This is a genomic window from Nocardia violaceofusca NBRC 14427 (genome assembly GCF_963869435.1).
GTDB lineage: Bacteria > Actinomycetota > Actinomycetes > Mycobacteriales > Mycobacteriaceae > Nocardia > Nocardia aobensis.
Genome location: NZ_CAWMPM010000005.1, coordinates 1 through 115,343 on the forward strand (window position 1 = coordinate 1; position 115,343 = coordinate 115,343).

At 67.8% G+C, this 115,343-nt stretch carries 103 protein-coding genes, 5 tRNA genes and 1 other RNA gene (1 of these 109 running past the window's edge); 52 read left to right on the forward strand and 57 right to left on the reverse strand.

Features of this window, described 5'->3' with window-relative positions; translation table 11 throughout:
- On the reverse strand, positions 1–1,194 hold a 1,194-nt coding region (locus tag AC5592_RS04695; protein ID WP_157121586.1), incomplete at its 3' end, for a DNA polymerase III subunit gamma and tau.
- Between the two features lie 426 nt (positions 1,195–1,620).
- Between AC5592_RS04695 and AC5592_RS04700 the strand changes: the two genes are divergently transcribed.
- From AC5592_RS04700 to AC5592_RS04715, 4 genes are all read left to right on the forward strand, one after another.
- Positions 1,621–2,463, forward strand: coding sequence for a hypothetical protein (locus AC5592_RS04700; protein WP_232329196.1), 843 nt, complete (start codon positions 1,621–1,623; stop codon positions 2,461–2,463).
- A gap of 93 nt (positions 2,464–2,556) precedes the next feature.
- Complete coding sequence (locus AC5592_RS04705) at positions 2,557–3,867, forward strand: ammonium transporter (protein ID WP_063063674.1); 1,311 nt, start codon at positions 2,557–2,559, stop codon at positions 3,865–3,867.
- 87 nt (positions 3,868–3,954) lie between these two features.
- Positions 3,955–6,213, forward strand: a complete 2,259-nt coding sequence (locus tag AC5592_RS04710) for an MMPL family transporter (RefSeq protein ID WP_063063552.1) — start codon at positions 3,955–3,957, stop codon at positions 6,211–6,213.
- A complete protein-coding gene (locus tag AC5592_RS04715; RefSeq protein ID WP_063063553.1) occupies positions 6,210–6,896 on the forward strand; it encodes a TetR/AcrR family transcriptional regulator in 687 nt (228 codons plus the stop codon). The genes AC5592_RS04710 and AC5592_RS04715 overlap by 4 nt, the downstream gene beginning before the upstream one ends.
- Positions 6,897–6,923: 27 nt before the next feature.
- Here the strand turns inward: AC5592_RS04715 and AC5592_RS04720 are convergent, their stop codons facing one another.
- Together AC5592_RS04720 and AC5592_RS04725 are read right to left on the reverse strand one after the other, a co-directional pair.
- The gene (locus AC5592_RS04720; protein WP_232329197.1) at positions 6,924–8,165 is read right to left on the reverse strand and encodes a neutral zinc metallopeptidase; all 1,242 of its coding nucleotides are present in this window, start codon (positions 8,163–8,165) and stop codon (positions 6,924–6,926) included.
- A gap of 6 nt (positions 8,166–8,171) precedes the next feature.
- Positions 8,172–9,014, reverse strand: coding sequence for a neutral zinc metallopeptidase (locus AC5592_RS04725; protein ID WP_232329225.1), 843 nt, complete (start codon positions 9,012–9,014; stop codon positions 8,172–8,174).
- Positions 9,015–9,549: 535 nt separating this feature from the next.
- Between AC5592_RS04725 and AC5592_RS04730 the strand changes: the two genes are divergently transcribed.
- On the forward strand, positions 9,550–11,169 hold the full coding sequence (locus AC5592_RS04730; protein WP_063063554.1) for a DUF2207 family protein: 1,620 nt from the start codon (positions 9,550–9,552) through the stop codon (positions 11,167–11,169).
- On the opposite strand, the gene AC5592_RS04735 is transcribed toward AC5592_RS04730, so the two are convergent.
- Positions 11,150–11,638 (reverse strand): TetR/AcrR family transcriptional regulator, encoded by a 489-nt coding sequence (locus tag AC5592_RS04735; protein WP_232329198.1) that lies wholly within the window; start codon positions 11,636–11,638, stop codon positions 11,150–11,152. The genes AC5592_RS04730 and AC5592_RS04735 overlap by 20 nt on opposite strands.
- Before the next feature lie 82 nt (positions 11,639–11,720).
- On the opposite strand from AC5592_RS04735, the gene AC5592_RS04740 reads away from it, so the two are divergent.
- Positions 11,721–12,353 (forward strand): class I SAM-dependent methyltransferase, encoded by a 633-nt coding sequence (locus AC5592_RS04740; protein WP_063920253.1) that lies wholly within the window; start codon positions 11,721–11,723, stop codon positions 12,351–12,353.
- A 47-nt stretch (positions 12,354–12,400) separates the two neighbouring features.
- Here AC5592_RS04740 and AC5592_RS04745 read toward each other — a convergent pair whose 3' ends face one another.
- Entirely contained in the window at positions 12,401–13,681 is a 1,281-nt protein-coding gene (locus tag AC5592_RS04745; protein ID WP_063063556.1) for an ROK family protein, read from the reverse strand.
- Between the two features lie 474 nt (positions 13,682–14,155).
- On the opposite strand from AC5592_RS04745, the gene AC5592_RS04750 reads away from it, so the two are divergent.
- The 7 genes from AC5592_RS04750 to AC5592_RS04780 all read left to right on the forward strand — a co-directional run bounded on the left by AC5592_RS04750 (position 14,156) and on the right by AC5592_RS04780 (position 22,458).
- Positions 14,156–15,019, forward strand: a complete 864-nt coding sequence (locus tag AC5592_RS04750; protein WP_084506392.1) for a GntR family transcriptional regulator — start codon at positions 14,156–14,158, stop codon at positions 15,017–15,019.
- Positions 14,994–15,221 carry a 4Fe-4S dicluster domain-containing protein gene (locus AC5592_RS04755; RefSeq protein ID WP_030516520.1) on the forward strand — a complete coding sequence of 76 codons (228 nt, stop codon included), beginning with the start codon at positions 14,994–14,996 and terminating at the stop codon, positions 15,219–15,221. Before AC5592_RS04750 ends, AC5592_RS04755 begins: the two co-directional genes overlap by 26 nt.
- Positions 15,222–15,276: 55 nt before the next feature.
- The gene (locus tag AC5592_RS04760) at positions 15,277–16,704 is read left to right on the forward strand and encodes an ABC transporter substrate-binding protein (RefSeq protein ID WP_063063557.1); all 1,428 of its coding nucleotides are present in this window, start codon (positions 15,277–15,279) and stop codon (positions 16,702–16,704) included.
- Complete coding sequence (locus tag AC5592_RS04765; RefSeq protein WP_063063558.1) at positions 16,701–17,579, forward strand: ABC transporter permease; 879 nt, start codon at positions 16,701–16,703, stop codon at positions 17,577–17,579. Before AC5592_RS04760 ends, AC5592_RS04765 begins: the two co-directional genes overlap by 4 nt.
- A complete protein-coding gene (locus tag AC5592_RS04770; RefSeq protein WP_063063559.1) occupies positions 17,576–18,331 on the forward strand; it encodes an ABC transporter ATP-binding protein in 756 nt (251 codons plus the stop codon). Before AC5592_RS04765 ends, AC5592_RS04770 begins: the two co-directional genes overlap by 4 nt.
- 114 nt (positions 18,332–18,445) lie before the next feature.
- Positions 18,446–21,148 carry a fumarate reductase/succinate dehydrogenase flavoprotein subunit gene (locus tag AC5592_RS04775; protein ID WP_063063678.1) on the forward strand — a complete coding sequence of 901 codons (2,703 nt, stop codon included), beginning with the start codon at positions 18,446–18,448 and terminating at the stop codon, positions 21,146–21,148.
- Positions 21,149–21,234: 86 nt separating this feature from the next.
- A complete protein-coding gene (locus AC5592_RS04780; protein WP_063063560.1) occupies positions 21,235–22,458 on the forward strand; it encodes an arylsulfotransferase family protein in 1,224 nt (407 codons plus the stop codon).
- Positions 22,459–22,497: 39 nt separating this feature from the next.
- Here the strand turns inward: AC5592_RS04780 and AC5592_RS04785 are convergent, their stop codons facing one another.
- The 3 genes from AC5592_RS04785 to AC5592_RS04795 all read right to left on the reverse strand — a co-directional run bounded on the left by AC5592_RS04785 (position 22,498) and on the right by AC5592_RS04795 (position 23,436).
- Positions 22,498–22,818 carry a type II toxin-antitoxin system HicB family antitoxin gene (locus tag AC5592_RS04785; protein WP_223273316.1) on the reverse strand — a complete coding sequence of 107 codons (321 nt, stop codon included), beginning with the start codon at positions 22,816–22,818 and terminating at the stop codon, positions 22,498–22,500.
- On the reverse strand, positions 22,815–23,066 hold the full coding sequence (locus AC5592_RS04790; RefSeq protein ID WP_036497214.1) for a toxin HicA: 252 nt from the start codon (positions 23,064–23,066) through the stop codon (positions 22,815–22,817). The genes AC5592_RS04785 and AC5592_RS04790 overlap by 4 nt, the downstream gene beginning before the upstream one ends.
- 160 nt (positions 23,067–23,226) lie before the next feature.
- Positions 23,227–23,436 carry a hypothetical protein gene (locus AC5592_RS04795; RefSeq protein ID WP_063063561.1) on the reverse strand — a complete coding sequence of 70 codons (210 nt, stop codon included), beginning with the start codon at positions 23,434–23,436 and terminating at the stop codon, positions 23,227–23,229.
- Between the two features lie 298 nt (positions 23,437–23,734).
- Between AC5592_RS04795 and AC5592_RS04800 the strand changes: the two genes are divergently transcribed.
- Entirely contained in the window at positions 23,735–24,592 is an 858-nt protein-coding gene (locus tag AC5592_RS04800; RefSeq protein ID WP_084506394.1) for an SDR family oxidoreductase, read from the forward strand.
- On the opposite strand, the gene AC5592_RS04805 is transcribed toward AC5592_RS04800, so the two are convergent.
- Entirely contained in the window at positions 24,586–25,299 is a 714-nt protein-coding gene (locus tag AC5592_RS04805; RefSeq protein ID WP_157121590.1) for a hypothetical protein, read from the reverse strand. The two genes, AC5592_RS04800 and AC5592_RS04805, sit on opposite strands and share 7 nt — an antisense overlap.
- Positions 25,300–25,565: 266 nt before the next feature.
- Between AC5592_RS04805 and AC5592_RS04810 the strand changes: the two genes are divergently transcribed.
- A complete protein-coding gene (locus tag AC5592_RS04810; RefSeq protein ID WP_063063563.1) occupies positions 25,566–26,186 on the forward strand; it encodes a DUF8020 domain-containing protein in 621 nt (206 codons plus the stop codon).
- Between the two features lie 154 nt (positions 26,187–26,340).
- Entirely contained in the window at positions 26,341–26,967 is a 627-nt protein-coding gene (locus AC5592_RS04815; protein WP_063063564.1) for a hypothetical protein, read from the forward strand.
- On the opposite strand, the gene AC5592_RS04820 is transcribed toward AC5592_RS04815, so the two are convergent.
- The 8 genes from AC5592_RS04820 to AC5592_RS04855 all read right to left on the reverse strand — a co-directional run bounded on the left by AC5592_RS04820 (position 26,950) and on the right by AC5592_RS04855 (position 36,067).
- Positions 26,950–27,474, reverse strand: coding sequence for a flavin reductase family protein (locus AC5592_RS04820; RefSeq protein WP_036497209.1), 525 nt, complete (start codon positions 27,472–27,474; stop codon positions 26,950–26,952). The two genes, AC5592_RS04815 and AC5592_RS04820, sit on opposite strands and share 18 nt — an antisense overlap.
- A gap of 36 nt (positions 27,475–27,510) precedes the next feature.
- Complete coding sequence (locus AC5592_RS04825) at positions 27,511–28,752, reverse strand: SfnB family sulfur acquisition oxidoreductase (RefSeq protein WP_063063565.1); 1,242 nt, start codon at positions 28,750–28,752, stop codon at positions 27,511–27,513.
- Positions 28,749–29,867 (reverse strand): dimethylsulfone monooxygenase SfnG, encoded by a 1,119-nt coding sequence (sfnG, locus tag AC5592_RS04830; protein WP_036497235.1) that lies wholly within the window; start codon positions 29,865–29,867, stop codon positions 28,749–28,751. The genes AC5592_RS04825 and sfnG overlap by 4 nt, the downstream gene beginning before the upstream one ends.
- Before the next feature lie 203 nt (positions 29,868–30,070).
- Positions 30,071–31,450, reverse strand: coding sequence for a styrene monooxygenase/indole monooxygenase family protein (locus tag AC5592_RS04835; protein ID WP_036497205.1), 1,380 nt, complete (start codon positions 31,448–31,450; stop codon positions 30,071–30,073).
- Between the two features lie 78 nt (positions 31,451–31,528).
- The gene (locus AC5592_RS04840) at positions 31,529–32,959 is read right to left on the reverse strand and encodes an LLM class flavin-dependent oxidoreductase (RefSeq protein ID WP_063063679.1); all 1,431 of its coding nucleotides are present in this window, start codon (positions 32,957–32,959) and stop codon (positions 31,529–31,531) included.
- Complete coding sequence (locus AC5592_RS04845; RefSeq protein WP_063063566.1) at positions 32,956–34,176, reverse strand: acyl-CoA dehydrogenase family protein; 1,221 nt, start codon at positions 34,174–34,176, stop codon at positions 32,956–32,958. Before AC5592_RS04845 ends, AC5592_RS04840 begins: the two co-directional genes overlap by 4 nt.
- 84 nt (positions 34,177–34,260) lie before the next feature.
- Positions 34,261–35,181, reverse strand: coding sequence for a serine hydrolase (locus tag AC5592_RS04850; RefSeq protein WP_232329199.1), 921 nt, complete (start codon positions 35,179–35,181; stop codon positions 34,261–34,263).
- Entirely contained in the window at positions 35,171–36,067 is an 897-nt protein-coding gene (locus tag AC5592_RS04855; RefSeq protein ID WP_232329226.1) for a LysR family transcriptional regulator, read from the reverse strand. The genes AC5592_RS04850 and AC5592_RS04855 overlap by 11 nt, the downstream gene beginning before the upstream one ends.
- A 141-nt stretch (positions 36,068–36,208) precedes the next feature.
- Here AC5592_RS04855 and bla point away from each other — a divergent pair, with 141 nt between their 5' ends.
- Entirely contained in the window at positions 36,209–37,159 is a 951-nt protein-coding gene (gene bla / locus AC5592_RS04860; protein ID WP_063063567.1) for a class A beta-lactamase, read from the forward strand.
- A gap of 98 nt (positions 37,160–37,257) precedes the next feature.
- Here the strand turns inward: bla and AC5592_RS04865 are convergent, their stop codons facing one another.
- Both AC5592_RS04865 and AC5592_RS04870 read right to left on the reverse strand, forming a co-directional pair.
- Positions 37,258–37,974, reverse strand: coding sequence for a DUF8020 domain-containing protein (locus AC5592_RS04865; RefSeq protein WP_036497197.1), 717 nt, complete (start codon positions 37,972–37,974; stop codon positions 37,258–37,260).
- 228 nt (positions 37,975–38,202) lie between these two features.
- Positions 38,203–38,898, reverse strand: coding sequence for a DUF8020 domain-containing protein (locus tag AC5592_RS04870; RefSeq protein ID WP_036497195.1), 696 nt, complete (start codon positions 38,896–38,898; stop codon positions 38,203–38,205).
- Positions 38,899–39,072: 174 nt separating this feature from the next.
- Between AC5592_RS04870 and AC5592_RS04875 the strand changes: the two genes are divergently transcribed.
- Positions 39,073–40,224, forward strand: coding sequence for an LLM class flavin-dependent oxidoreductase (locus AC5592_RS04875; protein WP_063063568.1), 1,152 nt, complete (start codon positions 39,073–39,075; stop codon positions 40,222–40,224).
- Between the two features lie 210 nt (positions 40,225–40,434).
- Positions 40,435–41,190, forward strand: coding sequence for an SDR family NAD(P)-dependent oxidoreductase (locus AC5592_RS04880; RefSeq protein WP_063063680.1), 756 nt, complete (start codon positions 40,435–40,437; stop codon positions 41,188–41,190).
- Positions 41,191–41,205: 15 nt separating this feature from the next.
- Here the strand turns inward: AC5592_RS04880 and AC5592_RS04885 are convergent, their stop codons facing one another.
- Positions 41,206–41,793, reverse strand: coding sequence for an HhH-GPD-type base excision DNA repair protein (locus AC5592_RS04885; RefSeq protein ID WP_063063569.1), 588 nt, complete (start codon positions 41,791–41,793; stop codon positions 41,206–41,208).
- 140 nt (positions 41,794–41,933) lie between these two features.
- On the opposite strand from AC5592_RS04885, the gene AC5592_RS04890 reads away from it, so the two are divergent.
- On the forward strand, positions 41,934–42,773 hold the full coding sequence (locus tag AC5592_RS04890) for a methyltransferase domain-containing protein (protein ID WP_036497176.1): 840 nt from the start codon (positions 41,934–41,936) through the stop codon (positions 42,771–42,773).
- Between the two features lie 51 nt (positions 42,774–42,824).
- Here AC5592_RS04890 and AC5592_RS04895 read toward each other — a convergent pair whose 3' ends face one another.
- A complete protein-coding gene (locus AC5592_RS04895) occupies positions 42,825–44,111 on the reverse strand; it encodes an aspartate aminotransferase type Ic (protein WP_036497175.1) in 1,287 nt (428 codons plus the stop codon).
- A 125-nt stretch (positions 44,112–44,236) separates the two neighbouring features.
- Positions 44,237–44,331: signal recognition particle sRNA small type (gene ffs, locus AC5592_RS04900), an RNA gene on the reverse strand.
- Positions 44,332–44,438: 107 nt separating this feature from the next.
- On the opposite strand from ffs, the gene AC5592_RS04905 reads away from it, so the two are divergent.
- Both AC5592_RS04905 and AC5592_RS04910 read left to right on the forward strand, forming a co-directional pair.
- Positions 44,439–45,407 carry a hypothetical protein gene (locus tag AC5592_RS04905; RefSeq protein WP_157121592.1) on the forward strand — a complete coding sequence of 323 codons (969 nt, stop codon included), beginning with the start codon at positions 44,439–44,441 and terminating at the stop codon, positions 45,405–45,407.
- 44 nt (positions 45,408–45,451) lie between these two features.
- Positions 45,452–45,536: transfer RNA gene (locus AC5592_RS04910), tRNA-Ser, on the forward strand.
- Positions 45,537–45,596: 60 nt separating this feature from the next.
- On the opposite strand, the gene AC5592_RS04915 is transcribed toward AC5592_RS04910, so the two are convergent.
- A complete protein-coding gene (locus AC5592_RS04915; protein WP_036497172.1) occupies positions 45,597–46,094 on the reverse strand; it encodes a nitroreductase family deazaflavin-dependent oxidoreductase in 498 nt (165 codons plus the stop codon).
- 131 nt (positions 46,095–46,225) lie between these two features.
- Between AC5592_RS04915 and AC5592_RS04920 the strand changes: the two genes are divergently transcribed.
- From AC5592_RS04920 to AC5592_RS04935, 4 genes are all read left to right on the forward strand, one after another.
- Entirely contained in the window at positions 46,226–46,837 is a 612-nt protein-coding gene (locus AC5592_RS04920; RefSeq protein ID WP_063063571.1) for a TetR/AcrR family transcriptional regulator, read from the forward strand.
- Between the two features lie 77 nt (positions 46,838–46,914).
- The gene (locus AC5592_RS04925; protein WP_036497170.1) at positions 46,915–47,805 is read left to right on the forward strand and encodes an RNA polymerase sigma-70 factor; all 891 of its coding nucleotides are present in this window, start codon (positions 46,915–46,917) and stop codon (positions 47,803–47,805) included.
- Complete coding sequence (locus AC5592_RS04930) at positions 47,802–48,806, forward strand: methyltransferase (RefSeq protein WP_198163769.1); 1,005 nt, start codon at positions 47,802–47,804, stop codon at positions 48,804–48,806. Before AC5592_RS04925 ends, AC5592_RS04930 begins: the two co-directional genes overlap by 4 nt.
- Positions 48,807–48,869: 63 nt before the next feature.
- Complete coding sequence (locus AC5592_RS04935) at positions 48,870–49,205, forward strand: hypothetical protein (RefSeq protein WP_157121594.1); 336 nt, start codon at positions 48,870–48,872, stop codon at positions 49,203–49,205.
- Between the two features lie 16 nt (positions 49,206–49,221).
- Here AC5592_RS04935 and helR read toward each other — a convergent pair whose 3' ends face one another.
- The 3 genes from helR to AC5592_RS04950 form a co-directional block, all read right to left on the reverse strand.
- A complete protein-coding gene (gene helR, locus AC5592_RS04940; protein ID WP_063063572.1) occupies positions 49,222–51,423 on the reverse strand; it encodes an RNA polymerase recycling motor ATPase HelR in 2,202 nt (733 codons plus the stop codon).
- Positions 51,424–51,635: 212 nt separating this feature from the next.
- Positions 51,636–53,081: a WS/DGAT/MGAT family O-acyltransferase gene (locus AC5592_RS04945; RefSeq protein WP_063063573.1), complete on the reverse strand. Its 1,446-nt coding sequence runs from the start codon at positions 53,079–53,081 to the stop codon at positions 51,636–51,638.
- 251 nt (positions 53,082–53,332) lie between these two features.
- A complete protein-coding gene (locus AC5592_RS04950; protein ID WP_036497168.1) occupies positions 53,333–53,542 on the reverse strand; it encodes a DUF397 domain-containing protein in 210 nt (69 codons plus the stop codon).
- 398 nt (positions 53,543–53,940) lie between these two features.
- Here AC5592_RS04950 and AC5592_RS04955 point away from each other — a divergent pair, with 398 nt between their 5' ends.
- Together AC5592_RS04955 and gluQRS are read left to right on the forward strand one after the other, a co-directional pair.
- Entirely contained in the window at positions 53,941–54,411 is a 471-nt protein-coding gene (locus AC5592_RS04955) for a DUF309 domain-containing protein (RefSeq protein WP_086007172.1), read from the forward strand.
- Positions 54,408–55,328 (forward strand): tRNA glutamyl-Q(34) synthetase GluQRS, encoded by a 921-nt coding sequence (gene gluQRS / locus AC5592_RS04960; protein WP_063063574.1) that lies wholly within the window; start codon positions 54,408–54,410, stop codon positions 55,326–55,328. Before AC5592_RS04955 ends, gluQRS begins: the two co-directional genes overlap by 4 nt.
- Positions 55,329–55,370: 42 nt before the next feature.
- Here the strand turns inward: gluQRS and AC5592_RS04965 are convergent, their stop codons facing one another.
- A complete protein-coding gene (locus AC5592_RS04965) occupies positions 55,371–55,907 on the reverse strand; it encodes a DUF4190 domain-containing protein (protein WP_036497165.1) in 537 nt (178 codons plus the stop codon).
- A 49-nt stretch (positions 55,908–55,956) separates the two neighbouring features.
- Between AC5592_RS04965 and AC5592_RS04970 the strand changes: the two genes are divergently transcribed.
- Complete coding sequence (locus AC5592_RS04970) at positions 55,957–56,730, forward strand: queuosine precursor transporter (RefSeq protein ID WP_063063575.1); 774 nt, start codon at positions 55,957–55,959, stop codon at positions 56,728–56,730.
- A 28-nt stretch (positions 56,731–56,758) separates the two neighbouring features.
- Here AC5592_RS04970 and tgt read toward each other — a convergent pair whose 3' ends face one another.
- The 5 genes from tgt to AC5592_RS04995 form a co-directional block, all read right to left on the reverse strand.
- A complete protein-coding gene (gene tgt / locus AC5592_RS04975; protein WP_063063576.1) occupies positions 56,759–58,003 on the reverse strand; it encodes a tRNA guanosine(34) transglycosylase Tgt in 1,245 nt (414 codons plus the stop codon).
- Between the two features lie 25 nt (positions 58,004–58,028).
- Entirely contained in the window at positions 58,029–59,975 is a 1,947-nt protein-coding gene (locus tag AC5592_RS04980) for an ABC transporter ATP-binding protein (protein ID WP_063063577.1), read from the reverse strand.
- Positions 59,976–60,000: 25 nt separating this feature from the next.
- Positions 60,001–61,737, reverse strand: coding sequence for an ABC transporter ATP-binding protein (locus tag AC5592_RS04985; RefSeq protein ID WP_063063578.1), 1,737 nt, complete (start codon positions 61,735–61,737; stop codon positions 60,001–60,003).
- 115 nt (positions 61,738–61,852) lie between these two features.
- The gene (locus tag AC5592_RS04990; RefSeq protein WP_036497160.1) at positions 61,853–62,338 is read right to left on the reverse strand and encodes an RrF2 family transcriptional regulator; all 486 of its coding nucleotides are present in this window, start codon (positions 62,336–62,338) and stop codon (positions 61,853–61,855) included.
- Entirely contained in the window at positions 62,338–62,934 is a 597-nt protein-coding gene (locus AC5592_RS04995; RefSeq protein ID WP_036497159.1) for a TetR/AcrR family transcriptional regulator, read from the reverse strand. The genes AC5592_RS04990 and AC5592_RS04995 overlap by 1 nt, the downstream gene beginning before the upstream one ends.
- Before the next feature lie 206 nt (positions 62,935–63,140).
- Here AC5592_RS04995 and AC5592_RS05000 point away from each other — a divergent pair, with 206 nt between their 5' ends.
- A complete protein-coding gene (locus AC5592_RS05000) occupies positions 63,141–65,513 on the forward strand; it encodes an MMPL family transporter (RefSeq protein WP_063063579.1) in 2,373 nt (790 codons plus the stop codon).
- 230 nt (positions 65,514–65,743) lie between these two features.
- On the forward strand, positions 65,744–68,053 hold the full coding sequence (locus AC5592_RS05005; protein ID WP_063063580.1) for an MMPL family transporter: 2,310 nt from the start codon (positions 65,744–65,746) through the stop codon (positions 68,051–68,053).
- Positions 68,054–68,082: 29 nt separating this feature from the next.
- Here AC5592_RS05005 and AC5592_RS05010 read toward each other — a convergent pair whose 3' ends face one another.
- From AC5592_RS05010 to AC5592_RS05025, 4 genes are read right to left on the reverse strand one after another with little or no spacing between them, the layout of a single operon-like run.
- Entirely contained in the window at positions 68,083–69,018 is a 936-nt protein-coding gene (locus AC5592_RS05010; protein ID WP_036497156.1) for an LLM class F420-dependent oxidoreductase, read from the reverse strand.
- 48 nt (positions 69,019–69,066) lie between these two features.
- On the reverse strand, positions 69,067–70,464 hold the full coding sequence (locus tag AC5592_RS05015) for an aminotransferase class I/II-fold pyridoxal phosphate-dependent enzyme (protein WP_036497146.1): 1,398 nt from the start codon (positions 70,462–70,464) through the stop codon (positions 69,067–69,069).
- A 39-nt stretch (positions 70,465–70,503) separates the two neighbouring features.
- On the reverse strand, positions 70,504–76,830 hold the full coding sequence (locus tag AC5592_RS05020) for a type I polyketide synthase (RefSeq protein ID WP_063063581.1): 6,327 nt from the start codon (positions 76,828–76,830) through the stop codon (positions 70,504–70,506).
- A 34-nt stretch (positions 76,831–76,864) separates the two neighbouring features.
- Entirely contained in the window at positions 76,865–77,461 is a 597-nt protein-coding gene (locus AC5592_RS05025; protein WP_232329200.1) for a GNAT family N-acetyltransferase, read from the reverse strand.
- Positions 77,462–77,958: 497 nt separating this feature from the next.
- Here AC5592_RS05025 and AC5592_RS05030 point away from each other — a divergent pair, with 497 nt between their 5' ends.
- On the forward strand, positions 77,959–78,366 hold the full coding sequence (locus AC5592_RS05030) for a hypothetical protein (protein ID WP_063063582.1): 408 nt from the start codon (positions 77,959–77,961) through the stop codon (positions 78,364–78,366).
- Between the two features lie 53 nt (positions 78,367–78,419).
- Here the strand turns inward: AC5592_RS05030 and AC5592_RS05035 are convergent.
- The 3 genes from AC5592_RS05035 to AC5592_RS05045 all read right to left on the reverse strand — a co-directional run bounded on the left by AC5592_RS05035 (position 78,420) and on the right by AC5592_RS05045 (position 79,578).
- A tRNA-Ser gene (locus AC5592_RS05035) sits at positions 78,420–78,510 on the reverse strand.
- Between the two features lie 46 nt (positions 78,511–78,556).
- On the reverse strand, positions 78,557–79,045 hold the full coding sequence (locus AC5592_RS05040) for a nucleoside deaminase (protein WP_063006988.1): 489 nt from the start codon (positions 79,043–79,045) through the stop codon (positions 78,557–78,559).
- Positions 79,042–79,578 carry a tRNA adenosine deaminase-associated protein gene (locus AC5592_RS05045; protein WP_036497141.1) on the reverse strand — a complete coding sequence of 179 codons (537 nt, stop codon included), beginning with the start codon at positions 79,576–79,578 and terminating at the stop codon, positions 79,042–79,044. The genes AC5592_RS05040 and AC5592_RS05045 overlap by 4 nt, the downstream gene beginning before the upstream one ends.
- Positions 79,579–79,636: 58 nt before the next feature.
- Here AC5592_RS05045 and AC5592_RS05050 point away from each other — a divergent pair, with 58 nt between their 5' ends.
- On the forward strand, positions 79,637–80,587 hold the full coding sequence (locus tag AC5592_RS05050; protein ID WP_063063583.1) for a prephenate dehydrogenase: 951 nt from the start codon (positions 79,637–79,639) through the stop codon (positions 80,585–80,587).
- 12 nt (positions 80,588–80,599) lie between these two features.
- Here AC5592_RS05050 and AC5592_RS05055 read toward each other — a convergent pair whose 3' ends face one another.
- From AC5592_RS05055 to AC5592_RS05065, 3 genes are all read right to left on the reverse strand, one after another.
- Positions 80,600–81,220 carry a putative glycolipid-binding domain-containing protein gene (locus AC5592_RS05055; protein ID WP_083870521.1) on the reverse strand — a complete coding sequence of 207 codons (621 nt, stop codon included), beginning with the start codon at positions 81,218–81,220 and terminating at the stop codon, positions 80,600–80,602.
- Between the two features lie 64 nt (positions 81,221–81,284).
- Positions 81,285–83,147, reverse strand: coding sequence for an ABC transporter ATP-binding protein (locus tag AC5592_RS05060; RefSeq protein WP_063063683.1), 1,863 nt, complete (start codon positions 83,145–83,147; stop codon positions 81,285–81,287).
- Between the two features lie 58 nt (positions 83,148–83,205).
- Positions 83,206–85,077, reverse strand: a complete 1,872-nt coding sequence (locus AC5592_RS05065) for an ABC transporter ATP-binding protein (RefSeq protein ID WP_084506341.1) — start codon at positions 85,075–85,077, stop codon at positions 83,206–83,208.
- A 529-nt stretch (positions 85,078–85,606) separates the two neighbouring features.
- Between AC5592_RS05065 and AC5592_RS05070 the strand changes: the two genes are divergently transcribed.
- From AC5592_RS05070 to AC5592_RS05080, 3 genes are all read left to right on the forward strand, one after another.
- Positions 85,607–86,776: a DNA cytosine methyltransferase gene (locus AC5592_RS05070; protein ID WP_063063685.1), complete on the forward strand. Its 1,170-nt coding sequence runs from the start codon at positions 85,607–85,609 to the stop codon at positions 86,774–86,776.
- Between the two features lie 70 nt (positions 86,777–86,846).
- A complete protein-coding gene (locus AC5592_RS05075; protein ID WP_036497139.1) occupies positions 86,847–87,263 on the forward strand; it encodes a very short patch repair endonuclease in 417 nt (138 codons plus the stop codon).
- 187 nt (positions 87,264–87,450) lie between these two features.
- Positions 87,451–88,131 (forward strand): DUF998 domain-containing protein, encoded by a 681-nt coding sequence (locus AC5592_RS05080; RefSeq protein ID WP_063920256.1) that lies wholly within the window; start codon positions 87,451–87,453, stop codon positions 88,129–88,131.
- Here AC5592_RS05080 and AC5592_RS05085 read toward each other — a convergent pair.
- Both AC5592_RS05085 and AC5592_RS05090 read right to left on the reverse strand, forming a co-directional pair.
- The gene (locus AC5592_RS05085) at positions 88,076–88,234 is read right to left on the reverse strand and encodes a hypothetical protein (RefSeq protein ID WP_157121598.1); all 159 of its coding nucleotides are present in this window, start codon (positions 88,232–88,234) and stop codon (positions 88,076–88,078) included. The two genes, AC5592_RS05080 and AC5592_RS05085, sit on opposite strands and share 56 nt — an antisense overlap.
- Positions 88,235–88,302: 68 nt before the next feature.
- A complete protein-coding gene (locus tag AC5592_RS05090) occupies positions 88,303–89,862 on the reverse strand; it encodes an esterase-like activity of phytase family protein (protein WP_063063584.1) in 1,560 nt (519 codons plus the stop codon).
- A 113-nt stretch (positions 89,863–89,975) separates the two neighbouring features.
- On the opposite strand from AC5592_RS05090, the gene AC5592_RS05095 reads away from it, so the two are divergent.
- Complete coding sequence (locus AC5592_RS05095) at positions 89,976–90,752, forward strand: maleylpyruvate isomerase family mycothiol-dependent enzyme (RefSeq protein ID WP_063063585.1); 777 nt, start codon at positions 89,976–89,978, stop codon at positions 90,750–90,752.
- Between the two features lie 10 nt (positions 90,753–90,762).
- On the opposite strand, the gene AC5592_RS05100 is transcribed toward AC5592_RS05095, so the two are convergent.
- The 5 genes from AC5592_RS05100 to AC5592_RS05120 all read right to left on the reverse strand — a co-directional run bounded on the left by AC5592_RS05100 (position 90,763) and on the right by AC5592_RS05120 (position 93,691).
- Positions 90,763–91,596, reverse strand: a complete 834-nt coding sequence (locus tag AC5592_RS05100; protein ID WP_036497136.1) for a dienelactone hydrolase family protein — start codon at positions 91,594–91,596, stop codon at positions 90,763–90,765.
- Positions 91,597–91,621: 25 nt separating this feature from the next.
- Positions 91,622–92,473 carry a helix-turn-helix domain-containing protein gene (locus tag AC5592_RS05105; RefSeq protein ID WP_232329201.1) on the reverse strand — a complete coding sequence of 284 codons (852 nt, stop codon included), beginning with the start codon at positions 92,471–92,473 and terminating at the stop codon, positions 91,622–91,624.
- Positions 92,474–92,548: 75 nt separating this feature from the next.
- Positions 92,549–92,621 (reverse strand) — tRNA-Arg (locus AC5592_RS05110).
- 36 nt (positions 92,622–92,657) lie between these two features.
- Positions 92,658–92,747 (reverse strand) — tRNA-Ser (locus tag AC5592_RS05115).
- An 86-nt stretch (positions 92,748–92,833) separates the two neighbouring features.
- Entirely contained in the window at positions 92,834–93,691 is an 858-nt protein-coding gene (locus AC5592_RS05120; RefSeq protein WP_063063586.1) for a dienelactone hydrolase family protein, read from the reverse strand.
- Positions 93,692–93,865: 174 nt separating this feature from the next.
- Here AC5592_RS05120 and hisC point away from each other — a divergent pair, with 174 nt between their 5' ends.
- Positions 93,866–94,945, forward strand: coding sequence for a histidinol-phosphate transaminase (gene hisC / locus AC5592_RS05125; protein WP_063063587.1), 1,080 nt, complete (start codon positions 93,866–93,868; stop codon positions 94,943–94,945).
- A gap of 13 nt (positions 94,946–94,958) precedes the next feature.
- Here hisC and AC5592_RS05130 read toward each other — a convergent pair whose 3' ends face one another.
- Positions 94,959–95,954, reverse strand: a complete 996-nt coding sequence (locus AC5592_RS05130) for an alpha/beta hydrolase (protein WP_371507098.1) — start codon at positions 95,952–95,954, stop codon at positions 94,959–94,961.
- Between the two features lie 204 nt (positions 95,955–96,158).
- On the opposite strand from AC5592_RS05130, the gene AC5592_RS05135 reads away from it, so the two are divergent.
- Positions 96,159–96,243 (forward strand) — tRNA-Ser (locus AC5592_RS05135).
- A 14-nt stretch (positions 96,244–96,257) separates the two neighbouring features.
- Here the strand turns inward: AC5592_RS05135 and AC5592_RS05140 are convergent.
- A complete protein-coding gene (locus AC5592_RS05140; protein ID WP_063063589.1) occupies positions 96,258–96,983 on the reverse strand; it encodes an SDR family NAD(P)-dependent oxidoreductase in 726 nt (241 codons plus the stop codon).
- 95 nt (positions 96,984–97,078) lie between these two features.
- On the opposite strand from AC5592_RS05140, the gene AC5592_RS05145 reads away from it, so the two are divergent.
- The gene (locus AC5592_RS05145; RefSeq protein WP_063063590.1) at positions 97,079–97,918 is read left to right on the forward strand and encodes a LysR family transcriptional regulator; all 840 of its coding nucleotides are present in this window, start codon (positions 97,079–97,081) and stop codon (positions 97,916–97,918) included.
- 104 nt (positions 97,919–98,022) lie between these two features.
- On the opposite strand, the gene AC5592_RS05150 is transcribed toward AC5592_RS05145, so the two are convergent.
- Together AC5592_RS05150 and AC5592_RS05155 are read right to left on the reverse strand one after the other, a co-directional pair.
- Positions 98,023–98,196 carry a hypothetical protein gene (locus AC5592_RS05150; protein WP_198163770.1) on the reverse strand — a complete coding sequence of 58 codons (174 nt, stop codon included), beginning with the start codon at positions 98,194–98,196 and terminating at the stop codon, positions 98,023–98,025.
- A 140-nt stretch (positions 98,197–98,336) separates the two neighbouring features.
- Complete coding sequence (locus AC5592_RS05155; RefSeq protein ID WP_036497059.1) at positions 98,337–98,825, reverse strand: MarR family winged helix-turn-helix transcriptional regulator; 489 nt, start codon at positions 98,823–98,825, stop codon at positions 98,337–98,339.
- Between the two features lie 123 nt (positions 98,826–98,948).
- On the opposite strand from AC5592_RS05155, the gene AC5592_RS05160 reads away from it, so the two are divergent.
- On the forward strand, positions 98,949–99,938 hold the full coding sequence (locus tag AC5592_RS05160) for an NAD(P)H-quinone oxidoreductase (protein ID WP_063063591.1): 990 nt from the start codon (positions 98,949–98,951) through the stop codon (positions 99,936–99,938).
- Positions 99,939–99,960: 22 nt separating this feature from the next.
- Here AC5592_RS05160 and AC5592_RS05165 read toward each other — a convergent pair whose 3' ends face one another.
- The gene (locus tag AC5592_RS05165; RefSeq protein WP_036497057.1) at positions 99,961–101,166 is read right to left on the reverse strand and encodes a cysteine desulfurase-like protein; all 1,206 of its coding nucleotides are present in this window, start codon (positions 101,164–101,166) and stop codon (positions 99,961–99,963) included.
- 235 nt (positions 101,167–101,401) lie between these two features.
- Here AC5592_RS05165 and AC5592_RS05170 point away from each other — a divergent pair, with 235 nt between their 5' ends.
- The 8 genes from AC5592_RS05170 to AC5592_RS05205 all read left to right on the forward strand — a co-directional run bounded on the left by AC5592_RS05170 (position 101,402) and on the right by AC5592_RS05205 (position 108,621).
- On the forward strand, positions 101,402–101,998 hold the full coding sequence (locus AC5592_RS05170; RefSeq protein WP_086007166.1) for a bacterial proteasome activator family protein: 597 nt from the start codon (positions 101,402–101,404) through the stop codon (positions 101,996–101,998).
- A 136-nt stretch (positions 101,999–102,134) separates the two neighbouring features.
- Entirely contained in the window at positions 102,135–102,959 is an 825-nt protein-coding gene (gene wzm, locus AC5592_RS05175) for a galactan export ABC transporter permease subunit Wzm/RfbD (protein ID WP_051024100.1), read from the forward strand.
- A gap of 8 nt (positions 102,960–102,967) precedes the next feature.
- Entirely contained in the window at positions 102,968–103,774 is an 807-nt protein-coding gene (gene wzt / locus AC5592_RS05180) for a galactan export ABC transporter ATP-binding subunit Wzt/RfbE (RefSeq protein WP_036497055.1), read from the forward strand.
- Between the two features lie 104 nt (positions 103,775–103,878).
- Positions 103,879–104,802: a galactofuranosyltransferase GlfT1 gene (gene glfT1 / locus AC5592_RS05185; protein WP_051024093.1), complete on the forward strand. Its 924-nt coding sequence runs from the start codon at positions 103,879–103,881 to the stop codon at positions 104,800–104,802.
- A 31-nt stretch (positions 104,803–104,833) separates the two neighbouring features.
- The gene (locus tag AC5592_RS05190; RefSeq protein ID WP_232329203.1) at positions 104,834–105,643 is read left to right on the forward strand and encodes a hypothetical protein; all 810 of its coding nucleotides are present in this window, start codon (positions 104,834–104,836) and stop codon (positions 105,641–105,643) included.
- A 275-nt stretch (positions 105,644–105,918) separates the two neighbouring features.
- Positions 105,919–106,995: a ribosome small subunit-dependent GTPase A gene (gene rsgA, locus AC5592_RS05195; RefSeq protein ID WP_063063592.1), complete on the forward strand. Its 1,077-nt coding sequence runs from the start codon at positions 105,919–105,921 to the stop codon at positions 106,993–106,995.
- Positions 106,996–107,122: 127 nt separating this feature from the next.
- Entirely contained in the window at positions 107,123–107,971 is an 849-nt protein-coding gene (locus AC5592_RS05200) for an SDR family oxidoreductase (RefSeq protein WP_036497052.1), read from the forward strand.
- Positions 107,972–108,201: 230 nt separating this feature from the next.
- Complete coding sequence (locus AC5592_RS05205) at positions 108,202–108,621, forward strand: hypothetical protein (RefSeq protein ID WP_198163771.1); 420 nt, start codon at positions 108,202–108,204, stop codon at positions 108,619–108,621.
- A 43-nt stretch (positions 108,622–108,664) separates the two neighbouring features.
- Here AC5592_RS05205 and AC5592_RS05210 read toward each other — a convergent pair whose 3' ends face one another.
- Together AC5592_RS05210 and AC5592_RS05215 are read right to left on the reverse strand one after the other, a co-directional pair.
- Positions 108,665–110,560: a glycosyltransferase gene (locus AC5592_RS05210; RefSeq protein ID WP_084506348.1), complete on the reverse strand. Its 1,896-nt coding sequence runs from the start codon at positions 110,558–110,560 to the stop codon at positions 108,665–108,667.
- Between the two features lie 96 nt (positions 110,561–110,656).
- Positions 110,657–111,166 (reverse strand): GtrA family protein, encoded by a 510-nt coding sequence (locus tag AC5592_RS05215; RefSeq protein WP_051024098.1) that lies wholly within the window; start codon positions 111,164–111,166, stop codon positions 110,657–110,659.
- Positions 111,167–111,394: 228 nt separating this feature from the next.
- Between AC5592_RS05215 and AC5592_RS05220 the strand changes: the two genes are divergently transcribed.
- Positions 111,395–112,360, forward strand: coding sequence for a glycosyltransferase (locus tag AC5592_RS05220; protein ID WP_036497048.1), 966 nt, complete (start codon positions 111,395–111,397; stop codon positions 112,358–112,360).
- Positions 112,360–113,970, forward strand: a complete 1,611-nt coding sequence (locus AC5592_RS05225) for a DUF2142 domain-containing protein (RefSeq protein ID WP_084506350.1) — start codon at positions 112,360–112,362, stop codon at positions 113,968–113,970. Before AC5592_RS05220 ends, AC5592_RS05225 begins: the two co-directional genes overlap by 1 nt.
- On the opposite strand, the gene rfbB is transcribed toward AC5592_RS05225, so the two are convergent.
- Complete coding sequence (gene rfbB / locus AC5592_RS05230; protein ID WP_036497047.1) at positions 113,967–114,968, reverse strand: dTDP-glucose 4,6-dehydratase; 1,002 nt, start codon at positions 114,966–114,968, stop codon at positions 113,967–113,969. The two genes, AC5592_RS05225 and rfbB, sit on opposite strands and share 4 nt — an antisense overlap.
- A 296-nt stretch (positions 114,969–115,264) precedes the next feature.
- On the opposite strand from rfbB, the gene AC5592_RS05235 reads away from it, so the two are divergent.
- On the forward strand, positions 115,265–115,343 hold the start of the coding sequence (locus AC5592_RS05235; RefSeq protein ID WP_036497045.1) for a DUF8020 domain-containing protein. It continues 632 nt past the right edge of the window; only the first 79 of its 711 coding nucleotides appear in the window; the start codon lies at positions 115,265–115,267; its stop codon lies beyond the right edge, outside the window.

The following is a 115,343-nucleotide window of genomic DNA, read 5'->3' on the forward strand; positions in this document are numbered from 1 at the left end:
CTGCGGCGCGGCGGCGGGTGCGGCCGCCGGGACTCCACCCGACTCCATCCGCCGCTCCAGGCGTTCCAGCCGCTGCAACGCCGCCGATTCGGCCGCCGAGACCGAGGGCAGCAGCATGCGGGCACACACCACCTCGAGCAGGAGGCGGGGTGCGGTCGCGCCACGCATCTCGCCGAGGCCCTCGTGCAGCAGCTCCGCGTAGCGGGCCAGGGTGGCCGGGCCGATGCGGTCGGCCTGGGCCGACATCCGGTCGATGACATCGCCGGGGCCGGTGACCAGGTTGCGCTCGGCGGCATCGGGAACCGCACGCAGCAGGATCAGATCGCGGATGCGTTCGAGCAGGTCGGTGGCGAAGCGGCGGGGATCGTGACCGGCCTCCACCACCCGATCGACGGTGGCGAACAGGGCGGCGCCGTCGTCGGCGGCCAGCGCGTCGACGGCCTCGTCGATCAGCGCGATATCGGTGACGCCGAGCAGAGCCAGCGCCCGGGGATAGGTGACACCTTCGGCGCCGGCGCCGGCCAGCAGCTGATCGAGCACGCTGAGGCTGTCGCGCGGCGAACCACCGCCGGCCCGGATCACCAGCGGATAGACCGATTCCTCGACCTGCACCTGCTCCTGCTCGCAGATCTTGCCGAGCAGCCCGCGCATGGTGGCCGGTGGCAGCAGCCGGAACGGATAGTGATGGGTGCGCGAGCGAATGGTCGGCAGCACCTTGTCCGGCTCGGTGGTGGCGAAGATGAAGATCAGATGAGCCGGCGGCTCCTCGACGATCTTCAGCAGCGCGTTGAATCCGGCCGTGGTGACCATATGCGCCTCGTCCACGATGAAGACGCGGTACCGCGATTCGGCGGGTGCGTAGAACGCACGATCGCGCAGCTCACGGGTATCGTCCACACCGCCGTGGCTGGCGGCGTCGAGTTCGATGACGTCGAGATTGCCGGGCCCGCCCGGGGCCAGCGCGACGCACGACGGGCACACTCCGCACGGTCGCGAGGTCGGGCCCTCGGCGCAGTTGAGCGAGCGCGCCAAGATGCGCGCCGAGGAGGTCTTGCCACAACCTCGCGGGCCGGAGAACAGGTAGGCATGACTGATCCGCCCGGTGTCGAGCGCGGTACTCAGCGGATCGGTGACGTGCTCCTGCCCCACTACCTCGGCGAAGGTTGCCGGTCGATACTTCCGGTACAGAGCCACGGCCCGAGGGTACCGGCGAACACCGACAGGAAACCATTCGCGCACCGGGTATCCACCCCACCCGCTGAATCAATCGCGGCCATATATAAACTATGATATAGATCACAAGCATTCTTTTCGTCCGATCTCGGCGCGGACAACCGACCTGGTCGACAATCGGTTCCCGCCCGACAATCGGAAACAATGTGAAAATATCTCCGATTTCGTCTGCCAGCCGCCGAGTGACGAAAACTTTCGGACGCGCTCCCCGTTTGCGGCCGGAATTATGGACGTAACGATTCCGTCACCCGATTAGCGCCGGGTCCGCTCCGCTGACTAACGTTGATTTCGGCAACTTCGGTAGCCAAACCTTCATCAGGTTGGTGTCCCCGGTCGGTCCCTCATCCCGACCGGGGCACAACAATGTTTCGGAGGTAATGACGGGTTATGACGACCGTGCCGTCGTGTGACGACATCGCCGCCGCCTGGCTCTCACACACCGATTTCGCCGGCGATCGGGCGGCCACCGATCTGCTCCGCCGCGCCATCAGCCCCCGGGATTTCTCGCGCAACCGCGATTCGCTGCCGGTATCGGCCGCGGCCGATCCGGCCACCGCGGGCGCCATTCTCGAATTGCTGGACCGCGGCCAGGTTCCGACCCTGCCGGCCATCGACACCCTGATCGCGCAGAATCGGATACGCGCCGAGGCCGCACGCATCGAACGGCTGGGCCGACGCGCGCAGCGCAGTATCGACGAATTCGGCCGCACCATCGCCGAGCTGACCGAGGACTATCGAAACACCCACGCGGTGGGACCCACCCGCCGCGATATTCTCACCGCCGAACCGATGGTGACGCTGATCCGCGAACGCGTCGGCGATATCGCCCCGAACGCGGTCAAACATCTGTGGCTCGTCGAACGGGCACAGCGCGCGGGATGGATAGCCTTCGATGCCACGCCGCGATCGCTGTGCGCGGCCCGGCGTTTCCACTCCGCGAAGTACGGCAACCGCGTGTCGCTGCGCCCGGTCAACACCATCGGCACCCTCGTGGCCGAGTTCCTGGACACCTACCGCACCACGCACGGCCGCCCGCCGCGCTGGTCGATCCTCGCGCACGAGCTTCGCGACGACCGCGGCCGCCGCGTCTTCAACGACACCGCCGACGCGCGCGCCCAGCAGCAGTGGCTCGTCACCGCGCAATGGCTCGCGCTCGAGGACGATCTGCCGGTCCCCGGGGCCCGCGGCCGGCGCGCGCTGACCCGGCAGGCCCGCAAGCGCGGGAATTGAATCCGAACGGAAGTACCAGACTCGCTCATCAGCGCAACACCGGGGGTTCGGTAGTTTCTTGCCACGCGAACGCGTGTGGAAAAGGAGTTGTCCGTGCCCCCGACCATCGACCCCGCCGCCACGGCGTGGCTGTTGACCAGCACCGCGCTGGTCCTGCTCATGACCCCCGGCCTGGCGATCTTCTACGGCGGCATGGTGCGCACGACCGGCGTGCTGAACATGCTGATGATGAGCTTCATCTCCATCCCGCTGGTGACCGTGGTGTGGCTGCTGTTCGGCTACACCCTGGCCTTCGGTGACGACGCCGGCGGCGGGTTGATCGGCGGGCTGGAACATTTCGCGATGACCGGCATCACCCCGGGCACCGTGCGCAGCGGCGTTCCGGAACTGCTGTACGCGACCTTCGAGCTGACTTTCGCGATCCTCACCGTCGCACTCGTCAGCGGCGCCATCGCCGATCGCGCCAAGTTCTCCGCGTGGATGGTGTTCGTCCCGGTGTGGGCACTGGTGGTGTTCGCGCCGATCGCACACTGGGTCTGGGGTCCGAACGGCTGGCTGGCCTCCTTCGGCGTACTCGATTTCGCCGGCGGCCTGGTGGTCGAAATCGCTTCCGGCGCTTCGGCTCTCGCATTGGCCCTGGTCCTGGGACCGCGGATCGGGTTCAAGGTGGACGCGATGCGCCCGCACAATCTGCCGTTCGTGCTGCTGGGCGCCGGACTGCTGTGGTTCGGCTGGTTCGGCTTCAACGCCGGATCCGCGTTCAAGGCCGACGGACTTGCCGCCGCGGTGTTCCTGAACACCTTGGTCGCGGGCTGTCTGGGCATGCTCGGCTGGTTGATCGTCGAGCAGATCCGTGACGGGCGCCCGACCACCTTCGGCGCGGCCTCCGGCGCGGTCGCCGGATTGGTCGCGATCACGCCCTCGTGCGGTTCGGTCAACGCGCTCGGCGCGGTGATCGTGGGCCTGGCGGCGGGTGTGGTCTGTTCGTTCGCCGTCGGCTGGAAATTCAAGGCGGGCTACGACGATTCGCTCGATGTGGTCGGCGTGCACTTCACCGGCGGCGTGGTCGGCACCCTGCTGATCGGACTGCTCGCGAACCGGGTGATGACCGGCGGAGCGCGCGGATTGTTCTACGGCGGCGGACTCGCGCAGCTCGGCAAGCAGGCGGTCGGCGTCGTGGTGGTCGCGGCGTGGGCGTTCGGCGTCTCCTATCTGATCGGCAAGGTGATCGATCGGGTGATGGGCTTCCGGGTCAGCAAGGAGGACGAGGTCGGCGGTATCGACTTCGCGCTGCACGCCGAGACCGCCTATGTCGAGGGCGTGCACGGCCACGCGCCGCGGGGCCTGTTCGGCCATCATCCGCACGGCGGCGGGGAGCGTCCCGCCGGTGACGGGGATCGCTGACGCCGATCGGCCCCTCCTCTTGCGCCACTCCAGGGTAACGGCGTTACGCTAACACCGTTACCCATACCGGTCGCCCGAGGAGCACTCATGCTGACCCGAATCGCACGGCTCGCCACGCGGTATCCGAAACGGGTGCTTCTCGCCGCCCTCGCCCTGGCACTGATCTGCGGCGGATTCGGCGCGACCGTCACGGCCCATCTGCAAGCCGGCGGATTCACCTCGGACAACGCCGAATCCACCCGCGCGGCACAGCTGGTGGCCGATCAGTTCAACGGCGCCCAGCCCAATCTGGTGCTGCTCGTGCACGCCGACGAGGGCGTGGAGTCGGCCGCGGCCCGTGCGGTCGGCGCCGACATCGCCGCCCGGCTCGGCAGTCGCTCCGATACCGTCGGCGTCCGCTCGTATTGGACCAGTCCACCGCAACTGGCCGCCGCCCTGCGCAGTACCGACGGCAAGAGCGCATTGGTCATGGCCTACCTGACGGGCGGCGACGACAAGGCGCAGCGCACCGCCGGTGAGATCGCGAGCACCCTGCCCGTCTCCACACCCGGGGTGACCGTGCAGGCGGGCGGAATCGCCGCCGTCTACCACGATGTCAACAACCAGGTCACCAAGGATCTGGCGATGGCCGAGGGCATCGCGGTCCCGCTGACGGCGATCGTGCTGATCCTGGTGTTCGGCAGCGTCATCGCGGCCTCGCTGCCGCTCGCGGTCGGAATCTTCGCGATTCTCTGCACGCTCGCGATTCTGCGCAGTTTCACCCTCTTCACCGATGTGTCGATCTACGCGCTGAATATGACCACCGCGCTGGGACTCGCCCTGGCGATCGACTACAGCCTGTTCATCGTCAGCCGATACCGCGAGGAATTGTCCGCCGGCGCCGGCCACGAGGCGGCGGCGGTGCGGGCGGTGCAGACCGCGGGGCGAACGGTGCTGTTCTCGGCGCTGACGGTCGCGCTCGCGCTGGCGGTGCTCAGCGTCTTCGACATGTACTTCCTGAAGTCGTTCGCCTATGCCGGGGTCGCCGTGGTGGCGGCCGCGGCGATCGCCTCGATCGTGATCCTGCCCGCGGTGCTGGTGCTGCTCGGCGATCGGATCAATTCCTGGAATCTGCGGGTGGCGATCCGGAAACTGTCCGGGCGGCCCGAGCCCACCTCGCGACCGGAGCGGGAATCCGGCTGGTATCGCACGGTCACATGGGTGATGCGGCGGGCGTTGCCGGTCTCCGTCGCGATCATCGCGGTGCTGCTCGCGGTCGGCGCGCCGTTCCTCGGAGTGAAGTTCGGCTATCCCGACGACCGGGTGCTGCCCACCGGTTCGACCAGCCGCGCGGTCGGCGACGAACTGCGAGCGGAGTTCCCCGCCGCGAATTCCGGAACGGGAACGACGATCGTGCTGCCGGGCGCACCGAGCGAACCCCAGGCGATCAGCGGCTATGCCACGGCACTGTCGAAGGTCGAGGGCGTGAACGCGGTGCTGTCCAGCAGCGGTGTCTACGTGTCCGGCGCGCGGATGGGCGGCGCCGTGCCGGGCATGGCCAACGACTCGGGTCAATATCTCACCGTCACATCGGCATTCGATCCCTACTCGCCACAGGCCAAGGATCAGTTGCAGGCCCTGCGCGATGTGCCCGCGCCCTCACCCGCGCTGTTCGGCGGTGCGGCGGCGATGAACGTGGACTCGCTGAATGCACTGGGACAACGGTTGCCGCCGGCGATCGCGCTGATCGCACTCGCCACCTTCGTGGTCCTGTTCCTGTTCACCGGCAGCGTGGTGCTCCCGTTGAAGGCCGTGGTGATCAACTCGCTGTCGCTCACCGCGATGTTCGGGATGATGGTGTGGATCTTCCAGGAGGGACATTTCTCGGGACTACTCGGCTTCACGCCCACCGGGTTCCTGGTGCCGACCATGCCGATTCTGATGTTCTGCCTGGCCTTCGGCATGTCGATGGACTACGAGGTGTTCCTGCTCTCCCGCATCCGCGAGGCCTGGCTGGCCTCCGACCGCACCGCCGCGGACAACGACCGTTCGGTGGCCATCGGCGTCGCCCGGACCGGGCGCATCGTCACCGCGGCCGCGCTGTTGATGGCGATCGTGCTGGGCGCCATGATCACCGCGAAGGTGTCGTTCATGCAGATGTTCGGACTCGGCCTCACGATCACCGTGCTCGCCGACGCCACCATTATCCGAATGCTGCTGGTTCCGGCCGTCATGCGCCTGATGGGCCGCGGAAACTGGTGGGCCCCGAGGCCGTTGGCGCGCTGGCACGAACGGTTCGGCCTCACCGAACATCCCACGCCCGCGGCGCAACCGACCGCGGAACCGGCCCCGGCGGGGCGGCCGTGACGCGTTCCAGCCGTCCCCGTTCGGCCCGCGGCTCCGGCACCGAGCTGCGGGCCGAGATCCTGGCCGCGACACGAGAGTTGCTGGCGCGCACCGGTAACGCCGAGTCGGTGTCGATTCGCGAGGTCGGCGGGCTGGTCGGTGTCACCGCACCGTCGATCTACCGCCACTTCGCGGACAAGGACGACCTCATCGATGCCGCGGTGGCGGAGGTGTTCGAAGATCTCGACGCCGCCATCGGCGCCGCGAGCGACCCCACCGTCTCGCCCATGTCCCGGTTGCGTCAGCAGGGCCTGGCCTACGTGCGCTTCGCCCTGCAGCACCCCGGTCAATACCGCGTCGCCACCGCCGCCGCACCCGGAGAAGGCCCCTCGGCGGTGGATGTGGTGCTGGGTAGTGGTGCGTTTCAACGGTTTTCGCACACCGTGCGGGAGGCGATGGACGCCGGTGTGATCGCAGCCGGTGACCCGATGCCGCTGGTGCTCGAACTCTGGGCCGCCGCGCACGGTATCGCGTCACTGCTCATCGCCAAACCCCATCTGCCGTGGGGCGATGCCGAGGCCGTCGCCGACCGGGTCATGGCGGCGGCCTGCCTCGGGCATGCGGTACTGGAGGTCATCGGCGGGGAGACACCGGACCCCGACGAGGGTGCACGCTGGTTGGCGCGGTTGCGCGAGGAGCGGTAACTCAGGCCTGGGAGGCCCCGGCCCCGATCACGACACCGAATCCGACGGGGAGTTCCAGGTGTTGCACATCCAGGTCCGGTTGTTGTCCTCACCCTGCGCGTACCACGCCCCGTAGTGCTGGTTGGCCCCGTGGTCGCGCACGTCGGAATGATCGTCCCCGCGTTGATAGTTGTCCTGTTTCACGTAGTAGGCCTGATCGTTGGAGACCGTGCCCGCCACCTCGGAGGAGCTGATGAACATGCCGCCGAAGCACTGCGCCTCCAGCTCCAGACGACGCGAAAGCTCCAATCCCGCAGCGGAATTGGCACCCGAGTTGTAGCGATCTCGGCTCATCTTGGACATGATGCCGGAGATGGCCTGCACATGGTGACCGTATTCGTGCGCGAAGACCCCGAGATAGACGTACCAGCGGTCGCCGTACACCTCGGTCTGAATGTGATCCAGCGGCATGTAGATCGTATTGTTCGCCGAGCAGTAGAACGCGGCGTAACTCCCGGAACTGCCACACGGTGACGCCGCGTTCGCGCCGCTCGCCGGAACACTCACGGTGGGACTGGAGAACGGGAGGTTCTGCGCCGCGAGTACCGGCTGCCACATCCGGTCCAGACACGATTTCGCCGCCTGGAAGAAGGCTGTCGCCGACGCGACATCGGCACCCCATCGGGGGTAGCCGCAGGAGATGTTGATCAGCCCGGAGTTGTGATCGTCGAAGATCGGATTGGCCGCCGTGGCCGCAACCGGCTGGGGGCCGGCCGGTTTCGTCGTCGGCACGACAGTCGTCGTGCGGTAGTAGGGCTTCGTCGTGGACGGATACGGCGTCGTCGTGGACAGCGCGGTCGTGGCGGTTTCGCTGGTGCTCGTGGCCCAGGTGGGCGGCGTATACGTGAAGCTCGGCGTCGATGTCGAATAGGACGCCGACGAGTTGTCACGACCTCCCATGGTCGCGAACGCGACCAGCCCGCCGACCACCACGAAGACGAACAGCACGGCGAGGACCGCCCCGACCGCGCCGCCACCGGACCGCGGCGGCGGATACGGACGGCCGTAATAGCCGGGCGGCGGCAACGGCGGTCCGCCGTACGGCCCGACCGGATACGCACCCGGCGGCGGTAGCGGCGCCCCGTACGGTGGGCGCGGACCGGGTGGTGGCGGATACCCCGGGGGCGGGCCGTATCCGGGTGGTGGCCCGTACCCGGGCGGCGGGCCGTAGGGCGGGCGACCGTGCGGCGGAACTCCGTGCGGCGGTGGATATCTCGGCGGTTGCGGCATGGCGGTTCAGCTCACCTGTCCGGACGGCGCGATGAAGGTGTTGCAGGGCGCGGTCGCGTTCTTGTCGAATCCGGTACTCCACCAGTCGCCGGCGTGTTCGGCGGTGCCGTGGCTGCGCATGTCGCCGGCGCTGTCACCTCGGCCGTAGGCGTCCTTGCGCGCCGACTGCGCCTGCACCGGCGTCAGCGATTTCCCTCCGGCCGAGGACGCGAAGTACATGCCGTCGAAACAGTTGGCCTGCAATTCGATTCGCCGCGAGAGGTCGAGCCCCTCGTCGCTGTAGAGGCCGGTCTGGCGGCGTTGTTTGTTCGCGGCGCCGAGGATTCCGGACAGCGCCTGAATGTGGTGGCCGTATTCATGCGCGAAGACCGAGAGGTAGATCTCCCAGTGATCGTGGAACATATCGGTCTGCAACTGACTGATCGGCATGTAGATGGTCTGGTCCGCACCGCAGTAGAAGGCCGCGAAATTGCTGCTGGACCCACTGCACGGCGTGGTGATGCCCGTCGTGGTGGCGGTGACGACGAGTTTCGGTGGCGTGAAACTCAATTTCGCGTTCTCCAGCACCGGTTTCCAGGCGTCGGCCAGACAGGCCGCGGCACTGTCGAAGAATGCGCGCGCGGCGTCGACCTGCGTGCTCCACGGGGTATACGGGCAGCGCGCCGGACTCAGCGGCGAACCCGGGTCGGCCAGTAGGGGATTGGCGCCGGTTTCGGCGACGCCCGCGGAATCCTTTCCGGGCGGTGGGTTGTAGCTGTAGTTGCCGTGTTCCCCCGTATGGGAGGCGGCGTCGAATCCGGTCCGTACGGCGAAGCGGATGAGGCCCGAGGTGACGATCAGCAAGATCACGACGACGACCGCGCCGAAGCCCCCGCCTCGCTTGCGCGGCGGGGCGGGGCGTGGGCCGGCCGGGCCGTACGGCCGCGGCGGCGGAATCGGTGGGCGATGGCCGGGCGGCGCGACGGCCCGATAACCTTGTCCCGCAACATATCCGGGATTCGTACCGTACCCGGTCGGCGTGTATCCGCGCGGCGGGGTTCCGGCGGGCGCCGCGTAACCCGGCGGGGGCGAATAGGCAGGTGGAGGCGGGTAACCGGGCGGTGCCGAGTGGCCGGGCTGTGCCGAGTGGCCTGGCGGGGGACCGTATCCCGGCGGTGGTCCCGGGCGCCGCGGACCGCCTGGACCATACGGCGGAACCGGCCGTCCGCCCGGCGGATTCGGGCCGTGCCCGTAGGGTGGTCGACTCACTCCCCCACTCCCCCTTGTCCGTTCCTCATCCGGCGACAGCCACCGCTCTCCGGCGACAGCCGCCGACGCAGAATAGCAAGCCACCGGATTCGCCGACCCCTGCTCGCACAGTGGCCCGCCGCTAAGCTACTGCCCCATGCTGATCTTTCGGGGGGGCGCATTCGGCGCTCTGTTGTTGACCGCGGTCGGGCTGTTCGCCGCAGCACCGGCCGCTCGGGCGCAGGAGCCCACGGGTGTGTCGATCATCGCGGATGTCAAACTCAGCGAGGCCGGTCTGCTCGAGGTGGCCGAAACCGTGAAGGTGCCGCCGGGTGGGCAGTTCCACATGGCGCTGCCGCTGCGAGTGGGACGCGACGACGGGAGTGAACGCCGCTTCGGCGTGACCGACATCTCCAGTACCGGACCGGGTTCGGCGAAGGTGGCGGGCGATGTGTTCAGCGTGGACGCGCCGCCGGGGGAATCGTCGTTCAAGTACACCGTGCACGGGACGGTCGCCGATGCGCCGGGTACGCAGTTGTTCCACTGGACGGGGGTCATCAACACCGATGTCGCCTCGTTCGACGGTTCGGTGATCAGCCCGAGTTATCAGATGGGAATCGCCGACTGCACGGTCGGCTCGGTGGGCAGCACCCGCAAATGCAACGACGCCCGCGTCGAACCGGACGGCGTCCTCACCATGCACGAGGAGAACCTGCACAAAGGTGACATCCTCGATGTGACACTGCAGGTGCCGCCCGGCACAGTGAAGGCCAACGCCGATATTCGCGGGGGCCGGGGGTCGGGCGCCTTCGCCGTCACCGCCCCGGTGCTGATCGCATTCGGCGTCCTGCTGGCGGCGCTGGCCGCCTTCGGCGCCTATCTGGCCCGGTCTCGCCGCCAGGACGCCGCGGCCCTGACCTCCACCGACACCCTGGATCCGGTGCAGCGCAACGGAAACCACAGCGAATTCGTCTCCCCCGACGGCATCCTGCCCGGTGAGGCGGGCCTGTTGCTCGACGGCTCCGCCGATGCCGCCGATATCGCCGCCACCGTGGTCGATCTGGCGGTGCGGCGCTACCTGTGGATCGGCGCGGTGAGCGATTCGGACTGGCGCATCAGCCGGGTGAATCCCGTCGACGATCAACTGCGCAGCTACGAAAAGCACGTCTACACCACACTGCTGCCCGAGGGCGCCGACTCGGTGCTGCTGTCGGAACTGCGGGCGCCGGGACGCGTGGCCGCCGAGCCCGTCCGCTCGGCGCTGCGTCGCGATGCGCTCGAGCGCGGCACACTGATCGATCACGACCGGCGCGGGCTCGCCTTCTGGATCGGCATCGCGCTGCTGGTGGTCGGGGCGGGGGCGACCATCGGCCTCGCCATCGCCGGCGGATATGCGCTGGTCGGCGTGGCCATCGCGCTCGGCGGTGCGGCCATCCTGCTGCTCGGCCGGTATCTGCCGGTGCGGACCGCCGCGGGGCGCACGCTCGCCGCGCAGGTGAAGGCCCTGCAGAACGGACTGGACGCCCAGCGGCCCGATCGGATTCCGCCGGCCGATCGCGAACTGCTGTTCTCTCGGGCGCTGCCGTTCACGATCATCGGTGGCCGGGCCGACAACTGGATCCGCACCTTCCGCGACGTGGATCCCGGGGCCGACCGTCAGGCCGGGCTCTACTGGTTCGGCGGCTTCGACCGCGACCGGAATCTGCACCGGTTCGCCGGGCATTTCCCGTATTTCATCACCGCACTGGAGGGGCTGTTCACGACGTCGGGTCACTGATGCGCCGGACGACCTCGTAGGCCGCCCGCGCGGTGGTGCGGCCTTCGGCCACGGCCGGCAGCAGCCCGACCAGTCCCCACGACAGGAATGTGGTGTCGGGCTCCGCACTGCCCTGGTCGGCCAGAATTCCGGCGATCATCTGCTGGGTGCCGCGTACGACGACCATCGTGCTCTTCGGGCCGAGAAGCGCCCGGTAGACCTCGCGGTGTCCCTCGGCCAGTTCGACGATGGCTCGTATCGGGTCACCGGAGCGCCGGGCGAGCGCGGCACGCAGGAACTCGGTGCCGCTCACCACGAGCAGGTCGTCCTTGCTGCGGAAGTGGGCGTAGAACGTCGAGCGGCCGACGTCGGCGCGGTGGAGGATGTCCTGCACGGTGATGCGATCGTAGGGACGTTCGATCATGAGCTCGATCAGGGCACGATGCAGGGTGCTCCGGGTCCGTCGGACGCGGCGATCGTTCTCGGACACTGTGCCTCCGGATGTGCGGAATCGAACGGATTCGGTGCTTTTGCTCCTGGTGGGGCAGGCACTTCCCTCAGATCATGAACACATGTTCCGAATCGAACAAGACCCCCACGGCATCCTGATCACCAACCCGCGCGGCTACAGCGCGTTCACCAGTGTCTTCTTCGGCGGCAGACGTCGACGGCACGCGGCGGCCCTCGCCGCCGCCAGTGGCGCGCGGCCGGGCGGGCGCGCGCTCGATATCGCCAGCGGCCCGGGCACCTTGGTGTTCGCGCTGGCCGACCGTGTCGGCCCGGGCGGCGAAGTCGTCGGTGTCGACGCGGCGCGAGAGATGGTCGACTACGCCGCCGCGCGGTCCGGTGGCCGGGCCAACTGCCGCTTCGACTACGGCGTGGCACAGTCGCTGGAGCTGCCGGATGCGGCGTTCGACGTGGTCACCTGCACATTCGGTATGCACCACATTCCCGAGGCGGATCGTGGTGGCGCGCTGGCGGAGATGTGGCGCGTACTACGGCCCGGAGGACGGGTGCTGCTCGCCGATATGGCGCCCGCGGGCGTGCACGGACAGCTGACGAAACGACTCAGCAGGCATATGGATCCCACCGAGATCGATATCAGACGGTATCGGAAAGCTCTGCAGGAGACGGGTTTTCAGGACCTCGACTATCGGACGATCAGGCCGTCCACGGGTGTGCTGACCGGCGTGAAGCCCAGCTGAGCGACCTCGGTCGGGGTGGCCGTACCACCCCGACCGGATGCGCCGGCTCAGCGCGAGCGCGTGGCCCGGCGCAGTGCCGACAGCGGATCGGCGTAGCAGACACTGAGCGAGGTGACGGCCGCGGCATGCTCCTGGACCCGCCCGCCGAATCGGCTGATCCGCAGGTCGGCCGGGGCGAGGGTGGTGGCGCGACCGAAGGCCTGCACGACTCGTTCCAGTCCCGGCCGGTACCCGGTGAAGGCCTGTCCGCCCAGCACCACCCGGTCCGGGTTGAACATGTCGCGCACCAGCGCCGCGGTGTTGCCGAGGATCTCGGCCCGCTCGAACAGCAAGTCGCGAGCCGGGGCGGAACCCTGTTCGGCGGCCTTGTACAGCTCGGCGATCACCGGCTTCCGCGGCGCCTCCCGCTTCGGCACGATGCCGGCCCGCACGGCGCGAGCCAGCACCGCCGCCTCACCGACCGTGGCCTCCAAGCAGCCGCGCCGGCCGCACGAGCAATCGATATCGGATCCGGTCGGCAGATGCGCGATCGAACCCGGGCCGTTCGCCGGGGTGTAGACCCGATCGTGCAGCGTGACCGCGACGCCGACCGTCTCCCGGCCGTAGATGTAGAGGCTGCTGCCGGGCCGGTCCTGAGCACCGGAACGGTCCGGTGTACCGGTGGTGAGCAGCAGTTCGGCGGCAGCCATCGCCTCCACGTGGGCGGCGACCGAAACCGGCAGGTCCAGCACGGTGGCGAAGATCGGGCCGACCGGCGCCGACTGCCAATCCAGGCGGGGGTGATCCACGACACCGGCGACGGGGTCGACCCGCCCGGCCAGCGCCACTCCGACCCACAACGGCCGACGGCGCGGTAAACGGTCGAGGAAGGCTTTCGCGCTGCGGGCGATGATGGTGATGGCCGCCTCCTGCGCGGCCTGCGGGGTGGCGATCTCCAGCCCGCCCAGAATGCGGCCGGACAGGTCGGCGGCCACGATCCGGGTGAGGTTCGCACCGATGTGAACGCCCAACGTGGCGAAGCGGTCGGTCTCGACCTCGAACGGCACACGCGGGCGCCCGACCGCACCGGATGCGGTGAGATCAGCGCGTTCTCGCAACAGGCCGGACGAAAGTAACGCCGACACTTGGCGATTCACGGTCGCGATGCTCAAACCCGTTGTCTGAGCGGCATTGTCGCGGAAGATCGGTCCGCGGGTAGCGGCGCGCAGGACGGCGGCCGCCGGGTTGTCGGTGATCCGCAATTCCGGCGGTACCACCGGCCGCGGCACACTGCGTACCGGCCGCGGACGAGAGGGGGAAGACTGTCGTTCGAGGGTGGGGCTCGTCATGGGGCGAAGTCCTTGTCGAAAGTCTCGTGAAGAGACGGAACTACATCGGCAACAAGGCAGCGAGAAGGGCCCGAAAGGGTCGACAGACGGACGACTGGAGCGGTCTCAGCTGCGCGGCCGGGAACAACACAGTTCCCGCTGCCGCGGCAGCCGCACACCGAGCGCCACGGTCACGTAGGTGACCCGTGCGCGGTTCGAACGGCTGGTGGACATGTGTAAAACGGTAACATCCCGATTCTGCGCAGCGCCAGCGAATGGGTAGGACACATATTGCGCTCACACTGATTTGAATGTGAGCCCCCATCACCGCAGGTGGCGCATTACCTTCGATCGCCCGGATTTCAGCAGGTCCGCCGCCCGGGCGGGCGGCGGATAACCGCACACCCGGCCACCGTCGGCCGCGCGGGCGCCACCCCTGCCACCACACCCCCGTTACGCTCGGAAACCGCAGGTCACAAGCGTTAGGAGGTGGAGATGACGGCCGATCCGGTACCCCTGCGGCAGCAGCGCGGCTCCGCTGCCGACCACCCGGCCGCCGGGGCGGAGACGACGGCGCCCGGCGCCGGCGCCCGCACCATTCGCAAGGCCGATCGGGCCCGGCAGGTGGCCGACGTCCTGCGCCAGCAAATCCACACCGGACAGTGCCCGGACCCGCTGCCCACCGAATCCGAACTCGCCGCGGAATTCGCGGTGTCCCGCAACGCGGTGCGCGAAGCACTGGCACTGCTGCGCGACGAGGGCCTCGTCGGCCGCGTTCCCCGGGTGGGCACTTATGTGGCACAACGTAAATACGATCACGGCCTCGACAGCCTGCGCGGCCTGAAGGAAACGCTGCGCGGCCACGGCGAGGTGCGCAACGAGGTGCGCGCGGCACTGCGCCTCACTCCGCCGCCCGCGGTCGCCGGCCGGCTGGGTCTCGAACCGGGCGAGTCCGCGGTCTACCTGGAGCGGCTGCGTTATCTGGGTGATCTCCCGCTCAGCCTGGACCACACCTATCTGGCCCCGGACATCGGCGAGCAGGTACTCGACTGCGATCTGCGATCCGAGGACATCTTCGGACTCATCGAACAGATCAGCGGCCAGTCGCTCGGGTCGGCCGATCTGGCGGTGGAGGCGATCACCGCCGATATCCACAGCGCCGCCACTCTGCAGGCCCCCGAGGGCAGTGCCCTGCTGTTGCTGGAGCGACTGACCTATCTCGCCGACGGGCGGCCGGTGGACCTGGAGTACATACGCATGCGTGGTGATCGGATCACTCTGCGCGACAGTCTGATTCGCACCACGGAAAGCAACGATTGGAGGCTGAGCCGCCATGGCGTCGGTCAATCAGCGGGCTGATGTCCCGGTAACCATCGACGAATCGCTGTGCATCGAAGGGTGCACGCTGTGTGTGGAGATCTGCCCGCTGGACTCGCTGGCGATCAATCCGGACAACGGCAAGGCGTTCATGCATGTGGACGAATGCTGGTACTGCGGTCCGTGCGCGGCACGCTGTCCCACCGGCGCCGTCACCGTGAACATGCCGTATCTGCTGCGCTGAATCGCACAGCGGAATCTCTCAGTGGCCGGCCTCGGCCCGATCTCGAGGAAATACCATGAAGTACCGTCGTGCCCGCATACTGGCCGCCGCCGCCCTGATCGCCACCCTGGCCGCCGGATGCTCGCTCGAGCAGACCGGATCCGGGGACACCGTCCGGGTGGTCGTGGGCTATCAGTCCAAAACCATCAATACCGTCACCGCCGGAACTCTGCTGCGCGCCAAGGGTTTCCTGGAGAAGCGCCTGAACGACCTGACCGCGAAGGGCGGGCCGAAGTATCAGGTCGAATGGCAGGACTACGACACCGGGGCGCCGATCACCGCGCAGATGGTCGCGGAGAAGATCGACATCGGTTCGATGGGCGATTATCCGTTGCTGATCAACGGTTCCCGAACCTCGGCCAGTGAGCGTTCGGCCACCGAACTGGTCTCGATCACCGGTTACCAGCCGCGTGGATCACTGAACATGGTTGTCACCGCGCCGAATTCGACGGCGACGACACTGTCGGACCTCGCCGGCAAGAAGGTGTCCGCGAGCGTCGGCTCCGCCGGTGACGGCACGCTGCGCCAGGCGCTGAGCCGCGCGAACATCGATCCGGCCCACGGGGTGGACGTGCTGAATCAGCAACCGCAGATCGGCGCGTCGGCGCTGGAATCCGGTCAGGTGCAGGCACTTTCGCAATTCGTCGCATGGCCCGGCCTGCTCGTTTTCCAGGACAAGGCAAAGCTGCTCTACGATGGTGCCGAATTGAACGTGCCGACGTTCCACGGAGTGGTGGCGCGTCGTGATTATTCGAAATCCCATCCCGAGGTGCTCGATGCATTCCTGCAGGCGCAACTTGACGCCACCGATTTCCTGCACGCGAAACCGCTCGAAGCCGCGCAGCTGGTCGCTGACAACTCCGGACTGCCGGCGGAGGTCGTCTACCTCTACAACGGACCCGGGGGAACCTCATTCGACACTCCCCTGAAGCCGCAACTCGTCCAGGCGTTCAAGGGTGACGTTCCGTATCTGAAGTCGATCGGCAATTTCGCCGATTTCGACATCGACAAGTTCGTCGACGATGCTCCGCTGCGCAAGGCCTTCGCCGAACGCGGCGCGAACTACGATGCGGCCGTGGCGAATTTTGCCAATCCGGCGCCGATAACCGGCACCGACCCGAGTACCGGCAAGCCGGTGTCCGATCCGGCCCTCGCGGGTGAGATCTGGTTCGACGGCCAGCCCACCGCCCAGCCGGCGGGTAGCCCGACCGATCTGCTGCGTGCGGTGAAAGCCGCTCGGGCGCAGGGGAAGAAGGTCCGCGCGGCCTATGTGCCGGATGCGGAACTCGGCACCCGCTGGTTCGCGGACAAGGCGCAGTGGGTGCGCGAGGGCGATACGTATCTGCCGTTCATCACTCCCAGTGCGGTGCAGCGGTATCAGGCCCGCCACCCCGGTGCGGTCGCGGTGAATTACGACCAGGCCATCGGCGAGGTGCGGTCATGAGCGCCACCACCCTGCCCGTCGACGCTCCGGTGCCGGCCACCGCCGCTCCCGCCGCCGTCGCCGAGCGCGGCACCGCCGCGGGCGTGCCCCCGGCGCGGCTGTGGACGTCGCGGCTGGTGCGGGTGGCGTCGATCGCCGTCGCGCTCGTCGCCTGGCAGTTGTTGACCGCCAACCACATTCGCCTGTGGGTGCGCTTCGATACGCTGCCGACGGTCACCCGGATCCTGCACACCCTGCGGCTGCAGTTGCAGACCGACACCTATTGGCTGGACCTCGGGCAGTCGTTGATCCGCATTCTCAGCGGGTTCGGCCTGGCCGCGGTGATCGGCGTCGCGACCGGAGTGGCGCTGGGGCGTTCCCGCTGGTTCGCCGACATCTTCGGACCGCTGACCGAGCTGGCGCGACCGATTCCGGCGATCGCGATCGTGCCGGTGGCGATTCTGCTGTTTCCCACCGACGAGGCCGGCATCGTCTTCATCACCTTCCTCGCCGCCTATTTCCCGATCATGGTGAGCACGCGGCACGCCGTGCGGGCCCTGCCGACCATCTGGGAGGAATCGGTGCGCACGCTGGGCGGCAGCCGCTGGGACGTCCTGGTGCGGGTGGTGCTGCCCGGTAGCCTGCCGGGCGTGTTCAGCGGCCTGTCGGTCGGGATCGGCGTGGCCTGGATCTGTGTGGTCTCGGCCGAGATGATCTCCGGGCGGCTCGGCGTCGGCTATCGCACCTGGCAGGCGTACACCATCGTCGACTATCCCGGTGTGTTCGTCGGCATCATCACCATCGGCGTGCTCGGCTTCGCCACCTCGGCGGCCATCGAACTGCTGGGGCGACGCGCCACTCGCTGGCTGCCGCGGGCGCAGGAGGTTTCGAAATGACCGGCACCGCGATGAGTCTGCGACTCGACAAGGTCGAACTGCGCTACGGCGGCGCCCCGGTGCTGGACGAGCTGACACTCGATATCCGCGCGGGCGAGATCCTGGTGCTGACCGGGCCGTCGGGATGTGGGAAGTCCACGGTGCTGCGCGCACTGGCCGGACTGCTGCCGCCTCGCTCCGGGCGGGCACTCGCGGACGGTGACGAGATCACCGGCCCCTCGCGCGATCGGGCGATGGTGTTCCAGGACAACGCGCTGTTGCCTTGGCGCACAGTACGTTCCAATATCGACCTGGCGTTGAAGCTGCGCGGCGTGCCGCGGGCCGGTCGTGCGGCGCAGGCCGAGCGCTGGATCGAGGAGGTCGGGCTCACCGGCTTCGGCGACTACCTGCCCAAGAGCCTGTCGGGCGGTATGCGCCAGCGCGTCCAACTCGCCCGCGGTCTGGCGGGCGCGCCGCGAGCGGTGCTGATGGACGAGCCGTTCGGCGCCCTCGATACGCCGACTCGGATCACCATGCAGCGCTTGCTGATCCAGACCTGGCAGACACATCCGACCACGGTCGTGTTCGTCACCCACGATGTGGACGAGGCATTGACCCTCGGCGACCGGGTCGCGGTCCTCGGCGGTACCGACCGGGCGCTGCGATCGCTGCTGGCGGTGCCGAATCCACGCGTCAAAGACGTCGACCGCAGTGCCGAGCGCGCCGAAATCCTTGCCGCCCTCGATCATTCGTCCCAGCCGACCGCCGCCTGAGCTCACCGCCCGAACGAGGCACCCCTCGGCGACCCGGCCACGGCGGCGCCGTTCCGGTCGCCTGGCACCGGCGTGCGTTGTCGCCCCGACTATTCACCTCTGTGGAGTGTGCTGATGAAGATTCCCGAACTGTCCGACACCGTACGGCTGGACTGCGATGTGCTGGTGATCGGCGGCGGAACCGCCGGCACCATGGCCGCGCTCACCGCCGCGGAGAACGGCGCCGACGTTCTGCTGCTGGAGAAGGCGCACGTGCGTCACTCCGGTGCGCTGGCCATGGGCATGGACGGCGTGAACAACGCCGTCATCCCGGGTAAGGCGGAGCCGGAGGACTACGTCGCCGAGATCACCCGCGCCAACGACGGAATCGTCAACCAGCGCACGGTGTATCAGACCGCGACCCGCGGCTTCGCCATGGTGCAGCGGCTGGAACGCTACGGCGTGAAATTCGAGAAGGACGCCTACGGCGAGTACGCGGTGCGCCGCGTGCACCGCTCGGGCTCCTATGTGCTGCCGATGCCCGAGGGCAAGGACGTCAAGAAGGCGCTCTACCGCGTTCTGCGGCAACGCAAGATGCGGGAACGGATCCGGATCGAGAACCGTCTCATGCCGGTGCGGGTCCTCACCGACAACGGACGCGCGATCGGCGCGGCCGCGCTGAACACCCGGACCGGGGAGTTCGTGGCGGTCGCAGCGAAGGCGGTGATCCTGGCGACCGGTCCGTGCGGGCGACTGGGTCTGCCGGCGTCGGGATATCTGTACGGCACGTACGAGAATCCGACCAATGCCGGCGACGGGTACGCGATGGCCTATCACGCCGGCGCGGAGCTGTCCGGCATCGAATGCTTCCAGATCAATCCGCTGATCAAGGACTACAACGGACCGGCCTGCGCGTATGTCGCGAACCCGTTCGGCGGATATCAGGTGAACGCCGCCGGTGAGCGCTTCGTCGACTCGGACTACTGGTCCGGGCAGATGATGGCGGAGGTGAAGCGGGAGATCGAGTCCGCGCGAGGGCCCATCTATCTGAAGGTCTCGCATCTGCCCGAGGAGACACTCGACGCGCTCGAGGGCATTCTGCACACCACCGAGCGGCCGACCCGGGGCACCTTCCACGCCAACCGCGGCCACGACTACCGCACCCACGACATCGAGATGCACATCTCCGAAATCGGTTTGTGCAGCGGTCATTCCGCGTCGGGCGTGTGGGTGGACGAACATGCGCGCACCACGGTGCCGGGACTGTACGCGGCGGGCGATCTGGCGTGCGTACCGCACAACTACATGATCGGGGCGTTCGTCTACGGGGACCTGGCGGGCGAGCACGCGTCTTCGACTCTCACGGAAGTCGCCGCGCCGCAATCGCTTCCCTCCGATCAGCTGGCCGCGGCACACGAACTGATCTACCGTCCGCTGCGCCATCCCGACGGCCCGCCGCAGCAGCAGGTCGAATACAAGTTGCGTCGGTTCGTCAACGACTACGTGGCTCCACCGAAGACGCAGACCAAACTGTCGCTGGCGGTGGAGACCTTCGAGCGGATGCGGCAGGAGATCGCCGAGATGGGCGCGGACACCCCGCACCAACTCATGCGCTGCGCCGAGGTCGACTTCATCCGCGACTGCGCCGAGATGGCGGCCCGCTCCTCACTCACCCGCACCGAATCGCGCTGGGGTCTCTACCACGACCGCGCCGACCTGCCGGAACGCAACGACGAGGACTGGCGCTACCACCTGAACCTGCGCAAGAGCGCCGACGGCGAGATGGAATTCCTGAAGCGCCCGGTCGCGCCGTATTTCGTCCCGGTGCCGGAATGGGAGGATCTGCCGCGCGCCGACCTCGAACCGGTCGCCGTGGCGCAGCCGGAACTGATCGCCGGCCCGCCCCGGACGGCAGGCGCGGCCACCGGCGCCGCACCTCGCCCCGGCATCACGGTCCCGGCCCCATCGGACGACTCCGCCGCACCCCGGATCGCGATTCTGCTCAGCCTGGACGGCCCGACGGTCGCCGAACTCCGGGACTACCTCGACGACACCGACCCGCGGGTGCGAGCCACGGCTCTGTCGGTGCTGACCGAGGGCACGCCCGACGGATTCGCCGACACCCTGATCGCCGCGCTCGGGGACGACGATGCCGCAGTGCGCGCGGCCGCCGTCTCGGGCCTGCGTGAACTGATCGAAATCCTGCCGCCCGCAGAGCAATTGACCGCACACGCCGAATCGCCCGATCCGCTCGTGCGCGCCGCGGTGGTGGACCTGCTACGCGCGCAGCGCAGCGGCTCGGCGGACCTGTTCGGCAAGGCGGTGGTGGACAGCGATCACCGCGTGCGCATCGAAGGGGTGCGCGCGCTGGTCTCCCTCGACGACTGGTCCGCACTCACCCCGGCGGCATTCGACGAGAACCGGGAGGTCCGGGTGGCTGTCGCTCGCGGCCTAGCCGAGGTCGGCGCCGGCGGCGCCGATACCGTCCGCGCCCTGGTCGGCGACCGTGATCCGCTCGTCCGCGCGGCGGCGCTGGCCGCGCTGGCCCGACTCGGCGATTCGTCCGACGCGGCGATTCTGACTGCGGCGCTGAAGGATTCGGCCTGGCAGGTACGCGAGGGCGGCGCCCGCGGCTGGGCCGGCCTGGGCCCCGAATCCGCCGCCGCCGCCCTGGAATCGGCCCTGACCGACCCCCACCCGGACGTCCGCAAAGCCTCCGTCCTGACGCTGTCCCACTGGCCCGACCACGCGGCCGTCCGAGCCGCGCTCCAGGTCGTCCTCGCCGACACCGACGCCGACGTCCGCGCCTACGCCCGCCGCACCCTGGAGGCGGCCTGAGCGCGTACGGGGCCGCCTTCATCACCTCCGCGGAAATCGGGTCTACGCTCTGCGCAACTGTCGGTCGATTCAGCAAAGGAACACTGATGACCCGGATCGCGAGGAATCTTCGGCGCGCCGCCGCAACGTTGGTCGCGACTTCGGTCGGAGTCGGCGCGGCGTCGACGGCGTTCACCGCGAGCGCGGCGCCCCTGCCGACTTTCCCGATCGGCGCACCCGAATACACCGTGGAGGTGAATACTCCGGCCGCCGCGCCCGGCTACATCTACTACAGCAACGGTGTCAGTGCGGCGGCCCTGGTTCCGGGGGCCGGCAAGGCGTTATCGGCCGTTCCGGCGACCGCGCCGGCGAATATCGTCGTGGACAAGGCCGGGCACGAGGTCTGGCGCTACACCCCGCCCGCCGGGCAGGACGTCTCCAATTTCCGCACCCAGACCTATCAGGGCAAGCGGGTGCTGACGTGGTGGCAGGGCGGGACCGTCGGCGGGCACGGTTCGGGCGCCGACTACATCGCCGACGAACACGGCAACGTCATCGAAACCCTCGACGCCGGAGGAACTCCCAGCGATGTGCACGAATTTCGCCTGACTCCCGACGGCCGAGCGCTGATCACGTCGTACCAGGAGGTGGACGCCGATCTGTCCGCGATCGGCGGCCCGGAGAACGGCACGATGTACGACACCGTCGCCACGGTGGTCGATGTGGCATCCAAGCGAGTGTTGTTGCGCTGGAGCGCCGCCGAGCACGTCCCGCTCACCGACACCACCACGCCCGGCAAACTTCCCGGCAGCGATACCTACGACCCGTACCACATGAATTCGATCGCGCTGGACCCCGACGGCAACCTGGTGATCTCGATGCGCGACACCTCCACCGTCTACGACGTGGACATCCACACCGGTGCGATCAACTGGCAACTCGGCGGACTGCATTCGACTTTCGATCTCGGCCCCGGCGTCGCATTCGCCTTCCAGCACGATGCGGAATTCGCCGACCCCAGCACCCTGCGCCTGTTCAACAACAACTCCAGCGGCTTCCAAACGCTGGGTGTGTCGAGTGTGCAGTGGATCCACCTGGACCTCGACAACCACCGAGCCACGTTGGTACGCAACCAAACCCACCCCGACGGCCTGACCGCCTTCGCCATGGGCGACGCCCAGCCGCTACCCAACGGCAACACCCTGGTCGGCTGGGGCATGGCACCGCACATCTCGGAATTCGACCCGACGGGCGACATGGTCTACGACGCCCTGTTGCCCCTGGGCACCTATCGCGCCTTCCCGGCAGATTGGGCGCCGACGCCGAAGTGAGAGCTGGGCACGACCAGGCGCGTCACATCTGGGGAGCGCTCAGGCACTGGCCAGCTTCTCGTTGACCCATTTGTTGACACTGATCCCGCGCTCGGTGGCCTCGATGGTCAATCGCCGGTGCATATCGGCGGATGTGCGGACCAGGAACTGGCCACTGTACGTGCGATCGGCCAACGGCACCGGCACCGGCTCGCCGTTGGCCTCCAGGTCTGCTACCGCGAATTCCACCAGGTCGGCGATGCCCCGCAGTGCGTCGAGCGGATCGCCATCCAAATGTGATAAGGACGGGAATTCGAGGCAGGTACCGGCCCACTCCCCGTCCTCAGGCGACCACATCACGCGATACGAGTAGTGGTTCACAACGCCTCCTTCTTCGCGATGGCGGTCAGCACCTGCCTGACCTGGTACGGCTTTGCCTTCGCGCCACCAGCCTGAATATTGACGCGAGGGTCTCCGGGCCACGGCATCGAGAACACGTAGTGGCTTCCACGCTGTCGGCAACTGCCGAAATGGTGTTCGCACACCGCGAGTAGATCGGCGAAACGAACGTTGGATGGGTTGGCAGCCATCCTCTGCACCAGCTTGTCGATCTTCTCCTCGGCCGTCATACCGCGGACGATATCGCATATGATATCACTTCGGTGTGTCGCTTCGCAGTACTGCGCGCTCGGCCGAACCAGCGGCCGGGTCCAGGGGGTACTCGGAGGCGAACCGAAAGCGGCCCCGCACCCTCGTTCGAGGAGAGGGGCCGCTCTCCGCCGTAGCGACTCAGCCGTTGGCCCCCGTGGTGGTGGTAGTCGTGGTACCGCCCGACTGGGCGCTACCGGAGGCCAGCGCCTGTAGTAGCGACGGCAGCAGAGCCGCGCTACCCGTGCCGGTCGACGGATCGGTAGTCGTCGTGCCGTCGATGGCGACCGCGGGGGCGGCAGCCTCGGCGGCGCCCACACCGACACCGATCACCGCGGCAGCGGCGAACACAGAGAAGGCAAATCGGGTGATACTCACAAAAATTACCCCTCGCTCGTTGTTGTAATGACACGTCTCGATCGTCCCGAGCAAACTTGGCGTTACATTCGCATCTCATGGGATTTCGCGAGGTCAGCACGCAACGGATTACGCATTCGTGGGGTACGCGGAATTTGCCGACGGGAGCACACTGCGGTGCGGGAGTACGGACTTGCGGACGGGGTGGTCGAGACGCCCCCTAGGGTGCCTGGCGGCGCGCGGAAAAACCTCTATTGTGAACAACAGTGTTCGTAAATAAGGGGAGACCATGATGAAAGATCTGACCGGCCGGAAGTGCCTGATCACCGGCGCGGCCAGCGGGATCGGCCGGGCGACCGCGATCGCTGCCGCGGCGGCGGGGATGCGGCTGGTGCTGACCGATATCGACGCCGACGGACTGGCCGAGACGGCCGCCCGGATCCGCGCCGGCGGGGGTGAGGTGCTCGAGGTGCAGGTGCTCGACGTCTCCGACTACGAGGCGGTGACCACGTGGGCGAAGCGCGTGCACGACGAGTACGGCAGCCTCGACGTGGTCATGAATATCGCGGGCATCGCCACCTGGGGCACGGTCGAGAACCTCGAACACCGGCACTGGAAGTCGATGGTCGATGTGAATCTGATGGGCCCGATCCACATCATCGAGAACTTCGTGCCGCCGATGGTGGCGGCGGGGCGCGGGGGACATCTGGTCAACGTTTCCTCGGCCGCGGGGCTGCTCGCCCTGCCGTGGCATGCCGCCTACAGCGCCGCGAAATTCGGGCTGCGCGGAGTGTCGGAGGTGCTGCGATTCGACTTGGAGCGCCACGACATCGGCGTGAGCCTGGTGGTGCCGGGGGCGGTGCGCACGCCGCTGGTGGGCACCGTGCAGATCGTCGGTGTGGATCGCGACGATCCGCGGGTGCGGCGGATGGTGAAACTGTTCGAGGGGCACGCGGTCACGCCGGAAAAGGTGGCCGACCGGATCATCGCCGGTGTCCGGCACAACCGTTTCCTGGTGCACACCTCACCCGATATTCGTATCGGGTACTGGTTCGCCCGCAAGTTCGCGTGGCCGTACGAGCTGGTGGCGCGAATCGCCAACCGCGAGTTCAGCAAATTGCTGCCGGCGCCGGCGCACGGCGCTCAGTAGTGCGTCACGCAGACTACGAAACGCCGTTCGTTGTAGACGAATCCGCGATCACCGTCGGAGCAGCTGTTGACGTCGGTGGTGCCGTTCTTGATTTCCACCACGCGCACGCGGCCCGGCGCGGCGGTGGCACAGTCGACGGGAGTGGGACTGCCGTCGGCGATATTCATGCACGCGCCGGTGACCCAGTTGAAGTCGAGGCAGAGGGTATCGGTGGCACCGCCGGGCAGCGTCTCGGTCACCGAGCGGTCGGCGTCGGCCGGGCAGTGCGCGCCCGCGACGGCCTTGGCGGTGATCTTGTAACGCGAATCCGTACCCGCACAGGCGGTTTTCTGGACGGGAGCGCCGGCGTCGGGAGTGGCGACGACCGCGGCCACACAATCGCCGACGGCCACCGTCTCACCCTGATGCTTCTGATCGGCGCCCTTGTTCAGCACCAGCGGCTCGTCCGGGGCCGAGGCGGTAACGCTGGTGCCGGTCGGCTGGACCGGCGCCTCGGCGGCGACGGGCGCGACGGTGGTGGTCGGTGATACCGCTGCCGCGGCGCGGGTTTCGTCCGAATGATGCCCGGCGGTGAACGACAGCGCGGCGGCGATGAGACATGCCGCCGACAGCGCGGCGGCAATCACGAAACCCGTCAGGGTGACACCGGCTTGAACACGTCGGCGCGACACGTACTCGTCCTCCAGAGCGGTAACACTTCGAACCACCCCGAACGATGATCGAAGAACACTTGCGGATTTGCAGACCTCGCAAATGCTTACACGATCCGGGCGTTCACGTCGAGGCAACGGCGAGAGCCGGAGACCGGAAAATAGAAACCTTTCTTTTTCACTAATTCCCGACGATCACAATTGTGTAACATTGCGGCCGTAGAGGTTTCGTAATTCCCGAGTCTGGCAAAAAGCGCTCGACGCGTTATTGTCAGCTTCCGTCCGGACCGTTCGGCCGGAAGTCTCGTGAGAAGGAATCCTGAATGAAGTTCGGCACGTTCGCCGCAACCTCGATCCTGGCGGTGGCCACGGTCGGGATCACCGCGGGAACCGTGAACGCCAGTCCCCCGGCCGCACCACCGGCCGCCGCCAAAGAGATCACCACCTCCGGAACCGACCGCGGAGTCACCTATCACGCTGTGCTCAGCGACTTTTCGCGGGTTCTGACCACCGTCGTCGAGAACGGGCGGTTCGAGGTCGACAAGGACGCGACGGCTGTCGCCCTGAAGTCCGACAACGGCACCGACCTCGTCACGGTGCCGCTGACGTACCGGATGGCCGGCAGCACGGTTCATGTCGCGCAACACATCAGCGACGACGGGCACAAGGTCGTGCTCGAGCCCAAGGCCACCGCCACCGAAATCGGCGAGATGCAGCCGATCAATTCGATGGCGCGGCTCACCAACGAAATCAATCAGAACGTCGTCGGCCTGGTGGCCGGTGGCGTGCTCGGCGGCCTGATCGGCGCCGTACTCGGGATGGGCTTCTTCAGCATCATCACCGGGCCGATCGGGATGGTGGTCGGCGCGATCGCGGGTGGATACGCGATGGGCGGCCAGCCGTTCGTGGACGCCGTCAACGCGGTCGTCAGCGGCCAACCCTGACCCGGGCCGGTGTCGCGGGGCGGACCGCGCCGCGCCGCGACACCGGTTTCGGCGAATTCTCAGGCGTTTTTGCTTGCACCCCCGCCGAATTCGTGGCTCAATCCGAAGGATGGCCGGGGAACCGCATAGATGGGTCGCCACAGGCGAGACCGATATGGTCGAACTGCGCGATCCGGTGTCCGGGCGCGCGGTCGAGATCGCGCGGCCCTCGGACGACGACCTGCCCGCTCCGCTACTGCGCGAGGTCGAGACTCTGGTCTTCGACTGGGCCAATCTGCTCACCCAGTACGAGGCGTGGTCGGATCTGCACACGCTGTACCGCAGCGAGCCGGATACCGTTCTGTGGGCCCTGAGCTGGCTGCTGGCGCTCTGGGCGGTGGTCGGTGAGACCCGGACCGGCAAACCGGCCGACGCGATCATCCGCGACCTGGACTACCGCGGGGGCTGGCGGGATCTGCGCAACACGGAGGACGAGCGGATCTGGACCGGATTGACGCAACGGGTACGCCTGGGTGGCATCGCCGCACTCACCGAGGATCCCCGTGCGGTGCGGGCCTATCACGACGCGTGCGTCGAACCGGCCGATATCGGACCGATTCTGCTGCGGCACACGCTGATTCATCTGGACGCGCTGAGCCAGGACATGGACCGCGCGGGAATGCGAGCGCGCGGGCTCGCCTCCTCGGTGCTCGATCACACCGCTCCCGATCCCGGACCGCGGCGGCGGCTCTGTTTCCGGCCCTCGCGGCCGGGATCGGACGGGTTACGCGACCTCGGCTGAGGCCGGATCGGCGCCGGGATGCAGGCGACGGAACCGGCTGCCGTGGAACACGAGCGGTTCGTGCTGGGAGCGCGTCGCCAGGCGAGTGATCTGCACCAGGACGACCTGATGGTCGCCGGCCGATACCTGGGTGTGCACGGTGCCCTCCAACCAGGCCGCCGCGCCGCCGACGAAGATGGAACCGCCCTCTCCCCGATGCAGGTCGACATCGCCGAAGCGGTCACCGTGGCGGCTGCTCATCCGCTGCGCCGCCTCGTCCTGGTGGGCGCTGAGCAGGCTCAGACCCAAGCGCTGCGCGCCGACCAGCTTGGGCCAGGTGGTCGAGCTGTTCTGCACGCAGAACGACACCAGCGGCGGATCCAGGGATACGGGCACGAAAGTGCTCACCACCAAACCGGCGGGCACGTCGTCGAACTCCGCGCAGACCGCGACCACACCGCTCGGGAAATGGGCGAAGGCGCGGCGCAAACCCGTACTGTCGGAGGGTATTTCGATCAGATCAGACATGGTTACCCACTTCTCGGCTCACTCGCGGCCGTCGAATCAGACGACGCCGTGCAACGGGGGTGGGGTGCCGTTGAGCACCGCGCGCCCGATGTGCTGGTACTTCCACCGCACCGGATCGTGCAGCGTATGCGTGCGGGCATTGCGCCAGAACCGGTCCAGATCGAGATCGGCTGCGGCGCTGCGAGTTCCGCTCACCTCGAACAGTGCGGCGGACACCTCGTTGGCGGCCCGGTCCGAGGTGATCTTGGCGGTGGCGACCGCGATCGATGCCTCCGCCGCGAGCGCGGCCGCGGTCTCGGTGTCGAGGCCACCGCTGTTCGTCAGCGCGACAACGCGATCCACCGTCCGGCCCGCCACCTCGAAGGTGGCCTCGGCGGCGGCCACGGTGACCGCCAGCTCGCCGATGCGCTGGATCACCAGCGGATCCTCGCTCGCCCGATCGACCCCGGCCTCGAACCACGGACGGCTCTTGGTGCGCACGAAGTCCGTGGCCGCGTCCAGCGCGCCGCGGGCGATGCCGACATCGATCGCGACGTGCAGCAACTGCGCGAAGGCGCCGTAACCGGTGGGGGCGCGCACCGCCGCCGCCCGCGGAATCAACTGGTCAGCGGACACTCGTACGTCATCGAATGTCACGGTCCCGCTGCCCGTCGTGCGCTGGCCGATGCCGTTCCAGTCGTCGACGATCGTCACGCCGGCGGTGTCGGCGGGCAGGAAGGCGATGTACTCGCCGGGATCGAGACCACTGCGCCCGTCGGGATCGTCCAGACGGGTCAGCACCGCCAGCAGATCCGCGAAAAGTGAACCCGTACAATAGAATTTGGTGCCGTCGATCCGGAATTCGCCGTCGGCGGGACGCACGGTGGTGCCGATTTCGGCGATGGTCGCGCTGGTGCGCTCCGACTGCGCGTTCGCGATCCGCGCACCGGCGAGCACTCGCCCGAAATAGCGTTCCCGCTGGGCCCGAGTTCCCGCCAGCCGCAACAGATTCAGATAGACGAAATGGCTGTGCGGAATCTGCGCGATATTCGGATCCGCCGCCGCCAGCAGCCGGAACACCTCCGCCACCTGTGCGGGCGCCAGATCCGCGCCACCGAATTCGGCCGGCACGGTGACGGCCAGCAGCCCACTGGCCGACAGCTGATCCAGTTCCCGGTGCGGCAATTCGCGGGCGCTGTCGCGCCGGGCCGCATCGACCGCGAACTGCGCGGCCAGGCGTGCGGCCGTCTCGTGAGCCTGGGTGGCGGAGGTGATCCGCGCGGCGGCGACGGCAGTCATCGACTCGCCGCCAATTCGGGTTCGCGCTGGGCCTCCAACTCCCGGACCAGCGGCAGCACCTTGGCGCCGAAGTATTCGATTTCCTCCTGGAAGTGCAGGAAGCCGCCGAGGATCAGGTCGACGCCGAGATCGCGGTAGGCGACGATCCGCTCGGCGATCTGCTCGGGAGTGCCGATCAGCTGCGTACGGAAGCCGTCGTTGTACTGGACCAGGTCCTCGTAGGTGGAATCGGCCCACATACCCTTGCCGTCCCGCGTGGACGCGCCCGCCTGCTGCACCGCGTCGCGGAAACCCTCCACGGCGGGCCGGTTGGCCTTCTCGATGATCTCGCGCAGGGTGTCGCGCGCCTCGGCCTCGGTGTCGCGGGCGATGATGAATCCGTTCAGGCCGAACTTGACCTCGCGGTTGTGCTCGCGCGCGACCGCGCGCACGTCCTCGATCTGTTCGGTGACGCCGTCGAAATCCTTGCCGTTGGAGAAGTACCAGTCGGCGTGGCGGCCACCGTTGCGCCGCGCCGCCGTCGAGTTCCCGCCCTGGAACAGTTCGGGATTCGGCCGCTCCGGGGTGTTGAGCGGCTTGGGCTTCAGCGTCAGGTCGCGAATCCGGTAGAAGTCCCCGGCGTAGTTCACCTCGTCCTCGGTCCACAGTTTGCGGACGACCTCGAGGAATTCGGCGCTGCGCCGGTACCGCTCATCGTGCTCGAGCCACGGTTCCCCGAGCGCGGTGAACTCCCCGCCGAACCAACCGGATACGACATTGATCGCGAAGCGCCCGCCGGACAGATGGTCGGCGGTGACCCCGAATTTCGCCAGCACCGCCGGATGCCACAGCCCCGGGTGCACGGCCGCGATCACCTTCAGCCGCTCGGTGGCGCCCAGGAGGGCGAGACTGAACGACGTCGACTCGTGCTGATATTCCGCGCCGTAGGAGGCGGTGTAGCGCACCTGGGAGAGGGCGTAGTCGAAGCCGTTGTTCTCGGCAGTGCGCGCCAGCTTCTTGTTGTATTCGAAATCCCAGCTGGTGCGTTGATCGATCGTGCTGGTCACCAGCCCGCCGCTGACGTTGGGCACCCAGTAGGCGAACTGAGTCTGCTCGGCGATCTTCTCGGTGGTCATCGACACTCCTGTGATTGGGACATCCGCACCCGGTCGCGCCGACGGCCGGGCTGTTCGTTACGGTGCGCGCTCCGTGGTCGGTGCGCCGAGTGCGGCAACCGTGCACCCGGCGCACCTCCACTTCAACACCGCTGACCGGTGGGGACGAGGGTTTGAATCCTCAGGATCGGATCAGCGGCACTCATCCGAGCCGGTGAACGCCGTTATGCCGACGCGACCGCCGAGCCGTACCCCGACCGTTCGAATCGGCCCGCGGGCTGGAAGCGGGCCACCAACTCGTCGGCGCCCTCACCCGTGATCTGCTCGAGCAGGGCGTCCGCGTCGGCGAGGGAGTTGATCTGCAGCAGCGGCTGCGGCTTGTGCAGGGTGCTCACCAGCACCGAGGCGACGCGCGGATCGACGGCCGCGGCGGCGAAGAACCGGTTGCCGATCTCGGCCAGTTCCGGATCGCCGAGGAACAGGCGGGTCACCTTGGCCGCGGCGTCGGAGCGGGCGAGCAGGAACGCGTTGTACTGCTCCTCGATCCACTCGGCGTCGAAGGGGCCCTCGTGCGCGGAGGCGGCCGCGACGAGCCGCTGCGCCTGGATGAGGCCGCTCTGCGCGCCCTGGCCGGCGATCGGGTCGTAGGCGACCGCGGTGTCCCCGAGCGCCGCCACGACATGCCCGCCCGCCGTGCGCCCGACGCCGTGCCGGACCACCGGACGCACCGCGCCCTTCAGCCAGGAGTGCGGGTCCTCGGCAATCACCTTGGTGGCCAGCACTTCCGGCAGATCCCAGTCGATGTAGTCCCGATACAGCTCGGTGACGATACGGTGCGCCGACTCGGCGGAATCGGCGGCGGCGAACCGGCTCTCCCATTCGCTGCCCGGGCGCGCCCAGCCCAGGAAGGCCCAGCTCGGCCCGGCATCCTTGTGCAGATACGGACCCCACCACGCCTCACCCTGCTCGGCGAAGATGGAAAATCCGCTGTGCTGCCCGCCGGAGGGGCTGCGGTGCGCGAAAACTTCCGGCTCGTAACCCAATCCGGTCACCGTCACGGTGAGCAGGCTGCGCTGTGGCGCGTCGTAGACGGTGCGCTCGGTGTCGATCGGGAACAGCTCCGCCAAACCGGCCTTACCGGTCGCGACGAGCACCAGATCGTGCGCGGTGGCGATGGTGTCCAGGCTCTCCGGGGTCACCTTCTCGACCACGAAGCGGCCACCGGCCTCGACGAATGCGGTCAGTCGCTCGTCGACCTTGAGGCGGGTGTCGACCGCGACGCCGACGAAACCGTCGAAATCGCCGTCGAATCCGATCAATTCGGGCCGTTCCGGCCCCGGACCCGCGATCCGCACACTCAGTCCGGTGTGCTGCGGGGCCCGATTCACGTAGGTGTCGAGTCCGAGGGCGGTTTCGGCGGCCTGGGCCTCACCGAAGATGAGCGCGGTTCCGGTGGCGGGGATGTCGTCACGCAGACCGCGTTGATCGCGATCGCTGTAGACCGTGACGTCGAACCCGGCCTGCTGCAGTCCGAGAGCGGCGGTGACACCGGCGATGCCGGCGCCGACGATGGCGGCGGTGCGTTTCGAATTCTCGTTCGTCATACCGAAATAGTGCGCTTGCCAACGGCTTTCGTTGACAGTTGCGATCACCGGGAATCGATGTCGCACACCGCCGATCGATCAGGTCGCGGTGACGGCTGCCTGCGGGCGCACCTGCTCGTCCGGCAGCGCCGTCGAACCCGGTCCACCGAGCCGGTAGCGCGCGCCGCGATGGTCGTCCGGCAGCCGGTCGCCCGCGCCGAACAGCGCGTTGCGCAGGGTGCCCGGGACGTACTCACTCGGATAGGCGCCACGCTCGGTCAGCACCGGAATCACGTGCTGCACAATATCTTCGAATGTGCCGGGCGTGATCGCGTAGGCCAGGTTGTAGCCGTCGATATCGGTCTCGTCGACCCATTCCTGGAGCCGATCCGCCACCGTCGTCCCCGATCCGACGAATACGGGGCCCATCCCGCCGATGCCGGCCCAGGCCGCGATATCCCGCACGGTCCATTCCCGGCCGTCGTCGTCGAATTCCTGGAACGCGGCGACGGCGGACAGGATCGCATTGCTGTTCACCTCGCCGATCGGGTCGTCGAGGCCGTAGCGCGACAGGTCGATACCCATCCAGCCGGACATGAACACCAGACCGCCCTCGACGCTGGCATACGAGCGATATTCGTCGTACTTGCGTTGTGCCGCTTCGTCGGTGGCGTCGGTGATGATGGTGGCGAGCGCGTAGATCCGGGCCGCGTAGCGGTCGCGGCCGGCCGCTTCGAGTGCGTCGCGAATACGGGTGACCGTCTGTCCCAAAACGCGTTTCGAGGGGGCGGCGACGAAGATCGCCTCCGCGTTCTCGGCGGCGAAGGCCACGCCGCGCGGTGAGGCGCCGGCCTGGTAGATCACCGGGGTGCGCTGCGGCGAGGGCTCCGAGAGGTGAATACCCGGTACCGTGAAGTGCTTTCCGGCGTGGCCGATGTGATGTACCTTCGCCGGATCGACGTAGATGCCCTGCGCCCGGTCGCGCACGACCGCGTCGTCCTCCCAGGAACCTTCCCAGAGCTTGTACAACACCTCGAGGTATTCGTCGGCGTGGTTGTAGCGCTCGTCGTGGTCGAGATGTTCGGACTCACCCATATTGGCGGCGGCCGACGGCAGATATCCGGTCACCACATTCCAGCCCAAGCGGCCGTTGGTCAGATGATCCAGCGTCGAGAGCCGCCGGGCGAACGGAAAGGGATGCTCGAACCCGGTACCGGTGGTGATGCCGAAGCCCAGATGGTCGGTCACCGCCGCCATCGCCGAGACCAGCAGCAGCGGATCGGCGACCGGCACCTGCGCGCCCTGCCGCAGCGCGGCGATGTCGTTGCCGCCGTATACGTCGTAGATGCCCAGCACATCGGCGATGAAGATCCCGTCGAAACGGCCGCGCTCCAGCAGCTTCGCCAAATCGGTCCAGTAGCTCAGCTCTTTGTAGCGATGCGACTGGTCCTCGGGGTGGCGCCACAGTCCCGGGGACTGGTGCGCCACACAGTTCATATCGAAGGCGTTGAAACGGATCCGCCGGGTCATGACCGCACCTGGCTCTCGCGGCTGCCCGCGCTCCACGCGTAGGGGAGTTCGGTTCCGTTGAGCAGGTGATCGCCGATCGCCCGCGCCTTCTGCACGGCGGGATTGTGCACCGAGATGGTGCGCGCATTGCGCCAATGCCGGTCCAGTCGCAGATCTTCGGAGGTGATCGAGGCACCGCCGACCTCGAACAGCTGAGTGGTGGCGGTCAGCACGGTGTCGATCACACCGAGTTGCGCTTGGGCCGAGGCCAGTTCGACCGCGTCCAGTGCCGCGTCGTCCTGCGCGCCCGCCGCCAGCACCTCGTCCAGCAGCTCGGCCACGGCCAGCACGCTCGCGCGCGCCCCGAAGGCGGCCGCCGACAGTTTCCCGATCACCTGCTGGACCAGCGGATCGTGGCGGGGCAGATCGGCCGCCGAATGGGTGTAGCTGCGCGTGCGGTCGGCGACCCACGCCCGCACATCGGATTCGGCCCGCTGGGCGATGCCGGCCAGCACCGCCAACTGCACCAGCTGCAGGTACGAGGTGGCGTAGGTGCGGCCGGGCGCGCCGTACCCCGGGCCGAGCACCCGCTCGTCCGAGATCCGCACATCGTTGAATTCCGTTGTGCCACTGGCGGTCAGTCGCTGGCCGAAGCCGTCCCAGTCGTCACTCTGCCGCACCCCGTCGGCATTCGCGTCGACCAGCACCGACACCCGCTCCCCGTCGCGATCGGCCGCGGCGAGGATGTAGTCCGCGTACAGCGAGCCGGTGCTGTAGTACTTGGTGCCGTTGAGCAGCCAGTCGTCGCCGGAGCCGCGGGTCAGCCGGGTGCGGTAGCGGTCGACCGCGCCGATGCCCGGTTCGGTGATGGCATTGCCCACCAGGGCACCGGATCCGGCCGCGCGCAGCCAGTGCTCACGCGCGGGACCGGGCTCGGCCAGCAGCTGATCCTCGACGAAGGAGAAATGCACCCGAAGTGCTTGCGGCAGATTGGATTCCGCGGCGGCGAGTTCGATCAGCAGCCGGAACAGCTGGCGCACGCTGACGCCGAAGCCACCGTATTCGGCCGGCACCCGCAGCGCGCCGAATCCGGCCTGACGCAGCCAGTCGACCTCCTCGTAGGCCAGGCGACGGTCGATCTCGCGCGCCACCGCCCCGGCGGCGATGCGGTCGAAAACGGGGTCGAAGATGTCGTCGAGGTCGCGATCGGAGATCTGCTGCGGTGCTGTGGAGGCCATACCCGACGATGACCCGGCCGCGCATTTCGCTCACCCGTTACACGCAGCGGGAACATAACTATCCGTCACACGCTGCGGTCGCCCTCAGGAGGGCCGCATCCGCAGTTCGTCGTGCAGGATCCGCGCCGCGGTCGCCATCGCGGCCTCCGCGCCGGGTTGCACCACGGCGGGCACCCGCGATCGGGTCAGCACGGCTACGGCCAGGGTCTGCCCGTCGGCGTGTTCGGCTACGCCCGCCTCGTGCCGCAGATTCAGCAGGGTGCCCGTCTTCGATGACCACCGGGTCGCGTCGGAGCTGAAATCGGGGGCGAGTCGTTGACGTAACAGGTTGTCCGACAGGAACTCTCGCACTCTCGCTGCGGCGTCGGGGTGGACCCGCACCGGCCGCCACAATTCGGCGAGTAGATCGACGAACGACCGCGCGGTGCCGGTATTGGCATGGCTGATGTCGAGTTGTGTGACCGGATGTCCGCGTCCGGCCGTCGCGGCCTCGATGGCCAGGGCGTGGGCGAGGTGACCGTCGCCGGGGGCGAACTGCTCGGCCGGGGTCCGCACCAGATCGTCGGCCAGATGCCGGACCGCGATGCCCTCGTGGCCCAGGCGGCGCAATTCGGCGGTCACCGCGTCGGGCGGAGTCAGCTCGAACAGGGCGTCGGTGGCGCCCCCGTCGCTGATCGCGATGCTCAGATACATCAGATCCTCGACCGCGACCGTCGCCGGATGGCGAAATCTGCTCAACCCGGTCGGACCGGCCACCGTACTGCGGCCGGGCAGTACCCGGATCGGGGTCGCCGGGTCGATCTCGCCGCGCAGCACCCGTTCCATCGTCGCCAGCACGAGCGGCACCTTCACCAGCGAGGCGATCGGCAATTCGAGGTCGGCGTCGAGACCCAGCTCGTCACCGGTGTCGAGATCGCGCACCAGGATGGAGCCGTCGAGTCCGGCGTCGCGCAGTTCCGTGCGCGCGCGTCGCAGTGCGGTCGAGACGCCCATGTCAGTTCCCATCGTCGCGTGCGTCGACGTTGCCCGGCACACCGAGACAGCGGCCGATCGGTTCGGCGCCCAGCGCGCGGATCCGGTCCGCGTCCTCGCGTGATCCCGCCGCGATGTCGTAGCCCCTGGCGAGCTCCAACTCCCCGATCGGCCGCCAGTGCAGGCCCAGTTCGGTGGCCTGGGCGGGCGAGCACAACAGCAGATCGGTGCCGTCGAGCACCTCGGCGACCGCGGTGATCAGTGACCGCGCGACCACCACCTGGGCCGGGCGCAGGCCGAGCGAATCGCGCAGCCGGATGATCCGATCGCGGATGTGCGGCACATCGTCCTCGGGCTGTATCCACACGCTGCGCCGGCGCTGCTGTTCCGAAAGCCGCAGTACCCGAAGGGTTTCCAGGTAGATCGGCGTGCTGTGCGGGCCCGTGGCATCGGCCAGGCCCAACGGCACGCGCCAGATGCCGCGATCGGCGGGGACGGCCAGAATCGCGGCACGCACTTCGTGCGTGCGGGTGAGTTCCGCGCGCCGGCCGGGCTCGGCGGGCTCCGGTTCGAGCCGAAGCCGCGCGCGGCGGCATTCGGCGACCAGCCCGGCCAGCGGCACCGGTCCGCAGATGGCGGGCAGCGCCAATCGGAACGGGCGCTGACGGGCCCGCTCGGCATGCTCCTCCACGGCCTCGGCCGCCTCGACCAGCCGTCGCGCCGACGGCAACATATCGCGGCCGAACGAGGTCAATGAGGCAGTACGCGAGGTCCGTTCGAGCAATCGCGCGCCGAAGTGCCGTTCCAGCGCCGCGATCCGGCGACTGGCCACCGACTGCGGGATCTGCGCGGCGGCGGCCCCCGCGGTGAAACTCCCGAGACCGCTCACCGCGACGAAGGCCTTACAGGCGGCGACCATATCCACGATCGCGCAGTCTATGCCGAATCGGCATGGATACCACCACAGGTGTCTTGGACAGCATGCGCGAGGGCTGCCACTCTTGCTGCGAGCGCTCACCGCCATCGATCCACAAGGAACGCAGATCCACAAGGAACGCATATGACGCCCCCTCGCTTCACCCGCTCGGCCGTGCTGGTCGCGGCCGCTGCCACCCTCATACCGCTGAGCGCCTGCGGTGCCGATCGAAGCGCGGCGCCTGCATCGACCGCCCCCGGATCGACGGCGCCCGAATCGACGGTTCCGCTCGCCGCCGAGTCGCTGACCGAATTCCGCGATCTGGAGGCTCGGCTGCACGGCCGGCTGGGCGTGTACGCGCTCGACACCGGAACCGGCCGAGCCGTCGAATACCGGCCGGACGAGCGGTTTCCGTATTGTTCGACATTCAAGGCGCTGGCCGCGGGCGCGCTGCTGAGCACCCTCCCGCCCGCCGAACTCGACCGTCGCGTCACCTACACCCGGGCCGATCTGGTGCCGAATTCACCGGTCACCGAACAGCATGTCGACCAGGGCATGACTGTGCGGGAGATCATGGACGCCGCGGTGCGGTTCAGCGACAACACCGCCGGCAATCTGATGTTCGCCGAACTCGGCGGTCCGCAGGGATTGCAGCAGCGGCTGCGCGCCGTCGGCGATACGACCACGCGGATGGACCGCACCGAGACCACGCTGAACGAGGCCCTGCCCGGCGACGAGCGCGACACCAGTACGCCGCGCGCGCTGGCCGCCGATCTGCGGCACTACGTGCTCGACCCGTCGGTCGCCGCCGACGATCGCGATGTGCTCACCGGTCTGCTGCGTGCCAACACCACCGGTGCCGCGCTGATCCGGGCCGGGGCGCCGGCGGGCTGGCAGGTCGGCGACAAAACCGGCGGCGGCGACTACGGAACGCGCAACGATATCGCCGTGGCGTGGCCGCCGGGACGCGCGCCGATCGTGCTGACGATCCTGTCCACTCGCGATCGGCCGGACGCCGAATACGACAACGCGGCGATCGCCCGTGCCGCCACGATCGCGATCGCCACCCTGGACGGCACTGCGATTCCGCGCTGAGCGTGCCGAATCACCGTGCGCTACCAGGTTTTCCGCAAAGCCGCGCACCTCGGGTCGGTGCCGATCGACCCGAGGTGCGCGGCGGGATCCGCTCTCCCCTACTTGGCCGGAGCCGGAGGGTTGAACGGCGCATTGATGGTGGTGAAGTACTGGGCGACCGCCAGAATCGCCACCGGTGCGGTGACCAGCAGCTGGCCCGCCAGCGTGCCCAGCGCGCCGACGGCGATGATGCCGCCGATGCAACCGACCACCGCGGCCGGCAGGAAGCCGCCGAACAGGCCGACGATGGCGGCCGCGGCCACGGTCGCACCCGCGATGCCGCCGAGCAAGCAGCCCACCGCCCCGCCGGTGAGACCACCGACCAGCGTGCCGATGGTCGCGCCCGCGGTGATGGTGCTGGTCAGGCGGGTCCAGGCCGCCACTTCCCGGTCATAGGGCGTCTTCCACGGCGCCTGGTCCTCGAACGGGAGCGCGACCGGCTTGTAGACCGCGTGCTGCAGATCGAACTGCGGGGTCAGGGTGGCGGTGCGACCGGCGATATCGGCGGCGATCGGGAATTCGAAATCATCGACCCGGAACTTCAATTCGGTTCCGGCCAGGGTCGTCCCATTGGCGGCCTTGATCTTGAAAACACCATTTTCCACGTCCAGCGAACCGGCGTCGGTGGATATGATCGTCGACTTCTCGTTCGTCGATGCCTGGTAGTTGACGGCACCCTCGTCGGGTACGGCGGGCGCGGCGTTCACGGTCCCGGTGGTCACGCCGACGGCGGCGGCCACCGTGGCCGCGACCACGGCAAAGTTCCTCATCTTCACTGCATTTTCCTCATCACTCATTGCATTCCGCCGGAGCGGCTTTATCCAGTTTGTGGTGAATGCCAAAAAGCGACGAGGTTAATAACCAGGTCGATTCGAATAGCCGACCCGGGAAAATAAATCGAATCTCACAAATTAAAAAAGGACCTTCGCACTCGAAAGTGCGAAGGTCCTTTTAATTCGACCGCTGAAATAATTACCGGCTCAGGGGTGGGGCCGGTAACCGCTTCATTTGGCCGGGGCCTTGAAGGGTTCGTTGATGGTGGAGAAGTACTGGATCACGGCGCCGATCGCGACCGGAGCGGTCACGAAGATCTGGCCGGCGAGCACACCCAGGAAGCCGACCGCGGCGGCACCGGCGACACAGCCGCCCAGCGGGCCCGCGCCGAACAGCGCGAGCAGCGCACCGGTCGCAACGAGACCGATAGCAGCACCGGCGATGCAGCCGATGACCGCGCCACCGATACCGCCGGCCGCGGTGCCGATGGCAGCGCCGGTGGCGATGGTGTCCTTGAGACGAGTGAAGGCGGCGACCTCACGCTCGTAGGGGGTCTTCCACGGTGCGCTGTCCTCGAACGGGAGCGCGACCGGCTTGTAGACCGCATGCTGCAGATCGAACTGCGGGGTCAGCGTCGCCGTGCGACCGGAGATGTCGGCCGCGATCGGGAACTCGAAATCGTCGACCCGGAACGTCAACGGGGTTCCGGCCACGGTGGTTCCGTTGGCGGCCTTGATCTTGAATACGCCGTCCTCGACGTCCATCGACCCGGCGTCGGTCGAAACGATCGCCGCGTTCTCGGTGGACCTCGCCTGATAGTTCACCACGCCGTCGTCGGCGGCCGGAGCGGCCTGAACCGTCCCCGCCAGCGCACCCAACGTTGTCGCGACCAGCGCCGTGAGCACGGCGAATTTCCTCATCTTCACTGCTTGATTCCTCGACTTTCCGACTGCCGGCACGCGGCAGCACAGGTTGCCGTGTCCGGCACAGACACACGGCATCGGTGGAGTTTGCGGGCGTTCGATGCGGATGGGCCAGATTAAGAACCAGCCCGATTACAACCGGTGACTCACTGCCGGTCGTCGGCCATCATGTCCGAAATGAGCCTTTCGTTCCACTGGTTTCTTCCCACCTATGGCGATTCCCGCAATCTGGTCGCGGGCGGACACGGCACCTCGATGTCGGGCGACCGTCCGGCCTCGCTGCGCTATCTGAACCAGATCGCGGGTGCGGCGGAGGAGAACGGCTTCGAGGCGGTGCTGACACCGACGGGCGCATGGTGTGAGGACGCCTGGCTGACGACGGCCATGCTGGTGGAGACCACCGAAACCCTGAAATTCCTGGTCGCGTTCCGGCCCGGTGTGGTGAGCCCCACGCTGGCCGCACAGATGGCCGGAACCTTCCAGCGGCATTCGCGCGGACGGCTGTTGCTGAACGTGGTGACCGGCGGCGAGCCACACGAACAGCAGGCCTACGGCGACTTCCTGGACAAGGAACAGCGCTACGAGCGCACCGGTGAATTCCTGCACATCGTGCGCGAGCTGTGGGAGTCCGACGCTCCGGTGACGTTCGAAGGCAAGCACCTTCAGGTGCGCAACGCGCAACTGAACAACCGGCCGGACCCGATTCCCCCGGTGTTCTTCGGCGGTTCCTCGGCCGCTGCCGGACCGGTGGCCGCCCGCTACACCGACACCTACCTCACCTGGGGTGAGCCGCTGTTCGCGGTGAGCAAGAAGCTGGAGTGGATCCGCCGGCTCGCGGTGGACGAGGGCCGCATTCTCGATTACGGCCTGCGCATCCACGTGATCTCCCGCGACACGTCGGAGCAGGCCTGGGCCGAGGCCGATCGCCTGCTGGAGGCGGTGAACCCGGCGGATATCGAACGGGTGCAGGCGAATCTGGCCCAGAGTGAATCCGAGGGCCAGCGGCGGATGCTGGAACTGCACGGCGGCAACACCGATCGGCTCGAGATCGCACCCAACCTGTGGGCCGGTGTCGGACTGGTGCGCGGCGGCGCGGGAACGGCGCTGGTCGGCTCGCACGAAGAGGTGGCCGAGCGGCTGATCGAATACTCCCGCCTCGGCATCACGCAGTTCATCCTCTCCGGTTACCCGCATGTGGAGGAGGCGTACTGGTTCGGCGAAGGTGTCCTGCCGATCCTGCAGCGCCGCGGACTGTGGCAGCCGCCCGCCCACCGCGAAAACCGCGTCACCACAACGCCGTTCGCCACCGCCGCCGCGAGCAGCAGCTAGTCACCCGCACGCCCGGTGTCCGCGCGAGCACGGCGCGGACGCCGGATGCCCAGGGTCGTGATGGCGTGCGGACTGCCGCGCACTCGGCCGACCCTCTCTCGGCATGCTCACCGGGCGATTCATACCGTCGCTAACTCATAGCTACACTCGTTGACGAGCGATCAAAACCCCGTACATGAGCTAACCGATGTCTCGGAGAGGGTGTCGATCATGGCCGTATACGACGTAAGCAACCGTGCGGCAATAGTCAGCGGGGGCGGTTCCGGGATCGGACGTGCGGTCGCGCACGAACTCGCGCGCAGCGGCGCCGCGGTCCTGGTGTTCGATCTCGACGAGGACAACGCGAATACGGTGGTCGAGGAGATTCGCGGTGCGGGCGGGCAGGCGGCCGGCTTCGCCGGCGATGCCTCCGATCCGGAGACCGTCCGGCGCAGTGTCGCGGCCGCCGCCGAACTGGGACCGCTGCGGATCGCGGTCAACAACGCCGGCATCAGCGGCGAGAGCGCGCTGATCGGCGACTATTCACTGGACGGCTGGCGCAAGGTCCTGTCGGTGAACCTCGACGGCGTGTTCTACGCACTGCGCGAACAACTTCCGGCCGTCGCGGCCGCCGGCGGGGGCGCCATCGTGAATATGGCGTCGATCCTCGGCAGCGTCGGATTCGCGAATTCCTCGGCGTACGTCACGGCCAAACACGGGTTGCTCGGCCTGACCCAGAACGCGGCCCTCGAATACGCGGCCCAAGGCGTGCGGGTCACCGCGGTCGGACCCGGATTCATCCACACGCCGCTGCTCGGGGCGAACCTCGACGAGGAAACCCAGGCGTTCCTCGCTCAGAAACATGCCCTGGGCAGGCTGGGCACTCCCGAGGAGGTCTCGGGACTGGTCGCATTCCTGGCCAGCGATGCGGCCACGTTCATCACCGGCAGTTATCACCTGGTCGACGGCGGATACACCGCGCAGTAACCGGATCGGCGGAAGCTATTTCGCCTTGGCTTCCTTCGCGGCGGCCTTCATCTGCTTCTTGAATGCCCGCACCTCGAGCAGCGACTCGTTGTCGACGATATCGGCGGCCGAGCGGCGCGAATTCGGCTCCGAGTAGGCACCGGCCGCCTTCTCCCACCCCGCCGGGCGCACACCGAGTTGTTTGCCCAGCAGCGCCAGGAAGATGCGCGCCTTCTGGTCGCCGTAGCCGGGCAGCTCCTTCAGCCGACGCAGCACTTCCTTGCCGTCGGGATCGTCGCGAGTCCAGATCTCGGAGGTTATGCCGTCGTAGTGTTCGACGACGTATCGGGCCAGTTCCTGGGTGCGCCGGGCCATCGACCGGCCGTAGCGGTGAATGGCGGGCGGGGTCGCGCCCAATTCCTCGAATTCCTCCGAATCGGCCTCCGCGATCCGGTGGATATCGAAACCGTTCATGCGGTCGGCGATCTTCTTCGGACCGCGGAAGGCGTGTTCGAGGGGAAACTGCTGGTCCAGCAGCATCCCGGTCAAGAGGGCGAAGTCGTCCTCCGACAACAGCTTGTCCGACTCCGGTTCCTGCGCGAGGCACACTTTGCGGCTCACCATGTATCGATCATCGCAGACGGGCGAATATCCGCCCACCGACCGGCGTGACCGGACTCACATGTCTACCCACCCGTAGATTTTCTGCGCGCGTAGGGTGAATCTTCATGCCCGACACTCTGGCAACACCCACGGTGGAAGATATGGCGCCCACACACAGCTCCTCGGCAGACAATTCCTCATCCTCGGGACTGAGGCCGGACCGCTTCGATCGCGCGGGCCGCGACCAACTCATCGATGTGCACGATCTGCAGGCCGCACTTCCCGGAATTCGCGGACTACGCCGCTGGGCGCACGACGCCCTGGCCGTCGCTCCGGGCGAAAGCGCGGTCGACATCGGCTCCGGCACCGGCTCGGAGGTGCTGGTCTTCGCCGACGCCGTCGGCCCGACCGGTGACGCGGTCGGCGTCGAACCCGATCCGAATCTGCTGGCCGGGGCGGAACACCGTGCGGCCCAGCACAATTCGCCCGCCCGGTTCGTCCCCGGCGATGCCTACGGGCTGCCGTTCGGCGGTGACACCTTCGACGTCGCCCTGTGTGAGCGGGTGTTCCAGCATCTGACCGCCCCGGAGCGCGCCGCACGAGAGATCGCCCGGGTGCTGAAACCGGGCGGACGCGTCGTCGTCATGGACAGCGACTGGGGCACCGCCATCGTGCATCCCGGCGACCGGCGGGTCGTGCACGAGGTGATCGAAACCCTCATCACCAACACCACCAACCCGTTCTCGGGACGGCGGCTGCCCGGCCTGCTCACCCGAGCCGGGCTGGTCGTCGACGATATCGGCTCGCACGCGCTGGTTCAGGACGCGAGCGCCGGCGCCGGTGCGCTGGTGGCCCGCATCGCCGGTATGGCGGAGGCGCGCGGGGCGATCACCGAGGCGCAGCGGCGGGAATTGCTGGCGGAATTGGAAGCCGGTGCGCGCACCGGGGACATTCACCTCTCGGTGACGATGTTCGCGGTGCTGGCGCACAAGCCGCAGTAACCGATTCCGGCCGGACAGCCGCACATCGCGGCTGTCCGGTCCGCGCCACCGCTACTTCTCCAGCAGCTTCTCGGTCGCGGCGAGCAGGACGCAGGTCGCCAGACCGTCCATCGCCTTCTCCAGATCGGCGAGCGACGGGAAACTGGGGGCGATCCGAATGTTCTTGTCCTCCGGGTCTTTTCCGTAGGGGAACGCCGAACCCGCAGGGGTCAGGGCGATTCCGGCCTCCTTGGCCAGCGCCACCACACGCCCGGCCGTGCCCTCGACCACATCCAGGCTGATGAAGTAGCCGCCCTTGGGCTCGGTCCAGGAGGCGATCTTCGAGGCGCCCAGACGATCCTCCAGGATCCGCAGCACCAGTTTGAATTTCGGCTCGAGCAGCGCGCGGTGGGCCTGCATATGCCGGCGCACGCCCTCGGCATCACCGAAGAAGCGCAGGTGACGCAGCTGGTTCACCTTGTCCGGGCCGATACTCTTCTTCGCGGCGTACTTCAGGTACCAGGTCAGGTTCTCGGTGGACGCGCCGAAGAAGCTGACGCCGGACCCGGCGAAGGTGATCTTCGAGGTGGAGGCGAAGACGAAGGGCCGGTTGGGGTTTCCGGCCGCGGCCGCCAGCCCGAGGACGTCGTACACCGGGGCGGCGGTATCGGTCAGCGGGTGCACCGCGTACGCGTTGTCCCAGAACAGGCGGAAGTCCGGCGCGGCGGTGGGCATCGAAACCAGTTCGCGCACAACCTCTTCGGAGAAGTTCACGCCGGTCGGGTTGGAATAGTTGGGAACCGCCCACAGACCCTTGATCTGCGGGTCGGACGCGACCAGTTCCGCGATGGCGTGCACATCCGGGCCGTCGTGATTGATGGCGATCGGAATCATCTGCACGCCGAGCGATTCGGTGATCCCGAAGTGGCGGTCGTAACCCGGGCTCGGGCACAGGAACTTGATCGGTTCGTCGGCCCAGCGGCTCGGCGAATCGGCCGTGCCGTGCAGCATCGCGAACACGATCACGTCGTGCATCAGTTCCAGGCTGGCGTTGTTGCCGGCGAGGAGGTTCTCGACCGGAATGCCCAGCAGTTCACCGAAGATCGCACGCAACTCCGGCAGCCCGTGCAGGCCGCCGTAGTTGCGGCAGTCGGTGCCGGTGCCGTCGCGGTAGTCGTCGGCGCCCGGCAGGGCGAGCAGGCCGGTGGAGAGATCGAGTTGCTCCGACGAGGGCTTACCCCTCGTCAGATCCAGCGTGAGCTTCTCGGTCTGGAGCTTCGCGTAGTTCGCGGTCTGCGTCTCGTGTTCCGATACGAGTTCCGCATGGCTCATCAAACCGATCTGCGTTTGCCGGGGCATCCTGAGCAGCCTTTCAAGCAGCGAGGTAACAGGTTGACGGATCGTGCGCTTCTGGCGCGGACCCAGCCGACCACGTTACCCGCCTGATGCGGCCCGTGGCAGTGAAGAAGATTTCCCCCGAGAAAGTAAGGGGACCCCGCGCACCCGGCAGAGCCCGTTGACCCTTGCTGCCTTCCGGCCCTGGGGGAGTTCACAGGATGCGCGCCGCGCGGGATCCGTCGGCCAGTGTAGTCACAACTGTCCACTCGAGTGGAATCCGGGCTGAGTCGATACGATCACCTGCGACATTTTTCGAGGGGGCTTCCGCGCCAGGACCGGAGGAAAGACGTGACAGGCAGTAATCCACCGCACGGTGGGCCCGAGTATCAGGGACAGGGTCATCCGCCCAACGAAACCGTGCACTGGTGGTCGACGCCGGCGGCTCCGGAGCAGCCGCTCACCGGTACCGATCCGACCGTGATGGGCGGGCGGCCCGGACCCGTGACCGGTACGGATCCGACGGTTCTGGGGGCGGGTTTCGACGCCTACCACGGTGGCGCACCGCAGCAGCCCTACGGGCAGCAGCCGCCGTCCGTGCCGAATTATCCACAGCAGCAGTTCCCACCGCCCTATGCCCAACAGCCGGCCTATCCACAGCCGCCCAGGAAGAACAACACGCCGTGGATCGTCGGCGGCGTGGTCGGCCTGGTCGTGGTGATCGGCATCGTGATCGGCGTGATCGCGCTCACCGGCGGCAGTGGGAGCGGAGGCAAGGGCCCGCTCGGTGACAAGAAGGGTGTCGACGGCAACTACTCGATGGCCAATGTCACCGACGCCTGCTCGCTGATCGATACGACGGTCCTGCGCAAGTGGGCGCCCACGCCCAAGGACGCTCCCGAGCACACCGAACGCGCCCCCGACTCCAGCTTCGGCGGCGGCAACCTGACCTGCCGCGCCCGCTACGACGGCGCCGGCAAGTACGGCACCGACGGCTCCGATATCGACCTCGAGGCCGACTTCCAGAGCAAATACAGCGATCCGCAGTTCAACAGCTGGAAGAACTACGACACCAAGACCACCGGCAGCGGCCGCACCTCCGGCGATATCGCCGGTATCGGCAGCCAGGCCTACTACGCGGCCTACCAGCAGAACTACTCGAGCTTCGTCACCCTCGACTACACCTGCGCGGCCCTGGACTCCAACGTCTCGGTCAAGGTGGAACTGCGGATTCAGGCCGCGGGCAGCATCAACACCGACGACGTCGGCACCACCTGTAAGGACCAATTGAAGAAAGCCCTCGCCGGCCTGCACAAATAGCCCGGTTTGCGGTTGCGGGGGGTCCACCCGGTATATTGCTCTGCGGAGGATTCGCCTAGTGGCCTATGGCGCTCGCCTGGAACGCGGGTTGGGTTAACGCCCTCAGGGGTTCAAATCCCCTATCCTCCGCCGCGAAACGCCCGCTACCCGAGTGGTAGCGGGCGTTTCCTGTTGTCGGCAGCCCCGCAGTCAGCGGCCGGCCGGGCGGGGACGCAGGACGACCACCGGGATTTCGCGTTCGGTCCACGCTTGGTAGGTGTCGAAGTCGGCATAGGCGTCGACGAGCAGCGGCCACAGGCGGGCCCGTTCCCGCGGGTCGGCGGTGACGGCGTGGACGGGACGGCGGTCCCGTCCGATCTGGATGTGCGTGTCGGGTTCGGCGCGCAGATTGAGATACCACTGCGGATGCTTCGGAAGGCCGCCCTGCGAGGCGACGATGACGGTGTTCGCACCGTCGGTGATGTAGAGCAGCGGCGTCGTGTAGACCACGCCCGACTTTCGGCCGCGATGTTCGAGCAGCAGGGTCGGCACCGGCTTGCGGAAGCCGGCCCCGATCCGCCACTTACCGCCGATGCGGCCGCCGGTGCGCCGGTAGGTCCACACCTGCGCACGGCCCACGATCTTGAAGATCTTGGGCAGCAGCGGGGAATCGAGTTGTTTCGGACGGGGTGGCGTCGTCGTCGGCATGGTCTTCCTTCTGTCCGGGGACTTCCACTCGACCATACAGTTGGTTCCATATGTATGGTCAAGAGCCGAGGGCCGCTACCTCGGCGGAATCGGTACGGTCGACCACGATTCGAGGAAGGGACAGGCGATCGGTGCGCACACATGGCTGGGCGGGGGCGAAGCCCGCGAACGACGACGAAGCCGTCGCGCGGATCCTCGCCGCCGCCCGCACCGCGATCGATCGATCCGGCAGCGAATTCAGCATCGCCGAGGTCGCGCGGGAACTCGGCGTCACCCGCCAGACCGTGTACCGCTACTTTCCCAGCGCCGAGAGCCTGCTGACCGCGACGGCCGTCGCGCAGACCGGGCATTTCCTCGATGTGCTGGCCGAGCATCTGAGCGACATCCGCGACCCCGCGACGGCGGTGGTCGAGGGGATCGCCTACACCCTCGAACGGCTGCCGCACGAGAAGTATCTCAACCTGCTGCTCACCCCGGGCCGCGCCGGGGCCTTCTCCGCGGGCGTAACCTCCGACACCGCACTGACATTCGGCCGATCGATCCTGCAGCGCTTCGCCGTCGACTGGACCGCGGCCGGATTGTCCGGCGCCGATCTGGACGAACTCGTCGAACATATGCTCCGCATCGTGCAGTCGTTCGTCGTGGACCCGGGTCGCCCGCCCCGGGGCGGCGCCGAACTACGTCGCTATCTCACGACATGGGTCGCCCCGGCCATGAATCGTCGTCGTGACGTAGATCACTAACCGGCGGTGTCACATCGCGCGGCCGGCGAGCGTCTCGTGATGTGCCGGAGTCGACAGAGCAGGGACAGGAGCCACCCATGAGCGAGCGCATCGACGGCGCCACCGAGGCGTTCGTCACCCACCGCAACCTGCTGTTCACGGTTGCCTACGAAATGCTCGGTTCGGCGGCCGACGCCGAGGACGTCCTGCAGGAGACCTGGTTGCGATGGGTGGACGTGGACCTCGACGAAGTACGTGACCAGCGTGCGTACCTGGTCCGGATCGTCACCCGGCAGTCCTTGACCCGGCTCCGCACACTCGGGCGCCGCAAGGAGTCCTACGTCGGCCCGTGGCTGCCGGAACCGCTGCTGACCGCGCCCGATGTCGCCGAGGACGTCGAACTGGCCGACAGCGTGTCGATGGCGATGCTGCTGGTCCTGGAAACCCTCGCACCGACGGAACGCGCGGTGTTCGTGCTGCGCGAGGTGTTCGATCTGAGCTACGACGAGATCGCCGCGGCCGTCGACAAGACACCCGCCGCCGTGCGTCAGATCGCCCACCGCGCACGGGCTCACGTCGCCGCGCGCCGCCCGCGCGGAGTGGTGTCCGCCGACGAATCCCGCCGGGCCGTCGAAGCCTTCCAGCAAGCCATCGAAACCGGCGACCTCCAGCATCTCGTCGACATGCTGGCTCCCGATGTAGTCCTGCTCGGCGACGGCGGCGGCGTGGTCCAGGCGGTCCTGCGCCCCATCGCGGGCGCCGACCGGGTCGCGCGCGCCCTGCGCACCGGACTGCCGCGACTGCGCGCCGAGGCGACCGTCGAAGCGGTGCAGATCAACGGCTGGCCCGCCCTGATCGTGCGGATCGACGGACGGATCGACGACGTGGTGGCGATGCGGCTCGACGACGGCCGCATCACCGGCCTCTACGTGGTCCGCAATCCGGAGAAGCTCTCGCGCGTCGAACAGCAGATCACGGTCAGCCGGTGAGTTCGCCGGAGCGCCCCGCCTCGATCCTCGCCCTGGCCGATCTGGCCACACCGATGGCGGTCCGGGTGGCCGCCACCCTCCGGCTGGTGGACCACACGGGCACCGCGGGTGCGACCGCCGAAGAACTGGCGGCTCGCACCGGAACGTGCGCTCCCGCTCTCCGGCGACTGCTCGACCATCTGGTCGCCGTCGGCGTCTTCGACCACGAGCCGGCGTACGGCCGCTATCGGCCCACGAGCCTCGGCGACCAGATGAGCGCGCACTCCTCCGACGCCTTCGAACTGCTGCTGCTCGATATCGGCAGCGCGGGCGGACGCGCCGAGCTGGCCTTCGTGGATCTGCTGAGCACGATCACCACCGGACGACCCGCCTATCCGCGCAGGTACGGGCGCGACTTCTGGACCGATCTGCAGGCCGAGCCCGCGCTGCGCGCATCCTTCGACGCCCAGATGAATTGCCGCTTCCGGATTTACGCGGATCAGATCGCGCACCGCTTCGACTGGAGTCGCTTTCCCGACATTCTCGATGTCGGCGGTGGCGACGGCACCTTGCTGACGGCGATCCTGCGCACAAATCCCGGTGTGCGCGGGCGAGTGCTGGATCTGGCGCCGACGGCGGCCGCGGCCACCGAGCGATTCGCGGCGGCCGGCCTCGACGATCGGGCGACCGCCGTGGCGGGCAGCTTCTTCGACCCGCTGCCACCCGGGGCCGACGCCTATCTCCTGTCCGACATCCTGCACGATTGGGACGACGAGCGCGCGGCGGTCGTCCTCGGTGAATGTGCCCGTGCCGCAGGGGCTTACGGTGTGGTCGTGGTGATCGAACCGATCCGCGGCCGCGGGGCCGATACGGCGATCGACCTGTTCATGCTGATGTGCTTCGGCGGCCAGGAACGAACGGTGCCGGAGCTGGCCGAGCTGGGGGCGCGGTGCGGCCTGGCTCTGCAGAGCTCAGCCCCGGTTGCGGACGGGCGGACCGTCCTGGAATTCCGGGCCCGATGACACTCGGAAACCACGAGCTATTTCACGAGCTATTTGTCGGCGCTCCGGTTTATGATCGAACACATGTTCGAGCATTGGCCGGAGAAGGGAGAGTTCGCGCTGCATCGGGTGGTGGTTCCGCCGATGCCGGTGCTGGTGGACGTGGCTGCCGCAATCCCCACCTATCCACGGATGGTCGCACCTGAGGCGGTGGCGGGTCCGGTGCGGGCGGGCGGGCTCGAGATCACAGGGCGCATTCCGGGACGATTGCATGCCTGGGCGCGAGCGGCGGACGGAACGTGGTTGGGGCTGGTGGAATTCGAGTTGCGCACCGGGAACGGGCGCAGCCGATTACCGGTGACCCAATGGTGTCCGGCACACGCGCTGATCATGCGCGGCGGGTGCGGGCCGCCCGAGTAGACGGCCCGCGACATCGCTACGCGGAGCGGAGATTTCCGGCCGCCGCGGGCGCGCCGACCGGGACCAGACCGGTCAGGGCGGTGGGCAGCGGGTCTCGGTGCAGCACCCCCAACCGCTGCGTCGCGCGAGTGAGGGCCACATAGAGTTCGGCGGCGCCACGCGGCCCGTCGGCGAGGATGCGCTCGGGTTCGACGACGAGGACGGCATCGAACTCGAGGCCCTTGGTCTCCGACGCCGGGACCGTGCCGGGCAGTCCGGGCGGGCCGATCACGACGGCGGTGCCCTCGCGGCCTTCCTCGTCGCGAACGAATTCCTCGATGGCGGAGGCCAATTCGTTCTCGTCGACTCGGCGCGACCACGGGCGCACGCCACAGGCACGCACCGACTCGGGCGGGCGCACGGCCGGGGCGAACTCGGCGAGCACCGCGGCGGCGACCGCCATGATCTCCGCCGGCGTCCGGTAGTTCACCGTGAGCGAGCGGTAGCGCCACCGGCCGGGGACATAGGGCTCGAGCACGGCATCCCACGACGTCGCACCGGCGGTCGACCGACGCTGGGCGAGATCGCCCACCACGGTGAAGGAGCGGCCCGGACACCGCCGCATGAGCACCCGCCAGTCCATCTCGGAGAGTTCCTGCGCCTCGTCGACCACGATGTGTCGATAGGTCCAATCCCGGTCGGCGGCAGCGCGTTCGGCGAGATCGCGGGTGTCCCGATCGGCGAATCGGTCGGCGAGGTCCTCGGCGTAGAGCAGGTCGGTGGCGAAGAGGTGATCCTCGTCGTCCATCGAGTCCTCGCGGCCGGTCATGAGCTCCAAGACGCCTGCGGCATATCGGGCTTCGGCCGCGCGTTCGCGTTCCGCGCTGTCGTCCGCCGGTTTCTCCCGGCCCAGCAGATCGACCAATTCGTCGAGCAACGGTACATCCGACACCGTCCACGCGGCGCCGTCGGCACGCCACAGGGCCGGGTCGGCGCCTGCCGCGCGCAGCCGCTCCGGCGACGAATACAGCTCGGCCAGCAACTCTTCCGGGGTGAGCACGGGCCAGAGCCGGTCGAGGGCGGCGGTGAACTGCTCACTCTCGGCGAGTTCGGCGACGAGGTCGGCGCGCAGGTTCTCCCACGCCTCCCGATCGTCGCGGGTGATCCAGCCCTTGCCGATCCGGGCGATCGCGCGCTCGGTGATCACATAGGTGACGATCTCGCGGAACACCGCACGCGCCTCGTTGTGCGGCAGACCGCTCGTGCGCGCCTCCTCCCGCGCCCATTCCGCGGTCGCCGCGTCGATGCGCGCGGTGATGTCGGCCAATTCGATGGTCAGCGGTTCCACCGGCAGGCTCTGCCGGTCCGCGACCGCGGCCGCGAGCACATCGAGCATCCGCAGCGAACCCTTGACGCGCACCGCGTCCGGAGTGTCCTCGGCGGTGATGTGCAGGCCCGGCACCAGATCGCCCGTAGTGGTGAAGACGACGTTGGTTTCGCCGAGCGACGGCAGTACCCGATCGATATGGCGCAGGAAGGCCGGATTGGGGCCGACCACGAGAACGCCGTGACGTTCCATCTGCTCGCGCTGGGTGTAGAGCAGATAGGCGACGCGGTGCAGCGCCACCACCGTCTTGCCGGTCCCGGGACCGCCCTCGATCACCAGCACGCCGGGATGATCGAGCCGGATGATCTCGTCCTGTTCGGCCTGGATGGTGGCGACGATGTCGCGCATCCCCTCGCCGCGGGGCGCGTCGACCGCCGCGAGCAGCGCCGCATCCCCGCGCTCCCCGGCGCCCGGGCGGCCGAAGATCTCGTCGGTGTAGTCGACGACGCGGCGGCCGCGGGAATGGAACTGGCGCCGCCGGCGCATCTGCTCCGGGCTGGCGGCGGTGGCGGTGTAGAACGCGCGTGCCGCCGGCGCCCGCCAGTCCAGCAGCAACGGCTCGAAGTCGTCGTCCTGGTCGAACAGCCCGATCCGGCCGATATAGGAGCGCTCGCCGGAGTCGCTGTCCAGTCGGCCGAAACACAGTCCGTTGTCGGCCACGTCCAACCGCTTCACCTCGCGCGCCAGCGTCCGCACCTCCACATCGCGATCCACCAGCGCACCGCCGTTGCCACGCAACGCCGCGCTGTAGCGGCGCTTCGCCTCGGCGCGCTCGCCGTCGAGTCGCGCGTAGAGCGCGGACACGTAGTCCTGTTCGGCCCGCAACTCGTCCTGGTACCCAGGATCCGACATGTGTCCCTCACTTCCCTGGCTCGACATGGTTCATGTGGACACCTGTGTCCGTCCCGGCCGCTGCGCGTCTTCTCCTCCCGTTTTCGCAGGTACACGGCCTCGGCGGGCCATTGTGCGGCACAACCGGGGCCTTGCCGCAAGCCCCCCACTCCGCTATATATTGAATATGGAAAGAGGTGCAGGGCCCTCTTCCGTCTCCCCCATCCGTCGGATCAGTCTCCCGTGAGCTGCGTGGTCACCTCGCGGACCGCGGCCCGCACCCTGTCCGCGTAGTCGTCCACATCCACCACCCGAGGATCGGCGTGGATGGACAGGGTGACCGTCGTTCCCAGCCCGTGCAGGCCGTGGGTCAGATGCATCACCGCGCCGAGGGCGGGGAAACCGGCGGTGAAGCGGACCGCGCCGCCGGCGATCGACAGATCCGCCGCGCCGCGGTGGACGCTGGACAGCACCGTATGACCCGATATCCGCTCGGGGACCAGGTCCAGCGGGTAGCCGGCGATATCGCGACGGAGAACCGGGGCCGGGATCGCGTCGGTGACGCGGTCGCGCGCGGACTGCAGCGGATGGGTGGCGCGGACTCGTCGTTCCGCCAGCGCCGAGGCGATCCGGCGCGCCCGCAGTCGCAGGTCAGGTTCCGCGGCGCACAGATCGACGCCGAGGTCTCGATAGTTGTTGTGCGGGATGACTTTTCGATCCACCGTCACGGGCAGGGCCATCGAGACCTGCGCACCCAACGGGTTGCCGGATTCGCCGCGGCCGGCGAGATGACCGCTCAGCGCGACGGATATCGCGGTCAGCGCGACGACCGTGACCGTGTACCCGGGAACGTGCAGGTTCTCCCCCACGATCACGCGGACGACCCGGTGTGCGGGCGCCGGCGGGCGATTCAGTGCGGTGGGAGCGAAGTCCGGTGCGGCGGAGGGGATCTCACCCGCCTCGGCGAGGCTGTGCAATTCCCTGTCCGCGCGTGCCGCGACGAGACCTCGTCGCACCGTGCGCGCCATACCGGGCAGAAACGAAACCAGCGATATCGCCTCGGCAGCACAGTTTTCCACGCCACGCCCGAGGGCGGGGCGGATCCACCTGCCGTGGTGCCGATCCACCGCCGAACCGTCGGGTGATCCCGCGCCTTCGGGCGATCCCGCGTGACCCGAACCGCCACTGAAATCGGCGTCCCCCCGCGCTGCCGTATCCAGGCCCCGCAACAACTCGCGCGCGATGGCGGCGGCTCGTTGCCCGTCGGCCAGCGCATGCGAAAGTTGCAGCACGACAACGAGTGCGGGCATCGGACCTCCCGGCGCGTCCCGGATTCCGCGATACAGATGAACGCGCCAGGTGTATCGCTGCGCCGGTACCGATTCCCCGAGAATCTCCCCCAGTGAGGCTTCCACAGTCGTCCACAACGGCTCCTCGAGTGTGTGGACGACGACCTGCGCGTCATCGAAATCCGCAGGCTCCCAGGCGGGATAGGCGCAGCGGTGCTCGCGGATCCGGACGCGCAATTCCGGGATTTCGCCGCTGCGGGCGATCACCGCAGCCCGCAGCGCGTCTGCGGACCATCCGGTGTCGTCGAAGCAGTAGAGCAGGAACAGGTCGTTGCAGGCCCGGCGCGACAGCCAGAACCTGGTGGCATCCTGCGGCGTCAATAGATCCACCCGCCGACGATATCCACAACCGTGGAGGTCGTCCGGCGCACCCGGCAGCGGGAGCTTCCTGCGCCCGGACCCGGCCGGGCAGCGCGAACAACTGGATGCGGCCGCCCACGAACAGGAACGCCTTCTCACGGCCGCGCTGCGCCGGCACCCGGATCAGCCGGACTGATCGGAGTGGGGCAACCGGCATCGGTGTCGCACCACAAGGCCCCGAGTCGGCGACGACTCGGGGCCCATCACCTCCTCGCCCGAGGTCAGGCGGAGCCTAACTTCCCGTCGGTCACGCCCGAGACGAACGCATCCCACTCGCCCGGTGTGAAAGCCAGAATCGGCCCGCGGCCGCCGTCTTTGGTATCGCGAACCCCGACATTGCCGTCACCCAGAAATGCGACCTCGACACAGTTTCCGTCGGGACCGCTGTATTTACTCTTGCGCCACACCGCACCGGTCGAATCAACCTTCACCTGAACCTCTCCTTTACCACCGTAGATAGCGCGACAATCGTGCTTTCCTCGTCGCCGGACCCGGACTTCTCGAGACTCGACGGCTCCACAATGCGCCTGGTCATAGCGCATGAACTGCTCAGTGAACGGACTGGTTCACGAGTCACACACCGCCGTGGTGCGCCCTCGTGTTGACCCCGGGAGAGCACCCTAGCAGCACCCACAATCGCTGTCCCGCGTCTTTTCATTTTCAATCACTCGAATTGCCGGTAAAGAATTCCCGTTCACTAATAGCGGGAGAATTGCCAAATGACCGGAGAATGATCCGCTAAACAAAACCACCCCGGGAAATTCCCCGATCCGCGGCCGCGCCCCGCCCCGGATAAACCGTGCGGTTGCTCGGTATGGATCATGGAGTAGTGGTGGAACGAGATCGCGATGATGCCGGACACGCCCGAAATGCCCGTCCTCGAGACCGGTTCGGGCGACCACTACCGCCCGGTAGCGTGGGCGTCGCCCGTATTCCGGATGATCTCGACCTCCCACCGGGCGAAACCCTGGACTATGCCCAACGCCTCCTGGACGAGGGACTGGCCTTCAACGCACACGAGGTGCTGGAGGCGGCATGGAAGAACGGACCGTTCGCGGAAAGGATGCTGTGGCAGGGTCTGGCCCAGTACGCGGTGGGACTCACCCACATCCAGCGCGGTAATCCGAAGGGCGCTCGCACCCTGCTCGAGCGGGCGATCGGCCGGCTGTCGGCCACGCCGGCACCGCCGTACGGCATCGACGCGGCCGGGCTCGTCGCACATGCCGAGGGTCTGCTGGCGGATCTGGATGCCGGTCGCGAGATTCCGGAGGACGCGCTGTGTCCCCGGCTGCGCGGATGATCCCGCACACCGCCGGCGCCGGCCGCTTCGCCCCGAGCCCCTCCGGCGATCTGCATCTGGGCAATCTCCGCACCGCCCTGCTGGCATGGCTGTTCGCGCGCAGCACGGCCCGCAATTTCCGGCTGCGCATCGAAGACCTGGACCGGGTGCGGGCGGGTGCGCAGCAACGCCAGCTCGAGGATCTGGCCGCGATCGGACTGGATTGGGACGGCGAGGTGGTCCGGCAATCGGACCGCACCGCGCGCTACGCGGCGGCGATCGAGCGACTCGGTGCGGCCGGAATGACCTACGAATGTTATTGCACGCGAAAAGAGATTCAGAAGGCCGTCTCCGCACCGCACGGCCCGATGGGCGCGTATCCGGGAACCTGCCGCGACCTGACCGAGGCGCAGCGGGCGGCCAAACGCGCCGAGGGACGGCCCGCCGCACTGCGGTTGCGCTCACAGACAACCGAATTCGAGATCACCGACGAGATCCACGGCCGGTACCGAGGGCTGGTCGACGATTTCGTGCTGCGCCGCGGTGACGGAACGGCGGCCTACAACCTCGCGGTCGTGGTGGACGATGCGGCACAGGGCTTCGACCAGGTCGTTCGCGGAGACGATCTGCTGCCCTCGACACCGCGGCAGGCCTATCTGGCGACCGTCCTCGGATTCGCCGTGCCGGCGTACGCGCACGTCCCGCTGGTGCTCAACACCGACGGTGCGCGGCTGGCCAAGCGCGACGGAGCCGTGACCCTGCGCGACAGAATCGCTCTCGGTGAGACGCCGCGTCAGGTTTTCACCATGCTCGCGGCCTCGCTCGGCCTGCGAGGCGAGACACCGCGAGCGCTGCTGGATCAGTTCACTCCGGCGACGGTGCCACACGCACCGTGGATTCTGGATCCCGCACATCCGGATCCGCTGCGGCACAGCTGATCCGGCGAACGTGCGCCCGGCGGTCCGGACGCACTGCCGCTCCTACCAGTTCGCCGCCGCGATGTTCACGATCACCCACACGATGGTGAGCACGATGCCGACGGCACCGACCCAGATCCCGCCGAGCGCCATACCGCGGCCCTGGCCGCCGCGCTCCTTGATCTGGTTCAGCGCGATCACACCCAGGATGATCCCGACGATCGATCCGATACAGGTGCACAGCCCCAGGATCGACGCGATCAGCGAACCGATCGCCAGGCCGTTGGTGCCCTGCTGCGGCGCCGCGTAGCCGTAGGGCTGATACGGCGTCGCGGCCGGATAGCCGTAACCGGGCTGGCCGTAGGGCTGCTGCTGCGGATAGCTCGGATAGGACTGCTGCTGTTGCGGCGGCGGGGTCGGCTGCTGGTAGGGAGACGACTGCTGATGCGGAGCCGAGGAGTATCCGGCCTGCGGATTGGGCGGCGGGGTGGGCTGCTGCGGCGGGGTCGGCGGAACCGACTGGTGGCCGCCCGAATCGGACGAGACACCTTCGCCGCCGTACTGTTTCCACCATTCGTCGGAATCGCCGGGATTCGTCATCGGTCCAGCCTATTCCACCGGGCCCGGTTGCCGGTATCGTGCACAGGTCGTGAGTGAGACACAAGAAACGACACCGACCGGGGAGTCTGGACGCCCCGCGGTCGAACACGCAGCATTCGCGCAGGCCGCGGGGGGTCCCTTCACGTTGATCGTGACCTTGTTCACGGCGACGCTGATGATTTCCAACATCTGCGCGACCAAGGGCGTGCAGTTCTTCACCGGCCACGAGGTATCCCTCGGACCCATCGAAATTTTGCCGATCACCACCGACGGAGCGTTCTTCCTCTTTCCGCTCGCCTATGTGATCGGCGACGTGCTGAGCGAGGTGTACGGCTTCAAGGCCGCCCGCCGCACCATCTACTACGGCTTCGGCATGCTGATCCTGATGGTGGTCTGCTTCTGGATCGCGATCGGACTGCCCGCGGCCGGGTTCTACGAGAATCAGGACGCCTTCCGCACCGTCGCCGGGACCACACCGCAGCTCGTCGCCGCCGGGCTCGCCGGCTACGTGGTGGGCCAGTTCCTGAACTCGGCGACGCTGGTGCTGATCAAGGAGCGCACCAAGGAGAAGCATCTGTGGGCGCGGCTGCTGGGCTCCACCGTCGCCGGCGAATTCGGTGACACGCTGGTGTTCTGCTCGATCGCGGCGACCGCCATCGGGATCAACACGTGGGGCGCGTTCATCAACTACGTGATCGTCGGCTTCGTCTGGAAGACGCTGTGCGAGGTGCTGATCATGCCGATCAGCTATCGCTGCATCGCCTACCTGAAGAAGCACGAACCCAGCTACGCACCGCTGGACAAGCCCGCGCTCTACAGCTGACGCGGGACCGGGGGCAGGGCCGTTCCGTTCAGTCGAAGCGGATCCGGCCCTGCCACCGTCCCAGGAACTCCGCCTTGAAGTCGTCGTAGTAACCGCCCGCGATGCTCGCGCGGATATCGTCCACGAGCCGAATCGTGAAGCGCTCGTTGTGAATCGTGCACAACGTGGCGGCGAGCATCTCCTTCGCCTTGAACAGGTGATGGATATAGGCGCGGGTGTAGTGGGCGCAGGTGTAGCAGTCGCAGGTGTCGTCGATCGGGGTGAAATCGCGGCGGAACCGGCTGGTGTTGATGTTGAATCGGCCGGCGGCCACATAGATCGCCGCATTGCGCGCGACGCGGGACGGATTGACGCAGTCGAAGGTGTCGGCGCCGTTCTCGATCGCGACGAAGAAATCCTCGGGTTCGCTGATACCCAGCAGATGCCGCGGTTTCTCCGCCGGCAGTTCGTCGCAGCACCAGCCCACGATGGTGCCGAGATTGGCCTTCTCCAGCGCACCGCCGATGCCGTAACCGTCGAAACCCGTTCCGCCGCTTCCTCGCATCGCGTCCAGATCGCGACATGCCTTGCGGCGCAGATCTTCGTACTGCGCGCCCTGAATCACCGCGAACAGCGCCTGATACGGCCGGTGCGCGCGTTCGGCGGTGAGCCGCTCGTGTTCGTCGATGCAGCGCTGCGCCCACTCGTGCGTGCGCCGCAGCGACTTCTCCTGATAGCCACGGGTATTGAACAGCGTGGTCAGTTCATCGAAGGCGAACATGATGTCGGCGCCGAGGCGGTGCTGGATCCCCATCGACACCTCCGGGGTGAACCGGTGGCTCGAACCGTCCAGATGGGAGCGGAAGGTGACGCCGTCGTCGTCGACCACGGCCAGCCGTTCCTTCCCCTTCGCGATCACCTCGTCGCTCTGCACGCCGACGGCCTCCATGGCCAGCACCTTCTTGAAACCGACGCCCAGCGACATCACCTGGAATCCGCCACTGTCGGTGAACGTGGGGCCCGGCCAGTTCATGAACCGGCCCAGACCGCCCGCCTCGTCCACGATGTCGGAACCCGGCTGCAGATACAGGTGGTAGGCGTTGGCGAGCAGGGCTTGCGCGCCGATCTCGGCCATCGCCTCCGGCAGGACCGCCTTGACCGTGGCCTTGGTGCCGACCGGGATGAACGCCGGGGTGGCGATCTGCCCGTGCGGTGTGGTGATCACCCCGGTGCGGCCGTGTCGCCTCGGGAGCGACGTACCGACGGTGAAGGAGAACTGGGCGGGATCGGACACGCCGCTATCCTGCCAGGCGGCCCGGCTAGACCACGTCCAGTGTCTCCTCGTCGACCAGATCCTGATCGACCGCCGCGCCGGTGAACTGCGCGCTGTAGAGGCGGAAGTAGGCGCCGCGCGCGGCCAGCAGCCGCTCGTGGGTGCCCTGCTCGACGATGTGGCCGCCCTCCATCACCACGATCAGATCGGCATCGCGGATCGTCGAAAGACGGTGCGCGATAACGAAACTGGTGCGATCGCGGCGCAGCGCGGCCATGGCCTGCTGCACCAGCAGTTCGGTGCGGGTGTCGACCGAACTGGTGGCCTCGTCGAGGATCAGGATGGTCGGCTTGGCCAGGAAGGCGCGGGCGATGGTGATCAGCTGCTTCTCACCGGCGCTGACCCCGGAGCCCTCCTCGTCGATCACCGTGTCGTAACCCAGCGGCAGCGAATGGACGAAGCGGTCCACATAGGCGGCGCGGGCGGCCGCGAGGATCTCCTCGTCGCCGGCCTCCGGATTGCCGTAGGCGATGTTCTCGCGGATGGTGCCGCCGAACAACCAGGTGTCCTGCAACACCATGCCGATCCGCGAGCGCAGCCGGTCGCGGCCGATGCCGGTGATGTCGACCCCGTCGATGGTGATCGCGCCGGAATCCAGTTCGTAGAACCGCTCCAGCAGATTGACCAGTGTCGTCTTACCGGCGCCCGTCGGACCGACGATGGCGACCACATGGCCGGGCTCGGCGACCAGGGAGAGATCGTCGATCACCGGCTTGTCGGCCTCGTAGCGGAACGACACCGCGTCGAATTCGACCCGGCCGCGATCGATCGGACGCGGGTCCTCTTCGCGCGGATCCGGAACCTGCTCGTCGGCGTCGAGGATTTCGAAGATCCGCTCGGCGGAGGCGACACCCGACTGCAGCAGGTTGATCATCGAGCCGATCTGGGTGAGCGGCTGGCTGAACTGTCGCGAGTACTGGATGAAGGCCTGTACCTCACCCAGGGACAGGCTGCCCGAGGCCACGCGCAGACCACCGACCACGGCGATCAGCACGTAGTTCAGGTTCCCGATGAACATCATCACCGGCATGATCAGCCCGGAGATGAACTGCGCCTTGAAACTGGCCTCGTAGAGCTTGTCGTTGCGCTTGTCGAACTCCTCGCCGACCTCGCGGATGCGACCGAAGGCCGTGACCACCTCGTGGCCGGTGAAGGCCTCCTCGACCTGCGCGTTGACCAGGCCGGTGTACTTCCACTGATCGACGAAATGCGGTTTCGACCGCTTCGCGATCTGGGCCGTGACGATCACCGCGGCCGGCACCGTGAGCAGTGCGATCACCGCCAGCAGCGGCGAGATCCAGAACATCATGATCAGGATGCCGATCACCGACAGCACCGATATGACCAGCTGGCTCATGGTCTGCTGCAGGCTCTGCGCCACATTGTCGACGTCGTTGGTCACGCGGGAGAGCACATCGCCGCGGGCGTTGGTGTCGAAGTAGCTCAGCGGCAGCCGGTGGATCTTGTCCTCCACCTCGCTGCGCAGCCGCTGCACCGCGCGGTTGATCACGGTGGCCAGCAGATACGCCTGCAACCAGTTGAACAGCGCGGCCAGTACGTAGAGCACCAGAACCAGCGTCAGCACCTGGCCCACCGCGCCGAAGTCGACGCCGTGGCCGGGGTTGATGTTCATCGCGGACATCATGTCCGCGAGCCGGTCCTGACCCTGCGCGCGCAGGGACGCCACCGCCTGATCCTTGGTCAGTCCCGCCGGCAACTGCTTGCTGACGACACCGTCGAAGATGAGGTTGGTGGCCTTGCCGAGGATCTGCGGCCCCAGGGTGTTCATGACGACCGACGCGACGGCCAGCACCAGGATCGCGATCACCGCCACCCGGTCCGGGGCCAGGCGACGCAACAACCGCTTCAGCGTCGGCCCGAACGATTTCGCCTTCTGCCCGGGAGCACCCGGCATCGGCCCCCCGGGCCTCATCGCGCCGCCTCCTGTGTTCTGGGGCTCATCGCGCCGCCTCTTCCGGACTGAACTGCGATTCCACGATTTCCCGGTACTCCTCGCATTCGCGCAACAGCTGTTCGTGGGTGCCGAGGCCGACCATCGCACCGTCCTCGAGGACGACGATCTGGTCGGCGTCGCGGATCGTCGACACCCGCTGGGCCACGGTGATCACCGCGGATTCGCGCGTCTCCGGACGCAGCGCGTCGCGCACCCGGGCGTCGGTGGCGACGTCGAGTGCGGAGAAACAGTCGTCGAACAGGTAGATCTTGGGCTTCTTCACCAGGGCTCGGGCGATGGCGAGCCGCTGCCGCTGACCGCCCGAGACGGTGGTGCCGCCCTGGGCGACGGGTGTCTGCAACCCTTCGGGCATCTCCCGCACGAAATCCGCGGCCTGCGCGATCTCCAGTGCGTGCCAGAGTTGTTCGTCGGTCGCCTCGGGATCGCCGTAGCGCAGATTCTCCGCGATGGTGCCGGAGAACAGGTAGGCCTTCTGCGGAACCAGACCGATCTGCGAGCGCAGCAGCTCCATATCCACCTGCCGCACATCGGTGCCGCCGACGCGCACCACGCCGGAGGTGACGTCGATCAGCCGCGGAATCAGATTGATCAGCGTGGTCTTACCGGATCCGGTGGAACCGACGATCGCGGTGGTCTGCCCGGGCGAGACCCGGAAGCTGATATCGCGCAGCACCGGTTCCGCGGCGCCCGGGAACGCGAACTCCGCGCCGGCCAGCTCGACGGTCCCCGGGTCGGCGACGAAGGCCTGCGGCTGTGCGGGCGGCACCACCGAGGAATCGGTTTCCAGCACCTCGGCGATGCGCTCGGCCGACACCGCCGCGCGCGGGGCGATCATCGCCAGGAAGGAGGCCATCATGACCGCCATCAGGATCTGCATGATGTAGGACAGCAGCGCGGTCAGCGAACCGATCTGCATACTGCCGGAGTCGATGGCGTGCCCGCCGAACCAGATCACCGCGACCGTGGTCACGTTGCTGATCAGCATCACGGCCGGGAACATCAGCGCGGCCAGCCGGCCCACGAACAGCGAGGCCGAGGTCAGCTCGTCGTTGGCCACGCCGAACCGCTGCGATTCGTAGCGCTCGCGCACGAACGCCCGCACCACGCGGATACCGGTGATCTGCTCGCGCAGCACCCGGTTCACCGCGTCGATGCGCTCCTGCACGCGCCGGAATCCGGGCACCATCCGGGAGATGATCAACGCCATCGTCAGGCCGAGCAGCGGCACGGCGACCAGCAGGATCCAGGAGAGTCCGAGGTCCTGGCGCAGCGCCATCACGATGCCACCGATGCACATGATCGGCGCCATCACCAAAATGGTCACACTCATCACGACCAGCAGCTGCACCTGCTGCACATCGTTGGTGTTGCGGGTGATCAGCGACGGCGCGCCGAAGATGCCGACCTCGCGGGCGGAGAAGGTGCCCACCCGGTGCAGCAGCGCCGCGCGCATCTCCCGCCCCGCACCCATCGCGGCCTGTGCGCCCAGATAGACCGAACTCGCCGACGCGACGATCTGCACTCCCGACACCAGCAGCATCCAGAGACCCGTGGTCCAGATGTAGCCGATATCGCCCTTGGTGACGCCGTTGTCGATGATGTCGGCGTTCAGGCTGGGCAGATAGAGCATCGCGATGACGGAGATGAGCTGCAACACAACAACCCCCACCAACTGGGTGCGGTAGGGGGCGAGAAAGGCGCGCAGCAACCTGATCAACATGATGGGTGCAGGCTACCGTCATTCCGGGGTGGTGTCGGCAAGATTTTTCGCTCGGCGAAAGCCGGCCCCGGCACCGGCGAAACCGGCTCGACCGGCACAGTCACCACCTCGCGGTCTAGGCGTCGACGCCGGGCGGAACGGGAGCGGGCCGTCGCGTCCAGGCACCGGGATCGGCCACCAGGTCAGCGACGAAAGCCGGCAGCTCGTCGGTGGCGATATCCGCGATCGAGACCTGTTCCAGCACCGCGCGGATATTGACCCGCAGCGCGATCCACACCCGCTGCAGCGGTTCGGCCACCCCCGAATACACCACGTCCTCGGGGCGCTGCCCGCGTACCGAGGCGAGCGGCCCCTCGACCGCGCGGATCACATCGGCGATGCTGATCTCACCGGCCGTGCGGGCCAGCCGGTATCCGCCGTCGGGGCCGCGCCGGCTGACCACCAGATCGGCCCGGCGCAGCTGCGCCGCAATGGATTCCAGAATCTTCGGCGAAATGTCCTGCGCCGTGGCGATCGTCTCCGCCTTCACCGAATTCGGTTGTGCGCGAGCGATTTCCAAGAGGATGCGGACCGCGTAGTCGATCCTTGCCGAGATGTGCACTAGCGCTGTCCACCCGGTCCGTTCAGTACGCCGAGAGCGGCCTCGATCAGGACTCGCTCGATCACCTCGTCGCCCGCATCGGGCACGAGTTCGTTCGACCACAGCGCCGTGCCCAGCACCTCCAGGGCGGCACTGGCTCGCAATTGCGCCTCGTGGGAGGGGTCGGGCCCGGCCAGCCAGACGCACAGACGCCGGTGCATGTCGAACATGTCGGGGTGCCGATCTCCGATCGCGTTGAGGATAGCCACGGTGTCTCGCACACACATCGCGCCCGCGGTGCGGTGCCGTAACAGCGTCCGGAGCTGGCGATTCAACACTTCCCGAGCACCCGCCGGACTGTGCGGCACCCCGTCGAGTTCGTCGACCACGAGCTTCATGTCGTCGAAGATCGGTTCGATGATCGCGAGCAGCAGATCGAGCTTGGACGCGTAGTGATAGTAGAGCGACGCCTTTGTGATTCCCACCGCATCCGCGACCTCGCGCAGGCTGGTCTGCTCGAATCCCTTGTTCGAAAAAAGCCGGATCGCCGCCTCGCGAATCGCGTCCTTGGTGCTCTGACCTGCGGCAACGGATCCGGAGGTAGTTCGGGCGCTCATCCGATGATCCTCTCATCAACCGATCGAAGCGGAGGGCGCGCCCCGAAAATCGAGGTTGTTCCTCCGCTTATCGATTGGGTAGTCTACCTACCGCACGGTAGGCAGAAAGCGTCGATGGAGGCGGATCGCAGTGCGGCGTCCGCAGTAGTGCTGTCTACGGAGCCTGAACTCAGCACCGCAAATCAGCTATCGCTAGGAGATACCGCGTGTCCGTGTACCTCTATCGGTGGGGGAAGTTCGCCTTCCGCCGAAAATGGATCGTGCTACCGGTCTGGTTGCTGATCTTCGTGATCGTGGGCGCCGTCGGCGTCGGGCTGAAGAAACAGAGCCAAGACGACTTCAACATGCCGGATCTGCCCTCGCAGAAGGCCACCGACATCCTGGACAAGCAGTTCCCGGGAGCCTCCGAGGCATTCAAGTTCGACGCCGTGACCGGCACCTACGTGGTCGCCGCGCAGCACGGCAAACTCACCGATCCGGACAACCACAAGGCGCTCACCGCGCTGGTCGAGAAGATCAACAACCTCGACATCGTCGACAAGTCCAAGATCAAGTCCGATCCCGCGCATCCGGGCGTCCTCGCGGACCCGGTCGCCGCGACGTCGGCGATCGGCTGCACCTCGGGTGATCGCACCGACCCGAACTTCATCGCCAAATGCGGTCTGGCGCCGCTGAATGTGCTCGGTAAGAACAACAACGCCGACACCGTCGCCTACTTCACCGTGCCGTTCGACATCAAATCGTTCTCCGACCTGACCCAGGCCGACCGTGACAAGGCTTACAACGTCGCCGACGAGGCGCGCCAGGCCGGCCTGGACGTGGAGATCAGCGGTTCCATCGCCACCGCGCAGATGGAGACCGGCGGCGCCTCGGAGATGATCGGTTACGTCGTAGCGTTCATCGTCATGATGATCGCCTTCGGCGCCCTGCTGGCCGCGTTCGTGCCGATTCTCACCGGCATCGTCGGCGTCGGTATGGCGGGCGCGCTGATCATGGCGGGTACCTCCATCGCGAATATCCCGAACTTCACGACGGTCCTCGCCTCGATGATCGGTATCGCGCTGTCGATCGACTACGCGCTGTTCATCGTCTCGCGCTACAAACACGAACTGGCCGTACAGGATTCGCCGGAGGAAGCCGCCGGCGTCGCCATCGGCACCGCGGGCTCCGCGGTGGTCTTCGCCGGTATGACGGTCATCATCGCGCTGTGTGGCCTGAGCATCGTCGGCGTCAGCTTCCTCACCTGGATGGGTCTGGGTGGCGCGCTCGCGGCGTTCTTCGCGATTCTGGTCGCCTTGACCCTGCTGCCCGCGGTGATGGGTGCGTTCGGCCGCTTCCTGTTCAAGCCGAAGCTGCCCCTCGTCGCGCGCACCGACACCGAGGACGACAACGCCGTCACCAACGGCAAGCGCTTCGCCCGCGTGATCGCGAAGGCGCCGTGGCTGACGCTGGGCGCCAGCGTGATCGTGCTCGGCCTGCTCGCCGCGCCCGCTGTGAATCTGAGCCTCGGCCTGCCGGGTGAGGACAGCCAGCCCAAGACCACCACGGTCCGCAAGGCCTACGACCTGCGCACCGACGGCTTCGGCGAGGGCAGCAACGGCACCCTGCTGGTCGCGGCGGATCTCACGAACGTGAAGCCGGAGCAGCGGCAGGAAGCCGTCATGGCGCTGCACGACAAGCTGGCCGCGTATCCGGGTATGGACTTCGTGACCATGCCGTCGACGAACAAGTTCAACGCGGACAAGACGCCGGACTACATCAACAGCACGGGTGCGCAGCTGACCGCGGTGCCCGATTACGGTCCGAACAACTCCGACACCCAGGACCTGGTGAAACACGCCCGGGACGCGGAATCGGACCTGCAGGCGAAGTACGGCATGGAGTACGGCATCACCGGCACCACGGCGATCTACTCCGATGTGTCGAATGCCCTGCTCGGCAAGATCGTTCCGTATATGACGATCGTGGCGATCGCGGCCTTCCTGCTGCTGGTCCTGGTGTTCCGCTCGGTGCTGGTGCCGCTGACGGCGGCGCTCGGCTTCCTGCTCTCGATGGCGGCGACCTTCGGTGCCACGGTGCTGATCTTCCAGCAGGACAAGCTGGGCCTGATCGGTGATCAGCATCCGATCGTGAGCTTCCTGCCGATCATGTTGATCGGCTTGGTGTTCGGCCTCGCCATGGATTATCAGGTCTTCCTCGTCACCCGCATGCGCGAGGAATACATCCACGGCAAGTCGCCCAAGGAGGCCATGGTCTCCGGCTACCACCACGGCGCTCGCGTCGTGACCTCTGCGGCCATCATCATGATCTCGGTCTTCGCCGGATTCGTGCTGATGCCGGATGTGACCGCGAAGTCGATGGGCTTCGCACTGGCGGCCGGCGTGCTGTTCGACGCCTTCCTGGTCCGGATGGTGCTGATCCCGTCGCTGCTGGTGCTGCTGGGCGAATGGGCCTGGTGGATGCCGAAGTGGCTGGACCGGATCCTGCCCGATATCGATGTCGAGGGCACCAAGCTGCGCGAGCTGCAGCAGCGTGACCGCGACGCGGCGACCGTGAAGCAGCCGGTCCCGGTCGGCTGATCCGCGAACCACGGCACGGGCCCTCATCCGAACATCAGATGGGGGCCCGTGGCGTATCCGGCTTGATCTTGCAGCAACTAGCCAGCAGACTCGAACCAATGCTCTCCAGCTCGGCCACTCGACGGACCGACCGGAACGGCGAGTGCACCGGCTACCGCACAGCTCGATCAGCGACCGGCCCCGGTTCGCAGTCATCGGCAATCGAGGCCAGCGACCACTAGGAGCGCCTCGTGTCCGTGTATCTGTATCGGTGGGGAAGATTCGCCTTTCGGCACAAGTGGATCGTGCTCCCGGTCTGGCTGATTCTGTTCGTGATCATCGGCAGCCTGGGTACGCAGCTGAAGAAGCCGATGAACGACGACTTCACGATTCCGAATCTGCCGTCGGAACGCGCCACCGAGATCATGGACAAACACTTTCCGGGGATGTCGCGGGCGTTCAGTTTCGAGGCGGTCACCGGCACCTATGTCTTCGGGGCGGCGCCGGGACAGAAACTCACCGACGCATCCCAGCGGGCGGCCGTCGCCGGGACGGTTGCCAAGCTGAACGATCTGAACATCGTCGATCACAGGACTCCGCTGGTGGATCCGATCACCGCCACCGAACAGATGGGCTGCTTCGCACCCGATCGCAGTTCGCCGGAATTCGTCTCGCGCTGCAGTGCCGCGCCGGTGAACGTCCTGAACAAGCAGAATCCGGATACCGTTGCGGTGCTGACCGTTCCGTTCACGATCCAGAAGTTCACCGACATCACCGCCGACGATCGCGCGGCCGCCTACGCGGTCGGTGACGATGCGCGCGCCGCCGGACTGCAGGTGGAGATGAGCGGGTCGCTGGCGATGGAACAGCAGCAGCCCAGCGGGCAGGCCGAGATGATCGGCATGGCCGTGGCGCTGGTGGTGATGGTGGTGGCCTTCGGCGCGATCGTGGCCGCCTTCGTGCCGATCATCACCGCGATCGTCGGACTCGGATTGGCGACCTCGGTGATCTTCCTCGGCACGTCGTTCATGTCGGTTCCGAGCTTCACCACATTCCTGGCCTCGATGATCGGCATCGCGCTCTCGATCGATTACGCGCTGTTCATCGTCTCGCGCTACAAACACGAACGCGCCGTGCAGAGTTCGCCGGAGATCGCCGCGGGCACGGCGCTGGGGACGGCCGGTTCGGCGGTGGTGTTCGCGGGCGCGACGGTGATCATCGCACTGGTCGCGCTGGCCATCGTGAACATCCGCTTCCTGACCTTCATGGGGCTGGGCGGGGCGATCGCGGCGGCGTTCGCCGTGCTCACCGCCATCACCCTGATGCCGGCACTACTCGGCGCTTTCGGAAAATACCTGTTCACGCCGAAGCTTCCGGTGATCGCGCAACACGATCCCGAGGACGATTCGGTGGTCACCAACGGTATGCGGGTGGCGCGGGTGATCGGGCGGATGCCGTGGCTGACGCTGGTCGCGAGCGTCATCGTGCTGGGTCTGCTGGCCGCGCCCGCGTTGAGCCTGAATCTGGGCCTGCCGGGTGAGGACAGCCAGCCCAGGACCACGACCATTCGCAAGGCCTACGACCTGCGCACCGAGGGATTCGGTGCGGGCAGTAACGGCAAGCTGCAGGTCGTCGCCGATCTGTCGCAGGTGCCCGCCGATCAGCGTCAGGCCGCGCTCACCGCACTGCACGACGAATTGGCCGCGTATCCGGGTATGGATTACGTGACCCAGCCGCAGCCGAGCAGGGACGGCGCGGGTGCGTTGATGACCGCGGTGCCCACCACCGGACCCAATGATCAGGCCACCAAGGATCTGGTCCGCAATGCCCGCGACGCCGAATCCGCACTGCACGACCGATACGGCATCGAATACGGAATCACCGGCACGACAGCCATTTACGCGGATGTCGACCATGCGCTGCTCAGCAAGATCCTGCCCTATCTGGCCATCGTGGCCGGTGCGGCATTCCTGTTGCTGATCGCGGTATTCCGTTCGGTGCTGGTGCCTTTCACCGCCGCACTGGGATTCCTGCTCTCCATGGCGGCGACGTTCGGCGCGACCGTGCTGATCTTCCAGAAAGGCGCGCTCGGCCTCATCTCCGAACCCCGGCCGATCGTGAGCTTCCTGCCGATCATGTTGATCGGCTTGGTATTCGGCCTCGCCATGGATTATCAGGTTTTCCTCGTCACCCGCATGCGCGAGGAATACGTGCACGGGAAATCACCCACCGAAGCGATGATCTCCGGTTATCACCACGGCGCGCGCGTGGTGACCTCGGCCGCCGTCATCATGATCTCGGTCTTCGGTTCGTTCCTGCTGGAATCGGATGCGACGGCCAAGTCGATGGGTTTCGCGCTCGCCGCGGGCGTGCTGTTCGACGCCTTCCTGGTGCGGATGGTCCTGATTCCGTCGCTGCTGGTGCTGATGGGCAGGGCGGCCTGGTGGATTCCGGGGTGGCTCAGCCGGATCGTGCCGGATATCGACGTGGAGGGTGCGCGGTTGCGCGAACTCCACGTCGACGATCCGGACGAGCCCAGGAGTCCGGTGAAGGTCGGCTGAGCCGACACTGCCACCGCGTACCGGGTCGTTCAGCCCAGCTGGGCGGCGACCTCGCCGGCGACCAATTCCAGGTGGTCGAGATCGGACAGGTCCAGGACCTGCAGGTAGAGCCGGGTGATGCCGGTGGTCTCGCGGTAGCGGCCGATCTTGTCGACCACCTCCGCCGGAGTGCCGGCCAGGCCGTTGGTGCGCAGTTCGTCCACCTCGCGGCCGATCGCCTCGGCGCGGCGGGCGATCTCGGCCTCGTCACGGCCCACGCACAGCACCTGCGCGGCCGAGCGGACGATCTCCCCCGGATCGCGGCCGATGTCGCGGGCCGCCGCGGCGACCCGATCGAATTGCGCCGCAGCGTTTTCCGCATCCGTGAACGGCAGGTTGAACTCGTGCGCGTACCGCGCGGCCAGGGCCGGGGTGCGCTTCTTGCCCGCCCCGCCGATGATCACCGGCGGACCCGGCCGCTGCACCGGCTTGGGCAGGGCCGGACTGCCCTGCAGCACATAGTGTTTGCCCGTGAAATCGAAGGTCTCCCCCACCGGGGTCTGCCACAGGCCGGTGATGACCGCCAGTTGCTCGGCGTAGCGGTCGAAGCGCTCACCGAGATCCGGCAGATCGATGCCGTAGGCGCGATGCTCGTCGGCGAACCAGCCCGAGCCGAGCCCGAGTTCGACCCGGCCGCCGGACATCTGGTCGACCTGGGCGACCGAGATCGCCAGCACCGACGGATGCCGGAACGTCGCCGCGGTGACCAGTGTGCCGAGCCTGATCCGGGAGGTCTCGCGCGCGAGCCCGGCCAGCGTGATCCACGCGTCGGTCGGGCCCGGCAGACCGGACACCCCGCCCATCTTCAGATAATGATCCGACCGGAAGAATGCGTCGAACCCCGCCTCCTCGGTCACCTTCGCAACCCGGAGCAGATCGTCGTAGGTAGCCCCCTGCTGGGGCTCGGTGAAGATTCGTAGTTCCACGAGCACCAACGTACCGGTCGGCCGCGTACCGGTACGTTGGTGCGGAGCTCAGCCGGTCACGCCCAGGTCCGGCAGTTGGGCGGCGCCGGCGACGGCCTCCCGCAACAGGTCGGCGGCGGCCTCCAACTGGGCGGGTTCGTGTTCGGAGGTCAGGAAGAAGCGCAGGCGTTCCTGACCGGCGGGCACGGCCGGCGACGAGATCGCGCCCGCGTAGACGCCGTTGCGCAGTAGCGTCGTGGCGACGTAACCGGCGCGCAGTTCGCCGGGGACGATCACCGGGCAGATCGGGGTGCCCTCGGAGATGCCGAGGTCGATGCCGCGCTCGCCGAGCAGGGTGCGGAAGTGCTCGGCGTTGGACCACAGCCGGCGCAGTCGCTGCGGTTCGGCCTCGAGGACGTCGAGCGCGGCCAGCGCGGCGCCGATGGTCGAGGGTGCGGGGCCGCCGGTCAGCATGGCCACACCCGGCGCGGCGGCCTTCATCGCGGCGATCAGGTCCGCGTCGGCGGCGATGAAACCGCCGCAGCTGCCCAGCGCCTTCGACAGGGTGCCCATCCAGATGTCGACCGCGTCGCCGGGCATCCCGTAGTGCTCGCGGATGCCGTGGCCGCGCTCCCCGAAGACGCCGAGGGAATGCGCCTCGTCGACCATGACGGCACAGTCGAATTCCCGTGCGATGGCGGCTATCTCGCTCACCCGCCCGACGGTGCCGTCCATGCTGTAATGACCCTCGACCACGACCAGCGTCCGATCGAAGTTCCCGCGCGACATGCGCAACACCGAACGCAGCGACTCCGGATCGTTGTGACGGAAGTTGAGCCGCCTCGCTCCCGACCACTGCACGCCGGAGATCACGCTGCCGTGGATGAGCGAATCGCAGATCGCGACGTCGTCGGCGCCCAGCAGGAAGCCGATCACCCCGGCGTTGGTGAGATAGCCGCTGGTCGTGACCATCGCGTCGCCGACGTCGTACATCGCGGCCAGGCGCTGTTCGAGTTCGGCGTAGATCGGGATCTCCCCGGCGACGATGCGGCTGGCCGAGGCGGAGGCGCCATAGGTGTCCAGCGCGTCCTTGGCCGCCTGCACCACCTTCGGATGGTTGCCCAGGCCGAGATAGTTGTAGGCGCTGAAGTTCACCAGATCCCGGCCCTGCCACCGAATCACGGTGTCGTTCGGGCTCTCCCGTACGAGGAACATCGGATTCGGTGTGCCGCTGTGCTCGTGCACCGCCGCGATCGCCGCCCGCTTCTGCACCATCGCCGCGACCTCGGGGTGGTCGGCGAATTGGCGTCCGGGGCCGCGGCGCGGGCGGGCCGGTCTGGTGTTGGCGCCCGTGAACGCAGCGCTCGGGCCACCGGACGTCACGGGAGCCGACGCCGGCGCACCGGTCGCACCGGACGCCGTGCCGGACAACAACTTCCGCGCCAGATCCCGCGCCGATTCACTCATCCCGCATCCTCTCCGGCGCAGCAGACGGCTGCGACCTTCTCATCCCGTCGCCCCCTGCACGATCGCCTCGGCAACCCGCGCACCCGCTTGTTCGAGGCTGAACGAGCGGCCCATCTTCATCGACATCAGTTCCACGCCCAGCGATTTCGTCACCAGCGCACCGAATTCCACCGCCATCAGCGAGTCCAATCCGAGTTCGGGCACCGGGACCGTCAGGTCGATCGAGTCCGCGGAGACACCCATGACCTGCGCCAATTGCTCGGCCAGCATGAAGGCGACCACCTCGTTGCGCTTACCCTCGTCGAGTTCGGCGAGCTGGACGCGCAGCCGCGCGGCGGCCGAATCGTTCTGTGCCGCAGCGGCGATCAGTTCCTTCGTGCGCCCGGTCTGAGCGAAGAACGGCGCGGTGGCGTTCACCTTGGCCCAGTCGACCGGAATGATCGAGGCCTGCGTGACGCCCAGTCGCAGCGCCTGCTCCAGATATTCGGTTCCCTCGTCCATGGTGATCGAATCGAAGCCGGTGTTGCGCAGATATCGCGCGATGTGCTCGTCGTCGGCCATACCGCCGCCGGACATATGGCCCCAGCCGACGACCAGTGCGGTGCCGCCCGCGCGGATCACCGTATCCCCGATCGCCTGCAGCGCGATATTGGCCGCGGTGTAGGCGTATTGGCCCACACCGCCGAACATCGCACTACCGGAGGACCACAGCGCGAACTGGTCGAGCCGCGCCCCCGCGGCCTGGACACCGGCGACGAGCGCACGCGCACCGTCGGCCTTCGCCCGGAACACCTTCGCCAGACTCTCGGCATCCATCACGGTGATGCGCTTGTCGTCGATGGCGCCCGCGGTGTGGAACATCCCGCGCAGCGGATGCTCCGGCCGGTGCGCGCGAGCGACGACCGCCGCCACGGCATCGGCATCGGTGATGTCGACCCGCTCGATCGTGACCTCGATGCCCTGGGCCTGCCAGGCCGCGAGCTGCGCGACGGCGGCCTCGGTGGTGGCACCGCCGCGGCCGAGCAACGTCAGCCGGCGAGCGCCATGGCCCACCAGCCACCGCCCGGTGGCCAGGCCAAAGGCACCGAAACCACCCGTGATCAGGTACTGGGCCGCGGGATCGATCTCGATCTCGGGCAGCTGCGGACGGACCAGCGGTCGGTCCTCGGTCAGATCGAGCGCGACGCGGCCGATCCGGGTCGAGCGGGCCACCTCCTCGAAGGCCTGAGCGACCTCGGCGGTTCCGTACTTCTGGAACGGCAGCGGCCGATAGGTGCCGTCGTCGAAACTGGCATTGACCTTGCGGCCCAGCTCCATCACCTCGGTGTGCCGCAGCCGCAGCATCCGGTCCAGATCGAAGGAGAAGTAGGAGACGTTCTTGTCGAACGCCGACAGATCCAGCATGCCGCCGGTGTAGATATCGGCCTTGCCGATCTCCACGATGCGGCCGAATTCGGCGATCACCGCGAAGTTCTGGCGCAGGATCTCTCCCGGCGCGGAGCTGATGATCACGTCCACGCCGCGGCCGCCGGTGAGGGCGAGCACCTCGTCGACGAAGGTGAGCGACCGCGAGCCGACCACGTGATCGGCGCCCTCGGCCAGGACATAGGCGCGTCGCTGCTCGCTGCTCGCGGTGCCGATCACGGTGGCGCCGTGCAACTTCGCGATCTGCACCGCCGCGCTGCCGACACCGCCCGCCGCACCGTGCACCAGCACGGTCTCACCGGCACGGATCCGTGCCAGTTCGAGCAACGAGTACTCGGCGGTGGTGAACGCGGTAACGCTGCTGCACCGGCCGGCATCGGTGTCGGGATGCACGTGGGTGAGCGAATCGGTCGAGGTGGTGTGGTAGCGCGCGACCATGCCCTTGGAGGTCAGGCTCACCGCGTCGCCGACGGCGTAGTCGGTGACGCCCGGACCGACCCGGACCACCTCGCCGCCGCCTTCCATACCCGGCACCAGGCCGAAGAAGGTTTCCGACAGTTCACGTTCACCGAGGACGCCGATCACCTTCAGCGCGTCCTTGTAGTTGAGGCCCACGGCCCGCATCCGGACCTCGACCTCGCCCGGACCGGGTTCGCGCCGATCGCAACGCCGCCAGCCCAGCCGCGCGAAGGTGCGCGAACGAGGCAGTTCCAGTTCGAAATTCGCCTCGGGGTCGGTGAGCGGTTCGGCGGTGTCGAGGGCGTCGAGCCGCTCGGGCAGCGTTCGGGTCACGACCGTGGTCCAGCGCAGGCCGTTGCGCAACACGGCCTCGTCGACCAGGTCGTATTGGAAGCCACCGGGGATCGCCAGTTCCGCGGACAGGTCCGCGACCGTCGTGCCGGCATCGATATCGACCAGTCGCCAGCGCAGCCGGGACTGTTCGTTGAGCAGCACGCGACGAGCGCCGGCGATGGCCGCCTGACTGGGATCCGGCGCCGTCTCGTCCGCGGGATGGGCGTACGCGTGGGCGCTGACCACGGTCACGTACATCGAGCCGTCGCCGGTCAGCGGAATTTCGATCTCGTGCTCGGTGACCCGCTCCTCGAGATAGCCGTCCAGCGTCACCGCGATCCGGCGCAATGTCCACAGCGCGGCCACATCACCGTCGGGGGCGTGTCCGGGAATCACGCAGACGTGCAGCCGTCGCACGTCCTCGTCGTCGAATATATCGCGAAGTCGTTGTGCCAGTTGAGGTTCCAGATCGGTATCGGCCGGGTCCAGCAGGAGGACGGCCGAGCCGGCACCGCCCGCGACGGCATCGCGCACCCGCTCGATCCGCGAGTCGATGTTCTCGCCGTAGCCGAGGACCAGGGTGTACAGGCCGTCGTTGCCGGGAAGCGCGGATGTGTCGACCGGATCGCGCAGCTCCCACCGTTCCTCGTAGAACATGTCGGTCATGCGCTGCAGCGGGCCGCGGCCCGGAGTCAGGGAACCGAATTCCATCCCCCTGATCTGCATGACCACGGTGCGCTCGGCATCGAGCAGATCGATATCGGCCAGCGGCCGGTCGCCCTCGGTGAACCGGGCCACGGCCGTGACCTCCTCCGGCAGGGGCGCGAGGCGGCGGACGGTGCGCACGCCGACCGGCACCATCGCGCCCTCCTGGGCACCACCGCGGCCGGCGAGCAGGGCGGCCACACTCTGCAGCGCCGCATCGACGATCGCGGGATGGGCGAGATACCGCTCGCCCTGGCCGATGGTGCCGTCGAGTTGTGCGACCACGGTGTCCGGCGAGATCCGGATCGCGGTGGCGCGCTGGAAGCTCGGGCCGTATTCCAGTCCGCGCGCGGCCAATCCGGCGTAGAACTCGGCGGGCTCGACCGCGAGCATCCGCTCGACATCGGGCACATCCGCGGTGATGGGCGCGTAGCCGCCTTCGACCAGGCGGCCCAGTGCGTGCACGGTCCAGATGGTTCCGGCCGCGCCCCGGGAGCGGATGGTGAAGCGCCCGGTCGAATCCTCCACGTGAAGTTCGACGATCGGCGCCTCGCCCTCCTCGACCACCAGCGGCGCGACGAACCGCACGCCTTCCACGGCCACCTGATCCGATTCGGTGCGCACCGCGGCGGCGCTCAGCGCGGCATCCAGATATCCCGCGCCGGGCAGGATCCGGGTGCCGCCCACGACGTGATCGGCGAGCCACGGTAACGCCGCGAGCGACAGTTCCACCCGCCAGGCGTTGGAATCGTCGGGATGCTGATCACCGAGCATCGGGTGCGCGTCGGGTGTGCCGTGGCGCAGCAGCCGGAATTCCGGCAGTTCGTTGCGCAGCCGGGTGCGCTGCCACGGATAGCGCGGCAGATCGATGTGCGGCGTCGGATGCGGCACTCCCGCGAACAGCGCGTCGATGTCGAGAACTCCGGCCGCGTACAGCCCGGACAGGGTCTGGCGCAGACTGTCGGCATCCTGCTGTTTGCGGTGCAGGGTCGCCACCGTCGTCCCGGTTTCACCCGCGCCGATGAGGATCTCGCGAATATTGGCCCCGAGCACCGGATGCGGGCCGACCTCGACGAACACCCGGTTGCCGGAGCGGACCAGCGCGGTGATCGCATCGGCGAACCGCACCGGCTGCCGCACGTTCGCGCACCAGTAGTCGGCATTCCAGTCGGCCGTGGTGACCTGTTCGCCGGTGACCGTGGAGTACAGCGGGATGCGCGGTTCGGCGACGGTGAGCCCGGCCAGCACCTCGCGCAGCTCGTCCAGGATCGGATCCATCAGATGACTGTGGTAGGGCACCTCGACCTGTAGCCGGCGCGCGAAAATGCCGTCGGCGGTGAGTTTTTCGGCGATCTCGTCGAGGCGGTCGGCCGCACCGGCCAGCGTGACGGCCGAGGGTGAGTTGATCGCCGCGATATCGACCGAGCTGTCGGCGGCGATGACCTCGCGAGCCGCCTCGGCGGGCAATCCGATCGCCAGCATGCCGCCCGTCCCGGCCGTCGTGGCCTGCAACCGGGCACGGTGATAGCTGACCAGCAGCGCGTCACGCAGCGACAGCATTCCGGTCACGTAGGCGGCCGAGACCTCGCCGACGCTGTGACCGACGACGACGGCGGGTTCGATTCCGTATTCGCGCAACGCCGCGTACAGCGCGACCTGGACCAGGAAGTTCGCCGGTTGCGCGACGGCGGTCGAGGTGACCCTCGACTCCTCTTCGGGGCGCAGCAACTCCTCGACGACGGACCAGCCCGCGATGTCGGTGAACACGGCGTCGATGCGGCGCGCCTCGTCGGCGAAAGCCGTGTCGGTGGTGAGCAATTCGCGCGCCATACCCCACCACTGCGGGCCCATACCGGTGAAGACGTACACCGGCTCGGCGGTGCGCTTGGCGACCGTGCGGCCGACTCGGCCCTCACCGTTCGCCAACTCCACCAGGCCCCGGACCAGTTCGGTGTCGTCACCGAAGGTGATCGCGGCGCGATGGTTGTGGTGATTGCGACGCCGCCACGCGGCCTCGGCCAGCCGGCCGGGGTCGGCCCCCTCGGCGATCAGTTCGGCGACGCCGCGAGCCAGTTGCCGGACCGCGGTCTCGTTTCGCGCGGAGAGTGGCAGTACACCGAAATGCTGTGGAGCCCGGTCGGTTTCGGGAGCGCCCGCATACTCCTGCAGAATCGCGTGCGCGTTGGTGCCGCCGTATCCGAAACCGTTGACGGCCACCGTCATGCGCTCGACCTCGGGGCCGACCGGTTCGGCCTCGGTCTGGAGGCGAATTCCCAGTTCCTCGAAGGGAATATCGGGGTTGGGAGTGTCCAGCCAGCCCTGCGGCGCGATGGTGCGGTGGGTGATGGCCAGCGCCGATTTGATGACACTCGCGATACCGGACGCGGCCTCGGTATGGCCCAGCGTCGCCTTCACCGAGCCGACGCCGACCGGGCCCGGCCGTCCGGTGGCGGCGCCGTAGGCCCGGCCGATGGCTCGCAGTTCCAGCGGGTCGCCCACCGGCGTTCCGGTGCCGTGGGCCTCCACGTAGGTGATCTCGTGCGCCGGGATTCCGGAGCGCTCGATCACGGTCTTGGCCAGCGCTTCCTGGGAATCCGCGTTCGGAACCGTGATGGCCGTGGTGCGGCCGTCCTGATTCGATCCGGTGGCCTTGACCACCGCGTAGACGCGGTCGCCGTCGCGTTCGGCATCGGCGAGCTTCTTCAGCACCACGATGCCGGCGCCCTCGCCACGGCCGTAACCGTCGGCGGCGGCGTCGAACGGTTTGCTGCGGCCGTCGGCGGCGAGGAATCCGCCCTTGCACATGGAGACGAACGGTTCCGGCTGCGCCATCACGGTCACACCGCCCGCCAGCGCGTATTCGCAGTCACCGCTCTCGATGGCCTGGCAGGCCAGATGCAGGGCGACCAGCGACGAGGAGCAGGCGGTATCGACGGTGACCGCCGGACCGGTCAGGTTGAGCGCGTAGGCGATCCGGTTCGAGAGCATCGTGTACGACGCGCCGGCCGCGGTGTGCATGTCGACATGCGGCAGCGCCGGTCCGCCGACCGATACCGCCAGCTGATCGAGGGTGAAGGCGCCGATGTAGACGCCGAGCCCCGAACCGGCGCTGCGACCGGCGACACCCGCGTCGTCGAGCGCCTCCCACACCACTTCCAGGACGAGTCGCTGCTGCGGGTCCATCGCGGCCGCCTCGCGCGGGGAGATGCCGAAGAAGTCGGGATCGAACTCCCACGGATCGCCGGTCATGAAGGCGGCGCGCTTGGTGTACATGCGGCCGGGGGTGCGGCGGTCGGCGTCGTAGTAGCGCCGCCAATCCCAGCGGTCGGCCGGGATCTCGGTGACCCCGTCCCGTTTGTTGATCACGAAGTCCCAGAAGGATTCCGGTGAATCGATACCGCCGGCGTACCGGCATCCGATTCCGACGATGGCAATGTCAGACACAGCGACTCCTCGGCCGACTCGAAATTCCCGCTGATCAGAGCGGTCGCGGTCGGCGAATCATGATGTTCATTTCCGGGCCCGTCCGGCCCAGCCGGACGGACCCGGTGCGTTCGTTACCCAGGGCCTCGTAGTAGCCGACGTTCTCGTCCTTGCAGATTCCGCACAGGAGTACGCCCTGCCGGTCGGCCTTGTCGGTGAACGACGCGTACAGCGCCCGGCCGACGCCGCTGCGCTGCAGTGCCGGATCGGTTCCGAGGTAGACGTGGAACAGATGGGGTTCGGCCGGTGCCGCCCGATCCATGGTCCGGTCGACCTCGGTTCCCCTTCCCACGGCGGTGCCCATGCCCGCGAGAAACAGTGGGCCCGCGAGGAATTCGCGGAGCCCGCCGGGCCGGTAACCGTCGGGATACCAGAGCAGGGCGCCGACGATGCGGCCGTCCAACTCCGCCACCTCGGCACCACCGGCCGGCAGGAAGCGGTGCTCGATCATGGTCCGCAACATCCGGGGCGCGCGCCGGTGCCGGACGTTTTCGTCCGGAAAGACGTATTCCTCGATCGGATCGTCGTGGGCGAAGGCCGCGGCCAGTACCCGCACCATTCCGGCGATGTCGTCGCGCGTCGCGGTCCGCACGACCGGACTCTCCGGTGTAGTCAAAGTTGTTGTCCCTCACATGATCTGCGCACTGCCCGACTGCGACGGCGGGACGTCCGGCAAGCAACTGGTCGCTAGATTACCTCAGACCGCCGCACTTCCTACTAGTCGGTAATGTGCAGTAGAACACGCGGGTACGACACGACGCTAGGAATGTGCACAGTGCTCGGCGCCGGGCAATCGCCGCGAAACCCTTACTTCCACAAGGAAATACACAACCGAGTCGGCAGCTCACGGCGCGAACGGTTGCCGTCGACCCGGTAAACCTCGGTGGCACAGCGACATTGGGGCAAACGACGGCGATGTCCGTCCGCGCAGCCGGATACGGCCCCCGGCTTACCGGTGGCGGGGAATCAGCACCCCGACCGAGACGGAAATACCGGACAATCGGGAGCGCGACGGTGTCGTCGCCGCGACGGTACGAGTCCGGACCTCGACCGCTGCCGTCGCGTAGAGGTCGAAAGGAACCGGACATTTTGAACGCACGGATTCTCGCCGTCGGCATCGCTTCGGGCGCCGTCTGCGCCGCGGTCGCCGCCCTCGCTCCCTCGGCCTCCGCACAGCCGTTTCCCGCAGGGGTCTCGTGCACGGAGACGACCTGCACCAACGACACGGACGAGACCTACCTGATCGAGGCGTGGCAGCACTGCCGGGTCGTCGGCGGGATCTCAGAGACCGAAACCCCGTTCAACCTGGTCGTGCGCGCACATCAGACGGTGCGGGTCGAGGGAGTGGAATGTCCGCCGCTGGTGGTCGAGCGGCCCGGTCACATCGGCGGTGCCGACACCACGGTGCTGCGGACCGAGCCGACTCGGATCAGCTACTTCAAGGCCGTCCGCCACGACCCGGACGCACCGAAGACTCGCACCGGTTCGGCCGGGTGACGACGGCCGGTGCGGACGGAAAAAGCCTCCACCCGGAACCCGGGTGGAGGCTGTGGCGGTGGCGGAGGGATTTGAACCCTCGGTGGGGGGTTACCCCACACACGCTTTCGAGGCGTGCTCCTTAGGCCGCTCGGACACGCCACCGCAGGTGACTTTACCGGACGGGCGCAGCGAAACCGAAATCGGGTGGTCAGGGGCGTTGAGCGCGGAAGAAGGCGTCCAGGACGGCCGCACATTCGGCCTCGAGCACGCCACCTCGGACCTCGGGCCGGTGGTTGAGGCGACGGTCACGCACCACGTCCCAGAGCGAGCCGACCGCACCGGTCTTGGGCTCCCAGGCGCCGAAGACGACGCGGCGGACCCGGGCCAGGACCAGCGCTCCGGCGCACATCGTGCACGGTTCCAACGTCACCGCCAGCGTCGCGCCCTCGAGCCGCCAGCCGTCGCCGTATACCTGGGCGGCGCGGCGCAGCGCCAGGATCTCGGCATGCGCGGTCGGGTCGCCGAGCGCCTCCCGGGCGTTGCCGGCCCGGGCCAGTTCGCGGCCGTTCGCGTCGAAGACGACCGCACCGACCGGGACGTCGCGCGGGTCGGTCTGCGCCGCGGCGGCGAGGGCGGCCCGGACGAGATCCTCGTCTCCCGGAGGTGACCCCGGACTAGGCGCTGCCCCCGGGCTCAACGGTGCAGCTTGTCCAGGACCGCGGAGAATTCGTCGGCGAAGCCCAGCCGCTGCGCGACCATTCCCAGCTGTTCGTCCGGATACAGATCGGTTTCCGCGAGGATCACGCTGAGCACGGGCTCGGGCAGGCCGAGGTCCGCCAGGACACCCAGATCGCCTTCCTCCCACGGATCGATATCATCCAGTTCGTCCGGATCGATATCGGGGACTTCGACGTTCAGCGCGTCGAGCACCTCGACGGCGATGTCGTAATCGATCGCGGCGGTGGCGTCCGAGATCAGCAACCGGCTCCCGGTCGGACCCGGCCGCAGGACGATGAAGAATTCGTCGTCGACGTCCAGCAATCCGAATACCGCACCGGTGCTGCGCAGGGCGCGCAGTTCGTCCTCGGCCGCGGACAGACTCGACAGTGCCGCGGCGCTGAGCGGGCTGCAGCGCCACGTGCTGTCTTCGCGGACGACCGCCACGGCGAACCCTTCCACATCGTCGTAATCGTCCGACGCGGCCCTGTTCGTGCTCGAGCGCTGTGCCATGGCCGCAACGGTAGTCGGCTTCGGCGGAAATGTTGAAGTCGTATGCGAATCTGATCCGATGACAGGCGATCGGAATTCCTCGGTGTGCGTACTGGGTACGGGTTTGATCGGCGGCTCCCTGCTGCGCGCGGCGGCCGCGGCCGGCTACCGGGCCTGGGGTTACAACCGGTCGGCTCCGGGTGCGCAGGCCGCCCGGGCCGACGGATTCGACGTCGAATCCGATATCGCGGCGGTGCTGTCCCGGGCCGCCGCCGACGATGCGCTGATCGTGCTGGCGGTGCCGATGCCGGCCATCGACACCGTTCTCGCCGATGTGAAGACGTTCGCGCCCGACTGCCCGCTGACCGATGTGGTGAGTGTGAAACAACCGGTGCGCGCCGAGGTCCACCGCCAGGAACTGGGCGCGCGCTACGTCGGCGGGCATCCGATGGCGGGAACGGCCGAATCCGGCTGGGCCGCATCGTCTCCCGAGCTGTTCCGCGACGCGGCCTGGGCGGTCGGCGTGGACCCGGGCACCCGCGCCGAACCATGGCACCGGGTCGCGCGGCTGGCGCTGGACTGCGGTGCGAGCGTGGTGCCGGTCCTGGCGGACGAACACGATCGTGCGGTGGCCCGCATCTCGCATCTGCCGCACGTGCTGGCCGAGGCGCTGGCGGTCGCGGGAGCCGCGGGCGGCGATCTGGCTCTGGGTCTGGCCGCGGGCTCGTTCCGCGACGGCACCCGGGTCGCCGCGACCGCCCCCGAGCTGGTGCGCGCGATCTGCGAACCGAACGCCGCCGCGCTCACCGAGGCGATCGACGACGCGCTGCGCCTGCTCGAGGCCGCGCGCGACAGCCTGCGCGACGAGGGCACCCTCGGCGAACTGATCGATGCGGGCTACAGCGAACGCGACCGCTACGACACCCTGCGGCGCTGGGACATCACCGATATCCGCCCCGGCGATCAGGATTGGCTGGAACGGTTGCGCGATGCGGGACGCCGAGGCGGCGTGATCCGCTCACTGGACTGAGAACCGAGCGAGTCAGACCCGCTCGGCGAGGCCCGGATAGTCGAGGACGAATCCGTCGTCGTCGACGGTCACGGTCGCGCTCGACACCGGCGAGAGCACATGGATCCCGTCGGCGCCGCTGCTGTAGGTGAGAATCGCCTCCTGCACGAGCAGATCCGGAACCCGCACGTAGACAACCGGAACCTGCACGTCCTCGGTGGCGTGCGCAAGCCCGAAACGGCGGATCGGCAGGGTGTTGAAGAGCGGGCTCAGCACCACGTCCACATCCAGCGCACCGCCGAACATGGACCGCACGTGAGTGCCGCCGGCATCGACGAGCCAGTAGTTCTCCTCGTCCCGGGCGATCGAGGCATGCCGTTCACCCGAGGCGACGGTACTGCGCAGCGACAGCCGCTTCGTGCGGCCCACCTCGTCGGTGACCAGGTCGTAGGACGCGCTGAACGCGGGATGTTCACCACAGCCCCCGGCGATGATGCGACCGGAGGCACGGATCCGGTTACCGGTGAGGACCACGCGGACCGATTCCATCCGGGACGCGTCGTGCGCGCGCCAGGTGAGCACCGCCGGCCAGCGGGGCGCCGCGGCCTCGCTCGCCTGGGCGGTCTCGGAATTGCCCTGGGCTGGCTTACTCACCCCTCTACCGTAGGTGACAACCGGGCTCGCGGTGTGGTCGCGGCGCGCGAGTTGTTCACCCGCGCTACACCAGTGATTCGCGCCACGCGGTGTGCAGCGCCGCGAAACGTCCGGTCGATGCGATCAGATCCGCGGGCGTACCGTCCTCGACGATCCGCCCGGAATCCATCACCAGCACCCGGTCGGCGATGGCGACGGTCGACAACCGATGCGCGATGATCACCGCGGTCCGCCCGCGCAGCACGGTCTCGAGCGCGCGCTGTACCTGCCGCTCGCCCGGAATGTCGAGGCTCGAGGTGGCCTCGTCCAGCACGATCACCGCGGGATCGGCCAGGAAGACGCGAGCGAAGGCGACGAGCTGGCGCTGACCGGCCGACAATCGCCCGCCGCGTTTGCGCACATCGGTGTCGAAGCCGTCCGGCAGCGACTTCACGAAGTCGTACAGCCCGACCGCGCGGGCCGCCACGAACACCTCGGCATCGGTGGCGTCGGGCCGGCCGAGCCGGATGTTGTCGGCGACCGAACCGGAGAACAGGTACGACTCCTGCGTCACCATCGCGACCGCACGGCGCAGGTCCGCGTCGGCGATCGTGCGCAGGTCGATGCCGTCCAGCGACACCGTGCCCGACGAGGGGTCGTAGAACCGCGCGATCAACTTGGCCAGGGTCGACTTTCCGGCACCGGTGGCACCGACCAGCGCGACGATCTGACCGGCCTCGACGGTGAGCGAGAATCTCGGCAGCACCGACCGCGCGGGGTGAGCCGCGCTGCCGGACACATCGTCGCGGCTCGGGTAGCCGAAGACGACATCCGTCAGGCTCAGTTCACCTCGCGGGCGCTCGAGCGGATGCGGGGCGTCGGGTTCGGCCACGCTCGGCCGCTCCTCCAGCACACCCGATACCCGCTCCAGCGCGGCCGCCGCGGACTGATAGGAGTTGAACACCTGGGCCAATTCGTCCAGCGGGCCGTAGAACTGCCGCAGGTACAGCAGGAAGGCCGCGAGCACACCGATTTCGGTGTGGCCGTGGATGACTCGCCACGCACCGACGACCAGGATGACGACGTTCGTCACATTGCTGATCAACCGAACCAGGCCGATGTAGGCCGCCATCCCGTGCAGCGCAGTGATATTCGCGGCTCGGTATTCGGCATCGGAATCGACCAGAATGGCCTCGTTGCGCTCCTCGCGCCGGAAGGCCTGCACCGCACGGATTCCGCCCATGGTCTCGACGAAATGCACGACCACCTTCGCGATCGCGCCCCGGGTGCGGCGGTAGCCGGCGCGCTGGCGCCGCTGCGCCCAGCGCGTCACGAAAACCAACGGGACGAAACCGAGCAGCACCACCGCGGCGAGCGGAATATCGAGCCACAGCAGGATCGCGGCGATCGTCACCACCGACAGCACGGCGCTCAGCGCGTCGTTGAGCGCACGCTCGAGCAGATCCTCGAGCGATTCCAAATCACTGGTGAGCCGCGCGACGATCTTGCCGGAGGTGTAGTTCTCGTGGAAATCGATCGAGAGCCGCTGCACGTGCGTGAAGACCCGCAGCCGCAGATCGAACAGCACCTGCTGGCTCAACCTGCCGGAGATGCGCAGGAAGAGGAAGGTCGTCACGCCACCGAGCGCGGTGCAGCCCAGAATGCCGCCCACGGCCAGTGCCAGCGGCAACCAGTCGCCGTCGAGCGCGCGCCCCACCCCGGTGTCGACGCCGTGGGCGACGAACAGCGGCGTCGCCACCAGGGCGGCGTTGTCGATCACGATCAGCACCAGCGCAGCGGCCGCCCACCTGCGGTAGGGCCGGATCAGCGACCACAGCAGGTGGCGCGACCGTGCCGCCAGAGCGAGGTTGACCGCATCGGTCTGCTCGCCTTCCTCGGCGGCTACACCCCGCCAGTCGGCCTCGGAATCGGCGTCGACGCGCAGGATTTCGGCTGCCTCGTCGTGCGCCGCGGCGCCCGGGCGGTCGGTGATCGTGCCCACCCGGTCAGTGTTCGTGCGCGAAGCTGCGTCCTCGCTCGGGTTCTCCGGCATCGAGCTCACCTCCCATCAATTCCCGGTAGCGCGAACAGGTTTCGAGTAGTCGTTCGTGAGGTCCGTCGGCGATGATGCGGCCGCCGTCGAGGACGGCCACCCGGTCCGCCCAGGCCGCGGTCGACGGGCGGTGGGCCACCAGCAGCACGGTGGCTCCGGCCAGCGCCTCGCGCAGCCGCACCTGGACCTGTTCCTCGGTGCTCACGTCCAGGGCGGAGAGCGGGTCGTCCAGGACCACGATGTGCCCGCCGGAGTGTTTCTGCCGGTCCAGCACGGCTCGCGCCAGCGCCAGCCGCTGCCGCTGCCCGCCCGACAGGCTCATGCCCTGCTCCCCGATCCGGGTGCGCAGGCCCCACGGCAACTCGTCGACGAACCGCGCGGCGCAGGCCACCTCGAGTGCGGCGCGGATCCTCTCCTCGCCGGCGTCGGGATAGCCGAGGATGATGTTCTCCCGCACGCTGGCCGAGAACAGCACCGGATCCTCGAAGGCCACCGAGACCTGCGACCGCAGATCCGACAGCCGCATCGAGCGCACATCGATTCCGTCGATCGTCACCGCGCCCGCCGCGACGTCGAACAATCGCGGCACCAGGCCCAGCAACGCCGACTTACCGCTGCCGGTGGCGCCGACCACCGCGACCGTCTCGCCCGGCCGCAGCCGCAGCGAAATGTCGTGCAGCAGATCGCGGTCGGCGTCCGGGAAGCGGAAACGCACCCGGTCGAAACGCAATTCACCACGCAGCGGCCGCGGCGGGGCGACGGGATGTTCCGGATCGGTGATCTCGACGGGTGTATCGATCACCTCCCAGAACCGTTGCGCCGCGGTGCGGGCGTGGTTCATCTCGGCCAGCAGGAAGCCGAAGCCCATGATCGGCCACTGCAGGTAGGTGGTCAGTGTGATGCCGGCGACCAGGGCGCCGACCGTCATCGCCTGTTCGGTGAGCAGATACCCGCCGACGGCGAGTGCGGCCGCGATACCCAACGCGGACAACGTGTTCAATGCCGTCCACAGCCGTGCGGCCAACCGTACCTTGGCGAGCTCGAGGGTCTGTAGTTCCCGCGCCTCGGCGCGGAACCGGCGTCCGAACCACGGGCCGCGGCCGAACGCCTTCAGCACGCGGATACCCTGCGCGGACTCCTCGACCGTCGTGGCGAGATGCCCGGACTGGTCCTGCGCGCGACGCGAGGCGCGACCGTAACCCTGTTCGAATTGCAGTGCGAGCAGGACGAGCGGAACCGCGATGAGCAGTTCGATCAGCCCGATCTCCCAGCTCAGGACGAACAGCAGTGCCACGCCCACACCCAGCGTCGCACTCAGTGACAGCAGCGAGGGCGCGACGAAGGCGAAGAAGCGCCGCAGGGTGGACATGTCGGTGATCGCGCGCGAGGTGAGCTGCCCCGACTCCATCCCGTCGTGCACGCCGACCGAGAGCACCTGCAATCGCTGGAAGAGCTTGCCGCGCAAGGACACCTCGAGCCGGCTCGCCGGCGCCGCGATGATCCACCGCCGCCACCACGAGGTGACCGTGCTGAGCACCGCCAGCCCCACGACCAGCCCGATCGGCACCCAGATGCCGCCGAAATCCCGCTGCGCGACCGGGCCGTCGACGATCCGCGCGGTGACGAACGGCAACGCGATATCGCACAGCATGCCGAGCCCCGACAGCACCGCACTGCCGAACAGCGCCGCCCGATAGGGCCGGATCTCCGGCCACAGACGCCGCAGCGAACCCGCGCCCGTCACTCGGGCGCCGAAGTCTTCGTCGACCGTTCCGGTTCTGTCGTCCTCCGAATCGGATACGGTCTCCGTCGTAGCGACGGACACAACAATCCCCCTTCGCCAGGTCGTCTTTCGCCGAATCGATCACCACCGCACCGCCCCGGCCCCCGACCGAGCGCGCGTACGACCTTCCAGATTGCCAGCGCTCCCGCCGCCCGCCAACCGATTTTCGACCGCTACGCCGCTGCGCACGCCCGAACAGCACAGCCGCTCCTCAAAGGTCCCGCCGTCCGGTCCACTTTCCGCGACAGTGCACAGTGGTGGGTCTCGGCCCGCCTCTATTTTGGAGCGACGGAGGGAGGGAGCGCAGCGACTGACCGGAGGAGTGAAAAATCGAGGCCCAAGGGGCCGAGACCCCGCCGGAGCGAAGCGGAGGCCAAAAACACAGCCAGTGCCTCACCGGATAGTCCGCCTCCAATACCGCACGCCCCCGCACACATCCGACGAACATCACCCACTGACTGCTGACGTCGCCGACCTGCTCGAGTAACCTCCACACCCGGGCCCTTCGCGACCGCGCCGGTGCCCGACGGGGATTCGGGCGAAAGGACCACCGGCTGTGAACAACACGCGGATGGTCGGGTTGTTCGCCGGAATCGGGGGTTTGGAACTCGGGCTGAGCGCCCACGGCTGGCATACCGAACTGCTGTGCGAGATCGATCCCGGCGCACGCGCGGTCCTGTCGGCCCGCTTTCCCGAGGTCGAAACCCATGCTGATGTCACCCGCCTGCGCGCGCTGCCCGCGGGAACCGAATTGGTGGCGGCCGGATTTCCCTGCCAGGACCTCTCGCAGGCGGGACGGACGGCGGGAATCACCGGCGAGCGTTCGGGTCTGGTCGACGAGGTGTTCCGGCTGGTTCGCCGCAAGCGCGGTCCGCGCTGGCTGCTGATCGAGAACGTCCCGTTCATGTTGCAGCTGGGACGCGGGCAGGCGATGCGGCACATCACGGCCGCGTTGGAGGAGTTGGGCTACACCTGGGCCTACCGAGTGGTCGACGCGCGCGCGTTCGGGCTGCCGCAGCGGCGGCAGCGGGTGCTGATGCTGGCGTCGCGGTCGGAGGATCCGCGGCCGGTGCTGTTCGGCACCGATGCGGGGCCGCGCACGATCGGCGATCCCGAGGTGGACCCCTGTGGCTTCTACTGGACCGAGGGGGTGCGCGGACTGGGCTGGGCGGTGAATGCGGTGCCGACGTTGAAGGGCGGGTCCGGGCTCGGTATCGCGAGCCCGCCCGCGGTCCGATTGCCCGCCGGTGAGATCGTCACTCCCGGAATCACCGATGCCGAACGGCTGCAAGGCTTTTCCCACGACTGGACCGCGCCGGCACTGGCCGCCGCGGGGGTCCGTCCGGGACATCGGTGGAAACTGGTCGGCAATGCGGTGAGTGTGCGGATGGCGTCGTGGATCGGATCCCGCCTGGCCGCCCCCGCCGACGGGGTGGCCGCGGAGTACGCGCCGCTGACCGCGCATCGCTGGCCGGCGGCGGCGTGGGGCCATGCCGGTAAGGCTTACCGGGTCCCGGTGTCGACATGGCCGGTGCACGAGCCGTACGAGGATCTGCGCTGGTTCCTCGACGATGCCCGCCTGCTGTCGGCGCGCGCGACCGCCGGTTTCCTGCGCCGTGCCGCGCGCGGCACGCTGCGCTTCCCGCCCGGCTTCATCGCCGATATGGAGAACCACCTGATCCGCATGGGAGGCCTGCCGCGGGAGAGTCCGGGTGTCCCGTACGTCTCGGCGGCGGTGTGACGTGTCGAATCGGTCACCGAATCGGGCCCCGGGAACACCGGCCCGCGGGTGGACGCTGTAAGGGTTGTGCATGAGTTCCGGCCGTCCCGTCACCGACGCGGTGACCAGTGCCCGGATGGCCCGGCAACGGCGCACGGGTACCGCCCCGGAGACCGCGCTGCGTACCGAACTGCATCGGCGGGGCCTGCGGTATTTCGTGGACCGGGCTCCGCTTCCGGGTCTGCGCCGCCGCGCCGACCTGGTGTTCCCGCGTCGCAAAGTGGCGGTGTACGTGGACGGGTGTTTCTGGCACCGCTGCCCCGAACACGCCACCTATCCGAAGAACAACGCCGAGTGGTGGGCGGAGAAATTGGCCGGCAATGTGGCCCGCGACCGCGATACCGATGCGCGGCTCACCGCCGCGGGCTGGCTGGTGGTGCGGATCTGGGAACACGAGAATTCGGTCGCCGCCGCGGATCGGGTGCAGTCGGCTTTGTCCGGGCGATAGACCATGATGGAAGTGCAGCCGACATTGCAGCGGGAATACGGCACTTTCCGAACGTGGGCGATGACGTGAAACGAGGGCAATGACGCCGAGCGGGCCGCACGATCGTGCGGCGGACGAATCCGGTGCGGTCGCCGTACTGGATCGAGACCACGCGCCCGTGCGCGTGCGGTTCCGCCTCGTCCGCTCGATGATCGCGGCCGCCGTCGCCGTCGCGGGCGTCTGCTATTCGTCGTGGATCCTGGAGTTCGTCCTGCCGATCCATCTGAACCCGATCAGGTCGTTCCTCAGCGAATTGGATGCCGAGGGCCGTCCTTTTCGCTGGGTGTTCGATCTCGGTGACACGATCGCCGGTTCGCTCACCCTGATTTCCGCGGTCGCGGCGATGTTCGTCTTCTCGCGGCGACGTCTGTCGACCGTGGGCTGGGTGGCGCTGGGCTGTTTCGGCGCGTCCACGATCGCCGATGCGCAATGGCCCTTGCACACCTGCTCGGCGCCGTGCCCGCCGTCGGACAGCGGCATGTTTCCGCAATTGCACCAGATTCACGCGCTGACCAGCACGCTGGCGGTCACGTCGATATTCGTGGCGATGATCGCGTTCAGCGTCGCCGCCTTCCGCTATCGGCGCTGGCCGATTCTGCGGCATTCCGGATTGTGGATCCTGATCATCGGCTCGACCGCGACCGCCTGGATGCTGATCGCCGACAATCTGCCGGGCAATTACGCACTGGGCATCGCCCAGCGCATCCAGGTCGGATCCATGTCGCTGTGGCTGATCGCGCTCGCCGTGCAGATCTGGGTCGCGCAGCGTGCGATCAGCGGCGACGGGCGGAAGCACGCACGGCCTCCGGCTCCTCGTTCCCCAGCATGACCAGCGAGCGGGGCGCCGATTCCGCCACCGCGCCCGCGATCGCCATGGCCGCGAAGGTGGCCAGCATGACGCCCATTACCAGTACCTCGACAACTGTGCTCATATACCCACGGTGACAGCGTCGACTGGCATGCATTTGTGCGGAACTTGGGTAAAGCCTGAGAATGCCGGCTAACCCACCGAGACGGTGACGGTGTGCGTTGTGGTGCGCGCCGGGAGCGCCCCGGTGTCGACCCGCAGGATTTCACCGGTGTCCTGGCGGCCGTCCGGCAGAATTTTGGGTTTCAGGCCGAAGGGCGCCACGCTGCCGGTGCTTCCGGCCAGGCCGAAATCGCTGTCGTCGGAGATGTAGAGCGTGCGGCCGCCGTCGGTGGTGGCGACGCCCTCGATTTTGTCGTGGCCGAAGAATCCGCCGGCGGGATTCAGTCCCGCGACCAATCCGGCGAGGTCCAGGTTCGATTTCTTCGCGACCGGGGTGATTCCGGCCTTGCCGAGCGCGGCGATCCCGTCGGCGGTCGATACCTTGCCGACATAGGTTTCCAGCGGTGTGTCACCGACGAGCAGCCCGAGATTCGGGTCGTATCGGTTGCCGGGCACATTCGCTCGGGGTCCGATATCGGTGGCGCCGTTCAGATCGATCGTCCACAGCTTCTTGTTCGCCTCGGGCGCGAGTTCACCGTCGCGTTCGTCCACGAGAAAGGTGTGGTCGTCGAGTGCGGTGATTTCGGAGACGGCGAGTTTCCGTTTCGGATCCTCGAGCGGATAGACGAATTCGGCGACGGCGCGGGTCTGCAGATCCACGGTGACGATCCGGGTCATCGGCACTTCCCGCGCGGAATCCACACCCGGTGTCTGCAAACCACTTTGAATCACGCCGACCAATCGCCGGCCGTCCGGTGTGACGGTCAGGCCCTCCATTCCCTGATTCGGCGTTCGCATCGTCAGTTCCCGCGGCAGGCCGGAACCCGGTGCGAGACGCTCGATTTCGGTGCCGGACGCGTCGAAGTGCACGAGGAACGGACCGTATTCGTCCGAGACCCAGAAAGTGCCGTCGGGCAGGGCGACCAGCCCCTCCGGGTCCAGGCCGTGGTCGATGGACGGCAAGGTGTGGCCGTCCAGGTCGCGCATGGTCTCCCCGGTCGACGCGGCGGTGTCGACCAGTCCGTTGAAGCCGACACCCGCACGGTTCTTCAGGTCGATGGTGGATTCCAGTACCGCGCGCGTCCCGGTCAGCCGGAACTTGCCGATCTTCGGCACGAAATTCGGGATGGGAACGAGCTTTTCGTTCTTGCCGGGCCCGTCGACGTTCGGGCCGCGGTCGGTGAGCCCGTAGAACTCGTCGGCCGACCCCGGCACCGGTGTCCACGCGGACCCGAATCCGCTGCCCTGCACCGTGGTGCCGCCGAAGTCGCCGAGCGGCGCGATATCGGTGGTATAGAGGTGCACCGCATCGGAGGTGGTCACCGTGAAGGTGTCCTCGCCCTGGTAGCCGGGCTCCGGCGTGTAGCGCAGGGAACCGTCGGCGGTGCGGTCGAGGCGGCCGTGCGCCGGTGTGCCGAAGGCGACGGCCGCGCCACCGCCCGTGCGGGCGGACAGGTCGTCGAGCGATACGGTCAGCGGCCGGTCCCGGTCGGTGCGCCATTGTGGTTCGCCGCCGCCGGACGAACAGGCGGCGGCCGCGCAGAGTACGGCGCCGGCGAGGGCGAATCGGAGCAGATGACTGGTTCCCACCGGTGATACCTATCCTGCCGAGTCGACGATCAGCTGTCGGGAACCTGAACAGTTATCCGACGGCAATCGAGTTCGCCCAGCGAGCGTTCCCAGCGCTGGGTAGGGTCAGCCGGGTGACCAGCGAAGCGCCGGAATCATCCGTTCCCGTCGACCTGCTCGAAGCCGTGCACGCGGCGACCGAGTCCCTGGTCGGCGCGGTGGAAGCGTTGCACGACAGCGATATCGCCGAACCGTCACTGCTGCCGGGCTGGACTCGCGGCCATCTGCTGGCCCACCTGTCCCGCAATGCCGACGGACTGGTGAACCTGCTGCTGTGGGCCCGCACGGGCATCGAAACCCCGCAGTACGCAAGCCAATTGCTGCGCGACTCCGATATCGAGGCCGGTGCGCCGCGCCCGCTCGCCGAGCAGCTGAGCGACCTGCGCGCGTCCGCGGATCGCTTCCTCGGCCTGGCCCGGGCCATGCCGCCGGAACGCTGGCAGTACCGGGTGCGGGCGCGCACGGGTAAGGAACTGGCCGCCGCGGTGGTGCCGTGGTTACGCCTGCGCGAGATCGAGATTCACCACGTCGACCTGAACATCGGCTACCGGCCCGCGGACTGGCCGGCCGCCTTCGTGGCCCGGATGCTGCCGGAGGTGTCCGCCGGATTCGACCATGCGGCCTCTGCCCACCGCCCCGCCGATGCCAAGCCGATGACCTCCGACCCGGATCAGCCACCGCCGCCGAGCTTCACCCTCGTCGCCACCGATACCGATTTCACCGCCAAGGTGGGCCCCGACCCTTCCGACACCATTTCCGGGCCCGCAGCGGAGCTGCTGGCGTGGTTGATCGGCCGCAGCGACGGCGTGGGGCTCACCGGATATCTGCCGAATCTGCCCGCGTGGTTGTGAGGCGCCGGACTCACCGATCCACACGTCCCGGAACCTCGAGCCGCTCGGCGAGGAAATCCAGCACGCGGTGCAGCGCGGCCTGAGTCGGTTCGCCCGGTTCGTCGATGAGATGTTCGGTGAGCACCGAATGCGCGCTCAGCACGCCGTCCGGATTGGCGGCGGCGTCGTCGAGTTCGATGGCGATGAACGCGTCGCCGAGCTGTGCGCGGAGGAAGTCGAAACGCTCGGCCGGTGAGCGACGGTCACCGCGAAAGCGCAGGCCCATCACGGAAAGCCCTGCGGCACATCGCTGTTTGATGCGGTCGAGATCGTCGGGTGAGACGTCGATCGAGCTCTTCTGCCGCGCGGTGAAACCCAAAGGCAGACCCGGCTGGGAGAGCACCGGTGCGACCAGCCGATCGTCCACAGCCATCCCCAGCGCGAATCCCCCGGTGAAACACATCCCGACGGCGCCGACTCCGGGCCCGCCGCACCGCCGATGCTCGGCCTCGGCCAGCGCCCGCAACCACTGCACCACCGGTGAGGTGCGCCCCGTCGCCAGCACCACGAACTCCCGGCTGACACAGATCGGCCCGAACTGACCGGCGATATTCGCCACCGCGGCGAGAGTGCCGTGCGCGGCGGGATCCGGGTCCCGCCCCGGATTCCCGTACAGATGCGGCACCACCGCGGTGCAGCCGATGCGCGCCACCCGCCGGGCGAAGTCGAAGACATCCGGCGAGATGCCCGGGAATTCCGCCATGACGATCACCGCGGGCCCGCTGCCCTGCCGAAAGATCGTGCGGGACTTGCCCTCATGAGTGAAAGTCGCGTGTTCGAAATCGTGAAGATCGTCGTCTGCCATGGCCGGCCCTTTCTCGTTCGGGCCCTCACTTTCGGCCGGCCACCCCCGCCGGGTCTTGAAAAAATGTTCCCCAGGCTCGGTAGCGGTGCTGCCCGATCGGGGTGTGCGTCTCACGTGCCAGCGTGCCCGGCGTGCGACCGGCGAAACTCGCGATCTCCCGGGACATGTGCGCCTGATCGCTGTACCCGCAGGACGCCGCGACATCGGCGGCCGGCCGGCCTGCCACCAGCCCCTCGACCGCATGCCGGAACCGCACCAGCATCGCGGCCCGCTTGGGGGTGAGCCCGACCTGCGATTCGAACCTCGTCCACAACCGTTTGCGACTCCAGCCGCACGATTCGGCCACATCGGCGATCCTGACATGACCGCGACTCGTCACGATGTGATTCCACCCGGCCACCACTTCCGGATCCGGCGTGCGATCGGCCCGGAACCGTTGCGCCAGAAACGCTCTCGTAAGCGCAAACCGATCCTCCCAGGCCTCCGCCTCCGCCAGCCGCCCCCGCAACCGCTCCGCCGACACCCCCCACACCTCGTCCAACCCCACGGCAGCACCCAACTCCCCCGGCCCGACCCCGAGCACCGAATACGCCCGCAGCGGCGACATCCGCACCTCGACACACGCCGCCCGCTCCGCCCGAATAGCCGTCAGCCCCCCGGAGAAACCGGCCACCATCCCCCCACTCGCCCGACTGGCCGCCGTCGTCTCCACAACCAGCCCACCCCCACCGAAATCAACCGCCACGGTCACCGCCGGAATCACCGCCACCCGAAGCTCGAGCCCGGCATCGTCACGATCGCGATACCCGAGCATCGCCAGCCCGTCCGCGACCTCACGCGGGCGCACGATCTCCCACCCGGTCGTGCGATCCTCCACCCGGCCAGGGTAAACCGGCTCCGCCGACGGAATACGAAGAAGGCCCCGCCGCAATGCGACGGGGCCTTCTTTCTGCGCGCCCGGAGAGACTCGAACTCCCAACCTTCTGATCCGTAGTCAGATGCTCTATCCGTTGAGCTACGGGCGCAGGTCTTGTTCAGTTGTGTGCCCGGTTACCCGGGCGTGGCGGAGGCGAGAGGATTTGAACCTCCGGTCCCCGTGAAGGGACAACTCATTAGCAGTGAGTCCCATTCGGCCGCTCTGGCACGCCTCCTGGAGCCTTCTTTCGAGGGCGCCGGTCCTTTCGAACCGCCGAGAGGCAAGAGTACAGAGCAACCGGTCAGGACGCAAAACGGCTGGTCAACGTAGGTGACTGTCGAACCAATCGAAGATTCTGGTCTGCGCGTCGATCAACTGCCGCTTCTCCTCCTCGGGAAGCTGCTCGAAGTCGGCCATATCGAAGCCGGGATGGTCCGGGCGGTGATGCAGACCCGGATAGCTCACGACCAGCGTGGCCACCGAAGCGCGCGCCGCCGCATCACGGAGGCGTTCGACGTGGCCGGACGGGTTGACCGGATCGTCGTTGCCGTAGAGGCCGAGCCAGGGAGCCTGCAGCTGTGGTGCGGCGTCGACGAGTGCCGCCGCCTCCGCTGTCAGCGGCTCCACGATGCCGGGTGCCGCGACGCTCACGGCGGCCCCGATGGGCCGGTTCGTGGCGACCAGCAGTGCGGCGGTGCCGGCGTTGTCGAAGCCGAGCACGCCCACGGTGTCGGGGAAGACACCCCGGCCGACCAGCCAGTCGAAGCAGGCGTCGAAATCGGCGAACAGATCCGCACCGAACACCTGCTCGGCCCCGGCGCCGCCCGCGACCGCGGTGGCGACCGCGCCGGGCCCGTCGGATACCCGCGCCCCGACGGCGGCCAGATCGCGGTCGTTGACCGTCCCGGCGCCGTCCCCGTGGCCACCCTGCCGATCGAAGCGGTGGAACAGATTGGGCGCCACCATGATCCAGCCCTCACCGGCCAGCGATTTCATCATTTCCAGCAATACATCGGCAAACTGACGGGACTCGTGGAGTACGACGATGCCGCCGCGCGCGTAGCCCTCCGGCTCGATCACCGTGATGGGCACCCGACCTCCGGTCGCCGGGTCCGGAGCGCCGTCGACCACCTGCCCGCTGTCGCGCAATGGTGCTTCATCTCGATAGATGCCCGACATGAAACCAGGGTAGTTCGCATCCGTCACATTCGGGAGAAGTTGCACGGAAGTACCCATTCCTCGAAAAAATTTCCGACATACCGCCCAGCCGGTTCGGGCCTGCCGACGGACCGGCGGCACCTCCGAGACAACCGCGCCGGGCCGCCGCGACGTGCGAGGAATTAAGGTGTGGGGGTGAGTGCTCGTATTCGTCCGGACCTGGAGTCCATTCCGGCTTACGCTCCGGGGCGCAGCCATCCGGGCGCCGTGAAACTGGCCAGCAACGAAACCACCCAGGGCCCGCTGCCGAGTGTCGCCAAGGTGATCGCCGAGGCGGCCGAACTCATCAACCGGTATCCGGACAACTCCTCGGGCGAACTTCGAGCAGCCATCGCCGAGTTCCACGACGTAGCGGTCGAGAATGTCGCGATCGGCTGCGGCAGCGTCGCCCTGTGCCAGGAACTGGTGCAGATCACATGCGCCTCTCCCGCCGACGAGGTGGTGTTCGCCTGGCGCTCCTTCGAGGCGTATCCGATCGTCACGCAGGTCGGCAACGCGACGGCCGTGCCGGTACCGCTGAACGACGAATTCGCGCACGATCTGGACGCGATGGCGGCCGCGGTCACCGAGCGCACCCGGCTCGTCTTCGTCTGCAATCCGAACAACCCCACCGGAACGGCGTACGGCCGTGCCGAACTGACCCGCTTCCTCGACGCGATCCCCGAGGACGTGCTGGTGGTACTCGACGAGGCGTACTTCGAGTATCTGCGCCTGCCCGCCGACGACCGCGCCGACGGCGTGGAGATCGGCCGCGGACGCTCGAATGTCGTTGTGCTGCGTACCTTTTCGAAGGCTTACGGGCTCGCGGGCCTGCGCGTCGGTTATGCCGTCGGCGACCCGGAACTGATCACCGCACTGATGAAGGTGCACATCCCGTTCAGCGTGAATCGGCTCGCGCAGGCCGCGGCCATGGCCTGCCTGCAGGCACGGCACGAACTGCTCGACCGCACCGATCAGGTGGTGGCGGAGCGGGAACGCATGCGCGACGCGCTGCTGGCGGCCGGATATCGGGTGCCTCCGTCCCAGGCCAACTTCGTCTGGCTGCCGCTGGGCGAGCGCAGCGCGGAGTTCGGCGCGGCCAGTGCCGAAGCCGGAGTCCTGGTGCGGCCCTACGGCACCGACGGGGTGCGGATCACCGCGGGCGATCCGCACGAGAACGATCGGTTCCTGAGTTTCGCCACCGCACCGGACACCGCCGCGCGCTTCGCCGGCTGAACCCGCGCGGCGGTCAGCGCACGCCGAGGGCTGCCGCCAGGGTGGGCCAAGCCCTCGGCAGCTCGTCTTTCCAGTACGGCCAGGAATGCGTCCCCACCGGGCGTAGATCGACGTCGGCCGGGATCCGCATGCGCTCCAGCCGATCCGCGAGAGCCATCGTGCAGGCGTTGGCGCCGGCCTCGAGCGGGCCGCCGAATCCGATCGTCGAGACCGCTTCCGGATTGCCCGGAACGTCGTAGGGCCCCGGCACACCGGAACCGGCGGACAGGAAGATCGCCTTACCGCGCAGGGTGTCGGCGTGCATCATCACATCGTGGGCGAGCCAATCGGGATCGTCCTGCTTGCCGAACATGTTGTCCGGATCGCCGCCGTAGGTACGCACCACGGCCCGCGCCTGCGCCTGCCCGAAGTCCGAACCCATTGCGTAGCAACCACTGTGGGCGGCGACGGCGAGATACGCCTGCGGATCGCGTATCGCCAGCATCATCGCCGCCTCCGCCCCCATCGAGACCCCCTCCACGGCATCGCGGCCGTTGCCCTCGAATGTCGCGTCGATCAGCGGCGGCAGTTCGCGGGTGAGGAAGGTCTCCCATTTGTTGGTGCCGAGCACCGGATCCGGATGCTGCCAATCCGTGTAGTACCCCGCCGGGCCGCCGATCGTGAGAACGACGTTGACGTCCTTGTCGGCGAAGAACTGCACCGCACCACCGCGCTCGGTCCAGTTGTTGTACTCGTTGCTCGCGCTGCGCCCGTCGAGCAGATACAGGGTCGGGCGGGGATGGCTGCGGTCCGCCGGCAGCAGCACCTGCACCTGCACCGTGCGGCCCATCGCCGGGGAGTCCACGAACACCCGCAACCAGCGATCATTGATCGGTTCGATGCGGTCGATCGACGCGGTGGCCGGACGGGGATCGTCCAGCGCCGGCGGCGGCCCCTCGGCGGAACCGGAATCGGCCGGGGGCGCGGGCGCGGCGGCAGTCACTGGCGCTCCCCAGATCGCCCCACTCATCAGGAGTGCGGCGATGGTAGCGCCGGACAGCCGACGCCGTATCCGGCGACGAACCATGGCCGTCATCCTGCCAGAGGTCGCGCGAGGCGTCGAAACACGCGACAGCCCGATCTTCGGCGAGTCGTCCGAAGCCCGCCGGACCGATTCGGCATCCCCACACCCGCGCCAGTAGGCTGAGACACCGTTCCGGCCCGCCCGGAACGAGGTGGGTTGCCCGAGCGGCCTAAGGGAACGGTCTTGAAAACCGTCGTGGTTCACGCCACCGTGGGTTCAAATCCCACACCCACCGCAGGTGAGAGTCCGTCACCAGGGGACTGGTCCGGCGTCGGAGAAGAATCCGCCGGTCGGTCCGTCGTCGGGCAGGGTGGCGAGGTGGATCGCGATCGCCGCGCCCTGTTGGGGGGTTCGGACGCCGCGGAAACCGTTGAGGTCGGTGGCGGTGAAACCGGGGCAGCCGGCGTTGATCAGGATGTCGGTGTCGGCCAGTTCCTTGACGTACTGGATGGTGACCGCGTTCAGGAAGGTCTTCGAGGCCGCGTACGCGGCGGAAATCGGGCCGGTGTCGGTGCCGGGGGTGGTCTGCAGTGTGAGAGAGCCGACGCTGCTGGACATGTTCACGATCCTCGGTGCTGCCGAACGGCGCAGCATGGGCAGCATCGCGTTGGTGACGCGGATGACCCCGATCACGTTGGTTTCCACGGCTTCTCGCACGGTCGCGGGATCGACCGAGGTGGGTGTCTGTGGCATTCCGCCGGTGATCGCGGCGTTGTTGACCAGGACGTCGAGCCCTCCGGCGTGGTCGGCGATGAGATCGGCCGCGGCGGCTACGCTCGCGTCGTCGGTCACGTCGAGCGGAACGCCGAATGCGTCGATTCCGGCCGCGCGCAATTTCTCCACAGCCGTATCGCGACGTTGTGCGTCGCGCGCGCCCACACCGATGCGCCAGCCGAGGGCGCCCAGGCCCGCCGCGATCTCGTATCCGATTCCCTTGTTCGCACCGGTCACCAGCGCGATCGTCTGTTCACTCATACCGTCGATCCTGGTTCGGTCTCGGGCGATGCGTCCAACACCGACTGGGTGGCCGCTGATACCGCACGGGTATCAATGCCGGATACGATGGCGGGGTGGAGACGCGGGAGTTGCGATACTTCGTCGCCGTCGCCGAGGAGTTGCATTTCGGCCGGGCGGCGCAGCGACTCGCCATGGCGCAACCACCGCTGTCCCGGGCGATCCGACAGCTCGAACGCCGGCTCGGCGTGGTTCTGCTGCACCGCACCACGCGCTCGATCGCCCTGACCGAGGCCGGGTCGGTGCTGCTGCGGGAGGCCCGTGCCGCGCTCGACGCGGTCGAAGCCGCGGAGCGCCGTACCCGCCGCGCCGCCGCCCATCGGCCCGGGATGGTGCTGGCCACGAAGGCCGGAGCATCCAGCGAACTGCTGTCGAAACTGCTGGACGCCTACGCTGCCGAACCGGGCGCTGTCCCCGTCGAGGTGATCCTGTGCGGGCCCGGCGAACAGGAGGGGCTGCTGCGCGACGGTCGTGCCGACGTCGCCCTGCTCCACCGGCCCTTCGACACGACCGCCGGATTCGACACCGAGGATCTGCACACCGAACAGCAGGTTCTGGTCCTGCCCGCGGGCCACCCCCTCGCCTCACGGGCCCACATATCGTCGGCCGAGGTCGCCGCCCTGACGGATCTGCCCCTGCCGCGCTGGCCACGGCAGGACGGAAGCTATCCCGACGGCCCCGGTCCGCAGGTTCGCGACCACACCCAACTGGCACAGCTGATCGCGCTCGGGCGAACCTGCGCGGTCATGCCCGAGTCGGTCCGAACCCACCTGCGCGACGGTCACGCGATCGTGCCGGTGCCGGACGCACCGGCGGTCACGACCGTCATCGCCTGGCCACCGCACAGCAAATCCAGAGCCGTCGCCGACCTCGTCCGCACCGCGACGCGTCTCTAGCGACACCGCCGTTCACGTCCATGCATCCACGACGATGGCGCCGACCGGCGGATCGGTCGGCGCCACCATCGTTTCGGTCTCGATTCGAACGGTCGGGCCCAGGTTCAGAAGCACCACACCCAATCGGCGGATCCCGGCAGCGGGATGGTGATGCAGATGGCGATCGGTTTCGCCGTGGTATCAGAAGCGCTGACGGCGGAGGCGAGGGGCGCCGCCACGGCGCCGAGCGACAAGATGATCGCGGTGGTGGCGAGAGCTTTCGCTGATTTCCTGTGCATGGTTCGAACCTTTCGACGTCACCCTTCGAAGGAAAACCGGAAAACCCGGTCCCGGACCCAGCGCCCTAATGGTCGCGCCCGCGAACAGCCAGCAACAAGGGACCAACGTCCCCGATCGAGCCGAGTGGCGGAGCTTCGGATCAGGTTCGGCGGGGGTCGGTTTTGGCGTTGACTCGGTCGAAGGCGTCGCCGATGGCGGTGAGCTCTTCGGGGCTGAGGAGGTCGACGAAGGTGCGGCGGACTGCGGCTACGTGGCCGGGGGCGGCGGCGCGGAGGCGGCGCATACCCTCGTCGGTGAGGTGGGCGCGGACGCCGCGGCCGTCCTCTTCGCAGCTGGTGCGGCGGACCATGCCCTCGTCCTCCATGCGGCGGATCTGGTGGGTCAGGCGGCTGCGCGAGGACAGCACGCCGTCGGCGAGATCGCTCATCCGCAGCGAACCGCCCGGGGCCTCGGAGAGCATCACGAGGATGCGGTATTCGGGCAGGCTCATATCGCTGTCGGCCTGGAGCTGGCGGTTGAGTTCCACCATCAGGCGCTGATGCCCGTCCATGAACGCACGCCATGCCCGCTGCTGTGCCGAGCTCAACCACGGCGGGGAGGCCGGGTGACCGCTCGGTTCGTAAGCCATGGCGCCATTCTATTGGGCCCGAATGGAAGGAATGTCGGCTGGTCAGGGACCTGCGGACAAGATCACCCGGATCGGCCGCACGGCCGCACCCGTTCCGGCGCGGCGAGCACCTAGAGTCGAGGCATGTACGCGGCGACGTTGGACGGTTTCGGTGGGCCCGAGGTGATCCGCTGGGCGGAGGTGCCGGATCTGCCGCCGCCCGGACCGGGCGAGGTGGCGATCGACGTCGTGGCGGCCGGGGTCAATCGCGCGGATCTGTTGCAGCGCCAGGGTTTCTATCCGCCGCCGCCGGGCGCCAGCGACATCCTGGGCCTCGAGGTGTCGGGTGTCGTGGCCGAGGCCGGCGCGGGCGTGCGGGATCTGCGGCCGGGCGATCGGGTGTGCGCGCTGCTGTCCGGCGGCGGCTACGCCCAGCGCGTGGTCGTCGCCGCGAGCCAGGTGCTGCCGGTGCCCGAAGGTCTGGATCTGGCTGCGGCAGCGGCGCTTCCGGAGGTCGCCGCCACCGTCTGGTCGAATCTGGTGATGCGGGCCGGATTGCACGCCGGGCAGCTGCTGCTCGTCCACGGAGGCGGGAGCGGAATCGGCACCCATGCCATTCAGGTCGCGGTGCATCGCGGTGCGCGCGTCGCGGTGACCGCCGGTTCGCAGTACAAATTGGATCGCTGCGCCGAATTGGGCGCGAGCATCGGAATCAATTATCGGGAACAGGATTTCGTCGAAGTCCTCGGCGAATCGGGTGGCGCCGACATCATTCTCGACAATATGGGCGCGAAATACCTGCCGCGCAATGTTTCCGCACTCGCCGAGGACGGGCAACTGTGTGTGATCGGCATGCAGGGCGGGGTGACGGGCGAACTGAATCTGGCGGAGTTGCTCGGTAAGCGCGGCACCATCCACGCCACGAATCTGCGCAAGCGGCCGGCGACCGGGAAGTCGAGTAAGGCCGAGATCATCGCGGAGCTGCGGCGGCATCTGTGGCCGCTGATCGCGGAGGGCGCGGTGGTGCCGGTGGTCCACGCCGAAGTGCCGGTCACGGAGGCGGCACGCGCCCACGAACTGCTCGATTCGGCCGAGACCGTCGGCAAGGTGGTGCTGCGCATCGACGAGGCGTGAACGACGCGCGGACGGCCGTGAGCTACTTCTCCAGCGAATTCAGCGCCCGGCCCAGTTGTTCGATCTCGAATTTCGTTGTGTAGGGCGCCAATCCGAGGGTGACGGCGCCGCCCTCGTCGTTGACGCCCAGGGCGTCGAGCAATCGGCTGCCCCCGTGCGCGCCGCTGACGGTGCCGATGCGGTGGTCGGCGAGTTCGGCGGAGATCTTCTCCGCCTGCATTCCCGCGATGGTGAAGCTGACCGTCGGGATGCGGGTGGAGGCGCGGCCGATCACGGTCAGATCCGGGACGGCGTCGAGCACCTCCATGAGATTCTCGAACAGCTGGTCGTGATAGTCCTGCAGCGAGGTGATCGACACCTCCAGCCGCTCCCGGCGGCTGCCGGTGGCCTGTTCGTCCAGTCCGGCGAGGTAGTCGATGGAGGTGGTCAGCCCCGCGAGCAGCGCGTACTGATGTCCGCCGACCTCGAGCCGCTCGGCGCCCTTGGCGTAGGGGTTCAGCGACATCGAGGGGATGCGGTCGAGGAATGCCGGATCGCGGAACACCAGCGCCCCGATCTGCGGACCACCCCAGGCCGGTGCGGACAGGGCGACGACGTCGGCATTGAGTTCGTCGATGTCGATCAGGGCGTAGGGCGCCGCGCCGAAGCAGTCGGCGACCAGCAGTCCACCCACCTCGTGCACCCGGTCGGCGGCGACCCGGACCGCCGGCGCGGAGCCGACGATCGGCGAGGCGGCGGTGACCGCGACCAGTCGCGCGGTCGGGCCGATCAGTTCCTCGAACTGCCAGGCCGGCATCTCGCAGGTTTCGATCTCCACCTCGGCCCAGCGCACGTGGGCGCCGTAGCGGTTGGCGATGCGCAGCCACGGCGCCACGTTGGCCTCGTCGTCCAGGCGCGAGAGCACGATGCCGGTGCCGAGGCCGAGCCGTGAACTCAGCGATTCGGCCAGCCAGGCCAGCAGCACCGCCCGATCCGGACCGAGTACGACGCCTGCCGGATCGCCACCGACGAGATCGGCGACCGCCTCCCGGGCCGCGTCGAGAATCGCGCCACTGCGGCGCGCGGCGGCATGACGATTGGTGTGCGAAAAAGCAGAGGTCCGGAAACCGGTTGATACGGCGCGCGATACCGAATCCGGGACCAGCATCCCTGCTTGGGGGTCCAGGTGGATCCAGCCGTCGCCCAGGGACGGTATCAACCCCCGAACCCTCGCGACGTCGTAAGTCATGCTCGCCACTCTAAGGGCAGCGGGCAAGTCGGCGGAACCGTGCGCCGACCCAATGCGATATCACGCGACATGGCAACCGACTTTCACAAACCGAACCACACACGAGGCGGACAGAACCGCAACAGAATACTTCCGCCCGAAATCGGACCGCGTACCCCGTTCCGGCACCGGGCCCTCACCGGGCGATGCGTCGTTCACTTAGCGCTCGGCGCGGGAAGCAGACATCATGGATGCCATGACGCAATCGGACGGAGCACCGGATTCCATCGTGGTGATCGGACCCGAGGGGCGCCCGCTGGTCATTCCGGCCGGCGCCCAGGGTGAGGCGCCGTTCGCCGGACAGGTGGTCGGCGAAGGCGACACCGGCGCCGAGGGCGCGCAGACCGCCGGCGGCGAGGAATCGCTCGCCGATATGGTCGAGCAGCCGGCGAAGGTGATGCGGATCGGCACCATGATCAAGCAGCTGCTCGAGGAGGTGCGCGCGGCTCCGCTGGACGACGCCAGCCGTAACCGGCTCAAGGAGATCCACAAGACCTCGGTGCACGAGCTCGAGCAGGGACTCTCCCCGGAGTTGCGCGACGAACTCGAGCGGCTCGCCCTGCCGTTCGGCGAGGATTCCGTGCCGTCCGACGCGGAACTGCGGATCGCCCAGGCCCAGCTGGTCGGCTGGCTCGAGGGTCTGTTCCACGGTATTCAGACCGCGTTGTTCGCCCAGCAGATGGCGGCCCGCGCGCAGCTCGAGCAGATGCGCCACGCGCTGCCGCCGGGTGCGGCCATCCCGCGCGAGGGCGGGCAGGGCGGATCGGTGACCGGAGGCGGTCAGTACCTCTGAACACCGCTGATCCTCGGATAGCCTCGAGCCCCCACCGGCGGGGATCGGCTCTGCGCTACAGTCGTGCACTGTGCCAGCAGCTGCCCCTGCCGATTCGGCCACAGCCGAACGCCCGGCCGACGCCACGGTGCCCCTGATGTCGGATGCGCAAACGTTTCCGCGGGCGTTCAAAGACCTCCGCGAGGGGTTCTCTCAGCGTGAGCTGTGGCTACAGCTGGGCTGGCAGGACATCAAGCAGCGCTACCGGCGATCGGTGATCGGCCCGTTCTGGATCACCATCGCCACCGGCGTACAAGCGGCCGCGATGGGTGTCCTCTACGCGGCGATCCTGAATCAGGACCTGTGGACGTATCTGCCGTACGTGACCGTCGGCCTGATCGTCTGGAACGTGATCAACGCCAGCATCCTCGAGGGTTCGGATGTGTTCATCGCCAACGAGGGGCTGATCAAACAGCTGCCCTCGGCGCTGAGCGTGCACGTGTATCGGCTGGTATGGCGGCAGTTCCTGTTCTTCGCGCACAACATCGTGATCTATCTGGTCATGCTGGTGGCCTTCGGCGTCTGGGAACATCTGGACTGGACTGTCCTGCTGGCGATTCCGGCGATCGCGCTGGTGTTCCTGAATTCGGCGTGGGTGTCGATCGTGTTCGGCATCTTCTCCACCCGCTACCGCGACATCGCCCCGATTCTGGGCAGTATGACGCTGATGCTGTTCGTGCTGACCCCGGTCATGTGGACCACGAAGTCGCTGCACGATCAGGGCGGGGCGGTGAGCGAGCGGGCCAAGCTGGTCGAGTTGGTGCCGACCTACCACTATCTCGAGATCGTGCGCGCGCCCCTGCTCGGCGATCCGGTGCAGGTGCGGTCGTGGCTGGTCGTCGGTGTGATCACCGTGGTCGGCTGGACGGTGGCGATCCTGGCGTTGAAGCAATACCGTTCCCGCGTGCCGTACTGGGTGTAGAGGACGATATGACCGGAGTAAGCATCGAAACCCACCAGGCGTGGGTGGAGTTCCCCATCTTCGACGCCAAGTCACGGTCGCTGAAGAAGGCTTTCCTGGGCAAGGCCGGCGGATCCATCGGGCGCAATCAGTCCGATGTGGTCGTCGTCGAGGCCCTGCGCGACATCACGCTGTCGCTGAAGGAGGGTGACCGGGTCGGCCTGGTCGGCCACAACGGCGCCGGAAAGTCGACGCTGCTGCGGCTGCTCTCGGGCATCTACGAGCCCACCCGCGGCACTGCGCGGGTGCGCGGCCGGGTGGCGCCGGTGTTCGACCTCGGTGTCGGCATGGATCCGGAGATCTCCGGCTACGAGAACATCATCATCCGTGGGCTGTTCCTCGGGCAGACCCGCAAGCAGATGCTGGCCAAGGTCGACGAGATCGCCGACTTCACCGAACTCGGTGAATATCTGAACATGCCGCTGCGCACCTATTCGACCGGTATGCGGGTGCGGCTGGCGATGGGCGTGGTGACCTCGATCGATCCGGAGATCCTGCTGCTGGACGAGGGTATCGGCGCCGTCGACGCGGAATTCATGAAGAAGGCCCGCAACCGGCTGCGCGATCTGGTGGCGCGCTCCGGAATCCTGGTTTTCTGCAGCCATTCCAACGAATTCCTGGCCCAATTGTGCGACACCGCAATGTGGATCGACCACGGCACGCTGCGCATGCAGGGTGATATCGAGGATGTGGTGCGCGCCTACGAGGGCCCGGAGGCGGGCGATCACGTGAAGCAGATCCTGCGTGAGCTCGAACTCGAACGCAATCCCGCATGACGACGGCGGCAGAAGACAAGGACATGGGCGGTCAGGCGCGGAGGCGGGAGCGTAGCGTAACCACGCAGCGCTCCGCCCATGTCCCAGAAGACAAGGACACGACCATGAGTGATCAGGCGGCCCCGTCCGCGGACAGCGGAGTGGCCCGGATCATCGCGGTGGTCGTGACCCATAAACGCCGCGAGCTGCTGAGCGAATCGCTGAAGGTGCTCGCCTCGCAGACCCGCCCGATCGACCATCTGATCGTCATCGACAACGGCAACGAGCCCGAGGTCGGCGAGATGGTGGAAGAACAGCCGATCGAATCCACCTATCTGGGTTCGGAACACAATCTCGGTGGCGCCGGCGGTTTCGCCCTCGGCATGTTGCACGCGCTGACCATGGGCGCGGACTGGGTGTGGCTGGCCGACGACGACGGCCGCCCCGAAGGTCCGGACGTGCTGGAGAAGTTGCTCGATTGCGCCGGGCGCCACGGTCTTTCGGAAGTCTCGCCGGTGGTCGCCGATATCGACGATCCGGATCGGCTGGCATTTCCGCTGCGCCGCGGCGTGGTGTGGCGGCGGCTGCGGTCCGAACTCGGCGACGAGGATTTCCTCCCCGGCATCGCGTCGCTGTTCAACGGCGCCCTGATCTCCGCCGAGGCGCTCGAGGTGATCGGCGTCCCCGATCTGCGACTGTTCGTGCGCGGCGACGAGGTCGAGGTGCACCGGCGGCTGGTGCGTTCGGGCCTGCCGTTCGGAACCTGTTTGCAGACGGCGTATCTGCACCCGAACGGGTCGGCGGAATTCAAGCCGATTCTGGGCGGGCGCATGCACACCCAGTATCCGGACGATCCGGTCAAACGCTATTTCACCTACCGCAACCGTGGCTATTTGATGGCACAGCCCGGGATGCGCAAACTGCTCCCTCAGGAGTGGGCGCGGTTCTCCTGGTTCTTCCTCGTACAGCAAAAAGATCCGGCCGGTCTGCGAGAATGGTTGCGGCTGCGGCGTCTGGGGCGACGCGAGCAGTTCCATAAACCCGGTTAGATCAGTGCTTTTGGCATGAGGAGGTACGGCTGTGAGCAACCCCTACGGTGGGCAGCCACCCTATGGGCAACCATTCCCACCCAACGGTGGACAGCCGTATCCGCCGGCGCAGCCGTATCCCGGAGCGCCCCAGCCCAACGGTCCCTACGGCGCGCCGCCGCCGCACGGCGGTAGCGGAGCCGTTGCCGCGCCGGGACATCCGCAGCCGCACGCGGGCTCGCAGCCACATATCCCCCAGCCACACAACGTCTCCCAGCCGCAGCACGCGCCGGGTTGGGGCGCGCCCCAGGCTCCGCCGCCGCCCTACGGTCAGCCCCCGGCGAATCCCTATGGGGCACAGCCCCATCCGGGTCAGCAGCCGTTCAACGGCGGGCCGGCGCCCTACGGTGCGCCCAATCCCGGTGCACCGCAGGGCCGATACGGCGCCTACGGCCCGGCGGTACAGTTCCAGCCGCAACCGGGACCGCAGGGCATCGTCGTCGACGCCTCGTACTTCCCGCTGGGATTCATGCTCGCGCTGACCGGCCCGAAGATCCTCGTCGACGGCATGGAGGTGCCGATGGCGAAGTGGGGACAGACCCACATTCCGGTCGGTCCCGGCCAGCATCACGTGCGGGTGGCGACCAAGTGGCTGTGGGATATGGGTCCGGCCGAGACGACCGTGCCGGTCGCGGAGGGCCACAGCACCCACGTCTACTACAAGTCGCCTGCCATCGCCTTCATCAACGGCGCCATCGGGCCGGTGCCGCAGGCCGCGCCCGGTGCGATCGTTTCCTACATCAGCCTCGGCGTGGTCGGGGTGTTCATCCTGCTGCAGCTGCTGATCGCCTGCACGATCTGATCGAGCGGCCCGGGACGAAGTAGGCCCGGGAAAATACGTTGCGGCCCGCGCGGCGGGCTGTCATTGTTTATCCATCCGGTCGCGGAGGCGACCGAACCCGAGTATCGAGACACGAGAGGGTCGAGGAGGTGGAATACGTGAACGTCGGCAGTCGGATTGTCGCGGACGGAGCCCGGTATCAGACCGAAAAGCGCTCCGCCGCACGTATTTCCACTCTCCTCCCCATGCACTGAGCCCTTCGCGGGCTCGGTGCCCGACGAAGGATGTCTCCCCTCATGGTCGATTACGACCGTCTCCTTCCCTACGGCTGGACCGCCGACCTCTCCGCCGCGTACGCAGGGCTGCTCGATACCGGCTGGGTCCCGGCCCGCGTGATCCGGATGGATCGCAGTGAATGCGATGTCGCGACGCCCGACGGGCTCGCACGCGCTTCCTGTCCGCGGGCGGATACCAACATCAACGGCCTGTGTACCGGTGACTGGGTCGCCGTCGCACCGGCCGAGACGTCCGCCGGGTCGGCGTTCACGGTACGAAAGTTGTTGCCGCGCCGCATAATTCTGCAGCGCGCGACGGTATCAGGCCGCTCCGACGCACAGGTGCTGGCCACCAATGTGGACACCGTCGCGATCTGTGTCGCCGCCGACGGCGAGATCGACCTGGGTCGCATCGAACGGATGCTGGCTCTGGTCTGGGAATCCGGCGCGCAGCCGGTGGTAGTGCTGACGAAATACGATCTGGCGCCGGATGTTCCACTGCCCGACGTGCGCGCCGCGGCGCCGGGTGCGGCGGTGGTGCCGGTCTCGGCGACCACCGGCGCCGGGATGGATGTGCTGTGCGCGGTGGCGGCCGGCACGGTCGCACTGATCGGATCGTCCGGCGCGGGCAAGTCGACTCTGGCCAATGCGCTGCTGAGCGAGGAGGTTTTCGCGACGGACCGGGTCCGCGCCTCGGACAAGCGGGGGCGCCACACCACGGTGCATCGCGAGTTGCGGCCGATCCCCGGCGGCGGCACCCTGATCGACACCCCCGGCCTCCGGGCGATCGGGCTCTGGGCTGCCGAACAGGGTCTGGCCCGGACCTTCACCGATATCGAATCGCTCGCGGCGCAATGCCGATTCTCCGACTGCGAACACCGCACCGAGCCCGGATGCGCGATTCTCGCGGCCCTCGACACCGGCGAGCTGCCGCAGCGACGACTGGACAGCTACCGCAAACTGCAGCGCGAGAACGACCGTCTCGCCGCCCGCAGCGACGCGCGGTTGCGCGCCGAACGGGAGCGGGTCTGGCGCGAGATCAGCAAATCGCAGCGGCGGATGTACAAGGAACGTGATCCGCGTCGCCATCGTCGCTGACCGACTATGCAACTGGTTGCATAGCTCGGTGCGGTGCCCTACTGTGCGAATCGGGTAGTTCAGCACCCCGGCTCCTTCGGATCGCCGATCATGGAGCCGGGGTGATCGCACAGACGGGAGCAGGGATATGACCGAAGCTGGTAAGCCATTGGCCGGCCGCACCATGATCATGTCGGGCGGCAGCCGCGGCATCGGCCTGGAGATCGCCAAGCGGGCCGCCGCCGACGGTGCGAACATCACGCTGATCGCCAAGACCGATCAGCCGCATCCGAAACTTCCTGGCACGATCCACACCGCCGCCGAGGAGCTCGAGGCCGCGGGCGGCCGGGTGCACAAATTCGTCGGCGATGTGCGCGACGACGAGGGCGTCGCCGAAGCCGTGCGCCAGACCGTGGAGCGGTTCGGCGGAATCGATATCGTCGTCAACAACGCCTCGGCGATCGATCTGTCACCGACCGAGACGCTGTCGATGAAGAAGTACGACCTGATGCAGGACATCAACTGCCGCGGCAGTTTCCTGCTGTCGAAGACCAGCATCCCGGCGCTGAGGGAATCGGCCGAGGCCGGGCGCAATCCGCACATCCTCACCCTGTCGCCGCCGCTGAACCTCGACCCGAAATGGGCGGGCAGCTCGCTGGGCTACACCATCGCCAAGTACGGAATGTCGCTCACCACTCTGGGTTTGGCCGAGGAGCTGCGCAAGTACGGCATCGGCGTGAACTCGCTGTGGCCGCGCACCACCATCGCCACCGCCGCGGTCCGCAACCTGCTCGGCGGTGAGGACATGGTCCAGACCTCCCGCACCCCCGACATCTACGCCGACGCCGCCTACCTGGTCCTCACCTCCCCCGCCAAGGACACCACCGGCAACTTCTTCATCGACGACGAGGTGCTGAACGCGCACGGCGTCACCGATCTGGACAAGTACCGCGTGGTCCCCGGTGACGGCCCGCTGACCACGGACCTGTTCCTCTAGGCCGGTCCGCACTCCCCGCCACAGTGGTGTTGCCACTACCGACAGCCCGATCCGAGGCCGATACATTGGCACCGGGTCGGGCTGTCGACAGGAGTGCGAAGATGGTCAACGCGTGCCGTGCGGACACGGCATTATCTGTGCCACAACGGTTTCCGGCCGTGCGGGGTAGAGTTCACGGCAGCGATATCGAGGGGAGTTGATTCGCGATGGAATACCGCTGGATTTTCGGCGTGACGGTCGTGTCGGCCGTCGCCGCGAGCACACTGATCGGGGGTGCGGCCGGCGCATCCGCCGTCGAGGTCTCACCCGGTGTGTTCTGCGAGTGGGCCGGCTGCCACAACGACAACGACGACACCTACCGGGTGGACGCCGAGATCGTCTGCTCGGGCCTGGGTGGCACGGTCCGGGGTACGGCATGGGTGCCGCCGCACGGTGACGCCCGCATCAACGACGCGTGCCCGATGGAGAGCGGTCCCGGCCACTTCGAGACCCCGCCGCCCGATATGCAGCCCGACGGCACCTGGAACCAGCAGCCGCCGCGGTTCGTCCCGGACCTTCCGCAACCGACCTACCCGACCTCGTTCCGATATCTCGGCGCGGTCGTCGACAACAATCCGCCGCCACCTCCGACCGGCTCGTTCGGGCACTGATCCGCGGCGGCCCGCCCGGTGACGTACCGGGCGGGCCCGCGGATCAGATGCCGTACAGCCGTTCCCAGTTCTCGCGGCTGGTCAATTCCGGTGCCGCGGCCCGGTACTGGCGGCTCAGCTCCGGAAGTTCGCGGCGCAGCCGGCGCAGGGCCCGGACGGTGCGCAGCAGCAGGGCACGGGCTTTCTCCTTGTCCCGCCGCCGGATTCGCACGCCGGACTGGGAGGCGTCGGTCACCACGACGTGATCGAACAGGGCCAGATGCCACCAGTGCGCATCCTCGCGGGTGACGCCGACGACGCCGTGCTGGGTGCGCCCGGTCCACTGCTGGATCGCACGCTTGACCAGCACCAGCAGTGGGCGGCTCGGTTCGCCGCCGGCGCGGCGGAGCTGGATGTCGGACTGCCGGACCGGTGCGGTGGCGGCCGCGTGCTTCGTGGTCTCGCCGTAGTCACCGCGGCTGGTGCGGGCGGCCGCGAGGGCCTGAATTCCACCGTCGCGCAGGATCTTCGGGCCTTGCAGGAAATCCTCGATGCCCTGCAGTGTGGTGTGCGCGAGACCGTACTGCATACCCACCAGATATTCCGCGATCTCACGGAACAGCTTGCGGGTCACCGCCTTCGCGTCCAGATCGGTGTGCATGGAGCTGACGATGAGCGAATTGCGCATACTGAAGTAGCGCGCCCAGTCGTCGAAGTCCTTCCAGTAGAAGTCCGCGTGCCAGACCGCCGCATTCGGCAGCGTCACGGTCACGAATCCCGCCTCGCGGGCGCGGACACCGTATTCGACGTCGTCCCACTGGAAGAAGATCGGCAGCGGCAGTCCGATCCGCGCCACCACCTCGGCCGGGATCAGGCAGGTCCACCAGGCGTTGTAGCCGGCGTCGACGCGGCGCTCCTGATTGCGCTTGAGCATGCTGGTGTTGCGCAACGCCTTGGGCACCTTCTGACCGTGCCGCAGCTCGTTCAGGTGCACCTCCTCGGCGCCGACGTTGAGATAGTCGGGGTTCAGCAGGAACAGCATCTGCGCGCCGACCAGGGTCGGTTCCACCGTGAGATTGGCAAAGGCGTTGAGCCGCAACACCGTTTCGGGCTCGCAGAGAATGTCGTCGTCCATCAGGATGACATCGGCGTGCTCGTTCGCCGCCGACACCTCGTACAACCCGCGGGTGAAGCCGCCCGCCCCGCCGAGATTCGGTTGCCGGATGTAGCGCAGCTTGTCACCGAAACGCGGCTGCGTCTGCTGGAACAGCTCCCGGTCCGATACCAGGTCGGTGCCCTGGTCGACCACGTACACCGCGTCGATGGCCGCCAGCACCTCCGGATCCGAGGCGAGGGCGGCGACGGTGTGCGCGCAGTCCTCGGCCCGATTGAAGGTGCAGATCGCGATCGCGACCGGGCGGACGCGATCCGGCGCGGGCGCGGTCCAGGTGAGCTCACCGATCGCGAGTTCGCCTCCGACAGCATCGAATTCGACCCACAGCGCCCCGCCGTCCACATACTGATCCAGCGGCGCCCGCAGAGTCACCGTCCCGTCGGAATGCACATCCGCGGAGTCGATGATGCGCCGGTGCCCGGCGATATCGGAGGCGGCCAGCCGGATCCGGGCCCGGTCACCGACCGCGACCCGCATCGAGACCTCGACCTCGGTCACCGTCGTCCAGCGCTGCCAGTAACTGGCCGCGAATCGGCCGAAATAGGTGTTGGTGTGGGCGTGCGCGCCCTTTTCCAGCCGCAACGACTGCCGTTCGCGGTGCGATTTGCCCTTGACCACCGCATAGAGTTCGTCGCTGATCTTCGGCGCCGGGCCGGTGAAGATGCCCCGGGCCAGAACCAGGCGGTCGGGGGCGCGGTGCTCGGTCCGCAGGGCGCCGGGTGCGGGCTCGGCGATCCGCGGGTCGTTCTCGGTGGCGGTCACGGCCTGGCCAGCCGACTGATCCATGGTGGAATCCCTCGTAAACAGTGTCCGATGGCGCCGAATGCGGCGCGGGCGCGGTCAAGTGCGGGCTCGGTGCGAGCGATACCCATTATGTCCGTCTCATGTCGCGGCGTCCGACCGACCCGAGCGCGACTCGGCGAAGACGAAAGTGTCGTAGGCCCAGTAGCGGAAAACCACCGCCACGATCTGGCCGATCAGGGTGCCGGAGATGTTGTCCGCCAGCGGCGAGGACAGGTGCAGGACGTATCGGGAGAATGCCAGACACCCCAGCTGCAATCCGATGGCAACCACGTTGAAAACGGCATAGAGCAGATATTCGCGGGCGGGACTGCCGCCCTGCTTGTGCGCGAAAGTCCACCATTTGTTGCCGAAATACGTGACCACCGTGGCCACCAGAATCGAGATGATCTTCGCGACCAGCGGCGCGTGATTCAGAACTCCGTCGCCGCCCCAGAAGACCAGCAGATTGTAGGTTCCGGCGTCGACGAGAAATCCGATCGCGCCGACCACCAGAAAAGCCGATCCCTGCCGCAGGGCGGTGACGACCTTGTGTCGCAAGGTATCGCCGGTTCGATCGACCGGTTCGGTCGCCGTCTCACTGCTGGCCACCCGGCGACGGTACCGCACCCCGGTTCCCCACCGCGTGATGCCGGTGGGAGCGCGGCTCGCCGCGGGTGCGATCGGGCGGCTCACAGCGGACGCAAAGGGCGCGAGGTCGTGGCGGGTGCACCGCCCCGCACCGGACACAGTGAGGGTTAGCGGGCGCGACTCCGGCCCCGGCCTGTACCCTCCCGGTGTTCCGTATTTCATCGGCCGATCAAATGAGGGATTGACGGGGTGAACCCCACCGAGCTTCGCATCGCCGCAGTCGTGCCCTGCCACAACGAGGAGGCTGCGGTCGCCAAGGTCGTCACGGACCTCAAGGCTGCCGTGCCGGGCATCGACGTCTACGTCTACGACAACCGCAGCACGGACGCCACCGCCGAACGTGCCCGGGAGGCGGGCGCGATCGTGCGCACCGAGACCGTCAAGGGCAAGGGCAACGTCGTCCGGCGCGCATTCGCCGATATCGAGGCCGACGTCTACCTGATGATCGACGGCGACGACACCTACGACGCCTTCGCCGCCCCGAAGATGATCGAGGCGCTGCTGTCGGGCCCCTACGACCATGTCCTCGGCGTGCGCAAGGAGGACGAAGGCTCGCAGGCGTACCGCGCGGGCCACGAAGCCGGTAACCGCGTCCTCAACGGCGTGGTCGGCAAGGTATTCGGCGAGAACGTCGAAGATATGCTCTCCGGGTACCGGGTGTTCTCCCGCCGCTTCGTGAAGAGTTTCCCCGCGGTGTCGCGCGAATTCGAGATCGAAACCGAATTGACCGTGCATTCGCTGCATCTGCGCGTGCCGCAGACCTCGGTGCGGGTGGGATTCCGCGACCGGCCGGAGGGCAGTGAATCCAAACTGCGCACCTACCACGACGGATTCAAGATTCTGGGCCTGATCTTCGGTCTGGCGCGGCACGAACGACCGGTCGCGTTCTACGGACTGTTCGGCACGCTGGCCTGGTTGATCTCGATCATTCTGATCGTGCCGATAGTGATCCAGTTCTACGAAATCCACCAGGTGCCGCGCTTCCCGACATTGTTCCTCGGCTTCACCCTGCTGCTGCTGGGCAGCCTGGCGTGGACCGCCGGTCTGATCCTCGACGGCATCCGCCGATCCCGGCACGAGGCCGCCCGCCTGATGTACCTGCGGTATTCGGCCGTCGGCGTCGAAACGCCCGAGCAGGTCCGGCAGGCACACTGATGACGACCCAGGCCGACAAGGAGGCCGCCGATAGGCGGGCCTCCGACCGCGAGGCCGTGACCAGGGAAGCCGACACCGAGCAACCGAACCGCGACGAGTCGAACCGCGAGAGCGGCGACGCGGGTGTCGGCGCCGAGCAGCGGCAGCCCTCGGGCCTGCTCCGGCGCGCCCGATCCGGTATCGCGCACCACCTGGGCCCGGCCGCGGCGGTCTTCGTCCTGGTGGCCGGCGTCTTCGGCATCGTGTTCGCGACCATCACCCCGCCGTTCTGGGGTCACGACGAGATCACCCAGTTCGGCCGCGCGTACCAGGTGGCGCACGGCGGATTCACCCCCGAGCGGATCACCGACGACCGCGGCGTCTCCTATGGCGGGCAGATCCCGTTGAGTGTCGACGGTCTGATGGGTTACGCCTTCACCGACTACAACCGTCATCCGACCGAGCCGGCCCCGCTCGCCGCCGACGAGACCGCCTACGACCGGCTGGGCTCGGCGCCGGTGACCACCACCGCGACCAAGCAGATGTGGTTCACCAATACCGCCGCCTACTCGCCGGTGCCGTATGTGCCCGCGGCCGTGGGTATTCGGCTGGCCCAGGCGATCGGCCTCGACGTCGGCGATACGGTGCTGCTCACCCGGCTCGCCGGACTGCTCGCCTATCTGGTGATCGTGGCGTTCGCGCTGCGGGCGCTGCGGACGTTCCGCATCCAGTGGCTGGTGTTCACGATCGCGGTGCTGCCCATCGCGCTGTTCCAGGCGGGCACGGTCACCGCCGACACCGTCACCAACGCCCTGGCCGTCCTGGTGTCGTGCCTGGTCGTGAAGGGCGTCTTCCTCGACACCCGGCTGACGAAGCCGGAGGTGGTGGCCGCACTGGCGGCGACGCTGGCGTTGCCGCTGAGCAAGCCGACCTACGTCATCCTCGCCATGCTGGTGGTGCTGATTCCGGCCCGGCAGTACGGCTTCGGGAGGGTGCTGCGCTGGCTGCCGTGGTGCTTCGCGGCGCTGGGCGCGATCCTGTTCGCGGTGTGGATGAAGATCGCCGCGCCGACGGGCGACGGCATGGGCCTGATGCGCAAATCGTCGGAATGGCGTTCGGTGCGCCCCGGCGACCAACTGCACGGAATTCTTTCCGATCCGGTGCATTTCGCCAATACTTTCGGCGACAGCATCTGGTATCGGGACGAGAAATGGTTCATCCAATTCTTCGGCGAGCTGGGATTCGCCTATGTCGACGTTCCCGCGCTGTCGATCCTCGCCTGCCTGCTGGCGCTGGCGGTGAGCGCCGGTATCGCGGATCGGCTGACCGGTAACCGGTGGCGCACCTGGATCGTCGCGCTCACCGTGCTGGCCAGTGTCGCGATGATCTACGTGACGCTCTACATGTCGTTCTCCCCGGTGGGCTACTGGATGATCGACGGCGTACAGGGGCGCTATTTCGTACCGCTCGCGATTGCCGGGTTCGCGGTGCTGCTGCGGTGGATGCCGTTGCGGCTCAGCGATTCCCGCGGCGTGACGCCGGTACGCGGGCCCGCGATCACGGTCGTGGTCGCGACCGTGGTGGCACTGGCCGCGGCCGCGATCAAATACAACGTCCTGATCTGGGGTTAGAGCACCTTTTCGCCCGCCGCCGCGTAGGCGCGTTCGGTGTGTTCCTTCTGCGGGCGCCACCACGCCTCGTTGTCGCGGTACCAGGCGACCGTCGCGGCCAGTCCGGCGCGGAAATCGCCGTACCGCGGACGCCAGCCGAGTTCGGCGCGCAGCAGGGTGGCGTCGATGGCGTAGCGCTGATCGTGCCCGGGCCGATCGGTGACGTGATCGAAATCGCCGGGATCGCGGCCGAATTCGGCGAGCAGCAACTCCACCACCGTCCGGTTGTCCAGTTCACCGTCGGCGCCGATGAGATACGTCTGGCCGATGCGCCCGCGGTCGAGAATGTCCCACACCGCGCGGTTGTGATCGGCGACGTGAATCCAGTCCCGGATCTGATGTCCGGCGCCGTAGAGGCGCGGGCGCACCCCGTCGATCAGATTGGTGATCTGGCGCGGGATGAATTTCTCCACATGCTGATACGGGCCGTAATTGTTACTGCAGTTGGAGATCGTCGCCCGCACCCCGAACGACCGGACCCAGGCACGGACCAGCAGATCGCTGGATGCCTTGGTGGCCGAATACGGGCTGGACGGTTGATAAGGGGTGTTCTCGGTGAATGCCGGATCGTCGGCCTCGAGGTCGCCGTAGACCTCGTCGGTCGAGATGTGGTGGTAGCGCACATCGTATTTGCGGACGGCCTCGAGCAGCGTGAAGGTGCCGACGATATTGGTCTGCACGAACGCCCGGGGCCGGGCCAGCGAATTGTCGTTATGGGATTCGGCCGCGAAATGCACCACGGCGTCGGTTCCGGAGACCAAGCGGTCCACCAGGCCGGAATCGGCGATATCGCCGTGTACGAACTCGATCCGATCGGCGATCGGCGCCAGCGAGTCGCGATTTCCGGCATAGGTCAGTGCGTCGAGCACCGTGACGCGGACGTCGGGTCGATCCGCCACGGTCTGATGGACGAAGTTCGCGCCGATGAATCCGGCTCCGCCGGTTACGAGCAATCGCACCGTGCCACCCTAACGTGGGCGCGAATACGGACTTTGAATCACCTGCGAGTCACACCAGCCCTACAGCGTAGTGTGACCTTCATCACACTACGCTCTTGATGTCCTATTTGTTCGAATTGTTGGTGGTGTCCGAAAACCGCACGCATACTGCATGTTTCCACAACCTGACAATCGGCAAGAACCCGATGGTGAACAGAATTTGAATGAACGGACACAACAGGTTCACCGCTCGTTAGCTGACGTCGATTTCTATTTCTCATGTCCCAGAACCACTCTGTATCGAGGTTCCGCAGAAAATGATGATGAGGAAATTCGTCGCGACCGCCGCCATGCTGGTCGCCGCCGTCGGCGTCGCAGCCGGCACTGCCACGGCCG

What these genes read in the sequence shown, in the direction of transcription:
- AC5592_RS04890 (WP_036497176.1), top strand. Translation starts at nt 41,934, where the DNA reads ATGGCGCCCACACACAGCTCCTCGGCAGACAATTCCTCATCCTCGGGA.
- AC5592_RS04755 (WP_030516520.1), top strand. Translation starts at nt 14,994, where the DNA reads ATGGCGTCGGTCAATCAGCGGGCTGATGTCCCGGTAACCATCGACGAA.
- AC5592_RS04835 (WP_036497205.1), bottom strand. Translation starts at nt 31,450, where the DNA reads ATGACGAACGAGAATTCGAAACGCACCGCCGCCATCGTCGGCGCCGGC.
- AC5592_RS04815 (WP_063063564.1), top strand. Translation starts at nt 26,341, where the DNA reads ATGGTCGAACTGCGCGATCCGGTGTCCGGGCGCGCGGTCGAGATCGCG.
- glfT1 (WP_051024093.1), top strand. Translation starts at nt 103,879, where the DNA reads ATGAGTGATCAGGCGGCCCCGTCCGCGGACAGCGGAGTGGCCCGGATC.
- AC5592_RS05100 (WP_036497136.1), bottom strand. Translation starts at nt 91,596, where the DNA reads ATGGCAGACGACGATCTTCACGATTTCGAACACGCGACTTTCACTCAT.
- AC5592_RS05160 (WP_063063591.1), top strand. Translation starts at nt 98,949, where the DNA reads ATGTACGCGGCGACGTTGGACGGTTTCGGTGGGCCCGAGGTGATCCGC.
- AC5592_RS04720 (WP_232329197.1), bottom strand. Translation starts at nt 8,165, where the DNA reads ATGCCGCAACCGCCGAGATATCCACCGCCGCACGGAGTTCCGCCGCAC.
- AC5592_RS04765 (WP_063063558.1), top strand. Translation starts at nt 16,701, where the DNA reads ATGAGCGCCACCACCCTGCCCGTCGACGCTCCGGTGCCGGCCACCGCC.
- AC5592_RS04700 (WP_232329196.1), top strand. Translation starts at nt 1,621, where the DNA reads ATGACGACCGTGCCGTCGTGTGACGACATCGCCGCCGCCTGGCTCTCA.
- AC5592_RS05015 (WP_036497146.1), bottom strand. Translation starts at nt 70,464, where the DNA reads ATGAGTGAATCGGCGCGGGATCTGGCGCGGAAGTTGTTGTCCGGCACG.
- AC5592_RS04895 (WP_036497175.1), bottom strand. Translation starts at nt 44,111, where the DNA reads ATGCCCCGGCAAACGCAGATCGGTTTGATGAGCCATGCGGAACTCGTA.
- wzt (WP_036497055.1), top strand. Translation starts at nt 102,968, where the DNA reads ATGACCGGAGTAAGCATCGAAACCCACCAGGCGTGGGTGGAGTTCCCC.
- AC5592_RS04775 (WP_063063678.1), top strand. Translation starts at nt 18,446, where the DNA reads ATGAAGATTCCCGAACTGTCCGACACCGTACGGCTGGACTGCGATGTG.
- AC5592_RS04880 (WP_063063680.1), top strand. Translation starts at nt 40,435, where the DNA reads ATGGCCGTATACGACGTAAGCAACCGTGCGGCAATAGTCAGCGGGGGC.
- AC5592_RS05130 (WP_371507098.1), bottom strand. Translation starts at nt 95,954, where the DNA reads ATGAGTGGGGCGATCTGGGGAGCGCCAGTGACTGCCGCCGCGCCCGCG.
- AC5592_RS04915 (WP_036497172.1), bottom strand. Translation starts at nt 46,094, where the DNA reads ATGCCGACGACGACGCCACCCCGTCCGAAACAACTCGATTCCCCGCTG.
- AC5592_RS05080 (WP_063920256.1), top strand. Translation starts at nt 87,451, where the DNA reads ATGATCGCGGCCGCCGTCGCCGTCGCGGGCGTCTGCTATTCGTCGTGG.
- AC5592_RS04965 (WP_036497165.1), bottom strand. Translation starts at nt 55,907, where the DNA reads ATGACGAATCCCGGCGATTCCGACGAATGGTGGAAACAGTACGGCGGC.
- AC5592_RS04980 (WP_063063577.1), bottom strand. Translation starts at nt 59,975, where the DNA reads ATGAGGCCCGGGGGGCCGATGCCGGGTGCTCCCGGGCAGAAGGCGAAA.
- AC5592_RS04995 (WP_036497159.1), bottom strand. Translation starts at nt 62,934, where the DNA reads ATGAGCGCCCGAACTACCTCCGGATCCGTTGCCGCAGGTCAGAGCACC.
- wzm (WP_051024100.1), top strand. Translation starts at nt 102,135, where the DNA reads ATGTCGGATGCGCAAACGTTTCCGCGGGCGTTCAAAGACCTCCGCGAG.
- AC5592_RS04925 (WP_036497170.1), top strand. Translation starts at nt 46,915, where the DNA reads ATGAGCGAGCGCATCGACGGCGCCACCGAGGCGTTCGTCACCCACCGC.
- sfnG (WP_036497235.1), bottom strand. Translation starts at nt 29,867, where the DNA reads ATGACCACCGAGAAGATCGCCGAGCAGACTCAGTTCGCCTACTGGGTG.
- AC5592_RS05210 (WP_084506348.1), bottom strand. Translation starts at nt 110,560, where the DNA reads ATGGATCAGTCGGCTGGCCAGGCCGTGACCGCCACCGAGAACGACCCG.
- AC5592_RS05070 (WP_063063685.1), top strand. Translation starts at nt 85,607, where the DNA reads ATGGTCGGGTTGTTCGCCGGAATCGGGGGTTTGGAACTCGGGCTGAGC.
- AC5592_RS04750 (WP_084506392.1), top strand. Translation starts at nt 14,156, where the DNA reads ATGACGGCCGATCCGGTACCCCTGCGGCAGCAGCGCGGCTCCGCTGCC.
- AC5592_RS04730 (WP_063063554.1), top strand. Translation starts at nt 9,550, where the DNA reads ATGCTGATCTTTCGGGGGGGCGCATTCGGCGCTCTGTTGTTGACCGCG.
- AC5592_RS05225 (WP_084506350.1), top strand. Translation starts at nt 112,360, where the DNA reads ATGACGACCCAGGCCGACAAGGAGGCCGCCGATAGGCGGGCCTCCGAC.
- AC5592_RS04790 (WP_036497214.1), bottom strand. Translation starts at nt 23,066, where the DNA reads ATGACGGCCGAGGAGAAGATCGACAAGCTGGTGCAGAGGATGGCTGCC.
- AC5592_RS04740 (WP_063920253.1), top strand. Translation starts at nt 11,721, where the DNA reads ATGTTCCGAATCGAACAAGACCCCCACGGCATCCTGATCACCAACCCG.
- AC5592_RS04845 (WP_063063566.1), bottom strand. Translation starts at nt 34,176, where the DNA reads ATGGCCTCCACAGCACCGCAGCAGATCTCCGATCGCGACCTCGACGAC.
- bla (WP_063063567.1), top strand. Translation starts at nt 36,209, where the DNA reads ATGACGCCCCCTCGCTTCACCCGCTCGGCCGTGCTGGTCGCGGCCGCT.
- AC5592_RS04825 (WP_063063565.1), bottom strand. Translation starts at nt 28,752, where the DNA reads ATGACTGCCGTCGCCGCCGCGCGGATCACCTCCGCCACCCAGGCTCAC.
- AC5592_RS04710 (WP_063063552.1), top strand. Translation starts at nt 3,955, where the DNA reads ATGCTGACCCGAATCGCACGGCTCGCCACGCGGTATCCGAAACGGGTG.
- AC5592_RS05045 (WP_036497141.1), bottom strand. Translation starts at nt 79,578, where the DNA reads ATGGCACAGCGCTCGAGCACGAACAGGGCCGCGTCGGACGATTACGAC.
- AC5592_RS04875 (WP_063063568.1), top strand. Translation starts at nt 39,073, where the DNA reads ATGAGCCTTTCGTTCCACTGGTTTCTTCCCACCTATGGCGATTCCCGC.
- AC5592_RS04770 (WP_063063559.1), top strand. Translation starts at nt 17,576, where the DNA reads ATGACCGGCACCGCGATGAGTCTGCGACTCGACAAGGTCGAACTGCGC.
- AC5592_RS04780 (WP_063063560.1), top strand. Translation starts at nt 21,235, where the DNA reads ATGACCCGGATCGCGAGGAATCTTCGGCGCGCCGCCGCAACGTTGGTC.
- AC5592_RS05165 (WP_036497057.1), bottom strand. Translation starts at nt 101,166, where the DNA reads ATGACTTACGACGTCGCGAGGGTTCGGGGGTTGATACCGTCCCTGGGC.
- AC5592_RS04855 (WP_232329226.1), bottom strand. Translation starts at nt 36,067, where the DNA reads ATGGTCGCCGCCTGTAAGGCCTTCGTCGCGGTGAGCGGTCTCGGGAGT.
- AC5592_RS04885 (WP_063063569.1), bottom strand. Translation starts at nt 41,793, where the DNA reads ATGGTGAGCCGCAAAGTGTGCCTCGCGCAGGAACCGGAGTCGGACAAG.
- AC5592_RS05050 (WP_063063583.1), top strand. Translation starts at nt 79,637, where the DNA reads ATGACAGGCGATCGGAATTCCTCGGTGTGCGTACTGGGTACGGGTTTG.
- AC5592_RS05170 (WP_086007166.1), top strand. Translation starts at nt 101,402, where the DNA reads ATGACGCAATCGGACGGAGCACCGGATTCCATCGTGGTGATCGGACCC.
- AC5592_RS05150 (WP_198163770.1), bottom strand. Translation starts at nt 98,196, where the DNA reads ATGCACAGGAAATCAGCGAAAGCTCTCGCCACCACCGCGATCATCTTG.
- AC5592_RS05140 (WP_063063589.1), bottom strand. Translation starts at nt 96,983, where the DNA reads ATGAGTGAACAGACGATCGCGCTGGTGACCGGTGCGAACAAGGGAATC.
- AC5592_RS05085 (WP_157121598.1), bottom strand. Translation starts at nt 88,234, where the DNA reads ATGAGCACAGTTGTCGAGGTACTGGTAATGGGCGTCATGCTGGCCACC.
- rsgA (WP_063063592.1), top strand. Translation starts at nt 105,919, where the DNA reads ATGGTCGATTACGACCGTCTCCTTCCCTACGGCTGGACCGCCGACCTC.
- AC5592_RS04745 (WP_063063556.1), bottom strand. Translation starts at nt 13,681, where the DNA reads ATGACGAGCCCCACCCTCGAACGACAGTCTTCCCCCTCTCGTCCGCGG.
- helR (WP_063063572.1), bottom strand. Translation starts at nt 51,423, where the DNA reads ATGTCGGATCCTGGGTACCAGGACGAGTTGCGGGCCGAACAGGACTAC.
- AC5592_RS04850 (WP_232329199.1), bottom strand. Translation starts at nt 35,181, where the DNA reads ATGGGAACTGACATGGGCGTCTCGACCGCACTGCGACGCGCGCGCACG.
- AC5592_RS04985 (WP_063063578.1), bottom strand. Translation starts at nt 61,737, where the DNA reads ATGTTGATCAGGTTGCTGCGCGCCTTTCTCGCCCCCTACCGCACCCAG.
- AC5592_RS04810 (WP_063063563.1), top strand. Translation starts at nt 25,566, where the DNA reads ATGAAGTTCGGCACGTTCGCCGCAACCTCGATCCTGGCGGTGGCCACG.
- AC5592_RS04840 (WP_063063679.1), bottom strand. Translation starts at nt 32,959, where the DNA reads ATGACCCGGCGGATCCGTTTCAACGCCTTCGATATGAACTGTGTGGCG.
- gluQRS (WP_063063574.1), top strand. Translation starts at nt 54,408, where the DNA reads ATGATCCCGCACACCGCCGGCGCCGGCCGCTTCGCCCCGAGCCCCTCC.
- AC5592_RS05120 (WP_063063586.1), bottom strand. Translation starts at nt 93,691, where the DNA reads ATGTCGGGCATCTATCGAGATGAAGCACCATTGCGCGACAGCGGGCAG.
- AC5592_RS05075 (WP_036497139.1), top strand. Translation starts at nt 86,847, where the DNA reads ATGAGTTCCGGCCGTCCCGTCACCGACGCGGTGACCAGTGCCCGGATG.
- AC5592_RS04800 (WP_084506394.1), top strand. Translation starts at nt 23,735, where the DNA reads ATGAAAGATCTGACCGGCCGGAAGTGCCTGATCACCGGCGCGGCCAGC.
- AC5592_RS04935 (WP_157121594.1), top strand. Translation starts at nt 48,870, where the DNA reads ATGTTCGAGCATTGGCCGGAGAAGGGAGAGTTCGCGCTGCATCGGGTG.
- AC5592_RS04820 (WP_036497209.1), bottom strand. Translation starts at nt 27,474, where the DNA reads ATGTCTGATCTGATCGAAATACCCTCCGACAGTACGGGTTTGCGCCGC.
- AC5592_RS04760 (WP_063063557.1), top strand. Translation starts at nt 15,277, where the DNA reads ATGAAGTACCGTCGTGCCCGCATACTGGCCGCCGCCGCCCTGATCGCC.
- AC5592_RS05155 (WP_036497059.1), bottom strand. Translation starts at nt 98,825, where the DNA reads ATGGCTTACGAACCGAGCGGTCACCCGGCCTCCCCGCCGTGGTTGAGC.
- AC5592_RS05200 (WP_036497052.1), top strand. Translation starts at nt 107,123, where the DNA reads ATGACCGAAGCTGGTAAGCCATTGGCCGGCCGCACCATGATCATGTCG.